At 40.2% G+C, this 115,343-nt stretch carries 89 protein-coding genes and 7 pseudogenes (2 of these 96 cut by a window edge); 49 read left to right on the top strand and 47 right to left on the bottom strand.

The annotated features are described in order from the left end of the window. A protein-coding gene (locus ACFN7Z_RS17870; protein ID WP_032055053.1) for a hypothetical protein crosses the window boundary here: on the top strand, positions 1-268 show its 3' portion. The gene continues 377 nt to the left of window position 1, outside the view; the window shows 268 of its 645 coding nt (coding positions 378-645); its start codon lies off the left edge, out of view; its stop codon occupies positions 266-268. A gap of 52 nt (positions 269-320) precedes the next feature. On the opposite strand, the gene ACFN7Z_RS17875 is transcribed toward ACFN7Z_RS17870, so the two are convergent. The 3 genes from ACFN7Z_RS17875 to ACFN7Z_RS17885 are packed head-to-tail and all read right to left on the bottom strand — an operon-like array spanning position 321 to position 3,206. Beyond that, on the bottom strand, positions 321-746 hold the full coding sequence (locus ACFN7Z_RS17875) for a hypothetical protein (RefSeq protein WP_005005821.1): 426 nt from the start codon (positions 744-746) through the stop codon (positions 321-323). A 14-nt stretch (positions 747-760) separates the two neighbouring features. Further along, positions 761-1,171, bottom strand: a complete 411-nt coding sequence (locus ACFN7Z_RS17880) for a hypothetical protein (RefSeq protein WP_005005820.1) — start codon at positions 1,169-1,171, stop codon at positions 761-763. A gap of 22 nt (positions 1,172-1,193) precedes the next feature. Further along, positions 1,194-3,206 (bottom strand): peptidoglycan DD-metalloendopeptidase family protein, encoded by a 2,013-nt coding sequence (locus ACFN7Z_RS17885; protein ID WP_395442703.1) that lies wholly within the window; start codon positions 3,204-3,206, stop codon positions 1,194-1,196. A gap of 243 nt (positions 3,207-3,449) precedes the next feature. Between ACFN7Z_RS17885 and ACFN7Z_RS17890 the strand changes: the two genes are divergently transcribed. Next, a complete protein-coding gene (locus ACFN7Z_RS17890; protein WP_032055055.1) occupies positions 3,450-3,944 on the top strand; it encodes a hypothetical protein in 495 nt (164 codons plus the stop codon). 61 nt (positions 3,945-4,005) lie between these two features. On the opposite strand, the gene ACFN7Z_RS17895 is transcribed toward ACFN7Z_RS17890, so the two are convergent. Further along, positions 4,006-7,014, bottom strand: coding sequence for a DotA/TraY family protein (locus ACFN7Z_RS17895; RefSeq protein WP_043041459.1), 3,009 nt, complete (start codon positions 7,012-7,014; stop codon positions 4,006-4,008). A 266-nt stretch (positions 7,015-7,280) separates the two neighbouring features. On the opposite strand from ACFN7Z_RS17895, the gene ACFN7Z_RS17900 reads away from it, so the two are divergent. Both ACFN7Z_RS17900 and ACFN7Z_RS17905 read left to right on the top strand, forming a co-directional pair. Beyond that, positions 7,281-7,694 carry a hypothetical protein gene (locus ACFN7Z_RS17900; protein ID WP_005028668.1) on the top strand — a complete coding sequence of 138 codons (414 nt, stop codon included), beginning with the start codon at positions 7,281-7,283 and terminating at the stop codon, positions 7,692-7,694. 49 nt (positions 7,695-7,743) lie between these two features. Beyond that, positions 7,744-8,145 carry a hypothetical protein gene (locus ACFN7Z_RS17905; RefSeq protein ID WP_005005811.1) on the top strand — a complete coding sequence of 134 codons (402 nt, stop codon included), beginning with the start codon at positions 7,744-7,746 and terminating at the stop codon, positions 8,143-8,145. A gap of 48 nt (positions 8,146-8,193) precedes the next feature. Here ACFN7Z_RS17905 and ACFN7Z_RS17910 read toward each other — a convergent pair whose 3' ends face one another. The 19 genes from ACFN7Z_RS17910 to ACFN7Z_RS18000 all read right to left on the bottom strand — a co-directional run bounded on the left by ACFN7Z_RS17910 (position 8,194) and on the right by ACFN7Z_RS18000 (position 47,903). Then, complete coding sequence (locus ACFN7Z_RS17910; protein WP_032055060.1) at positions 8,194-10,050, bottom strand: hypothetical protein; 1,857 nt, start codon at positions 10,048-10,050, stop codon at positions 8,194-8,196. Positions 10,051-10,147: 97 nt separating this feature from the next. Further along, positions 10,148-10,630: a hypothetical protein gene (locus ACFN7Z_RS17915; RefSeq protein WP_005005809.1), complete on the bottom strand. Its 483-nt coding sequence runs from the start codon at positions 10,628-10,630 to the stop codon at positions 10,148-10,150. Between the two features lie 8 nt (positions 10,631-10,638). Next, positions 10,639-11,427 (bottom strand): hypothetical protein, encoded by a 789-nt coding sequence (locus ACFN7Z_RS17920; protein ID WP_043041460.1) that lies wholly within the window; start codon positions 11,425-11,427, stop codon positions 10,639-10,641. After that, on the bottom strand, positions 11,381-11,953 hold the full coding sequence (locus tag ACFN7Z_RS17925; RefSeq protein ID WP_005005807.1) for a hypothetical protein: 573 nt from the start codon (positions 11,951-11,953) through the stop codon (positions 11,381-11,383). Before ACFN7Z_RS17925 ends, ACFN7Z_RS17920 begins: the two co-directional genes overlap by 47 nt. 272 nt (positions 11,954-12,225) lie before the next feature. Beyond that, a complete protein-coding gene (locus tag ACFN7Z_RS17930) occupies positions 12,226-12,657 on the bottom strand; it encodes a hypothetical protein (RefSeq protein WP_005005806.1) in 432 nt (143 codons plus the stop codon). A gap of 9 nt (positions 12,658-12,666) precedes the next feature. Next, positions 12,667-19,893 carry an LPD1 domain-containing protein gene (locus ACFN7Z_RS17935; RefSeq protein ID WP_395442704.1) on the bottom strand — a complete coding sequence of 2,409 codons (7,227 nt, stop codon included), beginning with the start codon at positions 19,891-19,893 and terminating at the stop codon, positions 12,667-12,669. Positions 19,894-20,158: 265 nt separating this feature from the next. Beyond that, complete coding sequence (locus ACFN7Z_RS17940; protein WP_005028677.1) at positions 20,159-20,818, bottom strand: hypothetical protein; 660 nt, start codon at positions 20,816-20,818, stop codon at positions 20,159-20,161. A gap of 83 nt (positions 20,819-20,901) precedes the next feature. Then, the gene (locus ACFN7Z_RS17945) at positions 20,902-28,188 is read right to left on the bottom strand and encodes an LPD1 domain-containing protein (RefSeq protein WP_395442705.1); all 7,287 of its coding nucleotides are present in this window, start codon (positions 28,186-28,188) and stop codon (positions 20,902-20,904) included. A 208-nt stretch (positions 28,189-28,396) separates the two neighbouring features. Next, on the bottom strand, positions 28,397-29,638 hold the full coding sequence (locus tag ACFN7Z_RS17950; protein WP_005005799.1) for a hypothetical protein: 1,242 nt from the start codon (positions 29,636-29,638) through the stop codon (positions 28,397-28,399). Between the two features lie 12 nt (positions 29,639-29,650). Then, positions 29,651-30,841: a hypothetical protein gene (locus ACFN7Z_RS17955; RefSeq protein ID WP_005005798.1), complete on the bottom strand. Its 1,191-nt coding sequence runs from the start codon at positions 30,839-30,841 to the stop codon at positions 29,651-29,653. Between the two features lie 5 nt (positions 30,842-30,846). Next, positions 30,847-31,683 (bottom strand): hypothetical protein, encoded by an 837-nt coding sequence (locus ACFN7Z_RS17960; RefSeq protein WP_005005796.1) that lies wholly within the window; start codon positions 31,681-31,683, stop codon positions 30,847-30,849. 12 nt (positions 31,684-31,695) lie between these two features. Next, positions 31,696-32,658, bottom strand: a complete 963-nt coding sequence (locus ACFN7Z_RS17965) for a hypothetical protein (RefSeq protein WP_044431651.1) — start codon at positions 32,656-32,658, stop codon at positions 31,696-31,698. 25 nt (positions 32,659-32,683) lie between these two features. Beyond that, entirely contained in the window at positions 32,684-33,484 is an 801-nt protein-coding gene (locus tag ACFN7Z_RS17970; protein WP_223213875.1) for a hypothetical protein, read from the bottom strand. A gap of 9 nt (positions 33,485-33,493) precedes the next feature. Next, complete coding sequence (locus ACFN7Z_RS17975) at positions 33,494-33,922, bottom strand: hypothetical protein (protein WP_044431645.1); 429 nt, start codon at positions 33,920-33,922, stop codon at positions 33,494-33,496. Between the two features lie 68 nt (positions 33,923-33,990). Continuing rightward, positions 33,991-34,884, bottom strand: a complete 894-nt coding sequence (locus ACFN7Z_RS17980) for a hypothetical protein (RefSeq protein WP_096911066.1) — start codon at positions 34,882-34,884, stop codon at positions 33,991-33,993. A gap of 2 nt (positions 34,885-34,886) precedes the next feature. Further along, a complete protein-coding gene (locus ACFN7Z_RS17985; protein ID WP_058952559.1) occupies positions 34,887-39,293 on the bottom strand; it encodes a hypothetical protein in 4,407 nt (1,468 codons plus the stop codon). A gap of 312 nt (positions 39,294-39,605) precedes the next feature. Then, a complete protein-coding gene (locus tag ACFN7Z_RS17990; RefSeq protein ID WP_395442706.1) occupies positions 39,606-42,554 on the bottom strand; it encodes a helicase C-terminal domain-containing protein in 2,949 nt (982 codons plus the stop codon). Between the two features lie 11 nt (positions 42,555-42,565). After that, the gene (locus ACFN7Z_RS17995) at positions 42,566-46,237 is read right to left on the bottom strand and encodes a DEAD/DEAH box helicase family protein (protein WP_395442707.1); all 3,672 of its coding nucleotides are present in this window, start codon (positions 46,235-46,237) and stop codon (positions 42,566-42,568) included. A gap of 31 nt (positions 46,238-46,268) precedes the next feature. Continuing rightward, a complete protein-coding gene (locus tag ACFN7Z_RS18000; protein WP_044431636.1) occupies positions 46,269-47,903 on the bottom strand; it encodes a hypothetical protein in 1,635 nt (544 codons plus the stop codon). Between the two features lie 1,582 nt (positions 47,904-49,485). Between ACFN7Z_RS18000 and ACFN7Z_RS18005 the strand changes: the two genes are divergently transcribed. From ACFN7Z_RS18005 to ACFN7Z_RS18030, 6 genes are all read left to right on the top strand, one after another. Beyond that, complete coding sequence (locus ACFN7Z_RS18005) at positions 49,486-49,962, top strand: hypothetical protein (protein WP_044432065.1); 477 nt, start codon at positions 49,486-49,488, stop codon at positions 49,960-49,962. A 167-nt stretch (positions 49,963-50,129) separates the two neighbouring features. Then, a complete protein-coding gene (locus ACFN7Z_RS18010) occupies positions 50,130-51,920 on the top strand; it encodes a hypothetical protein (RefSeq protein WP_044432059.1) in 1,791 nt (596 codons plus the stop codon). Next, a complete protein-coding gene (locus tag ACFN7Z_RS18015; RefSeq protein ID WP_046127688.1) occupies positions 51,913-52,515 on the top strand; it encodes a hypothetical protein in 603 nt (200 codons plus the stop codon). The genes ACFN7Z_RS18010 and ACFN7Z_RS18015 overlap by 8 nt, the downstream gene beginning before the upstream one ends. A gap of 125 nt (positions 52,516-52,640) precedes the next feature. Beyond that, complete coding sequence (locus tag ACFN7Z_RS18020) at positions 52,641-53,486, top strand: hypothetical protein (RefSeq protein WP_228199070.1); 846 nt, start codon at positions 52,641-52,643, stop codon at positions 53,484-53,486. A 679-nt stretch (positions 53,487-54,165) separates the two neighbouring features. Beyond that, positions 54,166-55,296: a hypothetical protein gene (locus ACFN7Z_RS18025; protein WP_044432052.1), complete on the top strand. Its 1,131-nt coding sequence runs from the start codon at positions 54,166-54,168 to the stop codon at positions 55,294-55,296. A gap of 7 nt (positions 55,297-55,303) precedes the next feature. Then, entirely contained in the window at positions 55,304-55,816 is a 513-nt protein-coding gene (locus ACFN7Z_RS18030) for a hypothetical protein (RefSeq protein ID WP_046127689.1), read from the top strand. Positions 55,817-55,880: 64 nt separating this feature from the next. Here the strand turns inward: ACFN7Z_RS18030 and ACFN7Z_RS18035 are convergent, their stop codons facing one another. Next, complete coding sequence (locus ACFN7Z_RS18035; protein ID WP_096911489.1) at positions 55,881-56,534, bottom strand: hypothetical protein; 654 nt, start codon at positions 56,532-56,534, stop codon at positions 55,881-55,883. Positions 56,535-56,698: 164 nt separating this feature from the next. Between ACFN7Z_RS18035 and ACFN7Z_RS18040 the strand changes: the two genes are divergently transcribed. From ACFN7Z_RS18040 to ACFN7Z_RS18060, 5 genes are read left to right on the top strand one after another with little or no spacing between them, the layout of a single operon-like run. Next, positions 56,699-57,121: a hypothetical protein gene (locus tag ACFN7Z_RS18040; protein ID WP_046127685.1), complete on the top strand. Its 423-nt coding sequence runs from the start codon at positions 56,699-56,701 to the stop codon at positions 57,119-57,121. A 5-nt stretch (positions 57,122-57,126) separates the two neighbouring features. Beyond that, complete coding sequence (locus ACFN7Z_RS18045; RefSeq protein ID WP_046127684.1) at positions 57,127-57,636, top strand: hypothetical protein; 510 nt, start codon at positions 57,127-57,129, stop codon at positions 57,634-57,636. 9 nt (positions 57,637-57,645) lie between these two features. Further along, positions 57,646-58,134, top strand: coding sequence for a hypothetical protein (locus ACFN7Z_RS18050; RefSeq protein ID WP_044432045.1), 489 nt, complete (start codon positions 57,646-57,648; stop codon positions 58,132-58,134). Further along, positions 58,127-58,906, top strand: a complete 780-nt coding sequence (locus ACFN7Z_RS18055) for a M48 family metallopeptidase (RefSeq protein ID WP_044432043.1) — start codon at positions 58,127-58,129, stop codon at positions 58,904-58,906. Before ACFN7Z_RS18050 ends, ACFN7Z_RS18055 begins: the two co-directional genes overlap by 8 nt. A 15-nt stretch (positions 58,907-58,921) precedes the next feature. Next, positions 58,922-59,815 (top strand): hypothetical protein, encoded by an 894-nt coding sequence (locus tag ACFN7Z_RS18060; protein WP_044432041.1) that lies wholly within the window; start codon positions 58,922-58,924, stop codon positions 59,813-59,815. Positions 59,816-59,964: 149 nt separating this feature from the next. Here the strand turns inward: ACFN7Z_RS18060 and ACFN7Z_RS18065 are convergent, their stop codons facing one another. Then, positions 59,965-60,327, bottom strand: coding sequence for a hypothetical protein (locus ACFN7Z_RS18065; protein WP_046127683.1), 363 nt, complete (start codon positions 60,325-60,327; stop codon positions 59,965-59,967). Positions 60,328-60,387: 60 nt separating this feature from the next. Between ACFN7Z_RS18065 and ACFN7Z_RS18070 the strand changes: the two genes are divergently transcribed. Beyond that, on the top strand, positions 60,388-61,134 hold the full coding sequence (locus tag ACFN7Z_RS18070) for a hypothetical protein (protein WP_044432037.1): 747 nt from the start codon (positions 60,388-60,390) through the stop codon (positions 61,132-61,134). A 99-nt stretch (positions 61,135-61,233) separates the two neighbouring features. Here the strand turns inward: ACFN7Z_RS18070 and ACFN7Z_RS18075 are convergent, their stop codons facing one another. After that, positions 61,234-61,587, bottom strand: coding sequence for a hypothetical protein (locus ACFN7Z_RS18075; RefSeq protein WP_044432035.1), 354 nt, complete (start codon positions 61,585-61,587; stop codon positions 61,234-61,236). 48 nt (positions 61,588-61,635) lie between these two features. Between ACFN7Z_RS18075 and ACFN7Z_RS18080 the strand changes: the two genes are divergently transcribed. The 8 genes from ACFN7Z_RS18080 (at position 61,636) to ACFN7Z_RS18115 (ending at position 74,947) form a co-directional block, all read left to right on the top strand. Further along, positions 61,636-62,181, top strand: a complete 546-nt coding sequence (locus ACFN7Z_RS18080; RefSeq protein ID WP_223213854.1) for a hypothetical protein — start codon at positions 61,636-61,638, stop codon at positions 62,179-62,181. A gap of 90 nt (positions 62,182-62,271) precedes the next feature. Then, complete coding sequence (locus tag ACFN7Z_RS18085) at positions 62,272-63,594, top strand: hypothetical protein (protein ID WP_043041615.1); 1,323 nt, start codon at positions 62,272-62,274, stop codon at positions 63,592-63,594. Between the two features lies 1 nt (position 63,595). Next, positions 63,596-64,363 carry a hypothetical protein gene (locus ACFN7Z_RS18090; RefSeq protein WP_043041614.1) on the top strand — a complete coding sequence of 256 codons (768 nt, stop codon included), beginning with the start codon at positions 63,596-63,598 and terminating at the stop codon, positions 64,361-64,363. 6 nt (positions 64,364-64,369) lie between these two features. Further along, a complete protein-coding gene (locus ACFN7Z_RS18095) occupies positions 64,370-64,753 on the top strand; it encodes a hypothetical protein (RefSeq protein WP_042892771.1) in 384 nt (127 codons plus the stop codon). An 18-nt stretch (positions 64,754-64,771) separates the two neighbouring features. Further along, entirely contained in the window at positions 64,772-66,412 is a 1,641-nt protein-coding gene (locus tag ACFN7Z_RS18100; protein WP_046127682.1) for an LPD1 domain-containing protein, read from the top strand. 228 nt (positions 66,413-66,640) lie between these two features. Further along, positions 66,641-67,447, top strand: coding sequence for a hypothetical protein (locus tag ACFN7Z_RS18105; RefSeq protein ID WP_010591556.1), 807 nt, complete (start codon positions 66,641-66,643; stop codon positions 67,445-67,447). Between the two features lie 894 nt (positions 67,448-68,341). Then, positions 68,342-73,567: an AAA domain-containing protein gene (locus ACFN7Z_RS18110; protein WP_005005740.1), complete on the top strand. Its 5,226-nt coding sequence runs from the start codon at positions 68,342-68,344 to the stop codon at positions 73,565-73,567. A 3-nt stretch (positions 73,568-73,570) separates the two neighbouring features. Next, entirely contained in the window at positions 73,571-74,947 is a 1,377-nt protein-coding gene (locus ACFN7Z_RS18115) for a hypothetical protein (protein ID WP_395442708.1), read from the top strand. A 145-nt stretch (positions 74,948-75,092) separates the two neighbouring features. Here the strand turns inward: ACFN7Z_RS18115 and ACFN7Z_RS18120 are convergent. Then, positions 75,093-76,015: pseudogene (locus tag ACFN7Z_RS18120) on the bottom strand (IS5 family transposase). Between the two features lie 145 nt (positions 76,016-76,160). Between ACFN7Z_RS18120 and ACFN7Z_RS18125 the strand changes: the two are divergent. Then, positions 76,161-76,487 (top strand): hypothetical protein, encoded by a 327-nt coding sequence (locus tag ACFN7Z_RS18125; RefSeq protein ID WP_005028412.1) that lies wholly within the window; start codon positions 76,161-76,163, stop codon positions 76,485-76,487. Positions 76,488-76,633: 146 nt separating this feature from the next. Here the strand turns inward: ACFN7Z_RS18125 and ACFN7Z_RS18130 are convergent, their stop codons facing one another. The 4 genes from ACFN7Z_RS18130 to ACFN7Z_RS18145 are packed head-to-tail and all read right to left on the bottom strand — an operon-like array spanning position 76,634 to position 81,428. Beyond that, the gene (locus ACFN7Z_RS18130; RefSeq protein WP_005006366.1) at positions 76,634-78,259 is read right to left on the bottom strand and encodes an SAVED domain-containing protein; all 1,626 of its coding nucleotides are present in this window, start codon (positions 78,257-78,259) and stop codon (positions 76,634-76,636) included. 2 nt (positions 78,260-78,261) lie between these two features. Then, the gene (locus tag ACFN7Z_RS18135; protein WP_005006362.1) at positions 78,262-78,762 is read right to left on the bottom strand and encodes a Mov34/MPN/PAD-1 family protein; all 501 of its coding nucleotides are present in this window, start codon (positions 78,760-78,762) and stop codon (positions 78,262-78,264) included. Next, the gene (locus ACFN7Z_RS18140; RefSeq protein WP_005006360.1) at positions 78,747-80,405 is read right to left on the bottom strand and encodes a ThiF family adenylyltransferase; all 1,659 of its coding nucleotides are present in this window, start codon (positions 80,403-80,405) and stop codon (positions 78,747-78,749) included. The genes ACFN7Z_RS18135 and ACFN7Z_RS18140 overlap by 16 nt, the downstream gene beginning before the upstream one ends. A gap of 9 nt (positions 80,406-80,414) precedes the next feature. Continuing rightward, complete coding sequence (locus tag ACFN7Z_RS18145) at positions 80,415-81,428, bottom strand: nucleotidyltransferase (protein WP_005006358.1); 1,014 nt, start codon at positions 81,426-81,428, stop codon at positions 80,415-80,417. Positions 81,429-81,495: 67 nt separating this feature from the next. Here ACFN7Z_RS18145 and ACFN7Z_RS18150 point away from each other — a divergent pair, with 67 nt between their 5' ends. Both ACFN7Z_RS18150 and ACFN7Z_RS18155 read left to right on the top strand, forming a co-directional pair. Continuing rightward, complete coding sequence (locus tag ACFN7Z_RS18150) at positions 81,496-82,200, top strand: IS6-like element IS1008 family transposase (RefSeq protein WP_001067783.1); 705 nt, start codon at positions 81,496-81,498, stop codon at positions 82,198-82,200. Between the two features lie 54 nt (positions 82,201-82,254). Beyond that, positions 82,255-82,413 (top strand): annotated as a pseudogene (locus tag ACFN7Z_RS18155) (JAB domain-containing protein); the annotation flags it as partial. Positions 82,414-82,437: 24 nt separating this feature from the next. Here the strand turns inward: ACFN7Z_RS18155 and ACFN7Z_RS18160 are convergent. Further along, positions 82,438-83,610, bottom strand: coding sequence for an MFS transporter (locus tag ACFN7Z_RS18160; protein WP_119690709.1), 1,173 nt, complete (start codon positions 83,608-83,610; stop codon positions 82,438-82,440). 76 nt (positions 83,611-83,686) lie between these two features. On the opposite strand from ACFN7Z_RS18160, the gene ACFN7Z_RS18165 reads away from it, so the two are divergent. Continuing rightward, the gene (locus ACFN7Z_RS18165; protein WP_119690708.1) at positions 83,687-84,220 is read left to right on the top strand and encodes an Lrp/AsnC family transcriptional regulator; all 534 of its coding nucleotides are present in this window, start codon (positions 83,687-83,689) and stop codon (positions 84,218-84,220) included. 16 nt (positions 84,221-84,236) lie between these two features. Here the strand turns inward: ACFN7Z_RS18165 and ACFN7Z_RS18170 are convergent, their stop codons facing one another. The 5 genes from ACFN7Z_RS18170 to ACFN7Z_RS18190 all read right to left on the bottom strand — a co-directional run bounded on the left by ACFN7Z_RS18170 (position 84,237) and on the right by ACFN7Z_RS18190 (position 89,089). Continuing rightward, complete coding sequence (locus ACFN7Z_RS18170) at positions 84,237-85,148, bottom strand: cation diffusion facilitator family transporter (protein ID WP_171265531.1); 912 nt, start codon at positions 85,146-85,148, stop codon at positions 84,237-84,239. Between the two features lie 45 nt (positions 85,149-85,193). Further along, entirely contained in the window at positions 85,194-85,715 is a 522-nt protein-coding gene (locus ACFN7Z_RS18175) for a TetR/AcrR family transcriptional regulator (RefSeq protein WP_171265530.1), read from the bottom strand. A 14-nt stretch (positions 85,716-85,729) separates the two neighbouring features. Next, complete coding sequence (locus tag ACFN7Z_RS18180) at positions 85,730-87,229, bottom strand: MFS transporter (protein ID WP_171265529.1); 1,500 nt, start codon at positions 87,227-87,229, stop codon at positions 85,730-85,732. Beyond that, positions 87,226-88,251, bottom strand: a complete 1,026-nt coding sequence (locus ACFN7Z_RS18185; protein ID WP_171265528.1) for a hypothetical protein — start codon at positions 88,249-88,251, stop codon at positions 87,226-87,228. Before ACFN7Z_RS18185 ends, ACFN7Z_RS18180 begins: the two co-directional genes overlap by 4 nt. 133 nt (positions 88,252-88,384) lie before the next feature. Continuing rightward, positions 88,385-89,089: an IS6-like element IS1006 family transposase gene (locus ACFN7Z_RS18190; RefSeq protein WP_001067784.1), complete on the bottom strand. Its 705-nt coding sequence runs from the start codon at positions 89,087-89,089 to the stop codon at positions 88,385-88,387. 72 nt (positions 89,090-89,161) lie between these two features. Between ACFN7Z_RS18190 and ACFN7Z_RS18195 the strand changes: the two genes are divergently transcribed. The 6 genes from ACFN7Z_RS18195 to ACFN7Z_RS18220 all read left to right on the top strand — a co-directional run bounded on the left by ACFN7Z_RS18195 (position 89,162) and on the right by ACFN7Z_RS18220 (position 97,033). Next, entirely contained in the window at positions 89,162-90,082 is a 921-nt protein-coding gene (locus ACFN7Z_RS18195) for a copper resistance protein B (protein ID WP_130114471.1), read from the top strand. A 112-nt stretch (positions 90,083-90,194) separates the two neighbouring features. Beyond that, positions 90,195-90,590: a hypothetical protein gene (locus ACFN7Z_RS18200; RefSeq protein WP_002071399.1), complete on the top strand. Its 396-nt coding sequence runs from the start codon at positions 90,195-90,197 to the stop codon at positions 90,588-90,590. An 80-nt stretch (positions 90,591-90,670) separates the two neighbouring features. Beyond that, positions 90,671-91,975 (top strand): TolC family protein, encoded by a 1,305-nt coding sequence (locus ACFN7Z_RS18205; RefSeq protein ID WP_130114470.1) that lies wholly within the window; start codon positions 90,671-90,673, stop codon positions 91,973-91,975. After that, complete coding sequence (locus ACFN7Z_RS18210; protein ID WP_270429573.1) at positions 91,975-93,474, top strand: efflux RND transporter periplasmic adaptor subunit; 1,500 nt, start codon at positions 91,975-91,977, stop codon at positions 93,472-93,474. The genes ACFN7Z_RS18205 and ACFN7Z_RS18210 overlap by 1 nt, the downstream gene beginning before the upstream one ends. Before the next feature lie 13 nt (positions 93,475-93,487). Continuing rightward, on the top strand, positions 93,488-96,634 hold the full coding sequence (locus tag ACFN7Z_RS18215; protein WP_130114468.1) for an efflux RND transporter permease subunit: 3,147 nt from the start codon (positions 93,488-93,490) through the stop codon (positions 96,632-96,634). Positions 96,635-96,667: 33 nt separating this feature from the next. Next, a complete protein-coding gene (locus tag ACFN7Z_RS18220) occupies positions 96,668-97,033 on the top strand; it encodes a copper-binding protein (protein ID WP_130114467.1) in 366 nt (121 codons plus the stop codon). A 191-nt stretch (positions 97,034-97,224) separates the two neighbouring features. Here ACFN7Z_RS18220 and ACFN7Z_RS18225 read toward each other — a convergent pair. Next, a pseudogene (locus tag ACFN7Z_RS18225) lies at positions 97,225-97,935 on the bottom strand (IS3 family transposase); the annotation flags it as partial. A gap of 60 nt (positions 97,936-97,995) precedes the next feature. Between ACFN7Z_RS18225 and ACFN7Z_RS18230 the strand changes: the two are divergent. Then, positions 97,996-98,700, top strand: a complete 705-nt coding sequence (locus ACFN7Z_RS18230; protein WP_001067784.1) for an IS6-like element IS1006 family transposase — start codon at positions 97,996-97,998, stop codon at positions 98,698-98,700. 51 nt (positions 98,701-98,751) lie between these two features. Then, positions 98,752-98,979: pseudogene (locus ACFN7Z_RS18235) on the top strand (ISNCY family transposase); the annotation flags it as partial. Positions 98,980-99,055: 76 nt separating this feature from the next. On the opposite strand, the gene ACFN7Z_RS18240 reads toward ACFN7Z_RS18235, so the two are convergent. Both ACFN7Z_RS18240 and ACFN7Z_RS18245 read right to left on the bottom strand, forming a co-directional pair. Further along, the gene (locus ACFN7Z_RS18240) at positions 99,056-99,370 is read right to left on the bottom strand and encodes a BrnA antitoxin family protein (protein ID WP_130114513.1); all 315 of its coding nucleotides are present in this window, start codon (positions 99,368-99,370) and stop codon (positions 99,056-99,058) included. Next, positions 99,357-99,644, bottom strand: coding sequence for a BrnT family toxin (locus ACFN7Z_RS18245; protein WP_130114512.1), 288 nt, complete (start codon positions 99,642-99,644; stop codon positions 99,357-99,359). The genes ACFN7Z_RS18240 and ACFN7Z_RS18245 overlap by 14 nt, the downstream gene beginning before the upstream one ends. 725 nt (positions 99,645-100,369) lie before the next feature. On the opposite strand from ACFN7Z_RS18245, the gene ACFN7Z_RS18250 reads away from it, so the two are divergent. The 6 genes and pseudogenes from ACFN7Z_RS18250 to ACFN7Z_RS18275 all read left to right on the top strand — a co-directional run. Then, on the top strand, positions 100,370-101,494 hold the full coding sequence (locus tag ACFN7Z_RS18250) for an ABC transporter ATP-binding protein (protein ID WP_126034948.1): 1,125 nt from the start codon (positions 100,370-100,372) through the stop codon (positions 101,492-101,494). Between the two features lie 21 nt (positions 101,495-101,515). Beyond that, positions 101,516-102,532, top strand: a complete 1,017-nt coding sequence (locus tag ACFN7Z_RS18255) for an extracellular solute-binding protein (RefSeq protein WP_130114511.1) — start codon at positions 101,516-101,518, stop codon at positions 102,530-102,532. 81 nt (positions 102,533-102,613) lie between these two features. Beyond that, a complete protein-coding gene (locus ACFN7Z_RS18260; RefSeq protein ID WP_039890603.1) occupies positions 102,614-104,242 on the top strand; it encodes an iron ABC transporter permease in 1,629 nt (542 codons plus the stop codon). A gap of 205 nt (positions 104,243-104,447) precedes the next feature. Continuing rightward, positions 104,448-105,152 carry an IS6-like element IS1006 family transposase gene (locus tag ACFN7Z_RS18265; RefSeq protein ID WP_001067784.1) on the top strand — a complete coding sequence of 235 codons (705 nt, stop codon included), beginning with the start codon at positions 104,448-104,450 and terminating at the stop codon, positions 105,150-105,152. A gap of 49 nt (positions 105,153-105,201) precedes the next feature. Beyond that, positions 105,202-105,618 (top strand): annotated as a pseudogene (locus ACFN7Z_RS18270) (recombinase family protein); the annotation flags it as partial. Between the two features lie 45 nt (positions 105,619-105,663). Continuing rightward, positions 105,664-106,287: pseudogene (locus ACFN7Z_RS18275) on the top strand (IS5 family transposase); the annotation flags it as partial. A gap of 79 nt (positions 106,288-106,366) precedes the next feature. On the opposite strand, the gene ACFN7Z_RS18280 reads toward ACFN7Z_RS18275, so the two are convergent. The 6 genes from ACFN7Z_RS18280 to merT (ACFN7Z_RS18305) all read right to left on the bottom strand — a co-directional run bounded on the left by ACFN7Z_RS18280 (position 106,367) and on the right by merT (ACFN7Z_RS18305) (position 109,799). After that, the gene (locus ACFN7Z_RS18280; protein ID WP_000993245.1) at positions 106,367-106,579 is read right to left on the bottom strand and encodes a DUF3330 domain-containing protein; all 213 of its coding nucleotides are present in this window, start codon (positions 106,577-106,579) and stop codon (positions 106,367-106,369) included. A 65-nt stretch (positions 106,580-106,644) separates the two neighbouring features. Beyond that, the gene (gene merE, locus ACFN7Z_RS18285) at positions 106,645-106,881 is read right to left on the bottom strand and encodes a broad-spectrum mercury transporter MerE (protein ID WP_001087807.1); all 237 of its coding nucleotides are present in this window, start codon (positions 106,879-106,881) and stop codon (positions 106,645-106,647) included. Then, the gene (merD, locus tag ACFN7Z_RS18290; RefSeq protein ID WP_001277463.1) at positions 106,878-107,243 is read right to left on the bottom strand and encodes a mercury resistance co-regulator MerD; all 366 of its coding nucleotides are present in this window, start codon (positions 107,241-107,243) and stop codon (positions 106,878-106,880) included. Before merD (ACFN7Z_RS18290) ends, merE (ACFN7Z_RS18285) begins: the two co-directional genes overlap by 4 nt. Positions 107,244-107,260: 17 nt before the next feature. Then, the gene (gene merA / locus ACFN7Z_RS18295) at positions 107,261-108,970 is read right to left on the bottom strand and encodes a mercury(II) reductase (RefSeq protein WP_395442682.1); all 1,710 of its coding nucleotides are present in this window, start codon (positions 108,968-108,970) and stop codon (positions 107,261-107,263) included. 186 nt (positions 108,971-109,156) lie between these two features. Then, positions 109,157-109,435, bottom strand: a complete 279-nt coding sequence (gene merP, locus ACFN7Z_RS18300) for a mercury resistance system periplasmic binding protein MerP (protein ID WP_005028432.1) — start codon at positions 109,433-109,435, stop codon at positions 109,157-109,159. Positions 109,436-109,448: 13 nt separating this feature from the next. After that, a complete protein-coding gene (gene merT, locus ACFN7Z_RS18305) occupies positions 109,449-109,799 on the bottom strand; it encodes a mercuric ion transporter MerT (RefSeq protein WP_395442683.1) in 351 nt (116 codons plus the stop codon). A gap of 98 nt (positions 109,800-109,897) precedes the next feature. Here merT (ACFN7Z_RS18305) and merD (ACFN7Z_RS18310) point away from each other — a divergent pair. From merD (ACFN7Z_RS18310) to ACFN7Z_RS18330, 5 genes and pseudogenes are all read left to right on the top strand, one after another. Then, positions 109,898-110,164: pseudogene (merD, locus tag ACFN7Z_RS18310) on the top strand (mercuric resistance transcriptional repressor MerD); the annotation flags it as partial. Then, positions 110,161-110,397 carry a broad-spectrum mercury transporter MerE gene (merE, locus tag ACFN7Z_RS18315; RefSeq protein WP_010591735.1) on the top strand — a complete coding sequence of 79 codons (237 nt, stop codon included), beginning with the start codon at positions 110,161-110,163 and terminating at the stop codon, positions 110,395-110,397. The pseudogene merD (ACFN7Z_RS18310) and the gene merE (ACFN7Z_RS18315), both read left to right, overlap by 4 nt. Before the next feature lie 205 nt (positions 110,398-110,602). Then, entirely contained in the window at positions 110,603-111,949 is a 1,347-nt protein-coding gene (locus ACFN7Z_RS18320; RefSeq protein WP_033917452.1) for an NAD(P)/FAD-dependent oxidoreductase, read from the top strand. Positions 111,950-112,146: 197 nt separating this feature from the next. Further along, positions 112,147-112,713 (top strand): recombinase family protein, encoded by a 567-nt coding sequence (locus ACFN7Z_RS18325; RefSeq protein ID WP_033917453.1) that lies wholly within the window; start codon positions 112,147-112,149, stop codon positions 112,711-112,713. Positions 112,714-112,963: 250 nt separating this feature from the next. Beyond that, positions 112,964-114,031, top strand: coding sequence for a hypothetical protein (locus tag ACFN7Z_RS18330; protein ID WP_227504998.1), 1,068 nt, complete (start codon positions 112,964-112,966; stop codon positions 114,029-114,031). A 208-nt stretch (positions 114,032-114,239) separates the two neighbouring features. Here ACFN7Z_RS18330 and merR read toward each other — a convergent pair whose 3' ends face one another. Beyond that, on the bottom strand, positions 114,240-114,695 hold the full coding sequence (merR, locus tag ACFN7Z_RS18335; RefSeq protein WP_001166626.1) for an Hg(II)-responsive transcriptional regulator: 456 nt from the start codon (positions 114,693-114,695) through the stop codon (positions 114,240-114,242). Between the two features lie 71 nt (positions 114,696-114,766). Here merR and merT (ACFN7Z_RS18340) point away from each other — a divergent pair, with 71 nt between their 5' ends. After that, positions 114,767-115,117, top strand: coding sequence for a mercuric ion transporter MerT (merT, locus tag ACFN7Z_RS18340; RefSeq protein ID WP_338841412.1), 351 nt, complete (start codon positions 114,767-114,769; stop codon positions 115,115-115,117). A gap of 13 nt (positions 115,118-115,130) precedes the next feature. Continuing rightward, positions 115,131-115,343, top strand: the 5' portion of a protein-coding gene (gene merP / locus ACFN7Z_RS18345; protein ID WP_005028432.1) for a mercury resistance system periplasmic binding protein MerP. It continues 66 nt past the right edge of the window; the window shows 213 of its 279 coding nt (coding positions 1-213); the start codon lies at positions 115,131-115,133; its stop codon lies beyond the right edge, outside the window.

Raw genomic sequence — 115,343 nt, forward strand, 5'->3', positions numbered from 1 at the left:
AATTGAGCAGTTTAAGGAATTAAAGGGGAGATATTTAATTCCATTTTATTTTGATGGAATCTACGTGCACCCTCACTGTTATACATATTTTTTCATCGAAAATGATATTAAGAGGGTGATGCCCCTTGAGGCTTATGATTCAAGCAAAGTAGGAAATGAGCAAAACATGGGCTTGCATTGGGTAGAAGAAGCAATTGAATACGGTAATCTTCACTTTGGGTTTGAAGTTGAAACACCAGATACCGAAACAATTATAGAAAAAGTCTAAAACCAAACGACAAAAAAGGGCATCTTATAGATGCCCTTTTTATGTTTTGAAATTAATAAGAAAGGTCGATTGCCACTTGTGCTAAAGATGTAAAAGCAGAGGATTCACACATATAAGATTGACGAATAAAAAACGATGGATTGTATGAACTCACCATAGTTTGACTATCACAGTTTTGGCTAAATTTAATATGTTGTATATTGATTGCTTGCCAAGCTGCAGCATTCTTTTGACTTTCCGCACGAACGTCTTTGATGAAACGTGTTAATGATTGGTTGTACGGTGTATTGCACTTAAGTTCTGGTGAACCGTACTCAGAATCACGCGCTTCATTATAATTAAATACGCATTTTTGATACTCGGCTTGTACCTTGTTATAAGCTTGAATAGCTTCAGCTTTGGTCTTATAACCAGCGTTGGCAGATGACGTAATAATGGTAGCAGCACATATCAAAGCTAAACTTAAAAACTTTTTCATAATCTGATCCTTTATTACTTCATTAATGCCGGAATAAACATTGCCCAACCTAATTTGTTGGTCGCTTTACATTGCATGCTTAGTGTTTTGTACTTTGCAGTCTGGCCAGCGTATAACTGATCGCAGTTAGCAAGTAACTGAGTAAAGTTTCGATTGTGATCAGCTAGAACACGCGGAGCTTCTTCATTATTAATATATTTAGAAGCAAGGCTACCAAGCTGACTTGCGCGGTTATAAACATTTGTATAGCAATTTAGGTGTTTTGCATCAAATGGATCGTTAGAAACCGCAGCACATTTAACGTTTACTAAGCGCAGTTTTTCAAGTTCAGCACGAATAGAGTCTGAGCTAGTATTAGCACTAGCATTAAAAGATGCACATGCTAAAAGGCTAAAACCCAATAAAGACAAAAATCTGTTTTTCATAATATTTCCTTTAATTGCTCTATTAAGGGTATTCAGAATAGTAAGGGCATAAACGCATAACAATACCTTCAAATGTAACGGCTTCACCTAAAGTCACAACACCATCACGAGGGTTTCTATCAAGGTTTCTGTTCGCATTATATTCACGACTAGGACTTTTATATGGTCCACCTAAAACTAGAGCATAAAACCCAGCTATTGTTTTATTATTATAGTCGCTTTTACGTTGTCGTGCTTTTACTGCAAGGTATAAATCTAATAATTCGACTTGTTGTTGAGCACTCAGGGTAGTGATTTGCTTAGGGTTTGATTTAATTGAAGCTGGTATTCCTCTCGCTGTTAAATCTGAAGCATTAATATCTGTTATACCAATTTTAGTCCATTGACTTAAACCATATGCACCAGCGTTGTTGTCAATTTTAAGATTAAAACCGCCAGATTCAAAACCAAGAATAGCTGCAACGTCATTAGGGTTATAACCATGTTTTAAAGCAACACGCTTAATACCATCTTTAACCGCACCAAAAGCACCTGGTATACCCCAACCACATTTACGATCTGGAGTACCTTGTCCACCTTTTAAGATTTGTGCATCTGAATAAACTTGCCCGTTTCCACCTTCATCAAAAAGCTGTTGCATTTCAACTACTGCTACTTCAGGAATAACAGTTGGTTGTTCAGCTTTCGTATAAAGTTCATCTACACGGCCAGAATAGCGTTGAGTTTCTGACGCTGTATAAGCTGCCAAAAGAGCCTCTAAGCGTTCATTTTGTTTATGGATCTCTTTAGTCAAATAGTTTTGTGCATTGATAATGTTTAGCTTTTCAATCAAAAGCCCCATCATCGACATGGTTGCTAATTCATTAAACCATTTAGAGTTGCCATAACGTCCAGTACCAATGTTTTCAATTAATTCTGCTGGCGTAGAATTAAGTGCACCAATATCAAAACCCACATCATCAGCCGTACCACCAAATATAGTTCTAGGCGGTGCATATTGAGCAACATCATTTGCATAAATGGTACCGCTTGCAGCTGCTTCAGGTGAGATAGTACCGTCAGCAATCATTTGAGCGACTTGCACTTGTGCAGATCCATAAGCATCCATCGAAACATCGCCACTAAATGCAAGTGCTGGAAGCTTTTTGCCTTGTTTTACTGCAATGCCATCTACCGATGAAGAAACGGGGAGGGTGATTCCTGTTGATGATGAATATAAGGCATTCCATTGAGTCCTAATGGTGTTACCCAAGTACGGTGTGTATTTGTTTTCTAATGCTTGTCCTTGTGGCGAGACACTAATCACAACGTCCTGAGGTAAATATGGCGTAGGATCTGTTAACTTATATTCAGAACTACCCACATATGGCGCAGATCCTTTAACGCGTTGCTGAAGTGCAATGGATGGATTTTTAAAAACTTGATCTAAGTTTTTATTCAGCCAAACATCTAGCCCACGTTTTGCCTTTACACCATATTCAATGTGCAAATGCACGGCACATGAACCACAGCCTTTATTTGACATGTGTGCGATGTTTTGACCAGCTTGAATACGTTGACCAGGGTAAGCGTTAAATTTTTTTTGATACGATGGATCAGTATGGCGATACATGATTCGATCGCCAGTATCCATCTGCATAATTAGTGGGTTAGTGGTTGATTGGTTGCTTGAACCAGATGAACGTGTGTCATAAGAGACAATAGAACCTGAACCAATTGCTTTAAGTGTAAGGTCATTAGGATTCGCACGACTAATATCAATACCGTTATGACTACCAGCAGCGCCCCCTCGCAAACGAAATTCACCAAAACGACCAGCACTACGGCGCCCATCATTCGGCATGATCGAATATTTATGGAAAAGCATTTTTTGAGCGTTGTTAGGAACTTTTGCCGTATTAGCGTTTGTAGCGGTTACGTTTTCAGAAATAGGATCGGCGTTAGCGGTATAAATAAAAGCCGAGCAAGTCACTAAAATTGCGACTTTAATGCCACAGCTCAAGGGCTTTAATTGAAATGAGGGTCTAAATTTCATAAGTGAATCGCCAGGCTTAAAGGAAGTTCTTAAAATAAATTAACTTCTTATTAAATGTCCCTAATATCTAAGTGGACGGATTAAGTATATACGATTAAATACTTATTTTATACTTTAAAAAAAGTTTTTAGGTTTTGTTTTAAGATAGTATATACATATAGCGTTAATCTTATTGATAGGTTTAAGAATAAGGTTACATGGTTTTAATATTTTAATTTAATAAAAGTAGTGAGGTATCTAAATATGTTAAATCACGCACACGTTTTAAGCGCTACTTTCGACCAAGCGATTGACCGCGCTTCAATGGGATTAGACTTTTTAATCCAAAACAAAGTACACCTGAAGAATGAAAATGCCTTGTTAGCTCACATTGAAATGCTAGAAAACAAAATCAAAGGTATTACAAATCAGTATAACGAATTGGTTGCTGAAGCGAACGCACACATTGATGACGTTACAAGCAAGCACAATGAGCTGGCGAACAAGTACAACAATGTTTGCGCCCAAATGAAAGCAAAAGACATCGAGCTTAATAACAAGCAAATTGAGTTAGAAAAAGAGCGTATCAACAACTTTGACTTACTTGTGCAAAACCGTTCATATAACAATTTGAACCGTGCTTACAGTCATGCAGTTGGTCAGCTAGAGAAAGATCAACAGCAACTTGTTAATATCGGCGTTCGTAGATTTATTTTTAACTCTACAAGCAAAAACAACATTCAGAAAATTAACTTTTAATTATGAATATTTTGATAAAAAAAATGGTGCTTTTTGAGCACCATTTTTTATTGTCTAGATTTTAAGGTTTACCTTTAAACTTAGACAGAGTTGAGCTTAAACCTGAACGCACACGATTAGTCATAGAGCTACGGCCAGAAATATTAGATTTCTTGGTTGCACTAGAACTAGCACCAAAACGTGCATTAGGAGTCGAACCAGTACCATACGTATACCCAGTACTACTTGCAACATTCACACTACCGAAAGTAGAACCAGTCTTAGATGCTGATGCTTTAGCTACACCACGATTAAACGTAGAAGCTGTTTTTCCGTAAGCATTTGCACCATATAGACCACCACCAGTAGTAGGCGTATTATTTGTACCACTTACACTTGTAGCACCCATACCGAATGTAGATTGACCTTGGCTTGGGCTAGGTGATGTTGGTTTAGCACCAAGACCAGTTGTACCACCCGTACCACCACTGACACCACTTGGAGTAATACCACCTGTACCACCAGTTGCAGCGCCAAAAGAAGCGGATCTAGCTGGCATATTTACAGGGCTATATGCAGTCGTACTACCAGTACCGCCTAATGTATTACCACCTGTACCACCATTGCCACCACCACCACCTCCTTTCGGATTGTTTGGACCACCCTTACCACCATCAGGACGTCTACCAGGCGGTAAAGGACGGCGAGATGCTGGAGATGGACCAGACAACGTACTTGCAGCGCCACCAAACTTTTGTATAGCTTCTTTTGAGTTTGTTTCACCCCACTGACCGCCATTCAATCCAGAACCAATCCATTGTTGTACTTGGTCAGCAACACTAAATACCAACCCGTAAATCAGGTAGATCGCTGAAGTCATCAAGAATAGATATAAGAAGAACTTCCAGATAAACGTAATCAGCTCAGTAAAGATAACTGTAAACGTATTAGATGAATAAGCGATGCTCATTGCACCTTGGTAGCTAAAGAACATATCAGTAAGCGTAACGAGAGCTGGCCCGATAATAATTTCAGCCATCCAGAAACCAACAATGATAAATATTGGTCGCATGAACAACGTTAATACCGTGACATAACCTTGTGTTTGGCTACCGACAAAAGTACGCTCAGGGATCATGTGCATTAGCGCCCATAAAGGCAAACCACACACAGCGTATAGGATATGGATGATCCAACCCACACAAGCTAGACCAAAGAAGATCATTGGCATATATGGAATAACAACCGCCATCCACACACCAAGAATCGTCAAATACGTTACTAGCTGACCAAGGATAGGAGCAAAGATATTTTCAACGGCATATTCTAAAGCGTTGGTGCCTTCTTCAGTTACGCCCTTAAGCCCTGGTACCCATTGAACAAGTGCAGAACCAGAACGAGCAGTAAGCACGACTAATTTCATGCCGACAACAGTACCTTGAGCCACAGCTTTATAGACTAAGATTGCTTCACCAGTATCTTGAATATTACGGATAACATTCGTATTGCGGTGCAATGTAGTAGGGCTGATATTTGAGCTAGACGAATTATTATTTAATAATTCCGCATCGCCTTTTTCACCGACCAATATACCCATTACCAATGATTTAGTAATGTTTGTTGCCCAAGCAGAACCATACGCCGAAAACTTTTGATCGATGTTGGATACTTTGTTTGAGTCACCACCATCGGTAGACATTGATATTAAGTTGGTAGAGTCGGCAATATCGCCGTTTGCCACCCAATTATTGTTGGATGTAAGGCTACCAACAGCATTATCCATTGCAACATAAACGGTGTTATAAATTGCTTCACCTTTTGAGTTGCTCATGATTGCTGAATTCAGTGTAGGAGGGGTGAACGTCCACAAAGGTTCAGTAATATACTTCTCAACAATAGCGCGATATTGACCTACTTTAATACGAGCTTCAGGCGTCATCATCCAACCGCGCTGATTTAGCGTATTAACAACAGTTTGAACCGCAGTATAGCCATTTTCAGAAGTCAGAACATTATTCGTTACGGTATGACTCTTATTCACATAATCATCAACTAGCGCATTAAAGGCATCCATTCCAGCTTTACTAATAGGGAATGTGCCTTCTTGCTCAGTAGCATTAGCATTTACTTGATACGCGATATACCACTTTTCTAAATCGATAAAGAATTGACGATATAGATTGTTCTTTTCTTGTTGTAACTTAGCTTGAACATTTGCCAAAGCAACGTTGATCTTGTTTTGATCTGATTGGCGAAGTTTATAAACAGGAATGTCCATTAATTCAGCATTAACCGCAGCTGGATTAACAACGTTCATTGAAGCACCGCCACAGATCGGCTCTTTTTTGCCCCCAACTTCTAAACGGCTGTCAGCGTAAGCGAAGTTATAAGTAACAGATGTCCAGTTACTTGCAGTTTTAGCGGTTTTATCAATGTAGTTTTGCTTTTTCTCTACTGCAGTCATGCTAACACCAGGATTAGCATTCCCCCCATAAGCACCATCACTAAAATAGCGCCCGAATGCTGGTGGTAGAGTATAAAACTCTTGGTTTAAAACGTTAATACAATGCAGCTGGCGAAGCATAACAGGCGCATTTTTCCTAAATCCAAAGATGTCACGCTGATGATCGTGCGTATCTGACAAACTAGCCGAAGCCATTAAGGATTCGCCTAACGTTCTATTATTAATTGTATTGGATACATTATTTGACCATAGCACCATACCTAGCACGACTACTTGAATGAAACAGTAGCCGGACGCCGTAGGTAAAAGTAAAATAATCGAATATAATATTCGGGAAAACATCGTAGTGACTTTTGAATCTTTCCCGAAAGCTTCACCGTCCTGGGCGCTTTTCAAAAGTGCTGTTAAACCAATACCGATCGCAAAAACCAAAACCAACGACATTGCCACACTAGCTACACCGCCTAATAATATATTAGTGAGTAAACCTGATGATGGTACTGTCGAAGCTGGTCCAGACGCATTGATAAACGCATTGATGAAGTCGTGTCCAAAGATAGATGAGAGAAGAGTAACGGCTTGGTCGCCATCACAATTCGGATTTGTCGATTGACAAAATAAACTCATAGCTAACTCACCGTTTTTCTTAATGCTTCTTATACATCGCTTACTTAAGACGACTAAAAGCAAAGTGTTATAAATTACAAGTTAGACGTTTAACTAAAAGGCTTAATACCTTTTAACCAAAGAATCATTAAAACCATTTTATTACAAATAACAATGGTTTTTAAATTAGCAATAATGTACCACAAAACTATTATTGGTATATACAGAAAGTTTAAACATGACTTGCTAATTGTTTTAATGATTTAGTTTAAATACAAGAGACTATTATGGATAAAGCAAAGTTTACATCTCACTTAATTTTACTGTCGGAAATTAAGAAATCTGTATCTAAAGATATGGGGAAAGATATAACTGTTTTAGAGTTATCCTACATACTCAACCAAAGCATAAACCCTTTAATGGCAATAACTTATAAAGAAAAACTAGATAAAATAAATACTTTTGAATTAGATCCTATTGAAGTTCTCAAAAAACGCAAGAACCTAAAAATATTAAAAGTATTAAACCTCATGCTTACGTTAAATCTAGACAAAACCATTAAAAAAGACGATATAGAAAGTTACAACGAGTATAAAGACAAGTTTTTAGAGAACATCGCAACAATAGGTTTAGACAGATTAGAGCAAGAAGCGTTAAAGGTACAAATTGAAAATTTATTGAAGTATAATTGGGTATCTTAATACATATCTTAATTTTAAGATTCTGACTTTAATAAAGGGTTTAAGCCAAATGGAAAACATTCAGAACGAAGAAGATATACTTCAAGACGCGACCAGAGCCGTTTTTAATTGTGGTGCTAGTTTTAGTGAAGCTAAAGTAGTTTCCCTTACTGACGAGTTTAACCCACAACCCACACTACAAACACAACGAACCAACCTAAAATATATCTACGACAATAAACTACCGAATGAAATTGGTCGTCAATTAGCGCAAGAACCAGAATACCAAGAAGAAACACGTTCATTACTTGTTGGCCACTTTAAAGAAATGGCTCTAGAAGATTTAATTGAGCAGCAAGATTACCAAAACCGCTACAAACAAACAGATCCAGAATTGGACCAAGACAATGAATCTGAAAACAATACGGATAACGAATACACATCACGCCCACCAGAGCCTAGACCTTGGTAAGCCTAACCATTAAAAAGAAAATGCCCGAATGATGGGCATTTTTTATATCTACGTAATATCTAGCTTCAAAAGTTCAGATGGATCTATGCGCTGACGGAATGAACATGCGAGTTCTTTTACAATTTGATTTTGATATTGTTTGCGGTCGAATGTATCAAAAGCTGAAACCTCAATTTCAGGATCAGTGATTGCATTTAGAAGATCCTTGGTTGCATTGAGTGATGCGGTAGGGCAAACATAGATAAGGTTAAGCACTGAAGTACGAAGCAAAATATCTAATAAGTGATATTTGGGCGGTTCCAGTTCCTTATCTACATTAGAAAAGTAGTTCACAAGATAAATGTCATTTGATAAATGCAGATTGATATTGTCAATGAGATCTTTGGTAACACCGTCAAGAATGCCATTCACCTTCAACAAAAGTTCAGTGTTTTCGATGTCTTTAATTTTTTGCGTATCGACACGTTCATTAAATAAGTTTTTTAGATTTCTCAAAAACTTTGGTTGTGGCGCTGTAGTTTCAAAATACATCTGATTTTTGATACGGTCCTTCATGTAAGTTTGGATCATCTTAGCTTCAGAAGAAAGAAACTCAATCTTAAACGTGTCGTATGACACTAGATCAATAAATACTTGCTGGCCAGCACCCGACTTAATATCAAACCAGTTCATAAAAATACTGGCTTTGAGTGATTTCAATTGTTTAAGAATAGCCGTCTTCTCAAAATCATTCATATTGAAGTAGCTACTTGAAAAAGTATCGAGATAAAACTTCCATTTATCTTGCACTATATTCCACGCTTGATTAATAGAAATGATTGGAGCATCTATAATTTCATCTTTGATGGATTTTGACAGCTCATACAATTCATTTAAACGTGCTTGATAGTTGAAGTCTTGAGTAATCACATTCTTTTCTGGTGTTGTGGACTCAGAATCCTCAAGATCCGCACCAACCAATAAATAAGCATCGGTTACTTTTGGTGTTTCCTTATTTGACGGTGCTGGTACTGGAGCACTAGAAAGTTCAGTGGAAAAAGTTTCATCATCTTCCGCTGGCGTATACGGCGGTGTAGTCTCTTCATTAGGAGAACGTGCGTCTGTACGTTCAGCAAAAAAGTAAAACAATTCTTCTTGCGGTGCAACTTTAAACGGCGTCACATTATTATTGATGATTGCTTTTACAACATGCTTTGCCAGTTTTAGCGTGTAGGATAGGGCATGTATATAAAGCTCTAATGTTGCAAAGTCACTGGTATCAACTTCATTAGCACCAAACCAAGATAGGTTACGCAGCTCAAGCCAGCTCGTGAAAGAATCGTGAGAGCTATTAAAACTTAGATCTATGGTCTTGGACAAATAGATAAAAACGCAATACAAAAACCTATTTTTGTACTCATACGTAAATACATCAGAATCGGTCCAGATCTTATTCTCAATGAGAGCAAGAATGTAATTTAAAAGCTCATGGTGTTTAATCGAATCGATTAAGTTGTCTGGGAATACTTTTAGTTGATTAAGGTGTGGTTTTACAGGTGCATCATTGGATGGTTTAAGGAAGTGGTAGAACAAGTTAAATGTTTGCGTATCATCTATATCAATTACAAGTTCATAATCATCTTCATCTACGTTATTTAGATCCTGTTGAATATCGACTATTTGCCCGGTGTGACCTTTTGAACGGTCAATCTCGCAGATACTAAAAAGAATAGGCAAAACCCCGACAATATTACGGTTGTCAATTGTTTGATAGTGGGTATCAAAAAATATCGTATCAGCTAAAAACGTACCTTTATGATAGTTGAGAAAGAAGAATAGTACGTTAATTAAAGAACGGTGATTTTCACCAGAAGAGGTGTTAGAAGTAGCGTTAAAGTCATCGAAAAAAACTAAATTTGTATCCATCTAAAAATACTTTAAACCACACCCTTAAACTATTACTAATAAGCATATAAGTTTTAAGAGAGGGTTTAAAGTTAATTTTAAATATATTTAATGGAGTTTAAGACATCGGGCTTTGTAAGCGCTCTACATTTGATGAAAGGTCAGAAACATCTTGCTCTAAAGTCATTGCCTGGTCTATCGCACGTTTCATTAAATATTCTTGATTAATTTCTTTAGGCTCTTTACGAGTAGCATTCTTTTGTTCTTCTTCTAATTTGAAACGTTCAAAAGCGAAAATAGAACGAATAATACATAAGCTATCTTCAAGTAGGTCTGAATGCACTTTAGGAAAAATTAGATCAGGATCTAAATCAGATGCGACTTGGTTAAACAGCATAAATTGATCGCGATGTTCGATAAGAAATTCATCATATGTACCGAACTCAGATTCGATCATATCTGGAATATTTGCGAGAGTAGAGACTTTCGTATCTTGTGATAACAGAATTGAATCACCTGATGGCGCAACTAAAGCATGAATAGGTTGTTCTGCAATAGGAGCCAACAACACTACAGTAAATGGGCGTGTTTGGTTTTTCATGGTTAGTCCTAATTAATATAAAAAAAGCTTTGGCCAAAAAGTCTATTTTGAAATTTTGGTAGGTTAATGGAATCGAATAGAAGGTCCGTTTCATTAGTACACTTCTGATTAATTAGATAAATGAGATTTTGAAGAAGTGCAATCAATTTAAATGGACTGTTGTATTCATTGAATATGGGTGCAGCAATGCAAAGAGTCTTTTTTCTATCGGTTGATAATGCCCATGGGTTCACCAGGTTAAAGCTCACCTTGGCATTATTATGTTCAATTGGTCGTGCATAAATATCAAGAACATCGGATAAAGTAGATACCTTTAATTCTTTTGAAATGTCAGTAAGAATCTCACTGACTTGAAGCGCTGTTTTATCATGAATATCGCTTATAGTGATGCAAACACCACTATTACTATTCATTAAATTTGCATAAAGAACTTCAATAACCATGGACTCGTCTTTGGATAAATCCTTTAAATTGGCATTGACTAAATCTATGATCCGATCTGATTTTTGTTCAAGTTTAATTTGAAGCAAAAGCGGTTCATTCTTTTTTGAAACAGGGAGTACTTTATAATCGTTAAGATTGTAATTTAACCGCTTCATTTCAGTAATCAGCGTTTCTTTGGCATTATCAAAAAGCTTCTGATCTCTCTTGGTTAAACCAATAACAAAATTTGTGGACATGAGTATATTCATGATCCACAAAGCAGTAGATAAGGATAAAACACTATCCTTAACAACTTCTGAATCTGAATCAGAAAACCCAGATATTTGCTTGATTTTGTCGGTTATCGAAATCATGTGAACCCTTGTTTAATTCGGCATTTTCATCTGAAACTTTGTCAAAAAGATTAGTTTGATTAAGTACGTCTTGGATATTTTTTTGTGGATCATCACTGAGTAAACAGTGGAATAGGGCGCTAATTAAAGTAGCAAGTGATGTGCCATAGTCATTGGTACACTTGATTAATTGGCCAGCATCTAAGCAAATTGGTGTTTCATCATCATAAAGCAAGTGTAATTCTGGTGATTCAGCATAAACCAACTTTACATGAGTATCCGTGATGATTAACTCAACTTCTAAGTACTCATTATTTTCAACAAAATATTTAAAGCGCAACAACAATGCATCATCGCCACGTTCTATATATACAATTTGTCGATCGGTGGTATTGGTATGGGTGACGAATCTATTCTCTTTTGTGATCTGATCAATGTAGTTCAAAAAGATGGTTTTGAGTGACGCACTTAAAATACCTTTGGCAGCGAGTTCACTTTTCAAGTAAGGCAGAAAGTTTTCAAGATTTTCATGCAATGGTTTTTGCATTCGATCATCTCCAATGGGATTAATAAAAGGGCATACACATCAAATGTACAGCGACTCAATTATGACTATTTCATTACAACAGCTACCTAAAAGACTGCAGACTGTTTGACTTATAAAACTGATACTTTCGCCACACTTTTAATTTAAAAATATCTAACTTGTTTCTAAATCAATATGGCTTTATTTGATTATAAAGCCACATTGAAAGTTTAAATATTTAAAAATTATTTTTAGTATATACCTAAATCTAAGATTTAAAATGGATCTACCTTTTAACTGGCAAACTTTGTTGCTTTGGTTAAAAGGGTTAAGTCTTCATGGAATTGATTTTTTAAAAACCCATAGTTAAAAACGTAACTAATAAAGGTGAAAAACTCTAATTGGTTCGGTATTTTGTCTTCAAGAATACTGACCTCTAATTGCAATGTTCCTGTTGCACGTTTCTTAGAATGAAACTTAAGACCATCAAATGTTTGACCGTAATAAGTAGATATTTCCAAGAAAACTAAACGGAAAAAATAAGGGAAGATTTGAGAAACAACACGCTCAGGATCATCAATTTGAGTTAAACGTCTACCGTTGTGATATTTAAACTTAATACCATCAGCCATACTTTTTTCTACCAACAGGCGAATATAGGCATGACTACGAGTAATCATGCTTTTAAGTGGCGTTTTTGCTTCATGAATATTTTCGTATTGCATTTAGTTATCTCACATCTCAAGTCTTAATTGGTCAGCTTCATTTTCTTTTTCAATCGAAACTTCAGCAATAATTTTTTGGGTATTTTCGTTTTGCAGATCTTGATCAAATATTTCATTCACACAAGTTTCGACTAATTGTTCAGTCAAGTTTCTGCAGATCTCAAACTCTAAACCTTTAGGTTGTACGGTAGGGTAGCCGTCAATTAAAAATGAGTTTTTCATTTCATTTTCATTTGAAACTTTAGAGTACAAATAAGTCTCAAAATAACGGGCAAACATTTCGGTACTGGTCGCGTAATACGGCGTTGCACGATTTTCAGCACTGTCGATATTTAAACAATCCTTTTTATAACGCGATAGATTGTCACTAAAACGAATATCACCTACGTTTATTTCAACGTCTTGTGACTTATCAAAGAAGTTTTGCATTTGAGTATGAGGATTTTTAACACCCTCAGGCATGTACTTCTCTACCAGGTTATAGAACTTGTATTTAGATGACTCTATCAAGTATTCAGATAGGTTTTGCGATAGTGTTTTTAAATCCACATTCGCTGCAGTCGCAACACCTGTAATTTTTTCTTCCAAACCGGTTGTAGGTAAATGATGTTCTGGCTGGCGCATATCATTAAGTTTTTGCTGATAGCGCTCAAACGACTTAAAGCTTATAGCATTAATGTCAGTGTTAATTTTAGAGACAATGACATCCACCTTGTCTTGAACCGTACTGAAGAAAGATAGGTTTGTATCAACTTTATATTCACGCTCATACTTCTTCAAGTACTCTTCAATTTTCTCAAACTGACGGCGAATGAGATCTTCATAGTGCTTTTGGTGCCAGTCAAAGAAGCTGTTTAAAGTTTTGCGCGTAGAATTAGGATAATTCTCTTTATTCTTAATAACTTCATCATGCATTGAATCAGCAACAGTGTGGTACGCCTTGATTGCAGTCTCAGCATTCTCATGAAGTACTTGACCGTAATTTTTCATTGCCTGAACTGGCTCATTCATCATCGCACGATGTAACTTTTCAAAAGCACGACCGGACTCAGTAACAGGGGAGTATCCAGCATCCAACATATTTGATAAGAAGTGTCGTGCACCTGGTATCTCAAAATTAGGAATGTCTTCATAATAGTCCTGAAGTACAGAACGATTCATTTGAGCGTGATTTTTATATACTTCCGCTTTTTCCAACATCCCTAAGTGTGCATCTAGCGCATGGCCATACTCATGAGCCAAACTTCCAGATCCGCTATCACGAGTTAAGTTAACCACGTTCTTAGACAGCTCAAAATGCGCTGCAGATCCTTTAATTCCGCGTGAAGCCAAAGCAACACCCAAGTTCAATAAACCATTGTTTGATTTAAAGCCCATGAGTTGTTTTAAGTCAGCCAATGAGTCATACACGGCATTAACCAACTGTTGAGCCACAGGACTAACTTTATTGCCTACTTCAACACCATGGATAGAAAAGTCATCTTTAAGCTTGAATGAATCCACATCGGCACCTTGGCGGTGATCAGGACCAGTACGAGAGTAATTTAACAATCCGTAAATGCTTGATTGGACTTTTTCAGTCACAAAACCATTTTTAAGTTTTTTCACTTCACTGGTAAATGACGGCAAACGTGGTGCTTTAGGTGTATTCACAGCTTCAGTCGTTGCTTCTATAACTGGTGCAACAGGATCTTTAACATAAATAGGTGCAGATTCAGCTTTAACTAAACCACTTTCAATCGCACTTTTCAGAACGTATGGTTCAAGCACAGTTGAATATAAGCCAGTACGTTGCATGTTGCTGATCGCATCGCTCACATCTTTAGTGACTTTCGACTTACCGTAAAAATCAAAGATCTTACCTGTTGATAGAATCTCACTGAGTTCTTTATCAATCGTTTTTTCGATGATTTTCTCAAGCTGAACACTGATACCGCCTGTATGTTCTGGCATAATGTAGTACTCATTCAAATTGCTAAGCAATTGGAAGTAGTTTTTGTAGTTGTTCTTGGTACCTTTACTATAAAGCCCGATATAGTCTTTACGTTGGCGATCAGTCATACCAAGACTTTCAGCAGATAAGCTTTTATTGTTTCTTACCGCATGAATCAACTCTTCTTGAGTATCTACCATCAAATTTCTGATGTTAGAAACAACAGCCACATACGCACGTAATTCTGTCGCACGTTGGCTATCAAGCATCAACGCATTTTTAGAGAATAACGGTTTAGTTGGGCAGTAGTCATACATTGCCTTTACGAATATTTTGTCATCAATACCGAGTGGCGTATTGGTGTACCAAGCTTGGAATTCTTTATTTGCAACGATTTTTGCTTTTCGATAGTCCGTAGCTGTTTGATCGGCTGATGTCGCTGAAATATATTCCAATGAAATATATTCACCGTAGCGATCTTTATGTGCACCGCCAAACTTGGCACCTACATCACCTAAGTACGTAGCCGGGGAGTCACTTGGCTCTACCTTTACATCAACAGGCACATATTTGTCTTTTGGTACCAATTGATCGATAAACGTGAAGTCAGTAAACACACGGTTTTGAAGTTGTAAGACATCTTCAACTGAGCGCATACTTTTAACAGGAAAAACGCACAGAGACTTGTAATCACCGTGAATATCGGCTTTATCACGAAAAAGTTTAACCGATGCATATTCATTGTCGGTCGATGGCTTGATGGCCAAAAACAATTTGTGATTTTCAGTTTTGATATACGGCTTTATGTGTGCGGTTTGATCGTATAGAGCACCAAGCGTATTCGTAATCAAAGTTTGGAAATGCAAACTTGCTAACCGCTTATTCTCAAAGTCAGTTTTGTGTTTAATCTGAATTTCAGGCAAGTCAGATAGTGCTAATTGCTCTAAAGTGGTACCGAAATTAACCTTAGATTCGATAGCATTTAAGATTTCGTGACTATACTGGTCTACATCATCAAAACCAGTAATCAATTGATACTGAAAGTCATGAGACGGTATACGAAGAAGCACGGCAGTCAATTGAGGCTCATAGTCCGTATCAACTATAAACAATTGCGGTGTTTCATCTTGTTGAGATGATTTGTTTAGCAACTTGTATTGGTGAACTTTAGGGTTGGAACCTACAAAATGCTCAGCATAAGCCTGTTTAACCGTATCTTGTAATGCTTTGACATGCTCAAGCATGACGGTATTGACTTCATTTAACGCGGTTAAGGATTTATATTTTTCTGCAAACGCCTCATTCACGGCGATCTGCTCTAACATAAATCTAGGCTGAATATCCTCAAGTTCTGGATTGCCTACACGCTTTAATACAACACTAAATTTAAGGTTATTAATGAATGGATCAGGTTCACCATTGATACCATTGCTAAAAAGTTCTTTAAGATCGCTTTTCTGCAGTTTAGAGCTCACCAAATCAAACGGATGAACTTCTTCAAATGCCTGAACATCAAAAACTTTGGTTAAGTTTTTAGGCATGATTGCTGTCTGGCCATCTACATGAGCGATAACATAGGTGTACGCTGGAGAGATGTTGCTCAGAAGCTCAGTGACTTCATTCGGTTTTTTCTCGTAGCTAAGATCCTCAAACTTTTCGTATGTTGCAGAATTAAGATTGCTGATGAAATCTAATTTAGAGTTGAAATTAGATGGATGATCAGAAATGTACTGGAATATCTTGTTTGGTAAAGACGTAAACACTTTATTGATTAAAGTTTGCTGACTGTCTTTAGCTTTGAAGAAGTTGAGATCTGACTCGTAATATTTTTCAAAAGTGAACTTAGCTGGAGGCATAAACGTCATGCTGTTGCGTGAAGTCGATAACTTAAACAAAGCATTCGCAGACGTTTTAACCGCATCTCTATCATTAAAGCCAGTAGCCTTATGCATATTGGCATCTAGGGAAACTGAATGCCCAATAAACGGCGCATTTTTGTCTTTATGATTGTAGAGGCGTATATACTGAAGATCATTCTTTTGAAACACGGTGATAAACAAATCATGATCAGGGATCTTGATTGCGCCGTGGTGATCTTCATAGTGCTTTACAGCATTTTCTAGCTGAGTGTTAAAGTATTCAGATTCACTATTGAACTGTACGTTCTCTTCTTCAGCTGATAGCGAAAAATATTTAACGTTATTCTGAAAAGCTACATTAGGTTTGAGAAGTTCCTTAATCACCTCAAATTCTTTTTGTACTTCAACATCAAATTTGCCAAAAACTGTACGCTGATTAATATCAATCAGGTTCAGATAGTTGAATAGCTGAATGTTGTTGTAGTTGTGGTTCGGTAGGGCAGTTTTGTTTAACTGGAGCTTACCATCTTCTAACTGCATGCTTTGGACTTGCTTCAAGTCATCTGCAGTCAGCTCTACACCAAAGACTTTCTTAGTTTCTTGTTTGAGCTCTTTATCTTCACCAGCAATCACTAAGGCAGCTATTTTTTTTGCCTTGTCATAATCGCCGTCTTCTAGATATAGGGTTTTCTCAACAAAATACTTGGCAATGTTCGCATACGCTTGATTTGTTGCTTTGTAGCCATCGGTAGACAATGAAAAATGTTTGTTTTCATCAAATTCATTTGATTTAACGGTTTTAACTTTTAAATCGTCAATGTCACCCGTTGGTTTAATCTGAACATAGATTTCATCTGCAGCGAGATCCATGTTCGAGACAAATAAGGTCGAATTTTTAGAATAAAACTGACGTTCGATACTCGACAACAGATCCTTTGCATCTTTGCGGTCTTCTTCCATGTCAGACTGCATATCTTCAGCAATCGACTTGATGTTTTCGCCACGGTCATCCTTTGTGATAAATGACCAGTCTTGTTGCGGATATTTGGCTGTTAATGCCTTTTGGAAGCTTTGAACCTCAACAAAGCGATTGAACTGACGGTCCAGACTAAACCCATCTGTATGTGATGAAGTTTTAGCAAAAATATCCTCAGGAACAGAATCAGATTTAGTCTTACGATTGAAGTTTTCACTTGCATTTGGCACCAATAAATTACGGAATAAAATCTCATTTACACCGTTCTTTAAGAATGACGCACTTTTAGTTTGTGATAGAGATTGTTTTAAAAATGCTTCATCAAAGTTTGATTCATCAAGAAGCCGAGTAAACTCTTCAAAATACGCTGAAGCTAATTTATCGTTATTAGCAAGATCAGCCGTGCACAGATCGCTTAACTCTAAACGCTGTGCATCTTGCTCTAGCTCTAACGGCGCAGAAAAATCACCAGCAACAAAATCATTGATATTTTGCTCAACATAATTGTTCGTGCGTGACATCAACATATCAACTGCAGTTTCATTATTCACAAATTCCTGAAGCTCAGGCGTTTTAATTGAAACCAATTGATTGTCGAATTGCTTAGACAGTAATTTGAACAGATCCGCTTTGTGTTGATTGCTTTCTACTTCAGATTCAAAACCTACAAATTTGCCGTTTTCATCTTTAGCGTAGTAGAAGCTGTTTTTATTAAACAAAAAGGTATTTGTTGCAGACGTAATGCCAGATACCAAAGTTTCACTTTGCCATAAGACTTTTTTAACTTCATTGTACTGTTTTGAGATCTCAACATTGTGTGTGTCGATTTCGTCAGAGATCGCTTGAATATCATCTACGCTAAAGCTTTTTGTTTGTGTAGCTGAGCGCACGACATCTTGAATTTCAGCATATTTCTGATTTAGATAATCACTATATTGCTTCTCAATTTGTTGAGCTTGTTCAGTAGCCTTAGGAATGACATAGACATCCAAGATCTGTCTAATTTCAAGCATAGACGGCGCGAAATCACGCACCTTGTCATTGCCTCTTGCATCCAATAATTCTTCAGGAAACTTTAAGAGCTCTTTAAGTACGGCAACATCATCAATTTCTGGAGTAGGGAGGTCATTTGCAATGTTGAGTAGATCAGACTCAGTAATAGATGCCTTCTCAGTTGCCTCAAAATTAACATCAAGATCATTCAAGATCTCGTTAACATTTGATTCATTGAGTTGTTCTTCTAGTTTACGCTGTTTGATTTCAGCAGATTGGTGATCATAGAGCGCATTAAACTTAGGAACGATGTTTACAGAGAATTCAGAGAACTCTTGGCTCAGATCGGCAAAGAAAACTTTACCTGTTGGCATCTGGCGTACCATTTGTTGTAAGACATCATGGCGAAGCATGGCAGCGTCATACACCATCTTATCTACAAGGCGTGTTTCAATACCTTGTTTAGACGCCATCCATGTGCCGTGTTCATCTTTATAAAAAGCTGGAATACCTTGTTTAGCTGATTCTAATAGCTTTGGATACGGCAATTGCTGTTGATTAAACACACGGTCTATCACAACAAGATCAGAAGCTAATTTTTGTACATAAGCATCAACATCTTTAAAGCTCATGTTAAACATTCTGTTGCCACGGCCATGCTCAATCAGCTGATTAAAAGTGGACTCGTATTCATGAGCAAAATGCACCAGGTTAATATTGTCATTTAACCCCAATGCTTCATACGGATCATGAGCAAAGATTTCAGGAATATGGCGCAAGTCATCAATAATCAGTAACGAACCATCTTTTTCGTAATTGACGGGTACTGCAAATGGAGACAACTTAATTTTGGCTAGATTATCTAGACTTTCGCCACTGGCCATCGCCGATTCTTCATCTAGATAGACTTTAGAGAAGATATTTTCATAGCCATAATCTTGAAGACGATTAAAAGGAATTTTTGAAGACTGAAATTGAGCCAAGTAGGATTTGTTCGATTCCTGAAGACTGGTTTTCAGCGTATCAAGGATATTAGATCCATTGTTTAGCTTACTGACATACACTTCAGGGAAAGCGGAAAGGCGTTCGGTCGCTGATGCGAAGTAACTTTTCCAGTTCGGAATGTTCTTCTTAAACGGTAGATTGGTGAGATAAATATCTTCTTGCTTAGTCGGTACTTTCATATCGTTGGTAAACGCTGGAAAGACCTTCTGAAGATCGTTTAGATCGATACCAGACTTTGCCGGGTTCTTATAGTAGTACGCATGAATACCATCATCATTTTGCACTTCATAAAAATGGGCATCCATTAACACTTGTTCAAATTGCTTAGAACTGTTTTGTTCAATAGATTTTTTGAATTGCTCAAATTCATTAACAACAAGCATCGCCGTTTTTGGGCGAAAATTGTTGGCTGGCGATACTACAAGACGCGCACCAAGACCAGTTAAATTAGGCCATTTAACTTCATTCACTTTATAGTCTCCTACTTGGTCACATAGCATGATCCAAGACTTTAAAACGACTCTTACGAGTACTTATATGTGCTTATATTAAACTAAAAAATTAACTTTGAGGGAGGGTTTAGGCGTTATTCTTTAAAATAGTATATACCGAGTAAATAGCACTGTTTAAATACCTATCATTTTTAATAAAACCATCTAAAACCGTGCACTATTCTTTCTTTTTTTATAAATAAAAATGCCACCGTATAGGTGACATCTTGCTTAAAGCTGATGGTTACATTTTAACAAATTCGTTTTTAGCGAGTTCGTCTGGTTGGGTGCCATCTTCTACACCTACAATAATTCCAGTACCACGAATAAAGTAGCCACTATTATTCGGATATTGGACCAAGGTAACATTATGCTCAAGGTTACTTTCTAAAAAGGTAGTGCCGTATCCCCAAAACTTATTTAAGCCTTGCCATGGAGCATCCTTAATATAATTGTTTTGGGCATATTGAATGGTGTATTGACCAATTGGAAGAGATATATTGACAGTTTGCTTTTTGGGTACCTGAACAACGGCTCGTAACCTTTTAGTGGCCTTATCTCGAATGATAAACACAGTATCAACATTTTGAGATTCCATTGAAACAGGACCAAAATGTTGTGTGTTTTCCATACTGGAAACATTAATCACTTCTTTTTTAAATGGCATGGCTGCACTATTGGCTACCATTTTTTGATGTTCAGCATAGTCTTTTGCCATTTGTAGACCGTTTTCAGGTTCATTCGGTTGGCCTGGATTGGCTGACTCTACTGATTGAGCTTGTTTCGATATTGCCCGTGTAGCACTTTGAGCAAAGAGATCGACCAATCCGAAATGATTAGCCACAGATATAATTGCAACTGCTAGACCAAAACCAGCAAATTGCTTTGGAATTGCTATTGCCATAGCGCCCCCTGATTCCATTTATAAGATTTAAATAAAAAAAAGATGCCACCCACAGGGGATAGCATCCAAGATCTCAAAATTGCTTATAGTGCCAATTCAGGATCGCTATTCTTTTGTTTGCTTAATTCTGGATCTGCTTGTACTTCAATGTTGGTCATGAGCTTAGTCCAATATTCATCGTATTCAGCTTGTGACATCTCATTAATGACTTCATTCCATTTAACTAGGTTCTCATGTTGATCTGTACCCGGTTGGATGAAGTGCATTGCATTTCTGACATACTGCTGATGATCAGCAAAACGCAGTTCAGCAATATTTTCCTGAATATAGTCCAGGCCTTTCACCGTAAATTCGCGAATCTCCTTCATGATTGCATCTTTTTCTATACCATGCGGTTGAGTTACAGAAGATGAACCACCTTCAGGACATGGGTAAACAAGCCAATCATTACGCAAGTTCATTTCTGCTAAGGTCACTTGTAAGTACTGCTCACCACTACGGGCAAACATTTCATGTGCGGTCGTCCAATACGGCTTCTTAGCACTTGTTAAGCCCTCTAATACCATCGCATTTTTGTAGAAATCAGTTTTTAGCTGAGATTGATTAGTTGATGTTAAGCGATCGTTCGTCTGTAAGCTTAAAGAAATTAACTTTAAGTGTTCATCTGACAATGGTTTAGGGCTGTTTTCTTTGATGAAGTCGAGTGCACATATCGCAAACTGACTACGCAACATTTGTCGATAATCACGGAATACAACTGATCTAAAGACTGTACTGTTCGCTGCACCAAGTACTTGCGCTGCAAAGACACGATCATGATCAATTTCAGAACGAGATTGCGAGATATATTTGTTGAGCTCAGTCCGTGGGATTGGATACTCATTTTCAGACAAGAACTTATGCAAGCCTTGGGCAACGTGCATATAACGTCTATGTTGTATGGCGTCCTTTTGGAAAAGTTCAGGATCTTCATGACGATTAGCGAAGTTAATCAATGAAGATAGTTCAGTATGCAACTTGCCACGTTCCGCAATAAACGTATTAATTTTCTCTTTTATGCTGTCTCTATCTGGCGTAAACAAATCAACAATGTCAGGTTGATCTACCAATGTTTTATCCAAAATCGTTTTGATGCTGGTTTCATAAAACTTGACTTGATTCTCAAGATTCGTGCGAAGTACTTCTATCGAGTCATCCTTTTTCATTGGCAAGTAATACATCGCTTGATTTACTTTGGCTGCAGCTTGCAACAAATCTTGGTTAATGTTGGCATACTTCTCAGACTTAATGTTATTCAATTCTGCAAAACGAGTTAGATAAGGCTGTACGTTTTCCATCATCATTTTTGGTTGATTGCGTGTCATCGCACTAAAAATGAGATGGTCATAGGCATGGAAAAATTCATGACCAAACGAGCCAAAACCTGAATTCTTGGTTAAGTTAATCACACGGTTAGATGGCTCATAATGTGCCATCGCAGCGGAACGTCCACGCGAACCAAAAGCAACACCCAACATACCGTTAAAGCCAACAAATTTCGGATCTATATCAAGTGCCTTAGCAAGAGCGAAACAACCGTCATATGCGTTATTTAACGCGATTTGACGATCGCTCTGGTTCAAGTACTCGCCAAACTCTACGGCTTTAAATCCAAAGGTCGCTTGCAAGGTATGTGCTGTAACATCTTGGCCATTACGTGAAGCAATGTTTTCCGTCACAACCACATCACTGAGCTTGAATGCCTTACGCATAGTACGAGGCTTAGCATACTCTTTGAATAGGGCATCTAAGGTACTCGCCGTGTCATCTACAATGTGCGATACATTCTTTTCAGATAACGAGACTTCTTGAGTATCATCATTCTCTGCAGTTGCGTCTTTGGTTTTTTTAGCAGTTAACAGATCCATGACCTGTTCAGATAGACCAGCATCAGATCTGCTAAATAGCGTACTCGAATCTATAATGTTGCCACTTCTAAAAGTAACAGTCGCTTTTACTTTGTCTTGGAACGGTTTGGCATCAATCGCACTACGTATTTTTTTATAGATAGAGTAGGTGCCTTTAACTGGCGGTAACTCTTTCCTTAAATGATGAAGTGCTTCAGTGAGCGTTTTACGTGCTTCACTACTATCGGTTTTCGCCAATTCAGAACTAATAATCATGTCAGTGGCAGCATATTCAGCATAGCTTTCTACCAATGAAAATAATGACCGATCTAATGATTTAAACGCCGTGAACAGATCTTTGTCTTCATTCAAACGAACGTATAAATCACATGCATTAGGAATAAATTCACGAACTGTTTTTGCTTCCATTAATGCATCACGCATACTTAAAACAGCGTCATAGTATCCAGCACCTACTTTTTTAAACTGTTCTTCAGTGGCATTTTCAAGCGGATAACGTGGCTGATCATTCGTCATCTTACGTACAGCGTCAGTCAGCAAGTGAATGTAAATATCTCGACCAGCTTCTTTTGCTTGTAAAACCGATTCCTTTTTCCAAATTTTGTCACGCGTAATTAGGTTTTTGACTTGCAAAAGCGACATATCTTGAATCTGACTGAGCGATAAACGTGGACCATACAGATCCTTTTTCGCACCAGGCATTTTCATACCCGTATCTTCAATAAGTCCAACTTCAGAACGTGGCTCAGTGGCTTTCGGTTTGGTTGTTTTTGGCTCTTTTGGTGCTTCAGCTTCAGGCTTACCCTCAGACTCAAACAGTGATGTTTGTTCTGGAGCAACTGGCTCAGTCGGCTCTACAACTTCTACCGTTGTTTCCTGTACTTCTGGTTCAGTAGGCTTTTGAACTTCAGGCTCAGTTACGGTCGGTTCTTCAACCAATGGTTCTTGGGCAACTTCTACAACAGGTGCGCTTTGAACCATATGTTCAGGTTTATATACTTGATCGCGAGACTTAAATAATTCTGCTTTTTTGAATGATTTTGCAAAATCAGTAATTAAGAAGTTCTTAGAGTTCGGGTGCTTTGGCGTAGGAAGAATTTTATAGCCTTGATCAACAAATTGCTGATGTTCGGCATTATTCACAATGGCCAGTTTTAACGGAGCTTGATCATCGGCAACTTTAATCGCGAGATCGAACCGGTCTTTAGATTCAAGTAGCTTTTCACCAAAGGCAAAATCAATTTTATTGACCAATGTTGAAATATTAACAGCCACAATCTCATTAAGGCCTTTAACATCAATATTTTCAAAACTTGGTGATAATGGCACCTTGATTGTCTGCAGTATGTTTTCACGTAACCCAAGATCATTTAATACTTGGTCCACAAGATGCGCTTTTATCCCGTTTAACTGGAAGTCTTTAAACAATCCACCACGCTCGTTGAATTTAGCAAACTGCTCAACATTATCAAAAACCCGTAATTGATCATGCTGTAAAACTGGTGTGTCTTTATCAATGACAGAAATCACTAAATCAGCACCGTCATTGGCCACAATAATTTTGGAGCCGTTTTCAAACGCTTGATCCATTTCTTTTTGATTGATGTAGTCGGTAAAGACGTTCATCAAATCAACATTGGTCATCACATCATTGCTTTTCACAAAATCGATTAGATCTTGTTTCGCCGTTGGATCGATGTATTGATTATCGGCATCACGTAAAGTTAATGCCTTGTAATCGTCCAACTCAGGGTTAAACAATACCTTTTCTTTAAGGTGTAGGTTTTCGATCGACTGGAAGATCTGATAGCGTTTTTCTAATGAGTCGATCAAGTACTGCATTTGCTCTTGCGTACTTAAAACTGAATCATTGCTAAGCGTCAAAGCTTTAAACAGCGCCTTATCGTCTGCAGCTAAGTCATTCAGACTTGATTTAACGATTAAGCGATCGGTAGACGGAATCTGTTCACCGCTGAAATATAAGTTAATCGCACCGTGCTTTTGTTCATCAGCTGGTGAAACCGTGAGATAAATATTTATCTCAGGAAACTCAAACTCTTTAATGCGTTCAGGATTGGTGATAATGCTTAAAAGAGATCCCGTTTTTGTCTCGAGGGATTTATTTTTTAGTGCCGTCCATTCTTCAATAGAACGATTTTCAAATGACTGCAGTAGGGCAGAATTGATTAAATCACGGTTGAGGTTAAATCCATTCTTGAGTGAGTCTGGAGTCGATTGTAATGCTTCAAGCACAAGCCCATGTTTAAAGAGATTGCCAAAGTCATTTTCACTGTTAACATCGGTCTTTTCAAGTGGCAAGAAACTTGATGCATGCTCATAGACATTCTTAACTTCAATATCAAGCTTTAAGCCTTTTTCATATTTCGGTACCGCTTCCTTGGTCAAAATACGATTAAGAATTACATTCTTAAGGTCATCATAGGTCAGCTTGTTTTCGCTGATCGGATTAGAGCTCAGGATATGTTCAAACGAAGAAGCACCATTAATCATAATGGTTTTTTGCTTTTGTAATGAACTAACCTTTTGACCTAGATCCATCGGTAGTAAGCGAATGAAGTTCTGATCAGATGCTATCGTACTGCTATACACCGCCAAAGAACGTGCGCTAACTTCAGGCTCAACCATCAAAGCGTTACCTTCAGCTAGGTAGGTTTTTACCGCTTCTTCAGTCAACGTGACGACATTTTCAATTTTCGAGTCTTTTGGTGCCGTGACTTCATTGTAGGTCGGTGTTAGATAACCTAGTGCCGTCAAAATATGCTTGTGCTCATTATTAATAATGGCAATAACCGCCTCAGATTTAGACTCTTCACCCACGGCATTTTGATAAAAGTCTTGTAGATAGCGCTTATACGCCATACTTACCGCGACCTTTTTATTTAAGGCAAAAAGCTGTTCTTGTGTATTTGAGTTGAAGTGGTCTTTATGTATCACCTTAGGCAGATAGTTTTGAAAGCTGTCTACCACATAGATTTCATCTTTTTCGAGTGTTTCTTTTAAAGACAAAACTTCATTGGTCGCAGCAAAAACAATCGCGTTGGCCAGTGCATTACCAGGATTCGTGCGTACACGTAATTCTTCATTTATCGCATGATTGAGTTGCGACCTAATATCAGGTAATCGGTTAAGGATAGGGGAGTCAGGATTGTTGCCAATATTGCTACTCAGCTCAGAAAGCACATGAGCCACATCGATGCGCTTATTAAAACCCTTGTAGTTACCGTCCTGTTCTAACAGGTTATAGAATCGCTCTAAGCTTTCATCTGATAAATATTGTGATGCAATGCTATGGGCATCACCATCACCAAGCGCCGTAAATTGGCTATTAATACTATGCAGTTGTTGAAGAATACGAGGCATTTGCTGATGAAATGAAAAGTAGTTTTTACCTACATTTTCAGCACTGGTCGCAATCATGTCCTCAATACTGTTATCCAGCACTGATACAGCATTCGAGAACACCATATCGTTAAAATCTGGCATTGCAGATTCTTGAGATGGTGAATATCCCAAAATAGAATATTCAAACTTTTCGACTGCAGATAACTCTTGATCTTGTTCATCATAATAATGAACCACATCAAACTGGTTAACAGCTTCATTCCAAAGCCCGTTCGGTTCTTCACCTAGATCAACGTTGAAATGATAAATGTCAATGTCATTTGAGGTGTGAGTAGCTTCAAACTCGTTCGCTTCATCCAATAGACGTTGCATTTCATCTTGCAATTCATCATCGGTGACAACGCTTTGTAGGAAGTTATCAAGATCCGTGCCGTATTCTTCACGGTCTATCACTGAATCAAAAAAACTATCATAAAGATTGTTCAGACGCGTAGAAGCAATGTTTAACTGACTTAATGCCAATTCCATTTCATAAGCTTGATCGTCATAGGCTTGCTGATCCAAAACATACGCATTTTCAGTAGCAACAGCGACTTGAATCGCAACCGCTTTTTCAATACGCTCACTGATGGTATGTGTTGCTTTCGCTTCAACAATGGCTTGACGTTCTTCTTTGAGCTTTGCAATTTTTTGTAGGTATTCTTGCTTAATTTTTCGCATTAAAGCGAGTTTAGTCAAAGAGTCCTTAATGACTGGTTCTGGAATGTTCGGCTTAAACTTGGTGTGTCTAAAAAAGTGATCAATTCGATTGAACAAACGTTTTACTGGAACCTTAGGTTCAGGCGGTATGGTTTGCTTAATTTGATTGAGATCCAAGCTTTCTAAACTTGTACCGATGTCATCCAAACTTTCAGAAATTAATTCACGATCAAAACTGCTATCACCAATAGAGTAGGGATCAAATGTTCTTAAATTATTAATATTATTTTGAACGCTTTGAATCAGGTCCTTAATCTTATCGGCAAGGTCGAATTCTTCTACATCTAAAGTTTGGTTGTTGTATTCCCAAACTTTCCAATCATTGTCCACCAGCTGTAACGCAGTTGTTTCTATACCAAATGGTGCCAATGCTGACGGAATGCTGTTTTCTTCGTATGAATACAAACAGTCATTGATTTTCGTGACTAAGGTTTGAAGCTTGATCAATCCTTGGTGATTAACGGCATGATCATCCGATCTGAGCGCATTCACAATTGGATCAATGCTCGTATTCAGCCCCTTATTCAGCTCTCGAATATCAATAAATTGCTTCGGTAAGCTGTTATACGCTGGCCATGCTGGATGTGAAGATATTTTATAATTGGTCAGCTCAGGGATTTGCGTAATATCTTTTAGGGCAAGTACTTCACCGCCTGAATTAACCGAAATCACTAGCTGTTTGCTTAGTTCAATAGGCTCTATCGTATCTTCTATGAGTCCAGCATTTAGCGCTGCTTCTTTATCAACATAATAACGAGTCAGTGTTTTATCTGCTTGGTACCCGTAATTGTCTAAATCAGCCAACGGCAATGGATCTACTGACTGCAGTAATGTCGGTAGCTTATTCCAGCCTAAATCTGCTTTATTGAATTGTTTAACCGCACCCATAATGGTTGTATTTGGGGCAAACGGTTTTTGCTGTTTTGCTTGGTAAAGCACAACGGACTTTTGATTATTGAGTTCAAATAGGGATTGCCACTGGTTTTTTTCAGCACTACTCATTGGGTTTTGCAGATATATATCTGACATATCCATTTCAATGAGGTCATTTTTAGAGTCGTAAGGAAAAACAGATTTTATGTCAGCAAGAGAGAGACTATCTTGCGAACTCTTATACATAAAACTAAGGTCGTTATTTTGCTCATTGGTGATATAAACAAACTTTCCAGTCTGTTTTAAACCTGTTAAGAAGCTGTTTAAGGATGTGTTCAACTTTTTCTCTAAAAGCTCAACATCTTTAATCTTAATAATGGCTGCTTGGTTTCTTAAATCAGTTTTAGGGGTTACTACAAGTTGAGCGCCAAAGCTACTCAGATCCAACCATTTCTTTTTAGTTGACATATAAACTCCATGGCAATATGTATAAGCATCTTTTAATTAAAATATCAAAGCACCATCGGTTACTTTTGAACGGTATATACTAAAGATTATAAGAGAATTTATATAAAGAAACTATCTAAAAGGGTTTTAAACAAAAAAAAGGGATGGCTTAAAACCATCCCTTTTTTTAAGTTTTTTTCATTATCAGTCTGATAATGAAAAAATCAGGCTATTTACTTGCCATTGCTTGTGAAAGTGCAATCCTACGAATGTTACCCGTAGACTTAGAACGATCTGTCACTTCAATTGAGCCGTCAGATAATTTGCTTTCAGCAGAAACTAGCGCAGCCAATACCGCTTCTTTACGTTCATTTGACTTGTATTGTTGATATTGCAAGTTCAAGCGTTCAGTACCTTGAATTAAACCATCGACCATCAAACCACGTTCATCTTTAATCGCTTGTGATTTAGCAAAGTCTTTGTAATCTTGCCCTGAACCTAAATAACGAGCGACACTTTTTTCCAAGTGTTGCATCGGTGCAAGTTTGGTACTTGAATCATGACTATTGGTACCACCACCAGCAACAGGGGAGTATTGCGCTTGAATTGCTTTCAAAGAGGTAATTGCTGGAGAAGTTAAAGCATCTTTCGCCAGTTTAGCCATCACATAATCTTGACCAGCAGATGTTTTCGCAATTTTTCCGTCAATTGGGGCATCAGGTAGACCAACCATGTTGTTGATCAATGCATTTTGAGCACGAGCCATCGCCGTGTCTGGCGCTGCAGTCGTGAATAAAGTTGAAGCTTGTAAACTTAGACTAGCATTTTCACCAGCAGCACCACATAGTCCAGACGCAGCCTGAGAAGTGGTACAAAACTCATTATGAGCTTGTAACATAGCTTCTTGTGCTTTGTGAGGGTTCATGTAGACACCAGGCGCAGCAATCACTTCAGAGCCAACTTTATTTAAAATTGAACTATCAGCAGATTTATTGTCTTGTTGAGCTTGTTCACGATCGCTTAAAACTTCACACGCTTTAAATGCTTGGCCATGTGCACCAAACTCAAATTGAGCTTTTTTCATTTGCTCACTTTGTTTAACAGCTTGGTACGCCGTTACAAGACTTTGTGCGTTTTTATGTGCGTTATCTGAAATACCTTGAGCAGATACAGCCTCTTGTTTCGTCAGGATCTTAATCGCTGTCGTCACATCATCTTGTTGCTTTTTAATGCCCAAAGATAAGTTTGAGTCCAACGCACGTAACGCAGCGCTTTCCACCGCATCAGCCTGTTGAAGAAGCATATTCAAGGTATTTACTGCCATTGGGTTGCCCACGGAAGCACAGTAATAAGCAGATGCAGAACCACTAATGAGGGCGAGGGTTAAACCGAGTGCACTAATTTTTGAACGAGAGCCGTGCGCTTGTGGCGCTTTCATAACTTTACGTGATGTTCTTTTCGGAGTACGCATTATTTAGTCTCCTTAAAATTGAGGCATAGTTTGTGAAAGCTTAACTTTCACTGACTGGCCGTATTTCGTTTTCACATCATCTTTTATCGGCTGAGATTTCGCTAAAAGTAATGCAGACAATAAACCTTCTTCACGCAAACTTTGCTTGTAAGTTTGAAGATCTAAATAAACAGAAACGCCGTTAATGATATTGGCTTCTTTAAGTAGACCGCGTGGATCTTGCATCGCCATCGCCATTTGCCATTTTTTAGCTTCAGGACCGCCGTAGTAACGTGCGATTGTTTGGTCGATCAAATCGTTGGCAGACACCATTTTGCCGTCAATATCTTTGAATGATTTTGTATTTTGCGCGTCAATAACCGCCAAGCTATACGCTGGCATAGCAAGTAAAGCTGTTTTTTGGTTGGTCGCTTGCAAATAATCTCGACCAGCTGGAGTACGTGCCGTTGCAGTAGACAATGATTTATCTGGTGTACCTAAAATGTTTTCACGCACGTAATGTCTTGCTAGAGCTTCTTTTGAGCCAGGTGCAACAGACTTAAACAGTAGGGAAGCATTGGTATCGCCACCCGGTAATTTAGACAACGTACATTGACCAGCTTGTGCTTCAGCAACCGTACAGAATTCAGCTTTATGCACGTTTAGGCGTTGATTAATCACTTCCTGTTGAGAGCCAACTAATTTACCGCCGACTTGAGAAGTTTGAGTCGCCATATCAGCTGCTTGATCAATCACTTGACCAGATGCACTCGACATATTTGTATTTTCAGCCAAAACCTCACAAGACTTAAAGCCTTGACCAGTATTGGCACCATAAGCAAATTGTGCTTTTTTCATGGTATCTGACTGTAAAAGCGCTTGAATACCAGAGGCAATAGTTTGGGTGTTTTTAGTTGTCGCATCGGTAATTTGGTTAGCAGCTTGCGCCTTTTGCTTCACCGCAACTTTAAGCGCTGCAACGATGTTTTCAGTCGAATCATCTAACTTTCTACGGGTACTTTGAGATACTTTTTGAATATCATTTGCTTGGTTGCTTGCATGCTTAGGAATCTGAGAAGACATTTCGCTCATAATCGTACCCAAACCAACCGTAGCCCATTCAGCAAAAACAGGACTACTAATCACCAAAGTTGCACCTAAAATGACAGGTACAAACTTTGATTTTCCTTTAGGCTGTCTTAAAGTATTTTTACGCTTTCTCATAGTCATTACTCAAAGAATTTGGCTGAAGCATTGGAGTTTGGTGTAGTGCGTTGCATCACATTATTAGCCACCGAATAGTTAGCCAGTGATGAAAGAGTACTTCCAGCCATGTATTTATTTTGAAAATCAACGCAAGTTGATGAAGAGCATTCCATCAATCCGACTGGAACAACGTTGTTAGATGCAATTGACGAGTAGTTCAATGCAACAGTCGCTTGCTGTTCAGAAAGTCGAGAACGAGAAAAAACAAAAGCAGTATCAATGTCGCCATACTGCAGACCATTTGGAATCAAATTACAGACACCCATTTTTGCTTCTTCTACGCCACACGAGGTCGCCAAGTGAAACGCATATGGTGAGGTTGCTTCATCTGTTGAATTTGAGAAAAGTTTCCCTGAAACGTCTTGCATGTATTTAAAAACGTTAAAGTCTTTTAAGTTTCTATTGAGATCGGTTTGTTCACGTTCTTCAAGAGCCGTACAAAAAGCTGAATCAGGGAGGGCAGCATTCGTACCAGAATTTAAAATCGCTTTTTTGATCTCAATATTTTTATCGACACTTTGAATACCAGCAACGATCATTTCTGAATCACGCGTTTGGTTATCAACAATTTGATTTGCACTGACCGCTGTTTGTTGAGTAGATACACGCACAGCAGAACGTACCATCAATTGCTGAGCTTGTATTGCAAGCTCAGAAAGGATAGTGCCAAGACTAAAAGCATTGGTAAAAAGTGGTACGGATAATAGACCAACCGTTAAAGTACCCACCGCAATTGCTTTAACAGGTGAAAACTGATTAACAGTAATTCTTCTTTTACGCAGATTATTTCTATTTTTCATACCACCCCCAACTTAAGAGAAAAAGTCTTTAATTGATTGGGTGACAGAAGTAGATTCTGAACTTGAAGTTTTTGCGTTAGACGGTGTGCTAGTACTGGCTTTTTGATCAGTTGAATAAGAAACTGTACCAGTCGAGCTACTACCATTGATTGTATAAGTATCTCCACCCTCAAAAGCACCGCTAGGCATAACTAGACCAGGATCAAGTTTACCAAGTTGACCATTCACAGCAGTACCAAGCGCACCCGATACATCAGTGTATTGACCCGCTTTGTTGATTTCACCTATAACATCATTCAATGGGCCAACAAGTTCAGTACTTGCAGTTTTCATTGCGTCACACGCTTTTTTAGTCGCGTAATCGACAACCATTTGTTGCGCTGCATTGATGATTGTATCAAGTGATGGAATAGTCACAGAAAGGTCAATGATTTTACCGATGTCAGCAAAACAGCCACCTTGACTAGCTGGACTGAACATTTTGTTAATATCGATTGGACGACCCCAAACCGTCATTTGTAGATCTAAGTTGTCTTTAACGACTTTACCGATCCCATCAGTTGCACATGATTCAATATTGGTTTGAATGTTTTGAGCAGCTGCTTGTTCACCTTTTTTAACCGCCATGAAGTTGTTTTCAGCAGCAGTAGAGTTGAATGACGAATTAGAACTGGTAGACGAATAATATCCGCTATTTGAATTCGACAAAGGCGTATCACCACCAGAGCTACTTGCAATGGTCGATGATGTTGCGATGTTTAAGTTACCCATGTTTTGAGTATTACTGGTAACAGAAGCAACGGAACTTTGTTGAACTGCAATAGCACTTGAACACCCAATAACGGTAGCAACAAAAATGCTTAAAGCACTTTTAGTTTTAAAAGCTGGCTTAACATTTTGTAGATTAGGGTTAGTCCTTAAAACATTGCCCCGAATTTGTTGTAGCCTTTTAGCTTTCTTGTGATTGTTACGCATATCTAGCCCTTTAAAAGAGTTATGATTAATGTTTTTTAGAAGCAAGTTCGCAAAGCACTACAACATCTTTTACTACAGCTTCACTACTTAAATATAAGGTAGCTATAAGGTGTTTTAACTCATATATCCTTTTAGCGAACTTATATATAGAATCATAATACCATTCTTCACCATATTGTAGTATATACTTCTCATTGGTTAAACATAGTTTTATGAATTCTTTTAAAATAGGACGCTTAAAAATAATAGCTGTCGTAATATATATAAACTGAGTACTAACCAAACACATTAAAGTATTAATTAGCTCTATTTCCTCTTTTAAGCATTCCTGTAAAACCAATGGCTTTAGGGTTTTAGAAAAACCTTCCTCAGTCACAATATCTTTTAAAAAACCTGAATCCGAGTACTTATTTTTCAGAAAATTACTTAATTCATGCACGTTCTTTAAGTAAATATTGATCTGATCTTTAGACGCAGTTTTGAAATGTTCCTCTACACGTTTTGGATCGTTTAACGTGATGTCGAGCATTTCAGATTCATTATTTTTTTGATTTAAAAGCACAAAAGCGGTGAAGCTGGTAACTTTGCGTGTTTCGCCAAGATAGCCACTACTGCAAGCATTCAAAAAAACAAGGCAATGCTGTTCAGTAAGATACAAGCCGTATTCTTTTGGTGTACCTGATTCAAAGAAATTGAGTGAACGCTTATCAAAATGAAAAGTGTTCTCTAAGGTCTGACAAAAGTAGTTAATAGAGTGTACAAAAGCTTCTGGTACAAAGGTTGTAGGCTCTTGAGACAATGCTATGTTTTGGCTTTCTATGCTCATTCCCACGATTTAGTCCTCTTTGAGAGGTAGGGCGTAATAGCCCATTTGACTTAAAACACGTAAAGGAATATCAAAGTTAAGACTTTGCGTTAGACCAGATTTAGGGTTAAAGGTTTTAGCTGAAGCTATAAACAAAGTTTGCTCATTAATAAACACTTGAATGCTATTCGTGACCTTTTGTTCATCAAGTATGACGCCACATACAATATCTAATTTCACATCAAACGTATAAGCATCCATTTGAACGTCTATTGATTCCCAATCGATCGTCATGAACAAATTTTGGTTTTCAAATTCCAAATTACCTTCTTCAAGAACTTTATTGATTAATCCCTTTTCTAATAATTCCAAGTAAAACGCATGTAAAGGCGTTGCATCTGCAAAACCATGAGGATTAAACGGCGTTCTTGTCGGTTCAGTGATTTTAGTTTGAATCATGTTTAACTCCATTAAAGGGTATTTAGATTCTATCTTAAAACACCCTAAATGTTTTTATTTAAAATTAATTAAAACCCATTGCTATAAGTTGAAGCGCTTTCTTTAGTTTTAACGTTTTCAAGATTGCTTTGCGTAATAGTATCTTTGTAATGCTGACTAAACGCATTTTTACCCGTTTCGTTTATGTTCTTAAGCTCATTTTTAATGACCTTAAGATAGTCTTGATATTTCGGTGACTGTTCTACATAAACTTCGGTCGCTGCAATTGAGAACATGTTCTTATCATTGGTTGCGATCGGAAATAGGGCAGTATAGGAAGCATCTTGCTTGAGCTGGTCCACAGTTGTTTGTTGCTCAATGATCTTCGCCTGATAGTCCAACAATGTTTTATTGATGTTTTCATGACTATGGATAACGAAATTCAACTGTCTGTCATTCGGACGTTCAAGGGTAAACGGCTGATCGATACCAGAAAGCTTATTACAGATCTCCATATTGTATCGGTAGGCTTCAAACGAGTCTGAAAAGTGATTAAAGTCTTTTCGGAGAGCATTATTGTTTTCTAAGTCTTGCTGAAAGTCTTGAAAGCATTGCAATACATATTCATCTTCATTTTTTTCAACGAATAATTGAGCGATGTTGGAGCACTGGTGCCGTTCGCAGAGATCCGCAAGCTTTTGAATGCTTTTAACCTCATTTTTCTTTTCTAAGATATTGCGTAAATGTAGCTGAGTTGCCCGATACTCTTGCATCAACATATTGTGATGCTCGACAAATAGCTCATAATCGCTTTTAAGGTACGGACTGGCACCTTCAATCTCACGCTCTACCTTTTCATGCTTAGAGTTGATTTGAACACGCTCACGCGTGGTATTCACTGTATTTTGACCAAAACCACCTAAGATTTTATCAAAAGTAATCATCGCATCGATGTCGCCAGATACGTTTTTATAGAGATCCATGATTAACGCCCCAATGTTTGATCATTGTCATGATCGTTTCTACGTGCGACTTCTAAATCTATATGCTTATCAAGGTCACTCAAAAATTGAGATGTCGTATTTTTCTCAAGCTTTACTTGGTCTAAGTAGTTTTTAGTATTGAGATTCAAACCATCTTGGAGCGCTTCTAAGCGTAGGCCAGTTTTATCAAAATCAGCCTCAAGGATCTGATTCACTTCTTTGATTTTGTCCATGTCTTGCTGTTCTAGACGGTGTAACTTCACATCTTCATGAATCGCAGCGATATAGTGATCGGTTAAGATCTCTTGCTTTAAGTGCTGAAGCGCAATTTCCACGTTTCCTGTTTCAGCAATCACGGCGTTGAAGCTGTCAAAGATTTGACCTGTTTCAGCCGAGTTTCTAAATTCAACAATACGAGGCTCAACACTATTAAGGTTTACAAACTTGGCATCACCATACGCAGTAGGTAGTACTAGATGATCATCCATACATTCAAAAAGTTGCTTATATTCAGCATTCATAAGATTTGATGCTGCTTGAAGCTTTAAATCTTGTTGTAACGTGTCTAGGCGTTGGTTGAGATGTAGAAAGCTTTGAACATACATCTCGTTTTGAGAGTTTTCAGGCGCAACAACGGTTGAGGCCATACCTTTAACAACATTTTTCAGTTGCGTATTTTGAATCTGATCAGCAATTTGATTAAGCGCGTTAATGTGATCGGCTTTCACAAGGTTATTGTTTTTCAGTTGTTCAATAAATTGATTTTGTTCAATCACTTTTTCACTTTCCTTTTCGCTGAATAACGAATCTTTAATTTGTTGTTTCACCTGGTCCAAGTTAGAGAAGAGGTGAAGTACTTCTTGTTCATTGCTGTTATTGACTGCATTTAGCAATGTAACAAACACATCATGGCTGATTAGTTGTTGCTGATTATTTTCCGCATTCTGAAATTCAGCAATTTGGCTACGGCTAATGACTTCAACACCAACATCATTGATATAGCTTGCACCAATCGGGGAGAGTTGATTATCTGGAGCTTTTACGGCGTAGTACTCGCCTGATTTGCCATCATCTTTGGCGCATAGACCAATATATGTATTGCCATCTTGCGTAATGATTTTTGAACCGATGCTATTGAGTGCTGCAGAGGGTTGTAACGTACTCAAGGTTTGAATCAATTCTTTTTCGCGATTTTGATGAATTGCATTACTTACTGCTTGGTAAACTTCAGGATCTAAATAAGTCACCTGATTGGCAGATTCTTCATTGAGCGCCGTGACAGTATTCCACTCTAAAATATCTTTACGCGGTATCGTTGTAATACCGGCATTAATAATATCTTCCGTGGTAATTTGACGATCAAGGTTGGTAATGGCCACGGCGTTGTATTCGGGTGCAATTGATTTATGACCTTCCGAATCTGAAGTCAGTACCACGAATTGACCGTAATCCGTTTTCACCATAGCACCTACAACACTGAGCTTGCCTTCCAAAATCATTTTTGAAAGTTCAAGTTCACGTTCGGCAGATCTGGCGTAAGTATTAGTCTGTTCTGCAGTATTGTTGATGGTATCGGCTTTGAGCTTGTCTAAGTATTCGCTTGAAAATTTACCAAGCGCATTTAACTCGTCTATCGGCTCGACAGACTCCAGCTCATACAGTGGAACGGTAGAGGATTCATTCACGATGTCTTTAAGATAAAGCACATCTTTTTCAGTGATATTTTCGAGATCTTCAATCACCGAAAGAGGCACAACGATCGCACGTTTATCCAGATTATCGGAAGCTATATCCAAAACAACCATATTGGTTTGGGTTGTTTCATCTTCATAAACCATACCGACAAACTGTTCAATTTCAGCATTAGAAACATTGTTGTGACGGTCTTTAAAGAATGCTTCTAAGTCAGAATCATGATCAACATAAATACTGTCATAAGGGTTCATTGGTTTACCGTCATTGTTTTGGTCTTGGCTTTGCGGTGCTGATTGAGTTGCCGACTGTTCTGCAGTATTGCCTTTAAACTTACCCAAAAGGTTTGAAAGTTTAGATTTGGCTTTCTTTACTTGATCCGAAATCATTTGACCTGATTGATAGGCACGTTGAATAAACTGATCTTTGTATGAAGCTTTGGCTTCTTCAGTCATTTGTTCTGGATCTTGCCCTAATGGATATTCGGCACCAAGGAACATACGTGCTTGTTCTAAATACTGAGAACAAATGGGTTCAAAAAAGCGACCTTCAAACTCATGGATCTTTTCAGACTTAATGCCTTCGTGCAGTTCTTCAATTGAGAGAAACGTTACTTTGTCTTCAATCGTTTCTAAATAGAACGGCGTAATCGGGGTAGGTGCATCGCTACCTTCCACTTGAGGCGGTAAATCTGCTTCTTTAACCAGTTTGATAAATGGGGTAGAGGATTCAACACCTTCGACAGAATTCTTACCGACTACATCAATCACGATGTATTGTTCACCGTCAATGGCATAGACTTTAGCGACATTTAGATCGAATTCTTCTAAGGTAACGCCGTCACGGTCTTTATTCAGTTGAGTGGTATATGGATCGTTTAAAAGAGGCAACATTTGCTCTTTTGAGATCGGTTTTAAAATATCGGCATTCTTACCAGGTTCAGTCAATTTTGATTTATCGGCTGTATTGGCAAGCTGTTCGGGTTGTTGTGCGTCTGGATGGTTACTTTTAACGGTAACATCAGGATTGATTGGTTTATCCCAAATATTTTTCAGGTTATCAAGGCTTTTGTTCTTGTTGAACATGGCCATAATCGCTGCAATGATCAACTTGATTGTTTTCTTAACCAGTTCAATCATGACTGCAATCATTTTTGCACTGAGCGCAGCGAGTTCATCAGCGACCGTGCGTGGATGGCCGTGGCTATTTTCACGCGCTAAAGGAGGACGTTCGTTACCTTCCTCATTTCGCATATCCTTAAAGCTTTTAGAGGCAACGCTACTTGCAGCCAAACTTGCTTTGTCTTGTGGACCACCAGCAATGTTTAATGTGCTCTTTGGTGTACCTTTTGGTGCATTCGGATCAGCTGATTCAACATCTTCCTTTACTGTCTCTTTAGTCTTCTGATTTTCTTTATGTTCTTTCAAAAGTAGAGCAGCTTGCAACTGGTCGCTATGTTCACGGGTTTCTAATAACTGAATTACTTCCTTGGTTAACGTGTCCGTATTGAATTCAAGATAGTGAATCTCAAGTTGTTCAAGTCGAGCAGCTGTATGGTCGCTATTCACACGCCATTGATCCATGACGATAGTTTTTGGCACTAAGCCAAGTTCTTCAGCTTCAATCCCACGAATTAAGCAAAAGTCACGCACTTGGCGCATCAATGCGTTAATTTGGTTTTTATCGGTTAATTCACCTGAAAAATAGGTATTCGGTGCACCCGTAACTTCGTTGTAGATCTGCTGCTTTGCTTCACGCACGACTTGGTTTTGGTTAATCAAGCCTTCAATCGCGAATTGACGATTACTCAGGAAGTTGAGGGCATTTTCTTTAGTTGCACCCTTCAGGCTTAAACCATAGTAGGGCTGAGTGACAAAAGATTTTGTCTCAAAGTTAAAGAGGGTTTTTTCAGCCACTTGAACGGCTTCAAATGGATTCTCTTCTTTGGAAAGGAGGAAATCAGGATCATTGTCTGATAGGAATAATTTAGAGTCTGCAGTTGTATATACACGGTCTTCAACTGGCAATGAACTGTTATTTTCAGCAATATTGCCTAATCCTTGGTCCAGTGCGTTTTTAGTCTGGATTTTATTCAGATCCGCAATAAACTTAAGATCATCATCATTCTGCAGATCAAGCCCGATGTCTGCAAAGAATTCTAATTGACTGGCTGGATCTCTTTGCTCAAGTGCATCAAATACTTTACCAATCAGAACAGGATCAAGTTCAGCTAAATCATTGACAGTGACAGCGGAAAGATCAAACGTGTTTTCAGGAATGATGGACTGTTCATTCTCGTAGATCGGGTAGCTACTACGCTCATAATCACCTTCGTCAAAAAACATCGGTTCATCATCGTTCAACCGAGTATCTTCAAGAGGGGGAGCGTAATCATAATCTGGGTGCCCAGGAGGTACAGAGTTACCGCCCATAGGCTGATCATATTGATACCCATCATCTTGCATGACTGGCGGTTCTTCCATTAATGGAGGTTCAGATAGGGGATCTTTGGGATGTGGTTCAGACTGGTATTGTTGCGATTGATCTTGTGCAACATTGTTTTGTTGTGGCGTAGGCTGGATGGATTGAAATTCCACGCCGTCCAAACTTAAATCATCCCACTGTTCCAGGCCCTCATTGAAAGTTAATGATTGGCCGTCTTGCAGTTGATCAAGTGTTTGCTCGTCAAAATTATCTTGTTTAGGGCTTTGGTCCATATTTGATCCTTATGACAGGTGGCCTTTCTGATTTTAAGAGTCCTTTTTAGAATCTGTATCAACATTCCAAATAAAGTCTTCTTTAAAGTCAGAATTAAAACCAGTTGTGATGTCTAATTCACTGTCAAAATCCACTAAATCTGAGTTATTAGAAGATTCCTCTAAGGGATTAGAGTTGCACATAAAATACCTGTATTTGTTTTTTAAAACGTCAATGTGATCGTCACAGATATGATACATGGTATATACGAACTAGACCACACGTAATTGTTATTCACGTATGGTCTGGTATATACCTTTTAAGGGAGGGTTTTAGAAAGATAATTGCTGGATTTCTTGATCGTTATCTAGGGTTTTACCCTCATGTAACTCAGCCTTATAAGCTGGCTCTTCTGGAGGATTAAGCATACGGTTAATTTCATTTAAAAAGTAACCATTACCATCAGGAAGTTTAGATTTTAAATCCAAAAAGGCAGCTTCAATTTTGGTTGTACTGTCCAGCTCGTCAACAAAGCGTTCAACATCCTTGAGATCAAGCGCAAATCTAAACTCATTACGGCCTGGCTCAGTAAAGTGGATGTTCAACGATTCATCTGTTTTACCGCCTTTAGGATCATGGAATACGTTGGTATTCGACATAAAACGATTGAACTGTTTTGCAACAGATTTCACCGTCACATTAAAGCAGTCTGAACCGTTGTAGTAGAACTCAATACTTGCTTTCTTGTACGGGAAATTAACCTTAGTACCCACATAGTTATTGCGGTTGAAATCAATGTTTACAGGCAATTGATTAAAGAAGTTCGCAATCTCTTTAACTTGCTTAAACGTCACTTGGTTTTCAAGAGAGCTTTCAAACAAGTCAGTTGGTGTATTTGATGGCAATAATAACGCACGGTTACGCATACCATCAGCATCGGTAAATATAACGGTTGAATGTCGTAGATCTAGTGAGCTGACAATCTTATGTGCCTTGAACATATTGCCCGTTAAGGTAATCGCTTGTCGTGTGACATCACCAGACGGCGCTTTCTCAAAATAGGTACGCGTATAACGGGAATAATTGTTTTGTTCAGTAAATAAGTTCACCAAGGGTTGACGATCCTCAACATGACGTCTATTCACATCAGCATAAGAATAAAATTCAGGATTGAAGCGTTTTAGGATAATACGTCCTTTTTCACTCACTGGAGCTACCCAATCCAAGTCTTGCTTGGCATTTTGCATGGTGTAATTGATCAGTGGAACTTTAAACGACTTCTTATCACCAGGGTAAACCAAATCAAGCTTAACCGCATTCGGTGTGATTGCACCTCCACGTAACGGCGGTAGGTCTAGACGTAGCAAAGCACCTGTTTTGTGATCTGGCGTCACTTCATCATCAAAAAGACTAGGTTTTGAGATAAGGAACAATAACCCATGCGCTGAATGACCTTCTTTTTCGTTCCTTTCCATAGAACGAGCCAAGAATTTTAGATCCTGAACAATTCGATACATGCGATCAAAGTTAGAGGTCAAAATAGGATCATTGGCTAGATAAACCGCTTCAGCTACTTTCTCAAAGGCATCTGCAGAGTGATCATCAGGTTTACGAAATTGAATATCATCAATGTGTTTTACATTGGCTTCAACAACACCGAAATGATCAAATACTTCGTGTCGATAATCACGAATTACTTCACCACGCATTTGCCCACTTTTGAAAAATAACTTTTGCTTAGCAAAGCCTTCATATTTTTGGTACATCAATGCCTCAAAGTTATAGGCATAGTGTAGTAGTCCGTGTACCGTTTCATTGATGTTTTCATTGATACGTTTAAATTGACGCACCAGATAATCATCACTTTCTTTGAACATGAGTTTTAGATTGTCAGCACGTAATGGCTCAACATGTTCAATGTATTGCAGACCTTCAAAACGCACAGGTAGATCAAAGGTATTGATCTTGGCTGCTTCTGTTTCTGAAGTCACGGTAAAGAAGTTGTCCTTCACTTCAAACTCACGGACTTTTTTAGCTTTCCAGTCTAAAAAGTTGGTCTTGAGTGGGTTACGACCCAACAAGTCTAATTCACGGATCTTATCGTTATAGTCAACAACCAAGTCTTGATAAACCTGTTCTTGCTGACTAATCGGCATCAAAATCAGTTTAGATAGCAACTGGTTCACATGATAGTTTTGCGCCGTGCGATACGATGGTCCTTTTTCATCATCCGAAATATCAATATCAAGTGTGTTCGCCAAGTTCACGTTATTTTTCAAATAGTCCAACGATACCCGGTTGCCAATGTAGTTGAGCATGTCAGGATAATCGTTTTCGTTAAACTTGGTTTCTGAGTTGGCAGAGACGTTCGCTGATAGGGTAGACAGTTTACGCATCATCATTAAGTGCATACGTGTTTCTGCTGGAATACCCGAATCTACTGTCGTCATAATCGGATGTGATTCTTCACCACGGCGACCCACACGACCGATCATCTGAATCGTATCGGTAGAGTTCTCAGGTTTTTGCAAGAAAAACAACTCACGTTGGCGCAAGTGATCCGATGGAATTGTAGGATCAGGGTTTTTGGCTGCATGTAGAGAAATACCCGTACAACCAGAGCGAGTCACAATAACAACATCGATTTCACCAGATTGGAATTTTGATTGAACCAAAATCTTACCTTGTGTCGTATTGTTCTCTTGTTTATTAACCTTCCATTTGCCGTCTCTTGTTTCCGTTAAGTGGATCTGACGGCCAGAGATTTCATCAATCTTGAAGCCAGCTTTTGTCACCTTGTTACGTAGTACGTCCAAAGGCATCAAAGGTAGATCAGGGAACTTTTGAATCTTTTCTTTGATACGATCCAAAATGATTTTATACGGACTTACCACTGGATCGCCGTTTTCATTAAATGTCACTTCCGTACTGAGCTTCTTAACGAACGAGTTACCGTAGTTATCTTCAGCTTTCACCACATCGATGCGATCTAACATCACTTCAAGCAAGTCACGGAATTGTGGGAGTTCATCTAAAACAGAAATTTGACTTTGCAGATAGCTACCGCGCTTATCTTCAAGCTTAGTCAATTCCTTTTGAATATTTTTCGCTGCTTTTTCATCGCCAGCGTCACGGTTTTCTTTGATCATGAGTTTTTGAAGCTCATTTTCAAGAAATTCAATTTCTGACGATACCGACTTGAAGTTATTAAACGCTTTTTCTTTTTCAGGCGAATCAGCGGTAACGTCTTGCGCCGTATCTGCTTTTAAAATCGCTTCCATGCGACTTTGCATCAAAATGTTGATAGACTCTCACCCGTATTTTCCAAACCAATCACGGGCTTTCTACCCTCATGTAATGCCTGAATCACAGCATCACTTGTAGAGTCAGTTTTCAATGCCAATAGGAATTGCTTTTGGATCTGGTACATTCGAGATCCAAAGTTCATCACACTCAAACTTAAACGGTTTTTCGGATCGTCTGAATCCTGATGAAAGTCTAAATTGGCAACAGCATCATCATCATTGGCAATGTTTTCTAGCGCATCGAGGCGAATATCTTTAGAAAATTTCACCATGTCCGTCAAGATGTCAGAAAGAACATCTGAGTAATTGTGAAATTTCTTAATTTCCTCTTCAGTTGGCACAAAGGTTTGAATGGTAATGTGCGAGAGATCTTGCTCTCTACGAATCATGGCAGAGCTGTCTACCAAACCTTCAGAAATAAACTCCAAAATTGGACCATCTGCATTTTCGATAACCTTTTGTAAGTCATTACGAGATACGGATCGAGGGAACAATTTATGGAAGAATTCAAGATTTTCAGGTTTCTTAATTGCCGATGCAGACTGGAAATTAATTAGATTGGTCTGATCAATAACATCTAAGAAAAATTGACTTGTAGCTGATTTCAAGGATGCTGCACGGTGCGTTTCATCCATCACCAAAACAGTGTCTTGATTAATAAAACGAGTCAATAACGCACGTTTCCGGTTTGGTCGGTTAAATTGGCTATACGTTGCCAATACCAAGTCATGTTGCGCTGGAATATCTTCAATTTCCTTAGGCAGATCTTGGCCAGTGAATAAAACCTCTTCAGTACCAAAGCGGTTAATCACAGCATCCGAGTTAAAGATAAACGGATCTTTAAAGAACTTGTCACTGTCTGTAGCAACAATATCACGCCAAATGTCGTTCAAGAGTTGCGTTGTATCTGTAAGGAAAACAGGGGGCTTTCCTCTTAACGCACTATATCGTAAACACGCAGCTGCAATACGACCTTTACCTAAACCCGTCTGGTCGCCAATAAGCACAGGTAAGTTTTGGTCAAAACGTAAAATGATATGGGCAACCGCATCGACCTGTTCACATGCAAAAGCGGACTTTAGTGCATCAAAATTGTCATATTGCAATTTCTTAGCGACATAGGCATCAACAAGAGTAGGGTAGTTACCATTATCGACTTCAGCTTGGAAATTGATACCCCCAAAACCTAATACATTTTGGATGTGTGTAGTCAATTGAGCATTTGCCTGATTAATCGCTTTAATCTGGTTTTTAGCCACTAAAGCAATTGGCTCAGATGCCATAGACATCGGTATATACTTAACTTGGTATATATTTTCCGGAGTTGGTTCTGTTGTGTTTTCAGCATTAGGAACAGGAACAATCGGCTGTAAATTTGATTGGTCAGATTCAACAGTCGGTTCTTCTTTTTGCTCAGTACCGATCGCTAATTCAGAATTTAACTTAGCAATCTCTTCAGCAGTTAAACCCGGTTCCTGTTTTACTTGCTCTACCGCTGGTTCTTCAGCTGGTGTTTGTTCAGGTGTTTCACCCTCATTGGTCGCCGTGGTATCACCTACTTGAAGATTAACGTCATCGTCAAGGTCTTCATCCTGATTTTGGTTCTCGTGCGGATTCTTTACCTCAGGCACGAAATCATTGTCATTTTCATTTTCAAACGTTGGTGTAGCTTCAGTTGGTGTAGGTACATCATCATCTGAACTGGTTGTTTGCGTACTAACTTCAACGGTTCCAAAGTCAAAAGAAACTTTATTCGGTTTTGATTTAGGTTTACGACCAAACATCGGTTTTGGTTTGACAGCTTCCTCTTGCTTAATCTCTTCTTCTTTAGCGACCACGACTTCATCAAACATAGTGACTGCAGACGTAGGCGTTACACTTGATGCAATATCTTCAAGTGGCGAAACAGGCTGTTCATCACCTAGACTGGCAAACAAATCGTCATTTTCTTTTTCAACAGGCTTAATCTCAACAACAGGTTCAACCACTGGTGCTTGTTGTGCTTGTTGCTCAACTGGAGTCGGAGTAGTTGGCTTGAAGTATAGATCCTTATTCGGATTCAAACGATTATAGATTACGTTATTAGCCCATCCCCAAAGTTCGTCATAGTCCGTAATGACTTTCAACTTATCTGGTACCACAGAAGATTGGTAAGTTTGTAGTAACGCTTGTTCGTTTTTACGATTGCCTACCACTAACATACGAACATTTTGATTAGCGCCGTTTCGTGCATATGCATTGCCGTGGATTTCTACAACCGCCTCAACTTCATAATGCTTATAGAGATAATTAAGTAAATTCTTTGATTTACGCTCAACCGTACCATCTGAAATCTGTTTATCTGAGCCAATAATGAAAACTGAACGCCCTTGATCGTTTCGTGCGTTTAGTGATTTAACCAGAATGGCATGGTCCAATTTATCCGTACTGAACCAGACGTTTTCTGATGGATCTACCAATAATGGGTTTGGATCTACGCCGTTACGCTGTTGAACCAAAATTGGTGCAACACGTTCTAGTTTATCCATAGCACCAAAAGGAGGGTTGGCAATCACATAGTCAACTTTTTGCTTAAACGTTTGCTCAAAATCAATTTGTGTAGCATCTGCAGTAACAACCGTGCATTCATAATTTTGAGTCAGTGCTTTTGTACGTTCAGCACGTTTGGGATCTAACTCAACCGCATAGACAGAAGCATTACGCTCTTGGGTTAATAAACCGATTAAAGATCCATTACCCACAGTTGGCTCGAGCACGGAAAAGTTTTGTTTTGTTCGGTTATCACCCTCAATCAATAAGCGCTGAGCCACAAGTGACATCGGGATTGGAGTCGAATATTGCTGTAACATACGAATCGTATTGTTTCGCATGGTCTTAGTCGGCATGCGATTGTATAACGCTAAACTCGTTTTAAATGAGCTCTCAGTAAAATCAAGCTCACCTAACTTTTCGACCATCACTGTTTCAAGCGCTTCTTCTGCAGTATGGATCTGTTTATCTGTTACCTTGGATACATCAACGTCAGCATTTTTGGCTTGCGTGATTAGAGCTAAAAACTTTAAAAAGTCCTGGTGATTATGGCTCTTTGTTTCATGTTCTAATTGATAGATATAGCCTCTTAAGCATTCTTTTAAATCTTTTTGCTTGGTCGCACGTAAGTACAGACTAGACGGCTGATCATTAGGACCTTCAGGTATTTGCGTACCTTGGGCATTCACGTAAAAACGGTTATGAGCTGAAGCATAGATTTTGTTGCCATCAGAGTTATAACCGAGTGGAGTTGCACTATTCAACGCAACGTTCAATCGTTGTGGCACCAATGTTTTTGCTTGGGCATTGAATAAATCATGCAATTCTTGGCGAGTCGCAAGCACACTACGGATAAATTCTTTTGGAATACCCAAAACTTCATGAAACAGTCTTGGTTTGATCGTTTCATTCAAATTGTATTGATACAAGTGACCGTCAAAGTGAGGATAAGCCTCAAACTTCATCGGTGTAAAACCAATGTTATTCAAATTTTCTTTAGATAGTTTTTTTTGAACGTCCAATAAAAGTAATTGGCTATCCGTCTGGCCAACACGCCGTACATCGAGATATACACCAGCTTGTGATAAGTCGATCCATTTAATTTTTTCGTTTAAATCATGAGTAGTCATAGCGAACCTGAAGAAGAATTATTTTATTTGATTAAAAAGTCATGTCGTTATAGACATCAGAAGTCGCAGCCTTTTCTTGGCTTTTCTTAACATCCATTTCTGGCTGTCTGACTTTCATCATTAACTCTTGCGGATCAGGTAAAAGATCGTGGTTGAAGTTCTTAGATAACGGACTATCGATTGAAGCTTTATGTTGCTGTACATGCTCTACCGTAATTTCTGAAAAGTTCAACGCATTCATACGGGTTTGAGTAAGTTCAACAGGCTCGATAAACGAGACAAAACAATTATTCGAGTTCCGTTGGTGTGGTTGAATAACAATAAACGCTTCAGCAAATTGCTGTTTTGCATGCGTCAATTTATTCATGGTCTGACGATCAACTTGACTTAAAAATTGAGGATTTAAGTCGTGCGGTTTTGGATTGCCGTAGTCATCGGTAAATTGATTCACTAGGGGAGGTGCACCAACACCACGAACACCCTCACCAGTACGTAAATCTATTTCTGGATCTACCTTGCGAAAACCAGCGTGAGGCGTTTTATTGTTGAAAAATTTCTTTAAGAACGTGTCTTTGTAAAGCGCACCTAGTTGTAGTTGTTGGCCATGATAAACCTCAGGCAGTAATTTTTGACTCACCAAGCCAGCGTAAAGACGTTTTAAATTTTGATTTTTTTCTTTGTCTACATCTTCATTGTAGAACACTTTAATTTGTCGATCGCCAAGTAATGCAAACAGGGCAATACGGGCCTGGTCCATAACATAAACGTTCTGAGCCTGTTTATCGAACTGGTCTTTTTCATACTGGTTGGATGGTACAAAATTTGGATCAAATGTTGCGGTGTGAAAGTCATTGCCGTTCAAAATATCTTTGATACTTTCAATCGGATCTTTAGCAACCCGATAAGACTTTTTAGTTTTATCAATACCGCCACGTTCCATCAACGGATCTGGCTTAGCGAATTGCTTAACACTTTCACGATCAGCACTGTCATAGGTTGGAATCAATGGGATTGTAGTTAATACAGAACCAGACTCATAGCGCACAACAATTTTTGAAAATGGAATGCGCTCAGGTTGGTTGTCAGTACTATTCGATAAAGATTTAACAAGAAGCTGTAAATTATTTTTAATAATAGCGTTATGAAGTGCTGGAGAATTAATTTTTACATTGGGCACTTGCATATGTGCTGCATCTTCAATGATTTGAGCTTTAACAAAGAAATCGCCGTTTTTTTGTTGATGCACATTGATAGAAGTGACTGCTTTAATTAATTGCGAATTCGGGTTGTTACTCATTACGTTGCACCACTGAGCAACATAAGTTTTATAACCGTCAAGAGATTCGTTGGGTGAGTCAACACATTTGTCAAAACAGATAATTCGACCACGGTTAGCACCGCGATTATGTGTGTCTAATGAAGTACGTTGGTTACGTCCAGAATCAAATTTTGCGTGGACTTCATCTACTGAAACATTCTCAGTATGATGCTTGTTGAGTTTATTAATGATCTTCGTGAATTCTTCAGATGAACTCATTCGTATGCGAACTGGTTCATTGGTAGACATATCAAAGCCGTATGCATACTGCTCGTCTTGTTCATCATGTTTGTAAAATTGATCTACAGTCATGACGATACGTTTAATCGTATTATCACTTTTACTCATTTCTTAAATTCCACGCTTTATATTTTTGATTGCTGGTCATTGACTCAAGCTATTTATAAAATACTACAAAACCTCATTGGTATATACTAAGGAGGCAAATAAAAAATTAAAAAATATATTAAAAAGTTTAAGAGTAAATTTTTAAAAAGAAATTTATGTTTATTATCTTTCTAATTAAGGGAAGTTAATTAGGGGCTTTTTTTATGCTTATTTTTCATGACATTACAGGATTAGGACGGAAAAACACAAATGGTACGAGCGAAAATCAAATTCATTTGAGCGCAAATTGAATTTGATTTTTTAGAAAAAAAGGCGTTTTTAGCTGATTTTTGACGTTTTTATCCACTTTGCAGTTAAATTCTATCCACAAATTAAGTTCTTGTATATTAAAATGTATTTAAAAATATGAGTAAAATATTGTTCATTTTTTAGCTTTTTGCAATATTGGAAATTTGCAAACTAGCAAGTATTGTAAGTCACTGTTTATAATAAAATTAAATAGAATAAAAAAATACTTCCAGCGCAAATTAAATTCATTTGAGCGCAAATTAAATTCAAAATCCTGCGGATAACTTTTCCAATTTCATGAGAGCCTTGATAATAAAGACTTTCAGATTTTATGAGGAATAGCCCTTATATACGACCCAACGATCGCTATTTAGCTCGTTTTACGACAAATCAATAACTTACGCCATTAGGACGGAAGAAAGTTTACAACTGGATGTAACAAAGTTTCGCTGAGTTCTTACTATAACAGAAAATCAATGAGTTACGCCATTAGGACGGAAGAAAGTTTACAACCCATTTATAAAAAACTTTCGCTCATATTTTGGCACCAATATAAATCAATAACTTACATCATTAGGACGGAAGAAAGTTTACATCCACTTATAAAAAATTTTCGCTCGAAATTTGCCAGCACTATAAATCAATAACTTACATCATTAGGACGGAAGAAAGTTTACACCCCATTTATAAAAAACTTTCGCTCGTATTTTGGCACCACTATAAATCAATAACTTACGTCATTAGGACGGAAGAAAGTTTACATCCAGTTGTAAAAAACTTTCGCTTGTATTTTGGCACCACTATAAATCAATAACTTACGTCATTAGGACGGAAGAAAGTTTACATCCAGTTGTAAAAAACTTTTGCTCGTATTTTGGCACCACTATAAATCAATAACTTACGTCATTAGGACGGAAGAAAGTTTACATCCAGTTATAAAAAACTTTCGCTCGTATTTTGGCACCACTATAAATCAATAACTTACGTCATTAGGGCGGAAGAAAGTTTACATCCAGTTGTAAAAAACTTTCGCTCGTATTTTGGCACCACTATAAATCAATAACTTACGTCATTAGGACGGAAGAAAGTTTACATCCACATATAAAAAAGTTTCGCTGGGTGCCTATATTACATTGGTTAACTTACATTGTAATTGTGAATATTTCTCATATAAGGCACTGTTTTTCATAGTCTTATTTATTAAGAAATTACTGTTAAAAATGCATTTAATCGTAGTCTAATTAACGAATTGATGCTATAATGTCTACTCAGAATGCCTATGGGAATTCGAGATATGCAATTTCAATCATTTAGTCTTAGACATCAAAAAATACTCATTAACTTCAATGTGTTTAGCTCTGGCTCGTCTGATATTTTGCTAAAAGGTGTTTTATCTGCCGAATTGCTTATTCTAGTTGATAATTTAAATGCATTTTATTCTGCAGAAGACGGTAGATACGTTGTATCAGCTGAAAAAGTTAACCACGTTACAGGTCTAGATTTTAATAAGAAAACTATCAACCAGATCATGCGAGAAGCTTGTGATTTATCATTTATGATTGATACAGATGTGAAGCAAGCTGCAGCACCTATGATTGACGAAATTCAAATCTTATCAAGTGGCGATATTACTTTTAAACTCACTAAAAGTTTTGATTTTTTTAGAAATTCTCTTAGTTTTAAAAGCATATATGAGAAGCTACCATACAGGTTCACTACTTCTAAACTAGAGTTACCGCAGATCGGTCAACAAATAATGTTAATTGCGTAATTAGGCCTCTGACGAGGCTTTTTTATTGTCTAAAATTTAGTTAGTATATACACAGCTTTAAAGCGAAAAGACTACAACGTTAGTTGGGTTGCAAATATATTTTTAGTTTTATTTTTTAATTCAATCTCAGGCAATGTACGTTGTACGTTGTTTAAAGTGGAGCAGTTATGCAAGATTCTTCACAAGTCTGCATAAGTAAAGGAATTTCAGAAGATGAAATTTTTGGATTATCGCAGTCAATCAAAGACTCAATTATTAATGCCGAAACAAAAACCATGGATCTCTTGGGTTACGGCAACAAAATCAGTAATTTCATAGTCGAATGTTATCTAGATATTCCAGTTGTTGATCAATTCGTTTTTTACTTAATGCTGGTGAATGCCAAAAATAAGTATGCACATCAGCTGCAGCGCGTTATCGCTGAAAAACCTGAATTATCCCAAATTGAAGCATTACAACTAGCGAACAACTTTGTTCTGAATTTTGAATACATCCGTCAAATTCTTTTATTCAAAAATAAAGCTAATTACCTCAGCAATGGCCGTATCAAATCTTTGGCATGGAATACGCTAAATAGTGTTGGTAAAGTGATGCTACCAATGAGCTCTTTACGCCAAATGGACAGCGAACCATTTTCAAGAAATGACGTAGACAGCGTAACTCATAAAAGAATGTTTGCCAGTACGGGCTATTTTGAATTAGATAACAATGCGTTTATTTGCTATCAGCTTGAAGAAACGTTGATTGCCAATCTGTCTGAATTAGATTTTGATAAAAAAGGGCGCTACACAGTTCTCGACACTTTAACGGTTCTTGGATTTAAGGACCGTTTTGATCTTTATATGTATAACTTGATGAAGATCAATGAGTTTCGTGGCGAAGTGGTTATTCCTTACATTGACTTCAAAGCATTAACCGAATTTTCAGTAGAATTTAAATACAAAGCAAGTGATTTTTACCGTAAACGACTTCTTGTTTCATTAGAAAGACTGAATAGCAATCCATCTATTGAATTATTTATTTCTGTTAAGTATGAACCATGCAATAAGCGTACACCAGATCGTGACGATTTTTGCAATTATCGTTTTCAGATTCAGTTGAAGTCCAACTATCGTAAAGCGCTTAATACATTAAATGAAATGTGTGCAAAGGTTCAGGATGAACAGGGCAATGAGCTTAAAATCAGTAATGCGCTCTTCACTTCAGCAATTCGATTAAATAATGGTGAACCTGAAAAAGTAATAGAACTTGTTAAGGATCGTTTAGCTGCTTATACAACTAAGAATGGACCATCATATTTAGCTAAAAATCTTAATTTGGTTGCGTCTTATGTTACGCGAGCTCTAGAAGATCTATATAAAAGTAATCACTTCTTTGAAAGATTCCTAAACGATATGAAGCAAGCAGATAATTTACTTTATCTGAGAAATCGTGATAAGAAAGTTGAGATCGAAAACAAAAGTGCATCTACTTTCTCAAGCGAATTCATTAATATTCGCGACAAAGTTGATGTTACCACTTGTGAAATTCTTACAAACGCTGAGTACATTTCAAAGAAAACGGAAGCTACTGTAATTATTGATTATGCTTTCATACGTAATTCTATTTTTATTACACATCCTCATTTGCGCCACCAGCGAAATGCAGACGAGAAAAAATACATAGATCTCGTGTGTGAAAGCACAAAGCTTTGCCAAATATTCTTTGGTACGGGTAATGAAAATAAAAAAACGTTAACTCAAAACTATTTAACAGAACTCCTGTTTGAACATTTTTTTGATGATAATTTCCACTTGAACTCAGATGTATTGAAGAATCTTCTAAAAAAAGATAAGGACTATTGGGTACAAGAAAAGCAAAAGACATTTATGCGGTTGTGGAAACTTGCAAATGAGTTCAGTTTAAAAGCTATTAGTCCAGCGAACTACAACGGTAAAGAGAGTTCAGACAATGAATAATAAACTTTATTTATGTGCAATTTTTACGGCTACTATATTGAGTAGTAGTGCAAATGCCGATTTTAGTGATTGGTATAAAAAAGCAACTTCAAATGAAGAATCAACTCAGCAAGTGCCAGCTCAACAACAGCAAGCACCTGGTCAAGTTCAACAGCAAGCACCAGTTCAGGTTCAGCAACAGCCGATACAGCAAAGACAATATAATTCTAATCGGAACACCACAGCTACGCGTTACCAAAACAATAATGCAAATATCACTGGTGATTCTGGCCTTGAAGCACGAATGAATAACTTGAATTCGACCATTGAGAATCTAAACAAGTCATCAAAAAGTGGTGACAACCTCACGAATAACTATCTAAATATTGTTCAATTCATAGTGATAAACGAAGAAACACGTAAATTGGATGGTAAAGACAATACATCACTGATCAATAACATGTTGGCTGGTATTGTGAGTTGTCAGAATAAATACAAAGTCGATGTTATACAAAAAGTGAATAATCAACTCCCAAGAGATGTTGCTAACACCGTACAACGGTATTTAAGCCAGAATGGACGCTCTATTGGTGCAAACGGCAACTGTTTATACTAATTAAACCCCCCTTTTAAACCGTCCTTAAAAGGCGGTTTTTTTTATTCTTAAAACATACCTATTTATTTTAAAACCACATTCTATATACTACTAACAGTTTAATGCATATTAATGTGGGTTTTATCATGATCAGTTCTAAAACAATATATGAACTATATCAATTGCTCAATCAATCCGAAGTACAAGAATTAAAATCATCTATAACTGAGACTTTTGGTGCAGATGTGGAAAGTGAAGTTGATAAAAGCCCGGTCTTACAGCAAAAGATCAATTATTTTATTTATCAATATATACATCTCAAGCATCCAGAAAGAACAGACAAGATCTTGTTCGATGCAAATGAGTCAGCTCACGAGGATGTAAAAACAGAACACCTTAAAAGTGAGCCAGTACCCTTATTAAAAGATTTTGTATCAAACAGCAGCAATAAAAGTTTAGCACCTGAAGAACAAAAAGATGTAGTTGCAGTCACTTTACCAGCCGAATTGTCTGACATTCCTGTTGAACCAACAAATCAAAACAATACAGGAAATAATGAAGTAAAACATGACTATAACATTATCCTTGATGGTCGAACTAAGCTAAATATATTGCTCGAAAGATATTTAAGTGGTGTTGATGATGTGGCTCGTGAAATCATTGTGAAGTGCTTTCTTGTTATCTCTGTATTTGTAGCACTGATCTCTCTTGCTATGGTTTTTCTGAATACGACCAATATTAACCAGATCCAAGAAATGTATGACATTGGCCATAAAACATTCCTATTCCAATATGCTGAAGTCTGCAATGTAAATGTTGAAGTTGCAAAAGCGAATCCATGTGTTATCTCAGAAATCAATAAACGTATTTCTGAACTATCAAATAGCAGATTTTGGAACACGTTCGGGTTGGTGCTTTTCTCACTTTTATCGTGCTTTTTCTTCTACCATATCTCTACTTACCGTGATTCTAAAGATAAGCACAACGGCTAGTCTTAAAAGGGGGTAGGGTGTTTTAAAATGGTCTTAAATGGCCATTTTTTTATTTTAATAACAAAGTTTTATAGTTGATAAAAGGTATTCTAAAAGTATAATAGATACACTCTTAAAACTGGAATGCATTGTGCTTTTTAAAATTCCAAAAACGGGTGAGATTGATTCAAGTGAACAATCGATGACAGGCCTGGTACTCAAATCGGCATACAACTTAGTTGCCATTTTCAATATTTGCTACATCTTTGTAGTTGTATTCTTTGTGTTTGAAATGTTTTTAAATACAACGATATACAAGATTAAATATCTACCAGAAACCCTCAATACTCCATCATATATATTGCAAATCATCATATTCATTTTATGTTTTTCTTCAGTTCTGTATGCGATAAACAAAATGTTTGATGAAAAGTACATCCCTACACGCAAAGAAATCTATCTATTCCTTATCTCTTTTACTATCAATAGTTTATTAATATTTTTTTTAGCTACCAAATAACACTGTAATACCAAGTTCCCACCGTAGCCTAAGCAAAAGTTACCTATTTTATTTGGTTTTAAAAGCAGTCTCAAGGGCAGAATTAAAACACAAAAAATAAAATTAATAGTTTTAAAAAATATTTTTTAAAACTAAATCAGTGATAATATGTAACCAATGTTAAGTTTAAGAAAGTATATTATGTCTGATATTCGCAGCATCTATTTTTACGGTAATAATAAAAGTATCAAATTGGGTAAAAACCCAATCTTAAATACTGTCTTTGAAATTTTTCCAGCCACTAAAACCCCTTTAAAGCGGATTCTTAATCATAAACACCAGTGGGTTAGTAATTGCGCTTTTTACGTGCCTAACGATGTGAAAAGTGAATGGGTTAAAACGGTAACACTTTCAATTTTGACAATCTCAATTATGGCTTCCTTCCGTAATGCAATTGCACAGCAAAAAGGGTTGTCACCAAACGATGAAGCGCTTGATGAAGAGGTAGAGAACCTTGTGCCAGATTCGTTATTCAATTCTGCTATTGAATTATCGGATCTTAAAAAAAGTTTATTAGAAGTTTTGCCAAATTTAATGAGCGAATACCTTGCACAAAACTTTGGTGAATACGAAAGCATTATTACAAACGGTGTAGCTAAGCTTTTTATTGATAACCATGAATTTTTGGATAAGCAACTTGATTCTGATGCTGGAACAGATAATCAGATTTCAATGTTGAATTTTACTGACAATGCAGATGAATTATTTCACACAACAAACTATATTTTAGTCCGTATTGCTGATTCAAATGAAAACTTGAAAATCAACTTTACTAACAGCAAACCACATGCAGAACACTTAGGCCGAATTCTGCATACATTGTTGGGGGATGAAAGTTTTGAGATCTCAAAAGGTTCAATTGAGATACCTAATGACGAAGATGGCCAAGAAATTTTCATCTTTGAAAAAGAAACGAACTTTATTGATTTTTACAATTCATTATTGCTGGAAGTTAGTTTTTTTCTAGATCATGCAACAGTCTTAGAGCATATAGAAAAGTATGCACCAATTAACCAAACACTAAGCAGTTTGAGTGAGAATTTAGAAAAGAATATTAACTTTGTCATTTCTTCATTCAAAGAAACTCGCGATCTATCTGCATATTTAGAAAGCCGTGCTCAAATCATAGGGTTGATTCATGAAGCTGCACAAATCGCCAGCATTGAAATACAGCCAGTTGCTCAGGCTAAGGACCTTAAATCGTTAATTGAATCGCATCACCTGGTTACTTTTAATGATAAAGACACCTTTAAACAATTTAATTTATTTTGAGGTGAATATGAAATTTGTTATTAAAAATGGCATTGGTACACGTAAAGTCGAAGTGGATCTCGCATTAGATATACCATTGGTGCTACAAAAATCCATTTCTGTAATTGAGTATGAAGATTTCTTTAAATATTTTAGTGAGCAACATTTTCACATTTGCAAATTTAGAACGTTGAACTTTAAAGGTAATAGAGTAGAGGGAAGTAGTAAGGAATTAAATCGCTTTATCTGGCTTGCTATGGCACATCAAGCTTATATGGAGCGTAAAGCTTTACTACCAAGTAAATATATTGCGGATCTAGAAGCTTCAATTTCAAGCATGTTTAATTTAGAGAGCGAATCGCGAGAATGGTACCGAGCTATTCACAAAGCCATAGATGCTTACCTTAAATCACAATTTCCTGAAGCAATAGAGTTTTTACCTTCCAATATTGCACCACTGGATGAAGTGACTAAAATTCTTATGCAAGAAGTACAGCCAGTGATACCAGTTGCAGACGAGCCAGCGAAGCTTTATAGCTGATTCTAGAAATAATTAAGACATAAAAAAACCATCTAAAAATCAGATGGTTTTTTTGTTTGTGTTTTTATAATTTTGCGAATACTTCAGGATTGTCATTCATAAACTGTTCAATGAAATCATTGTCTAATTCGACATGTTTTGGAAGCTTCTCATGTTCACGAACAATGGATTTTATAGATTCAATATTTTGCTGATTGAAAACAGGTGTTGTACGGCTCTTATAGCCAGTATCAGCCATCGCATAGCGATCATCAAACATACCTGAAGAAGTATTAGAATCGACTTCTGAGTCGCTTATAGATAGTGTTAAGTTGCGGTCTTCAGCTAACTTTAAAATGAATTCGTCAGAGATAAAGTTACGTAGCTCATGCAGCATAGATTCAACTTTATTGTGTTTAAAAAGCACCTTTGCAATTGAACGACAAGATAAGAAACCTTTTGTGATGTTTAGATCTAGTAATTTTTGAGGAATGATTGGATCGCTTTTCTTGTTGCTATTCGCGATCTGTTCAACTTCTTCATCAGTCATAGAAGCAATAATGTTTTTAAAGAAATTGCCATATTGAAACTTTTCAATTTTCTCCAGCATTGTCACTTGTTCTGTATCTAATAAGCAAAAAGAAATAGGTTTAAGCTTGCGTTGGTCCGTTTTGCTTAAACTGCCATTTTTGTTTAAGCGGTTCTCTTTGGTTTTAGCGATAGTTTTAGAGTTAGTCATTTTAAACACCTTTCAATATGTTTTAAACTTTGGTTAATACCAATAATCATATTATAAGCGGTTTTAGCTAAAATACAAAAAATGAACATTTTGTTTTTTTAAAAAAATCTTTTAAATGTTTTTCGTATATACTATAAGAATATCTATCTTAAAAGGTATAACGCGTGATTAAAACTGATACAGGCGATACGATTGGAGAGGGTTTAACGAATCCTCAGGATGAAGTTCTAGCATTGTTAGAAGAATGCTTAAACTCTGAACAATATACAGCTCGTATTACTTATATATGTGAAGATGGCGGTCAATTAGTAGGTAAAAAGGCAGCTTTAAAGATTTTAAAGGAACAAGAGGACAATGGTTTAATGCTGGTGCCAATACCAGTCTTAGGAAAACAACTAAGAGTCTGGAGTGGTTTAAGTAAAACCAAAATGTCTAGTCACATAGGCTTGTACAACAATATACAGTGGTCAAAGTTTGAAAGTGGCGAAAAGTTAATAACAAAGCAAGCGTGGACATTACTTCAACTTAGACTTGGGGTTCATCCAAAATACAAATTGGTTTTAAAAAATGAATTAGATGTCGAGTGAATTATATGTTAGTGAAATTAGCCCTTAGTGGTCATGCTTCTCCAGAAGCTTTAAGTAAATTTGAACGTATCAAAGCGTATGTGCCAGATAGCGCACCTGTTTTGGTCACATACTTTAATAAACAAGTTTTATTAAGTGATCTACTGGTTAATTTTTCTAATTTTTTACCATCGCTCGAAATCACAAAAGATAAAGACATGCTGGTTACGATTAGAGGAAATGAAACACCTTTAGTCGAATTTATTGTCAATTTAAAACTATACAGCATGAAATTAGGCAAACTTTTCTTTGAATTTGAGAATCAATTTAAAGAAAAAGAGCAAGACTTTAAGGACTTTATTAAACGTCACAAACTTAAAGGTTTTGATCATGCCAATTTTGTTAATTACGTGAAACTAGGTGCATATGATAGTGCTTTAGACATTATCAAACACCAGTACGAAAGCGTTAAAAAAACATTCTTTGTACTGTTTAAAGATCGTTTCACCCTATTAGAAAGCAAGGGTTTTATTTAAGGATATTCTATGGAAATGTTAGATCCATCAAACACAAACCCTGGACTCTTTTTAGTCATAATGGCTACGGCAATTGGTACCATACTTTTTGGTTTTTTAATGGTCGCTTTAATTGCACGATATAAGTTCAAGATTAAAGTTACGGTATCTAGTTTTATAGCTGCAGTTACTTTATCTGTATTTAGCTTTATATGCTTTGGTTCACTTGGTCCGATGGAACCTAAATACAGTACTTCAGTTGTTCAGCTTTATGCGTTGGGCTTACTGGCTGGTACTTTAATATTAAATATAGTTCTTCTGAAATTATTCAGCCCTAAAACTATTGAACAGTTAGCTTTGAAAGGTTTTAATAAGTCAGAAAATGAACAAAAAGAGCATTACAAAAACATCTTAAAAGAGTTTAAATGCATTACTGATTTGGAAGATAAAAACAAGCTTAATAAGCGCAGTTTTAACTTGTTAAATGTTTTTAAAAATAAAGGAAAACAAAATGTTTGATTTTAAGATGAAATCTTTGTGTGTTTTGGCTGTTGCCGGATCTCTTTTAACTGGTTGCGTATCTAGTACTATTGATGGAATGGGTTCTAAACGCAAACAAATCATGTTGTATTCTGAAAAAGAATATCTTCAGCAAAGTACTCAGTCTTACAACAACATCATCACGACTGCTAAACAGCGTGGATTGATTGTGAATAACGCTCAAGTAAATAGAGTAGCAAAACGTCTTATCGCACAAGTTCCACATTATCGAGCTGACGCAGCAAATTGGAATTGGGAAGTTAATACAATCCGAGATAATGAAATCAACGCGTTTTGTCTATCTGGAGGCAAGATCGGTGTGTTGACTGGTTCTATCACAAAAATTAATGCAACTGATGATGAATTGGCTGCACTGATCGGCCACGAAATTGCACATGCTTTACGTGATCATGGGCGTGAAAAGGTAAGTAAAAAGCTTTTAACTGGTTTAGGTGTGCTTGCAGCTAGTTCGGCTGGTCTAGGTGACATGGTTGTATCTGGCACAAGCTTACTAGGCGATTATGGGGTTAACTTACCTGGTTCGCGCAAACTTGAAAGTGAAGCGGATCTTCTAGGTGTTGATATTATGGTTCGTGCTGGTTACAACCCACAGGGCGCAATCAGCTTTTGGAATAAAGTAGTAGCCCAAGAAAAACAGGGCACTAAAATTGATTTCTTATCAACGCATCCTACTTCAGAAAAACGAATTGTAGAGATCCAAGACTACATCAACCAAAATTACAGGAAATAATAAAAGGAGCTGGTTATGGATATTTACACAGTTATCCGAGTGAGCAAAAAGTTGTTTGACCACGGTTATGTTGTAATACCAGAACACAAAGTAGATTTTAAATCGGCTTTACTGCTCTTAAATGAACAAACCGTTGATGATCGATTTCTAATATCTAAAGATATAGTAGGTGCTGAAATCAGAGGGAATTTTGCCTTAATTGAAAAGGAGGGGAAGTTTCAATTGTTCACCAAAGGAATAGATTACTTTTGTTTGAATGTTGAGCCTGAAAAATCCAGTACTGATCCTAAACCTGAAAAAGAGGTAAAAAAGAGTAATGTTGTTCTCAAAAACCGTTATTTATATAAAAGTGGCGTGAAGCAGATCGGGGAGCTGGACACGTACAAGAAAAGAAGCGTCAAGATTACGAATGTAGGAAAACCATTTGTACTAAAACAAAAATTGCATGACGTTCCAGATTGGCTTTTTGAAAAGCTAAAAGACCAAGAGGTATGTTGGATCTATTTTGAATATGCTGAAGAACAATTATCAGAAGCACCAATAGAAACTGCACCAATCAATTTAAAAAGTGACATTGAAAGTTGTGTTAAATACTTTAAGTTACATGGTGAAAAAACAAGAAAAAAACCAATTATCAATGCTGAAGCACCAGGTAACGTAAACCTATTCAGATATTGTGATTTACGGCGCATTGATCAGGAATTAAAAGTCTTATTTGTTTGTAGTGAAAACTATCTTTGGTTACTGGAACAAAATAGACAAGATCCACTACCTAACATCAAATTAAACAATATTAGTTTTGGCGGTTGGATCATTCCCAAGACGACAAACCAAGATATGTTAAATAAGCTAATAATGTTAGATAAAGAATTGAAAACGAATCCAGGTGCTTATCATCTAAGGGATTAAGAAAGGTTTCGGCAAGAAACGCCCCTCAACAAAAGTTCTGTTTCTTGCCTACACCTTAGAGGTCAATAATGAAAACAAAAAGCCATTCCCTTACGAAAGTTCATGACCTTAAATTATCAATAGTTTAATACACCTACAATAAAAAAGTTTTAGTGATCGTGGTGATCTGTTTCAATTACGTCATTATTGTTTGCATTAAACTTAGCTTGCTCTTTATAAAAATTATAGTCGGCATTGTCGTATACAAGCTCTTTTGGGTAAGGGATACCAATTTCATCAAGCTTTAAAGCGTAATAATGCGGTATTGGCTTGGTTGGATTGAAGTATGGTTCAGGGTAGTACTGAGTAACGACTTTAGCGGAGTAGGAGTTAACGAGTTGATCTACATCGCTTTCTATTGTTTTTTGTTGGTCATTGTAATAAGAGTCAACAAGCTCTTTGTCTGAGTGGCTTGCTGCACAACCTGAAAATATTAAAGGTATTAAAATAGCGATAATTCTATAATGTTTCATTTTAAATAGGCTCAGGTGTAGTGTATATTTAATGGAACGTTAAAATACTTTAGATTATACATGACTTTTAAAGATGCTGTAACACCACCTTTTAGCAGAGGAAAAAGAGAACATAAGTTCTTGGCTAAAATGTTAAAATCTGAAAAAGATAAGATTAAGCTTTATACCAAAAGCTTAAGAAAAATTACTTTTAATGAGCTTTTAATTAGAGCAACTTTAATCTTAGTTGTGGTTTTTGCGTTAAGTTTTTGTATCTTTGGCGTATACCTATCTTTGAACGGTTTATTTTCAAAAGATGTGCATTTAGGAATTATTGGCATTATAGGTGATAGTAGTAGAATAATATTATGTACCATCTCAGCTATATTGTGTGCGGTTACAGCCTTCAAATTGTTTAAGAAAGCAAAAATTGACTGGAAAGAACATCAGTCATCAAAACGATATGCCAAAGCAATAACGAAAGAGTACCAGTCATTAAATAATTTGATTTTGGAACAGATTAAACAAGATAAAACAGGCAGTTATTGGCTGAACAGCAAAGAGATCCTGAGCATAACAGAGCAATACGAAGATAACATAAATGAAAACACAAAAGATTATCTGGTAAGTTTTACGCAAGATACGACTAAAAAGTATGTTAGGTTTTACATATATAATAATTCGCATATCTCTAATGGGTATACCAATGTTTTACATATACACTCGACTACTTTAACAATTTATTCACATTGTCTAAGTTATTCGGATTCGTTAAGTGTTAAAGACCTTTTAGCTATTTCTGTTAAAAGTATTTGCATAAATTATTAGTTTTACTATAATACTTTTAAGAACAAAATTTAAATGTTTCTTACGACATTAAAAGAATGGGAGGCTTATAGCTTCCCATTTTTCTTTTTAAAATAACTATTATTTTTCTAAAACATCATTTGCCTTTTTCTCAAAACCCTTAACTTCTGCTAAAAGTTCTTTATTTTGGGCCATTGTGTCAGTAAAGGTCTGTTTCGAGAATTTAATGAATTCCAATGCATCATTGATTGATTGTTCTTTGCTGGGCTTCACGTACTTAGGCAGCTTATTGAATTCAGTATCCACATTTCTATTGATCGCAGAAAAGTCTTTATCAAGCGACTCGAATGCTGCACTGGTTGACTCAAGCTGTATACGTTCAGAAACTCTATGGTCGATGTTTTGGAACACCAGGAACACACATACAAAAACTAAACTAGCAATTAAACTATTTTTTAGAACAACTGTATCCATTTTTAAACCCTTTAACATTTCTTTGATATATTTAGTATAATCACTTCAATGTCTTTAAAACTTTTTTTAAAAAATATGTCTAAAGCCTCTAACGTTGAGCTATTAAACTTTTATAGTCTTGTGGAAGTACCTTTTAAATATGCTCACAAAGAGGTGTTGTTCTCCATTTCTATTTTATATTTTAACGGTAAAACTAAATCATACGTTCATTATCACAAATTTGAAGATGAAGAATTGCAGACTGTTCTAGGGTATGTGGTTTCGGAGAGTCTGGCGTGGACCTTTGGATCTTTGAAAACTGATAAATTCACTGTTAATCAGAATTTTATTTTCAATACAGTGCAAGAAGTTGAAAAATGCCTTAAAGAACAAATAAATGCTGTATATAAAAGCACGGGTATAAATGCTAAGTTTTCCATGCAATATGCCTTAAAGGATAAGCCATCTGCAGAAAACAACGACTTATTAGAGAAGATATTTGCGATTGATAAAATGCTACCATTTGCTTTTACATTTAATATTAACGGCGGTTATGAAGTTGCATTAAAAGAATGTTCGTTAAAACTAATTAATGATATTGGGTTTTTCGCTTAAAAGTCCTTAAACTATTAAATACCACTTCATTAATACTTATTTTTAATTATAATGTGGGGTATTAGTAGTTTTAAGTTAGGTCATTAAGTAGTGAATAAGAAAACCCTTACCATAGCGATATTGTCAGTTTTACTATTTGGTTGTGATAAGTTAGAGCCTTCAAATACTGATACTGCATCTCAAGAAGAACAAATAGATCCCATTGAAAAGAAAGTTGAGGAACAAGTTCGCAAATATGATGAACGTGTTACCACTTACAATCCATCTAACTACAAATTACCTCAATCAAGCCTTTCTACCACCAACCACAAAGTAGCGTGTAATTTTGGTGTAGGGGGAGATCTACCAGCTTTGGCATCAAATGGCATGTTCTCACAGCCGTTATATCGTATTGAAGCTGAGCAGATCATGGATAAAGTTCAGGGCGATGTGATGTATGCCCCTTATTCAATCGCAACATCTGTTGAGGGTGATGTTTTATATGAATCTGAAATTGATAGCTTTGATCGACAGCTAAATACATTACGAAGTTATCAAATTAAATCATCTGAACAAAATATCATTTCGTCATCTGGCTTTTACACCAATTCAAACAAAGCTGTTCGTATGGCACCTATCCGCAGTTACCCGGTTGCTTATGTGAAGCGCTTGGACGGCGATATTGTTTCTACATCTATGTTTAATGATGCATGCGACAAAGAAGTAGGTGTACGTAACTACAAATGGCGCGAAATTGATGTGTCGGGCAAACCATATGCAAGTTTGGCATCCACTGTATCTGAGCAGATTGTTCGGGTGAATCAGTTTGGCATGTTCACCAGTGCATCAAATTTTTACAGCTACTTCAGTAGTGAGTTTGGCAACTTCTTGGCTGCAAATAACAAGTTTAGATCCGCATTGGAGAAATCAGGACGTTTCCCTAAAGGTTCAAAAATCTACGTTCCATCTGAGATTAAAACGTCTGATGAAACACTGGTGATTACGAAGAACCCTGAGCTTGAAATTACAGACTTCCAAAAAGACAAGGTTTTAGAGGCATACAACAAAGAGGCCAAAATGCGGAATCTTGGCCAGATCGTATTCAAGGTCTACAACCTCAAAAACAATACTGTTTTCTATACACCATGGAATGAAACCAAGCACCGTGAAGCGGTCGAGTTTGAACCTATTGTTGTTATCGATGGCAAGGCTTATTCAGCAGTTTGGCATGTTCCTAATACTTTGACATTCAATGATTCGACCAGTGCTGGAAACTTAACGTATTACAACGCTACGGCGCATAACGCATTCGTCAATGCTGTTAAAGGTATATACCAAGGTCAGCAAAGCATGGTTGGTACAGAGCACGAAGATGATACCGAATATTCAATGAAGACTGCAGTTGAATACCAGAAAGCTCAGGCAGAGAAATAATATGGAATTAAGCACTATTGAAAAGAATACCGAAGCTCAAGACATTCAATCTGATGCGTATGACCAGCGTGTACATTCAGTATTGATAGTACCTGAACATGCCCTAAAAAAAATTGAGTCGATGATTTTGGCTACTGGTCATGTACAAAGTGACAGTACCAATCTTTTAGAAGTTTTAAGGCCAATGCCTGAAGAATTCAGAAAAGACGTTGATAACACCGAATTTACAGAAAAAGAAAACGGCGACATCGGTGATGCAGCCGTGGTCATTGTTGATGGTTTGATTCACGACACAAAACGCGGTGTTTGGATCTCTCAAAATTGGGGTTGTGGTAGTCCTAAATTCACCAAGCTTATTCAGGCTGGAGCTGAGCCACCAATTGAACTGATTGGCAAAAATAAGGGGGATAAGTTTAGTGCGACTTTAACGCACGAATTTCAAAAAGCGTATGAGCGAATGGGTTATACCCAAAAACAGGTCGGTTTTATACACATCCTATCAAATGGTGCACCAACGACTTTCTTTAACTACCTGAGTGACGAATTGCTGTGCAAACTGGAATTCATATCAGTAGACAACAACCGTTTAAACGCCTCACAAACTAACTTTTACAGTGCCGTAGAGCGAGGATCTGTTTCAGATTGGGGAGTGAGCTATCACAGAAAACCTTTTAACTTAGAAAATTACCCGATCAATTCTCTATTGGTGTCGGGATTAACAATAACTTTTATTTTGTACCTGATTTACAGCTATCTTTTTGGAGCTTAATAACAAATGAAATATTTAAACAGACCATCTCAAAACCGCGAAAACCATCATTACTTTAATCAACAACAGGGCGACAATAGAAAACAGCACAATCCGAACCATCATCACCACTCTATTAGCTTAAATGATGTATTTCGGTCGTTATTAGCCCTTACTCAACTAGACAAAGACATCCCGACATTGATCAAGCTTTTTGAAGAACAAGGGCTTGAAATATGCGAAACGCGTGTACGCACTTGGTCAACACCCGTGCATATCAACAATAGACCAATACCACACATTATTTTTGTTGGCTTTATGAAATTACTTGAGCGCATCAATGCTGAAGCGAAACTCAAAGATATTAATCTGTTTGATCTGTCAGAGATCTTGGACGATATACGCAACTAACAATTAAGTGGTTTAGCTATGACTGAAGAAATAAATAGTAATGAAAAAAAAGATGGTCCTATTACGGATGTAGGTAAAAAGTTTGCTGGTGCACGTAAAGACAACCCATCACCAGACTTTTCAGGCAACATGAATGGAATTAAGTCTGACAGCCTAGTGACTAAAAAGGAATATTGGCAAAAGCCTGATTTTAGAGCTGATGCCCAATCTGGCCACAAACCTGTAAAACATGCACTATTATTTTCTTTGGTCTATGCAAACTTAACCAACAAGCCTTTAGGGGGTGGTTGGTTTAGCATAGGTCAAAAGCAATGGGATGATGCCTACATTGCTACACTACACTTCTTAAAAAACAAATATGAAAGCTCACACTACGAACTTTTAGAACAACTGACAGACGACTTTAATGCGTACATGACCGTTAAGTTTGGTGCTGGACGAAGTGAAAAAGATATTTTAGAACGCTACTCAGCTGGACGACATACCAATCGCAGAGTTAAACACCCACTATCATTTAGTTCAGACACACAGTTACGCTTAAATAATCTAATCCCTTTAGGATGGCCAGACGATCGTGTACTTGATGCAGATAATTATGGTGCCAAAAAGTTATTAAACACTGAGACTGGTCAATATAAGTGGTATGCCGTTAAATCCATTTCAGCAAAGCGCTTTCAAACACTAGATAATTGGACAGAATACGACACATTCAATGCAGCACTAGAAAAAGTAAAAACATTTTTTCAGCCAATTTTAGATGAACGAGTCATAGAACCCAAAAAAGGACGCGCAAAACCCCCAAAAAGACCGCGCTACGACAGAGTTGAAGTACGCGAGGGTAAGGACCATCGAAAGGGTGAAAACATCGATAGCCAGTTGCTTATGGACTATTTCAAATTTTCTGGAGTCGAGTTCGGTAATTGGGTAAATCAAAAGGAACGTGCATGGTTTCTGAATTGCACGTATGACTCACTAATGGATCTTGTCGAACTTCTAGGTCTACCCGTTACGTTCGCATCTTTAGGCGGTAAGCTAGGAATAGCATTCGGTTCGCGTGGCACAGGCGTTGATAGCGCAGCAGCTCACTTTGAACCAGGTAATATGCTTATTCATTTGACCAAGACGCAAGGTGTTGGAGCACTAGCCCATGAGTTCGCGCACGGATTTGATTGTGTTTTGGCAAAACGAAACGGACTCAATAATAACTTTTTTAGCGAATACTTTCTTTACACCAGTAAAGGGCGTTACTCAGTACAGAATCATCAAGAGTCAGCATACAAACATCTTAAAGATGGCCAGACTGCAGATAAGTTTATCAAGCTGGTTAATTATCTTACTTTTAAGTCAACCAAATACCTTGATTACGAAGAAAGACAAGGCGGTACGGGCTTTATGAATAACGCCATGCACCTAGATCAATCACGGTCAATGTATTGGTCACAGCCAACAGAAATCTTTGCCAGACTGTTTGAATGTTGGGTGACGGATAAGCTGGCTGAAAATGATCAACAAAATGGGTTTTTGGTGCACGGCACAGAAGAGTCGGCAAATAGTTGGAATATGAAGTTAAGCGCATATCCAACAGGCAGAGAACGGGCAATTTTAGTTGATTTGATGGATGATTGGCTAAAAGCATTAGTGAGGTCGTGGACGAAATGAATGCAATCACTAAGACCTCAAAAAAAGAACGGATCTTATTCAATAATCCCAAAGCAACACGACTTTACAGGGAAGCAATAACAGAGCTTATTGCGTTTAAACCTTGGGAAGTTAACGCCACTGAGAATATGCTTACGATCTGCAACACCTACCGCTATGTCGTGAATAAACGTTGTTGTTTAGGGTACGAGTTTTGGTGTTACGACCGAAGCGAAAAAGAATGGGTACGTGTTAAGCCCTCAAGCGGTCGCCACAACTATGGGAAAAACTGGTGCAAAACAAATGACAAAAACAATGGTCTACAAGGCAGTAAAACGAGCAGATTTTGAGTATTCAAACGCAGCGCGTGGATACGTGTATCGGGGAGAGAAAATATCTGATGCTGAAGCGGAAAAACTAAAGCATAAATGGGCTAAAAAAGACCTGATGGACAATGCAAAAAAAGATGGATCGTTCACACCAGAATCATTAGAAATGTTCAAAACCTTGGTGAATCATGTATCACCACGGGAGTTGACCGCCAAACAGCAAGCTTTGACATACCATAGCCTTAAACGCTACACAGATTGCGTATTTAACCTTTATGAAGTCACCGCTAAACAAACACCTCCAGCAAAACTAAAACGACCGTACAGCATGCCTAGACTGGATGGTACGGATAACCCTTGGAACCAAGGCAAACGAGAAAACGATGTCTATATATACAAGGGGATTGAGTACAAAGGCATTGAAGCGGAAACAGCAATGCATAAAGTGGTGATTGCATCAGAATTAACGGCAATTGCCGGATTGGATAATCAGTTAGCGAATCTGGCCAACGAAACAGGTGTAGCGTTGTTTTCAGAATTTATTGAAGTTGCACACCAGAACAATGATTTAAAGGATTTAACATATGTAGTTTTTGATTATGTAAAACATCTAATTGTGACGATTGATCGCTATTTTGATTTAAAACTGAAATCTAACGTGTCGGTCAGTATTTCAGTGAACCGAGTAGCTGGCTATTCAAGGTATAGCATAGTTCAACGGAAATAGACGCACGAACGCAACCAGTGACATTACATGTGTCGTCAATGACAGCTTATGTGTCTCGAACGTGCACGTAATTTTGGATTGATTGGTTTGAATGCAGAAAATGTAAATTATGCAAAGTAACACCATGAATATAGCTGATGATTGTACGGTAGTACGTAGACCGTATCAAAGAATGACGACAGCTAACATGCTTAAGATTTGTTATAATAAACAAATTGTTAGTATCTAAACGACACATGAGCTGTCATTTTTTGGAAATTGCGACTACCCTATTCATTTTAATTCGAACTTTAACTTATGTTCACCTGAAGTCTAGTTAATAAAACTTTTAATAATTTTATTTATTATTTTCAATAACTTATATAAATAAAAAAATAATTATAAATTTTTGGTTCATGAACCTAATGAATTTATTGATACTTTTATAAAATAGAGTTAATTTGTCCGAGAGATATGGGTAGATATCTATTTTTGGTCTTTTTAGTGATTAGAGATATGACCATTGTCATCAAATTTTAAGGAATTCCTTAAGTTTTTTTCTTATAATTCAATAAAATAATTTTGAATACTCAAAAATTAAATGTAATATAAGTCACATTATGAACCGTTAAGTGAAATACGTTTTGCTTAAACGAATGATTGAGTTAGATCATCTAAATGATGATCGTGCTAGAAGACTCAGGTTTTACACCAAAATATTTGGCAGACTTTATTTTAAATACAATCCTAAACTGAATATAAAAAACCTTCGGAGGGCTTATTTGGCCAAACTAACCATCAACCTGAAAAAACTAAATTCTTACGCTAAGTATTTTTTCTAAAAGACACCGTACATATAGCATTACTTTATGTTAATAAAAATTTAGCATCATTTTTGACGCTTATTTGTTGTATGTGCAAAAGCAAGACATTTTAAATAAAGAATCTTTTAATATGAAAGTTACATATCCAGAGACAGGTATATACGAGCACGAACTCAAAGCAATTGATAAGATTAAAAAGGTCTTTGATCGTGGCGAAAAAACTAAAAACTGGCGAGCATATGCTGGTTTTGAATTTATGCATAAAAATGGAAAAAAAGCAGTAGCGAAAGGTAGTTCTGAGAAATTTGAATATGATCTCCTAATTATTACTCATGCAAACATTTTGGTCATTGAATTCAAGGACTGGAACGGTAAGGAAATTACAAAAGTTGCAGGAAAATGGTACGTAGGTAATAAAGAGCAAGATTCATGCCCTGTAGCTAAAAATGTAAAAAAAATGCAAATTATAGTTAATAAACTAAAGGATAAAGTTTCAGAAAAGAAAGCTAAGGGCATTACATTTCATTACCAAAGTGTTTCTCACTTTGTTGTCATGTGTGGTAAAGCAGATTATTCGCGCCTGCCTCCAGAAGATTTAGAGCACATTCTTTCGATAGATGAGTTTATACAATTAGCTCAACAGAAGAATTTTAATAATATGTTCCGCAAGCATCTGGAACGTGATGGTCGCATATATGATATTAAAAAAGAATATCACGCCATTATTGATGAAATTTTTGCGCCTGACCAAATTCAACCACGCTCTTTGATTATTAATAATCATGAACGAGGTGACTTGATCTTACCGCATCCTAAAAAGATTTATAGCGAGTATAAAGCGCATTCATTGACCATCGTTGGTGAAAAATCTTTAATGCGTTGTTGGGATTTTAATGAATTCAAGTTGAGTAACTCAAGAATGAGTCAGCCTCAACATCGATTCAACTTGATCTGCAATGAGCGCCGGGTTTTCCAAAAAATTAAAACAGAAAAGCCTGATCTTTATCAAAGTTGTTTGCACCCGATTACAAACCCAAGTCTTGATGACATGACATCAAAATATAATGAGTTGTATGAGTTGCCTGAGAACAGCTATCGAGTCAACGAATTCATCGGCGCTTATGCTGAGAAAATGTCTGAATCTGAGAAATTGGATTTATTCCAGATTTTGCTTGGTAAATTTAATCACCTACATCAAATGGGAATTACTCATGGTGATGTGGGTGATCATAGTGTGTGGATCTCTTATAAAAAGGAGATATTGCTATCCAATTTTTCGGCAGCAAATGATCAAACACAGCCCTCGAAAATTGACCCTGAACTGGCTAACGAACTCCCATTTTTGAATACAACAGCTCATCTTCCGAATCTTGCGCTGACAGCTGCACAAAAGGATGTGTATTGGTTAGGGCAGTTAATCCTTCATATTTGGAAGAATGCTCGACTGAGCCCACGTTCATTGAAAAAATTTAGTCTTGAGGAGCGAGATCAGAACCACTGGTTAGAGCGTATTTTAACACGAGCTTTGACAGGGAAATATGATAATGCATGTGCAGTATTCCAAGATTTCTTAGCTCAAAAACCTGCTGAACAAGTTAGTTATGAACTTGATGCAGATGTACTGAATCCATATTTAAATCAGACAAATACCTATATCAGTTACCCGATATTTGGCGCGCCTATTGATGCTAACCAAAATTTTACACTCTATGCATCAGGCAACATGTTAGTCAAAACATGGATGGGTAAAGTTGCATCTGCAATGACAACTTATCAAAAGAGTTGTTTTAAGCGATTCTTTGAAGAACTTAAAATGACGCAGGCTCTCAATTTGCCATACCTTCCTAAGATTATTGATTTTGGTTTATCAACTAGCACAGCATGTGTGTATCTAGTAACTGAAATGGTAAAGGGTGAAGCTTGGTCAACGGTTATTGAGGGCTTAACTGAGGATGAAAAAAATGAACTTTCACTTCAGTTATTGCATTCTCTGAAAAAATTTCATGAGCATGGCTTTCAACATGGAAACTTGGATGATGAAAAGATTCTAGTAGATAAAACAAACTTGAAAGTTAGTTTTAATGATTGCTTCCATCCTGAAGTACCACAACCTGATTCTTCTAATGCTTATTTCCCATCTGATATTGAAGATCCAACAGTCATTCAGTGTGACAACTTTACTGCATTGAAATTAATCGCAGATCTATACGATATAGACTTGGCTGTGGATGATGTGGCTTCAATGGATCCTACTTTATCCTGGCTAAATACAGCCTTGAGCATAGAAGGAATGGAAGATCCAAGTGTACGCTATATTGATAATTCTCGCTTTATAGAGGCATTTGAATGTAAGGGTGCTATTGTAAAAGAAGCTCCTCAGATTAGTATTTATACAAGTAAGGTTGAGACGCCCTTTACGATTTATCCCGAAAACGGCAAAGTTTATATCCAACTTGAGGCAGCAAGTGAGGGGGATTTTCGATTTACACTTAGCGGAATCAATGGCATGTTAAAAGGGTTTTATAAGCCCCATGAAAATCAATTAAGTTTCCTTGATTTTGTCAAAAAACAAGACCTGTGGTGGAAGGCTAGTAGGGATGCAGATCTGACTATTGATGTTAGCATTGAAGTCCACCCGATATCTGGGATGAGTAAGCGTGACAACATTGTAGAGTTAAATGACTTCTTAGCAAAAGATCAAAACTTTAAGGATGCTATTGAACAGTTTAAGCAAGCACAGCTCAAAAGGACTCAAGAGAAAGAGGAAACATTACGGGCTCTGCGTGAACAAAAAGCATTACAAGAAGAGATAGGCGATGTTATAGCTACTGATGAGCTTATGGCACAGCCAATGAGTCATCTGCCTACACATAGCCACTTAATTGATATTGAAACGAAAGAGTTGTGGAAAAAAGTCATGGCGACTGAGCGTCATGCACATCCTACAATCACTCTGTCTGAGCCGTTAAAGATAGTTTCGAGCAAACATTTTAAAGATTCAAAGAGTGCTATTGCATACTATGACTCTGCAGAAGATGTTTCAGCTAAATTTTCAAAGACCGATAAAGTCGATGTAATGTGCACTAAAGAAACTGGGGCGGGAGGTGATTACACTTTCTGCATAGGTACGGTGAATATTGCGCAATCAAAAGTCGGAGAATTGTGGATCGATTTTTGTAAAAAAACAAATGAAGTTCCTGAAGAAGCAACACTGTTTCTACAAAGCAAGGCAGATAAGTCATCTAATCGGAAACGTGCAGATGCTCTGACAAATATTCTGAGTAATAAGGCTGTCATTGAAAATCTCGTAGATTACTTTGAACCATCATTAGTGATTGAAGCAAAAGATTATGAGATTGAAGTGCCTGATGAAGATCTAGATCACTATAACAAATACAAAAATGGGGAATTGGTTAAAGCCCTCAATCCATTACAACGTAAAGCGTTCCGTAATGTGCTTAAGTATGGACCTGTATCACTATTAAAGGGACCACCAGGAACCGGCAAAACTGAATTTATCTCTATACTGGCTCACTATCTCTATGATAAACAAAATGTATCTAACATCTTAATTGTTAGTCAGTCGCACGAAGCTGTAAATACAAGTGTTGAGCGTATACGTCAGCTATGCACAGAGTATGACACACCATTAAGTATTGCTCGAATAAGCAATAAAGAGAGTGCTGTGTCTCCTGAATTAAAAGATGTCTATACAGGCTCAATTATTACGAGCCAGATAGAGCTGTTTAAGTCTAATATTAAAGAAAGAGTGCTTGAGCTTGCAAAAGATTTATCACTTGAAGCTGAATACTTGAGCGATCTTTATGAAATCAGAGTCACTATTTTAAATAGTCTTAAATCTGCGTATCAGTCAATCGACCAAGATGATCTTGATCAAAAGTTTAGTTTCTCATTAGAAGAGTATACCCAGGCTTTCAAATCAGCAATGCATAAGCTGAAGAGCATGTTTGACGGAAATCAAGACTTTTGGGATCAACTGGAAGACTGTATCAATGATAAAGAGATAACAGTATTAAACCAGTTAAATAAGATCGACATGATTACGTTCGCAGCACTTAATCAATACTACGGGGTATCTAATGAGGAAGGACTTAAAGCGAAAGCCTTGATCAATATTGCCCTAGATTATGAACCATTAATTGAAAGCCAAAATGCTAATTATGAAAGTTTTCTGGTCAAAACAAGGCAATTAGTCTGTGGCACATGCGTTGGTGTTGGCCAACAAAGTATTGGAATCGCCAATCACGTATTTGATTGGGTGATTATTGATGAAGCAGCACGTTCAATCGCTTCAGAATTGGCAATTGCAATGCAGTCAGGTGCACGTATTTTATTAGTTGGGGATCAAGACCAACTTCCTCCACTATATTCGAGCGATCATATAAAGGCTTTAGCTAAGCAACTTAAGATATCAGATGATGATTTGGAAGATAAATTACAAAGCGACTTTGGCCGTATCTTTAATTCACATTATGGACTAAAGGCTAGTTCAGAACTCTTGTCACAGTACCGAATGAGTCCGAGCATCGGCGAATTAGTTTCAGACTGTTTTTATGAAGGAAAACTTGAAACTGAAGTTGTCGATTCTCGTGGTTTAAGTGATGAAGAGCTGAAAGAAATTAAGTTAAAGCGGATTGTGCCTGATAACTATGCATCCGACATCGTAATAGAATTGAATTCAACAGTTACTTGGGTGGATACTGGGAATGCTGAGCATTTCAAAATGGAGAAAGGTAGTAGTATTTATAACCCACATGAAATTAATGAAATTATCGATTTTCTTCAGCGGATTGACCAAGACAAACTCTTGTTAAATAAATTAGTGCCAGAGCCTGATTCCCTTAAAGAGCCTGCTATTGGTGTAATTTGTACCTATGCTGAGCAAAAAAACCGGTTAAGAAAAGCCTTCTCTTTGTGTGAAGTGTCAGATGCATTGAGATCAATTGTGCGTATTGATACGGTGGATAGTTATCAAGGTAAACAGAATAAGATCATCATTCTCTCAGTTACGCGAAATGATCCAACTAAGTTTCCTGCATTTTTGAAGTCACCAAATCGTGTGAACGTGGCTTTATCTCGCGCAATGGATCGTCTTGTAATCTTTGGTGCGTCAGAAATGTGGCAAGGAGTCAACAGTAACTTACCTTTAGGACGCGTATTAAATTACATCAAGTGCCGTGAAAATCAGACTTTAGAATATCGATATATTTCAAAACGCGCCATTGTCAAAATAGTACAAAACAATCCGCACATTAATAAAAATAGATCAAAAAAATATAGAAAGGCAGGGGTATAACTCATGGAAAATTCACTAAGAAGCTATCATGACGTAGATGTTACATTGCCATCACAACTATTCAATGTGGCATTTAGCTATACCACAACAGATACCTTAGATTTTATTGATTCTATGGTATTGCGCCTATTGGTAATTGCACCACTTTCTGCTGAAAAAATAGCGCGGTTCTTAGGGTTATCTAATCATGAAACAGATGTGCTATTAACTAAATTATTAAAACAAATGCAGATAAAACATCTTGAAGATGATCGATTTGCTCTGACTCAGCGACTTGAGAAAGCATTCTCGGATGTTTGTGCAATTCCTTATGTAAATAAGATTGAGGACAATATTCAAAAGATGAGTTTTGAGATGATTGGCTTGAATCCTGAGCCAGTTAATCCCAACGCATCTGACAATGGGGCAAATTCAATTAAATTAGATGCTTCTAACCAATACCTTTCAAATGGTGAGTCTTTGGTTAGTAAGGAGTTTCAGAAAAATTTTCGATTTTATTTCAGCCAAGGATTAGTTAAGTTGAATCCATCAGTGGATGAAAAGAAGCTGCAACTGTATAAAATGAGCCAAGTGGAAAAATTGCGAGACCATTCTCGTCGTTTTACATTACCATTGACGCTTGATGAGAATTATACACCTACAGAGATTAGTGATTTTAATCACATGGAAAATCTTAACAAAATCGAAGATTCTCTTTACGCTGCTCTTAGATCAGCTAAGAAGCCACAAAATATTGAGGATATTCTAAAGGTACTCCATGAATTAGATATGGAGGATACTTTTTCAGTTGAATCTATTTTTAGCGAGAATAAGCTTAATTTAGATCGCTTATTTAAGCTAGAACACAAATCCAATGAATACTTTATCGGGCCAATATATTCTAAGGAAAATTCAGACCTGTTTTTCAAAACAATCAAACAATATCAAGACCAGAATAATGATGATAAACAGCTGTATTGGTTAGCTCCATCAGATGAATTTTGGGGTAAGTCAGATAGATTTAGTGATTTTATTGATCGTTTATCGACAACCACAATTACCAAAAACTTTAAATGCTTCTTACCAGTGGCATACAGAAATGATAAACAATCAATCGCAAGTTATAAAAAACTAATCACAGCTGAGGCAGGAGCCAAGCACTTTCTAACGTTTAAGGAAAGTAGTGTAGTTTTTGACGGTAATTTTGAGCTTTTGGTTATGAAAGACTCTTTTTGTGTTTTGATTATTCACGTTAGTGATTCATCCACAAATATTTTAACAACAGTGCCTGTGGGTATTATTGTCAAAAATAAGGCTATTGCCCAATCGTTTTATAAGTATTTTGAAGACTTAGAGAACGATGGAGAGAACTTCTTTGGTTTATTAAATTCTAAAAAATAGAATAATCATCTTAAAAAGCTAGCAGATTTGCTAGCTTTTTTAAACTCAAATTAGAGTGGCAACAATCCAGACCAGACATTTCTACTTTGAAGTGGCTTTGTTGCACAAAGATTTGAAATGCAAAGCGCCCCTAATTGAGCCAAATTTAAGGCGTAACTTGGGTAAGTGGTCGACCTAATTCCGTAAATCTGTTAAGGACTGCTACACGTGCATGGATCTCATTCACTTGGCTATCAAAACTCCTTGCACTGAGTTTATCTCCTAATAATTTGATGCAATGCATCTTAGTTTCAACCAAACTTCGCCGATGATAGCCTGACCATTTTTTCCATAGTGTCCTGCCTAAACGTTTAATTGTTCGAAGTAATTCATTTCGCTCTAGCGAGCTACTCTTTGTATCTTTCCATTTTTTCTAGGTGGAATCACCGCATGCGCTTGCCGATCTGCAATGACCTGACGGCATTGCTTGGTGTCATAAGCCCCATCGGTATAAACAGAGTCAATCCGCTCATCTTGTGGAATCTGATTAAGTAAATCACCAAGCACCTGTGAATCACTGACATTATTGGTTGTAAGCTGAACTGCTCGTATTTGTAGGGTTTTAGCATCTATACCAATATGAAGTTTACGCCATTGGCGACGATATTCAGGTCCATGTTTCTTGCGTTTCCATTCGCCCTCACCTAGAAACTTCATGCCTGTAGAGTCCATGAGTAGATGCAGCCCATCGCTACTTTTTTGGTAACTGATTACAATATCAATATGCTTTTGTCTTCTACAAAGCGTGGTGTAATCTGGAGCTATCCAATTTAATCCGCAAAGTTTAATCAGACTTTGCACAAAGCCAGTGACCATACGTAAAGACAGACGGAATAAGGATTTAATCATTAAGCAGCATTGGATGGCTGCGTCGGAGTAGATTTGATTTCGCCCTTGTTTGCCTTTTGATGGAGCATATCATTGCGTAGCAGGATCAAACCAAATGGCAATATTTCCTCGACTCATGAGTGCTCGGTTATATGCGGGCCAATTGGTTGTGCGGTAGATTTTGTGTGTAGGCTTCTTCATTTGAAAATTATATCGCTGAAAAACCCTTTACAGATAGGTTTGTGCAACAAAGCCATTCAGAATTGAAATAGAAAAATTTAAAAATAAATAACTTGGAAATAGATTTTATGATAAAATTCAATCAGCTATATTAATTTCTACACTTATGTCTGCACTACAAAAAATTAATGAAGATATGATAGTGAATCTTCCTAAGGGTGATTTACACGTTCATTTAAATGGAGCTATTCCAACAAATTTAGTTAAGGAATTATTAGCAAAAAATACAAATGGAATTCCCTCAAATTTTGATATTAATAAAGATTTAAATATTCTCGAACCACAAAAAAATCTGCAAGATTATTTAAAACCATGGAAAGTCTTAAATTTAATACCTAGATCGCAGAGTGATTTAAATAAAATAGTATTACAAACATTTTTTAGTTTAAAACGGCTTTGTTGTATAAACATTCTTCAAGATACTGATTTTTAAGGATTTGTTTAAATTTTAATCCAAAAATAAATTAAACAAAATCATAGTCTTAGATATTTATGCAACAAAGCCCCATTAGAGCTAAACTCCATTTACTAATGTCATATTTAAATCTAATGGTATGAAAGTACTATCAAATATACTGTTTAAATTACAGCGATTTCATTCTTGCTTCCATTATTTCGAATTTGAAGTCTTGGAACCATTGAATTATTTAAGTAATCATAAATAACCATTTCAGGATGATGCAGATCAAATGCTTGTCCAAACCATATACAAGCAGCATTGGATGCACATGGTAAGACATGAATTTTGGTAATTCCTTTATCTGTTAGACTATGAAATAACGCATGAATATCTTGCATGAAACTTAGTCCTCGTTCAGGATTTCTTATTGCTCCATTCCCCATATATTCTGGTTTAGCAGTAATATTAATTACCGGATGTCCTAATTCAACAGCCTTATTTTTAGAGGTTTCTGGATCAGCAGTGAGATTCAATCTAATAGTAATTTCAGTACAATCTTCTATTTCACTGAAATTATTAATTTCATACGCTTTGGTTGTACATATAAGATCAGGCCACATCCAACAACTTCCATCCCTATACATAAGCATAGGTATAAATTTCCCTTTATTTCCTAATTTACTTCCTAATGCTATTAGGCATGGCATAGGGCCGAAGCCAAAAATAGCTACTCTCTTATCATCAAATTTAGTTTCCCTAAGTAATTGTTCTGTTTGAACTTCAAATTCTTCTAAAAAATACTTTTTATAGAACTCATCAGCTGAAGCTCTTAAATGAGCTGGTAATGGTTCATGAATTAGTGTCTTATCTTTATGCAAAATAGATTTTAATGGGAGAAGGCAGCTTGCAATATCACGTCGTGAAGGAGACTGAGGAATATTGCGATTCACGGGCCAGAAAAATAAATACACTGGCATAGGAGTAAAGCTTAAAGAATCTAATAAATCTTCGCATTGTGCTGTGAAATTACTTCTCATTTGCGAGAGTCTTGAAGCTGTATATTCTGCGCCAGCAACTTTATCAATTAACCTATGATGTTTTTCACATAATAATAAAATATTCGTTGGATCATCTGATAGTTGATATGAGAAGAAGGGGATACCGCGAGTAGAATTTTCTGATGCTGCAACATTATGAGCTAAAACGCCATATGTACCTTCAAATCCAGTTATTTCATCTATGTTTAATTTTGCACCACATCCTTTAAACATACATCGGCCATGACTTGAGAGATAAATCTGGTTTTTATCTTTTTCAGATAAATCGTTACCCCTACCTGTAAGATGCTCAAAATCAAAAATTCTTTTTATGAAATATTCTAATTGGTTTACAGGGTTTGGTTTTTGTTTAGGAATCTTTCTAGGAACAAAATCTACATCTTTAACTTCGCTCTCTTGAGAGGAGGTTAAATTCCATGTTTCTTTTAACTTTTCAAAATCATGTAGAGTGTGGGCATCAATTATGTGACCTTGAAGAAAGCGTGCATAAATGGAAATTTTTTTGGCAAGCAATCTTCGGACAAAAGTTAAAGTATCATCATAATTGAGAATTATACGGAAAAAACTTTCAGGGCTTTTATTTTTCAATAAGACAAAAATTATATTTTTACGTTCTTCATCAACTAATACACCTAATGAATCTATACAAATATGCTTTAAAATTTCTTCTATATATTTATTTGCATTTGATAAATCATCTATTGCTGATAAAGAAGTCTGTAAACTTAGGGATGGGTCTAGTTGCATTTTCAATTTAACTCAATATAACCTAACAGTTTGATTTTAAAATTTTTTCTACCAATCCAGATTCCAGTTTTTACTCTTCCGATTATTAAATATAAAACTGGGTCATTAAGATTGGTAATGCCATTTAGAACAGTATCTATATCCCTTAAATCGGTTGGAGAGGGTGTTGGTACATCTTCAGGATGTGTATGCCATAGGCCTTGAAAATTATAGAATTTTTTAGATTCGTTCCAAGCTTGTATTAAAGCATATTGGTGGGACTTTGACCTAAAGAAAGACATACGTGTTTGACAGTCTCCTTCCATAGGAGAGGTAAAGCTTTCAATGATTTTAGCTTTAGTTTCTATGTCTGTTCTTCCAATTAGAATGCCACCCGATTCTGGAGAATCTGATTCTAATTGTATAAATTGCTTTAAACTCTTTAAAACATTTGCTTGAATAATAAAGACTTGGCCTGTAGGTGTGTCACATTTAATCCTCCCTTGAGTTATGTATTGCAACATGGGCATACTTCTTTATAAATTTCTTTTAAATTCAATATATTAATTCCATTTGAATTATTTACTGAATTATAAAAAGGGGTAGTAATTATTCCATTTTTATTTGCATTCTGATTGTCGCCAGAAATAGAAACAAATCCTAATTGTTGATTCAGGACATATTCAGAAATATAGCTTGCTAGCTTCATGCAATTTAAAGAAGAGAAGGGGGTAAATGCACCAGCACACCCTGTAATATTTTTAGCAATTAGCTGTCCAGATTGTACATATTTATACATAGGGGTAAGACTTTTATTTGATTTTTCATCAAAATATAAGCAGTTTAAACATCCTACATGTTTATTATTGAAAGAAATAAAATGTCCACCTAAATCATAAGGTTCTAACCAGCCTATTATTACTTGAATGTTTGCACTTATTTCATAAATAGTTTTTACGAGAGAAATCTCAGTAGGAGTATGGCCAATTGCTATGATGATAGTATCAATATCTTCAGTAATTTTTGATTTTATCCAGCTTTCACCATGGCTTACGAATGGAAAAATAGTTAATCCGGGCCTTTCTATTAAAAACTTATTAGCTAAAGAAGTAGATTTATAGGTATTAACATACTGCAAACCTAAAGAATGACGATAAATATTATCTGTTTTTAAAAGCTCTGGATCTATGAAAGAAAATTTATTTACGCCTGTTTGAGCTAATATCTCTGCAATCTTTGAGCCTAAAGCCCCACATCCGATAATCGCTATATGTCTTGTTTTTTTCTCTTGCCCCGTTCTATTTAATAAATAATCTATCCACGCTCTTTGTGTTAAAGAGACTTTAAAGCCTTTGAAGGATACTTTTTCTTTGAAAGAATACCAAATGGCATAATAAAAAATCACATAAGCAAATCCATGTTCATTTGGAATTCCCACTAGGGCATAATGATTGCCTTGTTTTAACAAAGATCGTTTGTTCTCATTAGAGAGGGTATTAACAATTTTTAGAAAATAGTCCTCATTAAAATAATCTCCTATATCTGGTATGGGGAAAACAGAAGCATCTTCTAATAATATCTTATGAATTTTTACTTTTGTGAGCTGGTTGTGGTTTATGTAAGAACTATCGCCATCATCAATATGCTCTAATATTTGATGATTCCCTTTTGATGATTTTCTTAACCAACCATATAAATTAAATGTAGAAGTAGGGTCGCAATGTAATATTACATCCTCATTTATATTTTGAGTGCTGCCTAAATATCCTTCTAGTTCGTTATACAAGCTTACTCGGTTGTTTAATTGAAAATTAATAAAAGATTGCTTGAGTATATCTATAGCCCTTTCAAAGAATTCAGTAATAAGTTCTTTATGTCTATAGCCTTCAAAGTTTTCACCTTGATGATCCGTAGTACAAATTTCCCCACTTTGACTCACATGATCTAAGGCAGACATTGGTCGTGTCAATATTCTAAAAATGGGAGGTATCGTCCAATTAGCTCTATTTTGAAAAATTAGACCAAGGCAAACCTGTTGTGTATTAATGAGAAAATCAAATTTTAGATTAACCCAATCCTTAGTAATAGAAGTGACATGGATATTTTGAGCTCCATGTTCACTTAATAGCTTTTCAATATTGTCTAACTTTGGGTTATCAAAAAACATTGAGTTTTCCTAAGCAGATTTTCCTTCTTGAGTGTAATAAGTTTGTACTACTGGTTCGGACACTTCTTGTATTTCAGGGATAGGGAATTGTCTTCCAAAAGTTTTATTTAAAATTTTGCAAGCTTCTACTGTATCAGTTTCCTCATTTACAGCTTCTAAAGATGATTTTAAATCTTCAAGTTTTGATTTTAAGTGCTCCATTTGTTTTCGGGTCAATTTTTCGAGTAAGTCTACACCTTGATGTGCAGGTAAATTAATTACGAGTCTGAAGTAATACTCGTTATTTTCTGGATCAATGCTAAAGGTAGTGAATTGATCTAATACATTATTTACTATAGAAAGTAATACCTTATTATCATTCTCATAATCTTCAGCTGTTATATGCTCATATACAGCTGTAGTGATAGCAATACTCTTAAAAAAATCTAGACCTTTCTCATTTCGCCATTGTTTCAAGTAGCGAGTACATCGTCTAAACTGATGACGTAAATCTGAATCATCTTCAAATTTTCCCAAAATTGTATCGGTAAGTTCAGTAGGATTTGAAATATCCCAAGTCTTAAGGTCTTCAGAGGAGAATTCCTTACCTCGAGCTAGATACATATTGCCTTTGTCGTCTTCAGCGTAGATGGGCAGATCTACATGATAATCGGGACTACCATTTTTGAGATAAGTGACAGTTACGCAAGGTCGTTTGATCGTTACAGTTCTATTTGAATGAGTTAAAGCATCTCTAACAATTTTTTTAATTTCTACTGAGCCATATTCCTCTTTGTCACAATCTAATAAAACTCCTACATCAATATCATAATCTCCATTCTTAGGCTTAATCCCTGTGCCCAAGGCATAACTACCTTGATTAAAGTATTCAACAAATTGAGGACCATTTGGATCCTTTTTGAGTTCATCTTTTAAGGTGCTAATCAAAAGGTCACGTTTTTCACGTAATGTACTTTCTTCGTCATAACGACCTAATCGAATATTTGTGTGGAACTTAGCATAGTGTTTTTGTGGATTCGCCATATTGGGCACTGTTGCAAATAGGCTGACATGATAAGCTAAATATCTTATTTATTTCGAGATACAGCAGATGAATCCCTTCCACGGTCGGCACTTTCAAGGTGAAATCATTCTTTGGGCTGTTCGTTGGTATTGTAAATATGGCATCAGCTATCGTGAACTTCAAGAAATGCTCGCTGAACGAGGCATAAATGTGGATCACAGTACAATTTATCGTTGGGTTCAGCGTTATGCTCCAGAAATGGAAAAACGGTTACGCTGGTATTGGCGTAATCCTACAGATTTACATTCATGGCATATGGATGAGACTTATATCAAAGTGAAGGGGCGATGGACTTACCTGTATCGTGCAGTTGATCAACGGGGTCATACGATTGACTTTTACCTTTCCGCTAGACGGAACAGTAAATCAGCCTATAGTTTTCTAGGAAAGATCTTCAATACGGTGAAAAAATGGCAAATTCCACGGGTCATCAATACAGATAAAGCAGCGACCTATGGCCATGCTTTATCACGATTAAAGCGAGAAGGAAAATGTCCAGTAGATATTGAGCACAGGCAGATTAAGTATAAAAATAATGTCATTGAATGTGATCATGGTAAGTTAAAGCGAATCATCAGGGCCACATTAGGATTCAAATCTATGAAGACTGCTTATGCCACAATTAAAGGTATTGAAGTCATGCGTGCACTACGTAAAGGACAAGCATCGTCATTTTATTATGGTCAGCCTCAGGGTGAAGTGTGTCTAATCAACAGGGTTTTCGGTCTCTAAGCACTTTTTAAAGGGAACATCATCGACTCAGATCCCTATTTGCAACAGTGCCCTCATAACCACCCGAGCGGAAATCCCGAGCCAAGCGCAGCCGATAAGTCGCTGACGAAGCGACTTCGGGAGGCGCTGGCAATGGTGGATGTCCGCGTGCTGGATCACATCATCGTCGGCGGTACAGAAACGACATCATTTGCCGAACAAGGTCTATTGTGAGTGTTGGGGCTTCGGCCCCTTTGCTCACGACGATGTCATTTTTGGAGATGATGTATGTTCGCGTCGCTGCCTAGTGCTGGCAAGAGCGGCTGCCAGTGTCAGTGCCGTGGCAGCATAGGCTGTAACAGCAAAACCATGCGTGGCATAGAGAGGCCCGAAACCGGCAGTACCTGCGAACACGGCCAAGTTCGTAACTGCGCTGTGCAACCCCATAATCGTTCCACGCCTGGCTGAGTCGATTGCCGTCAGGCGCACGATTAACAGGTTGATGCCAAAGTGGTTGGTTAATCCCAGCAATCCGAGCAGCATCAAGATAGCCACGAGGCTATGCCCGAGCCAGGCCAGCATCAGATAAGTGGAGGCCACGCAAAGCAGTGCGATGGTCAACTGCCTCGCGAGCGTTATGCGTCTGGCGAGGCCATCGAATAGCGCTGCACCGCCAAAGCCAAGCCCGTAGACGAGCGCAACCAGTCCATTGACGCTGATCGGCTGATTCAGTCCGTGTCGCAGATGATCCCCGAGATAGCCATAGACACCATAGAACGCCATCATGGAGCCGGCACAGGCAAGCAGCAGAGGCTTGATGCCCACCAGGCCAAGCGCAGCCAGCGGCAGCGGTGCTGAGGCGGCTGATGGCTTACTGCGTGAAGGGATGGTGCGCAGTGCAACCCACGCAAGCCCAGCCATCACTGCGATTGTTCCATACACGGCGCGCCAGTGAATGGCATCGGCCACGATGGCCGCTAGTGAGACTCCGGCCACCATGCTCAAAGTCCAGCCAGTCAGGACAATACCGATGGTCTTGCTCTCCCGTCCGGGTGGCGCGGTCGCGGCAGCGCTGGCGTAAATGGCGGGGACTGCCACGCCCGTTGCCATACCGGCCAGGAACTGAGCAGCAACCAGAATGGCGACAAAGGGTGCCAAGGCGCTGCCCATCAATGCCAGCGGCAACAGGGCCATCGTCAGTTTAAGTACCCGATGCGCACCAAATCGGTCAATGTGACGCGCGAGCAACAAGGCGCTGATGGCTGCGCCCAATCCGAATGCTGCTGTAGCAAGCATGACCGTCGGCACGCTAGTGCCAAGCGATAACGCTACTTCCGGTGCGATCGGCCCCAGCACAAGCGAATTCGAGCCGATCACTCCGATGCACCCTGTCAGTACATAGATGGAGCGCGGAAGGTGTGTGTCGTGCATTTCAATACCAATGAATAATATTCTGTATTGATTTATATTATTCGCATTAAAATCGAATGAAACGAGATAAATAAGAATGGCGTCAAATAAAGATGAGATTCTGCGGAATGGTGTTCCGAAGCCATATGTGGACGCGATTGACCGAAGACTATTAGGCGTGTTGGTGGAAGACGCCACGGTCAGCTATGCCGAACTGGGCCAGCGCGCCGCGTTGTCTGCGCCAGCCGCGCACGAACGTGTCAAGCGATTGCGCCGAACGGGTGTAATTCGGCGTACGGCAGCTTTACTGGAACCCAAGGAAGTGGGCAAGGCGCTGCTGGCCTTTGTCCACGTCGATACTCACGGCTGGGGAAAAACGCCGGAACTGCTGGCGATGTCCGCACATCCCGAGGTCGAAGAGATCCACTCCGTGGCCGGTGACACGGCCATGCTGTTGAAGGTTCGTACCGCAGATGCGCAGGGGTTGGAGGCCTTGCTGTCACATCTCTACAGCATCAAGGGCGTGGTGGGCACACGCGCCTATATCGTGCTCTCTACCTATCTGGAACGCCCCGTGCAGCCGGACTTGACTCGTGAATGGCCGCAACAGGATGACGGGCAAAGCACGTAAAGTGATCCAAACAAGATCAGTGCAACGGTTCCGGTGCGTCGTACGAGAACACCAGTACCGGCCGAAGCTGACTGTGCTGGCTCAACAATTCAGCTTCCAGGCACTTGCGGCAAGTGTCGGCCGCATGCGTATCCATGTGAGCATCGGATTGCAGTTGTGCGTGAATCATGACCTCCCAGGAACGTCCGATGCGCACGGTGCGAATGTCCAGCGCGGCGAGTGGCAACGCCTGCAAGGCTTGTCGGACTTTGCTCTCGATCGGATCGGTTTCGCTGGGCGGTGGTGCCATGTACAGCAGTTCGGCCAGTGCCCCTTTTCCTAGCGACCAGGGAATGCCGACTGTCATGGCAACCAGTGCCAGCGTCAGGATCGGGTCAACGTAACGCGCCGCTTGCGTATGGCCGTACGCTTGCAGCAGATAGGCGATCACGAAGGCCAATAAGGCGCCGAAGGCGGTCAATGCGTCGATGGCTCGCGCGGCCAGATCGCCTTGCACCAACGGGCTTTTCATATGCCGATAGCGCAGCCAGACATAGGCAGCCATGCCGATGGTGATGGCGGCCGACACGAAGGCATACAGTAGTGCGCCGCCGAATTTGATGTCGGTGCCTCCCTCAAACAGGCTGGATGTGGCGTACCAGACCGATAGCATTGAGACGCCCGCGATCAGCAGGCTCTTGATGAGATTGACCAGGGGCTCCAGCGGTGCGTAGCCGAACGGAAAGCGCCGGCTCGCCCCACGCCGCAACAGCGTACCGACACGGTAGGTGAAGATGCCTGTAATGAGATACACGAGGTTGAAGAAACCGTCCAGCAAAATGGCCTGCGAGCCAGTCAGCGGTGCGGCAATCAGGGCGAGCAAGGACACCACTACGCCTGTATAGATAGGCAAGCGGAGCACCTTCAGTTCAACATCTCCTTGCGTCATCGTTGCCCTCCTTTTCCGACTGGCCCGATGTGGTTTCTTTTGGGATCATGTCCAGCAGCATGCGACCGATGCGTCGGCGCATACGGGTTGCCATTGGCGTGCTGGCAAGGGTTCGTGTACCCATAGCCCGTCGGCTGCAAGCCGTACCACCCACATGGCTGCCAAGTTGGCATCGTCATCCTCTGTCACGGGAATCCAGCGTGACAGCACGCCGGCCCAGGGAGCCGCCAGTTCGGGCTGAGTCGCGCCTTCGAGCATTAGTTGCAGCTCGACGCGAGTGGAACGACCGTCAGTGCAGGCCTGCACATAGGCAGCGATCCGCTCTTGCGCGCTGGCTTCGTGCGCCGGTTTGCCGGCTACTTTTTCAAGCAAAGTCTCCCACTGGCAGGCCAGATGCTCATGGATGCCCAATAGCAAGGCATCGCGGGACGGAAAATGATAGAGCATTCCGCCACGTGTCAGTCCAGCCTCAAGTGCGACTGACTCGAAAGTGATTCCGGTCACACCCTCACGGTGGACGACGCGGATGGCGGCATCGAGAATTTTGTTGCGGTTGCTGGGTCGCATGCGGCTTACCTCGCTCAATGGGTTGCAGTAGCAGTGCCTGGGCCGTGATGGCGCAGCAGCCAGGCAGTTAGCAGCGCACCGATGGCCTGAACGCCAGCAATCACCCACAGCACGATTAGATAGCTGCGATCAAAGGCAGATGATGCTGCATCCACCAGTGCGGTATTCACCGGCTCACTCGCGCGTGCAATCTCCAGCGCCTGGGTAATGCCATCTCGCGCAGCGTCGTGTGTGCCGGGGGGCAGGCTGATTCCCATTGAATAGAGCGCCCCCAACAGACTGCCCAGCAGTGCAACTGCGATCAGGCTGCCGAACTCGTAGGACACTTCTTCTACCGATGAGGCCATGCCGGCCCTGGCGGGCGGCACATTGCCAATGATGGCGCTGGAGGCGACGGCCATCACGGCTCCAAGTCCCGCGCCATTGAGCACCATGCCGGCCAGCAGCCAGCCCAGGCCCAGGTGCAGGCCGGCGGTGGTAGCCAGTGCGCCAGTCGCGCCCGCAGCCAGCCCGCCCGCAATCAATACACGCAGGCCCAGCCTATGCAGGAAGGCACCACCCAGCAACGCGGTGGGCAAAGAGCCTAGCGCGACGGCAGATACCAGTAGACCCGCCTGCAGCGGGGTGAAACCTGCCACAAGTTGGAAGCGCTGGGTTGTGACCAGTTGCATGCCGCCGATGGCAAACATGGCGAAGGCTGCTGCCAGCACACCAGCCGTAAAGGCTGGGTTGCGGAAGATCGCGAAGTCCAGCAGGGGATACGGCAGGCGGGCCTGGCGCCGCGCGAACAACCAGCCACCGACGACGGCGACAGCCAGCGCCGCGAATGCCAGAGGCCAAGACGGCGCGGCATGCGCGACTTCCTTTATGGCCACGATGAGTCCAGACAGCGTGACCAGCGCAAGCACCGACGACAGCAGATCCCAGGGCTTGCCCTGTTCGACGGCACCTTTTGGCGCGAAGACCAACGTGCCAATAAAGGCCAGGACGACCACTGGCACATTGATGAGAAACACCGAGCCCCACCAGAAGTGCGACAGCAAAAGACCGCCAACGATAGGGCCAAGCGCGGCACCGACAACCGACAAGCTGCCCCAGACCGCAATGGCTAGATTCCGCTCACGCTCGTCGTCGAAGGTGACGCGAATTAGCGCCAGTGTGGCCGGCATCATGGCGGCCGCACCCACTGCAAGAAATGCGCGGGCGACGATCAGTGCCGACGCCGTGGGGGAAAAAGCAGCGGCCAGCGACGCCACGCCAAAGATCACCAGCCCGAACAAGAACATGCGCCGGTGGCCGATGCGATCACCTAGCGTGCCGGTACCCAACAGAAGGCCAGCCATCACCAGCGGATAGGCATTGATGATCCACAGCCCCTGAGTGGCCGTTGCGTGCAGTTCGTGGGTGAGCGTGGGCAGCGCGGTGTAGAGCACCGAATTGTCCAGCGTGACCAGCAGAAGACCGGCTGCCACCGTCACCAGCAGCAGCCAGCGATGTGGATGGGGCGTGCTCATGTGCGGTTCTCCGTGATGGCTGATGTGTGGGGCGAGAACCTGGACGGTGCCAGGTCGGAGACTGTGAGGAAACCGGGCGGCGCCTGAATGACGTCAGCGATACGGTTTACTACTGTGGCGCTGGTGGTGTCGATGTCATGCCGATCTTCGACACGTACATGCAGGTTGGGCGTACCCTCGATGCGCCATTCAACGAAATCGCTGTCACCCACTTCACGCAACTTGCTGATGAATCCTGCAGACAGCGTAACGCCCTGGGTGGTTATCAGCCGGGTGATGGCATTGAGTCCGACGACTTGGCCTGCATGTATCGTCCGTCCAGCCAATACAGGCTCGAAGTCCTGTCTCGCCACGACAGGCTCTACCGTTTGATGGATGTCTGTCACGGATAGGCCGAGTTGGCGGGCGATGTTGTGCAGCGGGCCAATCAGCGCGCTGGAAAAAGGATGTAGTGCACTCTTGGCGACAGCCGCCGGCGATGCCCCAATTTGCAAGGCTTTCAGCACCCAGTCCCCGTACTCGTCGGCCAGCGCGCAGGTACTGCCATGAATGCCGGTGATGGTTTGGGCAGCGCCTGACAGCAACACCGGCAAGTTGTCCCAAAAGACATCCTGGACGCCAGTTCCGAGGATTGTTTTTCCGCGAGCAAGCGCCAGCGCATGCAATTCCTGCACGGCTGCTTGATGACTGTCGATCGAAGGGAAATAAGCGTCGCCAGCGATGGTGATAACGTCTGCACCGTGCTCCAGACAACGCTTGACGATAGGAAGAATTTCCTCAATACCGTTTTGGGTGGCCACAATCGCGATGTCTGGACGTGTTTGCGACAGGGCAGCCTCGGCATCGGATGTCACCACGACCCCAATGGGAGATCGGCCGAGAGCGATCCCAACATCTTGTCCCAGGAAGTTGGTTGCGTTGACGGCAGCGACGATGCGAATGCCTCGATCTAGCAGGAAGGCTGCTGTCTTGCTTCCGGTTATGCCGAGGCCGAAGATAGCGGCCTGAATGGGTTGTTGCATGGCGGCCTCCTTGATTAGCTCATAACTGTACAGTCTGTATTGTATGGTATCTATGAGGAAACCAGTATAGTCAAAATACTTGGCACTGTTGCAAATAGAGATTTGAGTCGATGATGTTCCCTTTAAAAAGTACTTAGAGACCGAAAACCCTGTTGATTAGACACACTTCACCCTGAGGCTGACCATAATAAAATGACGATGCTTGTCCTTTACGTAGTGCACGCATGACTTCAATACCTTTAATTGTGGCATAAGCCGTCTTCATAGATTTGAATCCTAATGTGGCCCTGATGATCCGCTTTAGCTTGCCATGATCACATTCAATCACGTTATTTTTATACTTAATCTGCCTGTGCTCAAGGTCTGGTGGACATTTACCTTCCCGTTTTAACCGTGATAAAGCACGTCCATATGTGGGTGCTTTATCCGTGTTGATCACTTGTGGAATTTGCCACTTCTTCACATTATTTAAAATTTTTCCAAGAAAACAATATGCTGATTTGGTATTACGTCTAGAAGAAAGATAAAAATCAATGGTATCGCCACGTTGATCGACTGCACGATACAGATAAGACCATCGTCCATTCACTTTTACATAGGTTTCATCAATATGCCACGAGCTCAGATCTGTAGGATTACGCCAATACCAGCGTAAACGTTTTTCTATTTCAGGAGCATAACGTTGAACCCAACGGTAAATAGTCGTGTGATCAACATTCACACCCCGTTCGGCCAGCATTTCCTGCAGTTCACGATAGCTAATGCCATATTTACAATACCAGCGCACAGCCCAAAGAATGATTTCGCCCTGAAAATGCCGACCATGGAAAGGATTCATATGCTGCACCTTTAGCTAAAACAGTCTTCAGCTTACCATTCGTGGTTATTTGCAACAGTGCCGTAAATCCACATGCAAATCACTAAGAATTTCTTCTCAAAAACAGTCTTATCAATTGCATTAATAAGTATATCAAACTTAACTTTTGCTAATAGCAGCACTTCGGAACAAGACAGTAATATTACAAATGGTATGAGAGTCTTATTACAGGAGTCTGGTGGCTTAAGATATAGCCCCCAAGAATTGTATCCAGAATATTATTCAATGGAAAATGCAAATGGGGGAGATAATATTATTTTGACTGCAAGAAAGAGATCAGACGGATCTCACGATGATCATCTTAAAGAACATGGCGGACAAATTTATCAAGTAACAAGACTTGAAAATGCATGGATGGTTGATGAAGACGGTAAGGGCAACCTAGGAACAAAGCTTGAAACTTTGATTGGAACAGATGAAAATCGTCTATTTATTGAAGCCAATTCGGAAAAGTCAGAAAGTAATGATCCAAAATATGCTGTATCAGCACTTTATAGCCGTAACGTAGCCCCATTTTGGGATATACAAGCTGGTGTAAGATATAGCGAAGATAAAAATAGCAGCAACAGTGATCGAGTTGATGGTGTTATTGGTGTATTAGGATTAGCTCCTTATTTCTTTGAAACACAAGCTTATTTATACGGTGGCGAGAATAACTTTTGGGGAGCAAGTTTTGAAATCGAACGTGATTTCTTGTTAACCCAGAAATTGATTACTCAACCTTATCTAGAAATGGATGCTATATTCAACGATGACTCTGATTATGCTGCAAAATCAGGTTTATCAGAACTTAAAACTGGTATCAAAACCCGATATGAGATTACTAAGCGAATTAAACCTTTCATTGATGTTGCTTACCAATATGAAAAAGGACAGAAAGCCACTTCTATGCAAGAGGCAACAGAGTCTGAAAAGGGATGGAAATATGGTGCAGGTATCGAATTAGTTTTTTAAGGTGATATGACTTAGTATCATGAATGATAGCTTTGGCTATCATTCATAAAATTATTGCTATTTAATTTCGAATCTGTAAAACTAAAAAAGCTTAAATTTTGGTCTTATCTCTATGCAGTGGTTAAAAACATGCCTATCGCTGTTTTTATCGTTTGCTATCCTTTTAGTAGGATCGGCTGCTGCTGCTTCGTCTGTACATAAGCGGTGTTTAATGCCATCTGAACAGATGAAATCCATGCAAATGGAAGCATCTCAAAACCAGGATATGATGCATACCGACTGTATGAAAGTTGAAGCAAAGGTCAAAAAAACGCTACATGATCCTTCCTGTATGTCTGAGCAAGATTGCATTATGTCTTTTGCCAAAATTGCGTACGCCAGTGATCCTCAAAGCATTTTGCACTCAACGGTATTCTCACCCGTAGAGCGATCAGTCTTTTATTTTCCAGATCAAAATCTTCCTGCTCCATACCCTTCAGGTTTATGGAAGCCCCCACGCTCTAACTAATTTGATAATTCTTCGTCATTCATAGAGTTTTCTATGGATGTTCTACACGTGCGCGTGTATATCATTTTAGAGCTAAAAATATGAACTTTTATAAAGAAAAGCTATCCCCGGGGGGGAGATGGCAGATAGCTACGATCTGTTTCTCTTTGATCTATGGTCAAGCTTATGCCGAGCCACTGACATTGGATACAGCTTTGAAGCTTGCTGAGCAATATGCACCTACCCTAAGAGCAAATAGTGCTCAGATTGAGGGAGCTGAGAATATGGTTTCAGCTTCAGGTATTTTACCCAACCCTAAACTATTTGTGGGCTTAGATAATTACCCTATATCTGGTGATGCTGCATGGTCAATCACACAGGAAGGTATGACTATGCAGAAAATTGGTGTTATGCAAGATTTTCCAAACCGCGCCAAAAGACAAGCCGAGGTCGAGTTAGCAAAAGCTGAATTGGGTTCAGTCACTGCTCAAACTGAGATTCTACGTATTGAGTTACGTCAAAAAGTTGCATCTGCTTGGTTTAAACGTTTTTATCTTGAGCGTAAATTGGCGCTATACGATGAACTGTTTTCAGAGAATCGATTACTTTCTCAGATGACCCAAACACAGGTCACCTCTGGTCGAACTATGGTTGCTGATGCACTTGATCCAAGACTTGAAAGTAATGTTCTACTCGATCAAAAAGATGATTTACTTCGAGATTTAAAAAAGGCCAAGTTAGAACTACATCGACTGGTAAGTGCAGAACCAACTGAAAACATCTCTCAAATTGAAACCTTATCTACCCAAGCACCAATAATCTCTCTTGATACATCAAAGTTGTATCATCACTTGCACCAACATCCTGAGTTAAAAGCTTATCAGGCTGAAAAGAAAACGGCTGAAGCAAAACTTAGGCAAGCTCAAGCTTTGCAAAAACCAGATTGGGGCATTGAGTTTGCTTATCAGCATCGAGCACCTGAGTTTGGCGATATGATCGGTGTGCAACTGACAACTGAACTCCCTGTTTTTTCAAAAAAACGGAGTGGTCCACTCATTCAAGCAGCTTTAGCTGAACAAAACCGGATTACTGCCGATCAAGAGGTTAAGTATCGTGAATATCTCACCTTGTTAGATGAAGGGTTATCTGATCTTGACGCTCTTGACCAACAAATTAATCGCACGATGCAAAAGAGTATTCCTCTTGCCAAACAAAAAGTGAATTTACAGTTAGCAACTTATCAAGCGGGGAAAACTAATTTGACCAATATCATTGCTGCCCGACAAGCTCTTCTAGAACAACGATTGCGTCTCATTGATCTTCAACAACAACAGGCTGTGACTAAAGCCCAACTTTATTTTGCCTTTGAAGAACCAACCTTAAACTATGTTGAGGAGCAGCCATAATGTTAAAAAATAAATTGGCAGTGACTGTCATAGGAGTTGCCACAATTAGTTTGGTTGCAGGTGGTGGTGCTGGATATTGGATAGCACATCAGAAAGACAATCCTCAATCGACATCGGCAAGTCAACAACAGGATGCCAAAGTGTTGTATTGGTACGACCCAATGAAGCCTGAACAGCATTTTGATAAGCCAGGTAAGTCTCCATTTATGGACATGCAACTGGTACCTAAATATGCAGATGAAAATGCAGCGATGACCGATGAAAGTCGTCCTACAGTCAAAATAGATCCATCTATTCAACAAAATTTAGCCATCCGTTACGGCACTGTTGAACAGGCTGTAATTGGAAATGCCATGTTTACTAATGGCATATTACAAGCAAATGAACGGCAAACAGCTATTTTACAAACTAGAGCAAGTGGCTTTGTTCAGCGAGTGTATGGGCATGCTGTAGGAGATATGGTAAGGCAAGGGAGTCCTATTGCTGATATTTCAATACCCGAATGGACTGGAGAGCAAACTGAATTTTTAGCTGTGCTCCGTACTGGAGATCGTTCCCTTATTCAAGCAAGCCGTCAACGTTTGCAGCTTTTAGGAATACCACAAAATGTGATTCATCAAGTTGAGCGAACTCGTCGAGTGCAATCTAATATAACTTTGCAAGCTCCCATTAGTGGATTTATTGATTCACTAGAAGTCCGCAATGGAATGGCTTTAGCTATGGGGCAAACGCTGGCCATCATTAAAGGGATTAACCCAATCTGGTTAGAAGCAGCAATACCTGAAACACAAATTGCTGGAATCAAACGAGGAAGTAAAGTCGAAGTTACTTTTACAGCATACCCTCAAATAGTCTCGGGTAAAGTAATTGATATCTTACCTACCTTAGATACTACTAGCAGAACCATAAAAGTTCGTATTGAATTACCTAATAAAGAGGCACAGCTCAAACCGGGGATGTTTGCCTCTGTCAAACTATCTAGCAATCCTCAAAGCAGTTTAATAGTTCCAGAGCAGGCTGTTATCCGTACAGGCACCCGTAATATTGTCATTGTGGCTCATGAGCAAGGACGTTTTGAACCTGTTGTTGTTCAGTTAGGGCAAAGTGATGGAAATAAGATTGCAATTTTAGAAGGTTTGAAAGTAGGTCAAAAAGTTGTAATTTCAGGACAATTCTTGATTGACTCTGAAGCAAATTTACAGGGCGTACTTGATAAGCTGAATACTGGAAAATCTATTACCCCCTCTCAAGCAGTTAAGACATCAAAATATCAAGGCATTGGAAAAGTTGAAAAAGTCACAGCTCAGGAAGTTACTATTTCACATCAGGCTATTCCTGAGTTGGGTTGGGGTGCTATGACCATGAGCTTTAAACAGCCAGTACAGCCATTTACTCAGATTCAGCAAGGTGACCAGGTCAACTTTAGTTTTACAAAAGTTGGAGATGCTTATGTCATTTCTGACATTTCAAAGATGTCTATGACATCTATAAAGAACTAACGGGAGAACTATTATGATCGCCCGTATTATTCGTTTTTCAATTTTGAATCGAGTATTTGTATTACTAGCTGCTTTAGTTCTGGCTATCTGGGGGACTTGGGCTGTTAAAAATACTCCTGTTGATGCTTTACCAGATTTATCTGACGTACAAGTCATTGTACGAACTAATTTTCCCGGTCAGGCACCACAGATTGTTGAAAATCAGGTGACTTATCCTTTAACAACCACCATGTTATCAGTGCCTGGAGTTAAAGATGTTCGGGGGTATTCTTTTTTTGGTGATTCGTTTGTCTATGTCATTTTTGACGAACATACAGACCTCTACTGGGCACGGTCACGTGTTTTGGAATACTTGAATCAGATACAAGGAAATATGCCTGCGGATGCGAAATCATCATTAGGGCCAGATGCTACAGGGGTTGGCTGGATTTATGAATATGCATTAGTTGATCCAACAGGACAGCATGATCTTTCTCAGTTGAGAAGCGTACAAGACTGGTTTTTAAAGTATGAGTTGAAGACATTACCCAATGTGGCTGAAGTTGCCACGATTGGGGGAATGGTGAAGCAATATCAGGTTGTTTTAAACCCAAGCAAAATGGCGTCATTAGGTATTACTCAAGATAATGTCATTGAAGCGATTCAAAAAGCTAATCAAGAAACGGGTGGTTCAGTCTTGGAAATGGCTGAAACCGAATATATGGTACGAGCCACTGGTTATTTAAAAACATTAGATGATTTTCGCCAGATCCCACTACGGACAAATCGTTTTGGTGTTCCAGTTACTTTGGGTGATATTGCAACGATACAGCTTGGACCAGAAATGCGTCGTGGTATCAGTGAACTGAATGGACAAGGTGAAACTGTTGGTGGCGTTGTGATTTTACGAGCAGGTAAAAATGCACGTGAAACTATTGCTGCTGTTAAAGTAAAGCTCGCGGAATTACAACAGAGCCTACCAAAAGGTGTGCAGGTGGTTCCCGTATATGATCGTAGTCAATTGATCGATCGGGCTATAGAGAATCTCAGCCATAAATTGATTGAAGAGTTCATTGTCGTGGCATTAGTCTGTGGACTTTTCCTCTGGCATTTACGTTCAGCAATGGTGGCTATTGTTTCTCTACCACTTGGGATTTTATCGGCTTTCCTGGTCATGTATTATCAGGGGTTAAATGCCAATATTATGTCTCTGGGTGGTATTGCCATTGCGATTGGGGCCATGGTCGATGCTGCGGTGGTAATGGTAGAAAATGCACACAAACATATAGAAGCTTGGCAGCATGAGCATCCTGATCAAATCTTAGCACCACAAGAACGTTGGGATATTATTGCTCGGTCAGCCAGTGAGGTTGGTCCAGCTTTATTTTTCTGTCTACTCATCATTACCTTATCCTTCATTCCTATTTTCACCTTGCAGGCACAAGAGGGACGCTTGTTCTCACCATTGGCATTTACCAAAACTTATGCCATGGCAGCGGCAGCTGGTTTATCCATTACGTTAATTCCAGTATTGATGGGGTATTGGATCCGCGGGAAATTACCGTCTGAACAACGTAATCCACTAAATCGTTTTCTCATCAAAATATACGGTCCTATGTTGGATAAAGTTTTAGCTTATCCAAAGACGACATTACTGGTTGCATTGCTTATTTTTCTAGTGAGCCTTTACCCTCTGACCCGTTTAGGTGGAGAATTTTTACCTAAAATGGATGAAGGCGATTTACTATATATGCCGTCGGCTTTACCGGGATTGTCCGCAGCCAAAGCTTCTGAACTGCTACAGCAAACAGATAGGATGATTAAAACCATTCCGGAAGTTGCAACGGTATTTGGTAAGGCTGGACGAGCTGAGTCAGCTACAGACCCAGCGCCTTTGGAGATGTTTGAAACAACAATTCAATTTAAGCCTCGATCTGAGTGGCGTGCTGGGATGACACCTGAAAAATTGGTGAAAGAACTTGATAAGGCAGTTCAGGTGCCGGGTTTAACGAATATTTGGGTACCGCCTATTCGTAACAGGATTGATATGTTGGCGACTGGGGTTAAAAGTCCCATCGGAATTAAAATTTCAGCAAACAATTTACAAGATATTGATCGGGTCGCACAACAAGTTGAACAAGCAGCTAAAACGGTATCTGGTGTTAGCTCAGCTTTAGCTGAACGGCTCACGGGTGGCAGGTATATTGATGTTGATATCAATCGTATGCAAGCTGCACGATATGGTCTTAATATTGATGATGTACAGCAAATTGTGTCATCAGCGATAGGTGGAAAAAATATTGGTGAAACTGTTGAGGGATTAGCAAGATATCCTATTAATGTACGTTATCCACGAGAGATTCGAGACTCACTGGAAGCTTTGAGAAATTTACCTGTTGTTACCGAGTCAGGTCAGCAAATTATCTTAAGTAGCGTTGCCAATATCCAGATTACAGATGGCCCTCCAATGCTGAAGAGCGAAAATTCCCGCCCTAGTGGTTGGGTCTATATTGATGTGCAAGGACGTGACTTAGCTTCAGTTGTACAAGATTTGAAACAAACCATTGATTCGCAAGTCAAACTTTCTCCTGCTATGAGCATCAGCTATTCAGGCCAGTTTGAGTTTATGGAACGTGCAAATGCTCGACTAAAAGTAATAATTCCAATTACTTTGATGATCATTTTTCTATTGCTCTACCTGATCTTTAGACAAGTACAAGATGCTGCTCTGATTATGTTGACTCTACCTTTTGCCTTAATTGGTGGTATTTGGGCCATATACTTGAGTGGCTATAACTTTTCAGTGGCAATTGCTGTTGGTTTTATTGCACTTGCCGGTGTTGCCACAGAGTTTGGAGTGGTCATGCTATTTTATTTAAAACAAGCGATAGATCATACCCAACAACATTTACCTTCTTCAGCAGCGTCTTTAACGGTGCAACAACTCAATGATGCAATCCGAACAGGAGCTGTACTACGCGTTCGTCCTAAAGCCATGACGGTTGCCGTCATTTTGGCAGGCTTAATTCCTATACTTTTAGGGACTGGGACAGGTTCCGAATTGATGAGCCGTATTGCTTTACCTATGGTTGGGGGCATGATTTCAGCTCCTCTACTGTCAATGTTTGTTATCCCAGCTGCATATCAGCTTTTAATCAAAAGAAAACTATCAACACATTGATCGTTTTATTATTTCGTCTAAAGAGGTTTTATTATGTTGAAATTTATGAAAATTATTGCTCTTGTTACCACCATTGCTGCATTAAGCGCATGTAGTAAAAATGAAGCATCAGAGCAGAAGAAAGCAGACGCACCTATGGAGCAGATGAATAAGGAGTCTTCTACCGCTACAACGGCTCAAGCCGTTGGCGTGATTACTGCTATTGATACGAAAGAAAATATTTTAACACTCGACCATGAAGCAATTCCTGCACTTAAATGGCCTGCAATGATGATGGGCTTAAAAGTTGCTGACCCATCCTTATTAAATGGTTTAACTGTAGGGGATAAAGTTGAATTTGAATTAAAAGCAGAAGGAGAAAATTATATAATCATCGCTGTAAAGCCTAATAATTCATAATGTACTAGTATATGGTGCCAATAGTGTTATATCCTTTAGACGCTATTGGCATTTTTATAGAAGTTAAATAAGATCGCTTTAAAAATTCCAGTTTATATAGTTCAATTCTTGAATTTTATTTTATCAATTCCACTGTAAGGCAAGAAAGCATTTGAACCGTACCGGGTTTGTCGGAGACTTTTTTATTTAAGTTAGGCCACCTGACCTAACGGGTTAATCTTATCATAGTACATTGCTTCAAACTCAAAAGGCGATACATAACCCAGTGCACTGTGTACACGCTTTTTATTGAACCAATCTACCCAGTTTAGTGTCGCAAGTTGTACATCTGCTAAACCTTGCCAATCTGCTTTTAAATATTCAATCACCTCTGTTTTGTATAAGCCATTCACCGTTTCAGCCAGAGCATTATCGTATGAATCACCAGTTGTACCGACTGATGCTCGTAAATTTGCTGCTTCTAAACGATTGGTATAGCGAATAGAAAGATATTGAACACCTCTATCGGAATGATGAATCACATTCTTTGGCATGCCTCGATCGTGCAAGGCTTGCTCTAATGCATCGAGCACCATATCTGTATTCATCCGTGTCGATACTTTCCATCCAACAATTGCTCGTGAGAACACATCAATAATAAAGGCGGTATAGACCCAGCCTGAATGAGTTTGAATATACGTAAAGTCACTGACCCACAGTTGGTCAGGATGATCAGCAGTAAAATTACGTTTCACTAAATCATCTGCTCGTTTTTGGTCATCTCGGCTACGGGTGGTTTGTTTGTTCTTACCTCGCCAAACACCTTGTATACCTAGCTTTTTCATTAATCGAGCAACAGTACAGCGTGCAATAATATAGCCTTCACGTTTCAGTTTTTGCCAGACTTTACGTACACCATACGGCACTGTTGCAAATAACCACGAATGGTAAGCTGAAGACTGTTTTAGCTAAAGGTGCAGCATATGAATCCTTTCCATGGTCGGCATTTTCAGGGCGAAATCATTCTTTGGGCTGTGCGCTGGTATTGTAAATATGGCATTAGCTATCGTGAACTGCAGGAAATGCTGGCCGAACGGGGTGTGAATGTTGATCACACGACTATTTACCGTTGGGTTCAACGTTATGCTCCTGAAATAGAAAAACGTTTACGCTGGTATTGGCGTAATCCTACAGATCTGAGCTCGTGGCATATTGATGAAACCTATGTAAAAGTGAATGGACGATGGTCTTATCTGTATCGTGCAGTCGATCAACGTGGCGATACCATTGATTTTTATCTTTCTTCTAGACGTAATACCAAATCAGCATATTGTTTTCTTGGAAAAATTTTAAATAATGTGAAGAAGTGGCAAATTCCACAAGTGATCAACACGGATAAAGCACCCACATATGGACGTGCTTTATCACGGTTAAAACGGGAAGGTAAATGTCCACCAGACCTTGAGCACAGGCAGATTAAGTATAAAAATAACGTGATTGAATGTGATCATGGCAAGCTAAAGCGGATCATCAGGGCCACATTAGGATTCAAATCTATGAAGACGGCTTATGCCACAATTAAAGGTATTGAAGTCATGCGTGCACTACGTAAAGGACAAGCATCGTCATTTTATTATGGTCAGCCTCAGGGTGAAGTGTGTCTAATCAACAGGGTTTTCGGTCTCTAAGTACTTTTTAAAGGAAACATCATCGACTCAAATCTCTATTTGCAACAGTGCCAGATCAACTATAGTGTCTTCAATAAACTGGCTGGACTACAGCAGAATCAAGTGGTTGAGAATAAAAGATTAGGCTCGGTTCTGGCGCATATCCAACAACAGCATGAAGAACTGGAACAGCAAAACAAACGTAATCGTTCTCAAAAGATGCCAAGCAGACGTGCACAGAAAACAGCAATTCAAGAACGAAATCTAAATCCTGTGCTTGACTTGGAAATGTCCATATAGGACATTTCTATTTGGTTATTAGGTAGGACATTTCTACTTAGGAATAACACAAAAATGGGAGCTTAAGCTCCCATTTTTACTGATGATTTTTTAATTCTTTTAGCATGGCATCTCGTAAGATTTCATTCATGCGTGTCTGATAACCTTTACCTTGTGCTTTGAACCATGCAAGTACGTCAGCATCTAAACGAATAGATGTTTGTTGCTTCACTGGACGATAGAATTGATTGTGGCGTACAGCATTACTCCAGTCGGTAATTTCAGGCATATCTGATAGATCTAGATGATCGTCAGGAACCGTGCCTTTAGCAAGCAAGCGTTCAATTTCAGCATCTTGCTTGTCGCTGAATTTTTCATTCAGTTCTTTGCGTGAGTGTCTAACCATGCTCATATTTATCTCGCTCTGCTTTAGTTACCTGTCTTGCACTAATAATTCTTATGATTTCACAGTCATCTTCATCAAAGATGGTATGAGCTACTAAGAGCATTAGTACGCCTTTCACTTTTCCAATGGTCTGCCAACGTTCTTCACCATCGGTATGTCTGTCCTGAATTGAGATCCTCAGTGGATCTTCAAAAACAAGGCTTGCAGTTTCGAAAGAGACATCGTGCTTTTTCTGATTCTTTCGATTCTTTGCCTCATCCCATTCGAAATACTGTTTCATAAAAAACATTCAAATTTGTATATACAATACTGTATCACAAAATTGTATCACTCAAGTTGAGAAGCGTAATTTTTAGTCGAAATTATTGGCAAGAACTATTAAAACCGCTCATAAAAAAGCCGACTTGTTTCAAAATCGGCTTTTTGGGCATTTTTGGCTTTTTAAGGTTTTATTAAGTGTCTGATATTTATATTAATATACAAGTGTATTGCGTATAACCACCATTATGTTAAATTGATGATAATGTGTTCAATTAGGAGAGCTTTTTCAGATTTTCTACCTATAGTCGACTTAGACATTACCCATCCACGAATCATTCCAGCAACAATACAAATTGCTAAAAATAAAGGGAATGAGCCAAAACCTTGAGGTTTATGTTGAAGGAATCTAATGATATGAAAATAAGAGCAAAACTACTTCCCTATCCAAGACCACCATAGAAGAAGATCCATTTAAATTTTTTGTTTAACACTGATTCATGTGTCATTTTTGGATTTTCTTTTGATATAAAAATAAACACCTAGTTCTAAAAATATAAAATAGGAAAAGTTTCGTAAGAGAGTTGTTAGAAAGCTAGACTCTCCAAAAATAATATCTCACTTCTTTCGTTTATATACCCATACTCAATTTTAATATTTTATGTTGTATCAAACTGATAAAAATTCTCTACATGAGAAAGATTATTAGTTATTATTTAGTGAAGAAAATAGCACTGCGAGTTGAACATGAATGTCTATGCAGAACATTCAAACAATGTATTAACTATTAATAAATTAAGCAAAAAATTCGGCTCACATTTTGCTGTTAATCAAGCCACATGGTCTGCAACGAGTGGGCAAATCATTTGCTTACTCGGACATTCAGGTTGTGGTAAAACCACCATGCTACGTTTGATTGCAGGTTTAGAAGAACCGAGTAGTGGCTCAATTCAGCTTGAACAAAACATTCTTTGGAATGAAGAACAGCACATCCCTGCAGAAGCACGGAATATTGGTCTGGTTTTTCAAGACTATGCGTTGTTTCCGCACCTGAATGTGCTGGAAAATGTGATGTTTGGGTTAAAAAAGTTCTCAAAACAGCAGCGACAAGAAATTGCAGAACAAGCCTTAAAACATGTTTCCATGCATCATCACATGCATAGTTATCCATACACCTTATCGGGTGGAGAACAACAGCGCGTTGCTCTGGCGCGTGCTTTGGCTCCTAAACCCCATGTGTTACTCATGGATGAACCTTTTTCTAATCTGGACCATCGGCTACGTGATCAAATCCGCCAAAGTACGATTGACCTTTTAAAAAAGACAGCAACCACTACTGTTATCGTAACGCATGATCCGGAAGAGGCTTTGCAAATTTCTGATCAAATTATATTGATGCATCAAGGGAAAATTATTCAGATCGGCACACCTAAGCAACTTTATTTGCAGCCCTCAACCCTGTTCGCGGCACGCTATTTTTCTGCTTTGAATGAAATACCGGCCAAGCGGTTAGATCATCAAATCAAAACAATTTTTGGTCACATCGCACTACCTGAAAACTTAGCATATGCTGAAAAATCGATTTCCTGTTGTTTCCGTCCGCATCAGGTACAGGTTTGTAGAGAACCAGTCGAAGGCGCTGCCGCAGCAAAAGTCATTTCATCCAGTTTTATGGGTCACGCTTACCAGTTACATCTGCAACTTGCTGCTGAGTCGACCATTTTATTGGCTCAAGTTGACCATCTCCAGCATTTTTTTGAAACTGAACAAGTCTATGTATCCGTAGACTTAACAGCATGTTTCTTCTTTGCATCCGATGACGACTCTAACATAGCCATCACATCTCAGCTTGAACAAGCAGTTCAGGTTTAAACTCTGTTAAGGAAATAAGAAATGAAATCACTATCGAAAGTTCACCTTCTTTTAACTGGTCTAGTTGCCTTTAGCTGTAACTGGGTAAATGCAGCTGAAGTCAACCTTTATACCACACGAGAACCAGTTCTAATTCAACCTCTTTTAAAAGAGTTCAGCCAAAAAACTGGGGTGAAAGTCAATACTGTTTTTATTAAAGATGGGTTGCTTGAACGCGTTAAAGCTGAAGGCCGACGTTCGCCTGCAGATGTGATGCTCACTGTCGACTTTGGGAATTTGGTGGATTTAGTCGAAAGTGGTTTGACGCAACGTGTAGACTCAAAAGTATTGAACAGCTCAATTCCGGGTAATTTACGTGCTGCAAATGGGCACTGGTATGCATTGTCAATGCGTGCACGTGCAGTTTATGTTTCTAAAGAGCGCACTCCCATCACTGCTATTTCTTATGAAGATTTGGCTAGTCCAAAATGGAAAGATAAGATCTGTATCCGTTCCGGCAGCCATCCTTATAACACAGGTTTAATCGCAGCCTATATTGCCCATCATGGTGAGAAAGAAGCTGAAAAATGGTTACGTGGTGTAAAAGCGAATTTAGCACGTCCTGCGAGTGGTGGTGATCGTGATGTAGCACGGGATATTCTCGGCAAGATTTGCGACATTGGGGTAGCAAATACCTATTATGTTGGCACCATGCGCACAGGTGATGCAGAGCAACGACGTTGGGGCAATTCCATTAATGTGGTTTTACCGCGATTTGAAAATGGTGGTACACACGTCAATGTTTCAGGTGCCGTCGTATCTAAATATGCGCCCAATCGTAAAGAAGCAGTACAATTGCTCGAGTTTTTAGTCTCTGACCATGCTCAGGCGATCTATGCGAAAAGCGATTTTGAATATCCAGTGAAACCTGGGGTTAAAATTGACCCGATTATTGCAAGCTTTGGCAAACTCAAGGTGGATTCAATTCGCTTAAGTGAAATTGCCCGATACCGCAAAACAGCCAATCTTTTGGTTGATAAGGTACAGTTTAATCACTAAATCTCGCTCGACTTACAGGGAGGATTTACTCTCTCTGTAAGATCAGGTTTGTTTCCACCTCTCATCATACCTAGATCTTCAATGCCAAAAAAGAAATTTGAATTTAGTTCGTTATTTTCGCTAAGTGGACTATTGACGCTTCTCGCCTGTTTACCCGTCCTTGCTTTAGTTTGGACAGCACTGCAAGGCAATAGTGATATTTGGGAACATCTGATTCGCTATGTTATCCCACCTACATTGGTAGAAACATCTTTACTTCTACTTGGTGTTGGTCTACTGACCATTCTTATTGGCACAGGAAGTGCCTGGATCGTCACGGCTTATCAATTTCATGGTCGAGCTTTTCTCGACTGGGCACTACTGTTACCTCTTGCAGTACCCACCTATATCATTGCCTATAGCTATATCGATATTCTGCATCCCATTGGTCCCGCCCAAAGCCTGCTGCGAGACGGGTTGGGGTTAGACATGCAACAGCTATGGTTCCCTAATATCCGCTCGGTGTGGGGAGGAATCTTTTTATTAAGTTTCGTCCTTTATCCCTATGTCTATTTAAGCACCCGCGCAATGTTTTTAATGCAGTCAGCAAGTCTGATTGAAGTCGCACGCAGCTTGGGACTGAAACCCGATCAGGTCTTTTTGAGAGTCGCGATGCCACTCGCTCGACCGGCAATTGCAGTGGGCACCAGTCTGGTTTTAATGGAAACCATTAATGACATCGGTGCAACAGAGTTTCTTGGCATTAAAACACTAACGTTATCCATTTATTCAACATGGATCAACCAGTCTGATCTGGCAAGTGCCGCACAGATTGCCATTTTTATGCTCATGATCATTACCTTTTTAGTGATCATAGAAAGGTTGGGACGACACAAACAGCGTTACATGAACTCGGCTCAACGCAGCCGGCTGATGTCTCCTCAACCCATTAAAGGAACCAGAGCGCTAATATTATTCGGGCTTGGACTTATCCCTGTTTGTATTGGGTTCCTCATCCCGTTCAGCCATTTATTGGTGGAGTCTTATAAACGTATTCAATACGCTGGTTTTTCTGAATATTTATTACAAGCTTCGATGAATACCCTTACCTTAGCCAGTATCGCCACATTCATTACCATCCTTATAGGTTTCTTGATTGTCAGCGCTGCACGATTTAGCCGAAATACCTGGTTTAGTCGTATTGCAAGTTTAGGCTATGCCATTCCGGGTACTGTGCTCGCAATCGGCCTTATGCTGTCGTTGGGTGCTCTCGATCATGCGGTGGCAGATTTTCTTGAATTCAAGCTCGGCATTTCTACAGGGTTACTATTTTTGGGTACTAGTTTCACTTTGATCTATGCCTATGCTGTTCGTTTTCTGGCCATTTCGATTGGTGGAATAGAGTCTGGATATAACCGGATCCATGGGGTTATTGATGATGCTGCACGCAATTTAGGACAGAACAGACGGGGTATTTTATGGCGAGTTCATTTCCCACTTTTACGCCCTGCGATCATCTCGGCTGCATTATTGATCTTCGTAGACTGCATGAAAGAATTGCCTGCCACTCTGTTACTAAGACCACTAAATATGGAAACGCTTGCTACACAGCTATATGCGGAAGCCTCAAGAGGCACCTATGAAGATGGTGCAATAGCAGCTTTACTCATTGTATTGGTTGGCTTAATCCCAGTTATTTTACTTGCTCGAATGGGTAAAACTGGCCGATAAAATAGCTGTTATAGCGAAAGAAATACACAAAGCAATGTAAAAAAGCTGATTAAACAGCTATTTTTCATATGTCATAAATATATTCCATCGCTTATCCTTTTGACGGTTATTGAGAAGATATATTTTTTAAGGGGAGTTTAACGGGCACTGTTGCAAATAACCACGAATGGTAAGCTGAAGACTGTTTTAGCTAAAGGTGCAGCATATGAATCCTTTCCATGGTCGGCATTTTCAGGGCGAAATCATTCTTTGGGCTGTGCGCTGGTATTGTAAATATGGCATTAGCTATCGTGAACTGCAGGAAATGCTGGCCGAACGGGGTGTGAATGTTGATCACACGACTATTTACCGTTGGGTTCAACGTTATGCTCCTGAAATAGAAAAACGTTTACGCTGGTATTGGCGTAATCCTACAGATCTGAGCTCGTGGCATATTGATGAAACCTATGTAAAAGTGAATGGACGATGGTCTTATCTGTATCGTGCAGTCGATCAACGTGGCGATACCATTGATTTTTATCTTTCTTCTAGACGTAATACCAAATCAGCATATTGTTTTCTTGGAAAAATTTTAAATAATGTGAAGAAGTGGCAAATTCCACAAGTGATCAACACGGATAAAGCACCCACATATGGACGTGCTTTATCACGGTTAAAACGGGAAGGTAAATGTCCACCAGACCTTGAGCACAGGCAGATTAAGTATAAAAATAACGTGATTGAATGTGATCATGGCAAGCTAAAGCGGATCATCAGGGCCACATTAGGATTCAAATCTATGAAGACGGCTTATGCCACAATTAAAGGTATTGAAGTCATGCGTGCACTACGTAAAGGACAAGCATCGTCATTTTATTATGGTCAGCCTCAGGGTGAAGTGTGTCTAATCAACAGGGTTTTTGGTCTCTAAGTACTTTTTAAAGGGAACATCATCGACTCAAATCTCTATTTGCAACAGTGCCGTCCGGGAAGGGGATAGGGTGATTGTACATTCCATGGATCGTTTTGCACGAAGTCTAAAAGATTTGGTCACTGAAGTAGATAAACTGGTCAAAAGAGGGATCGCCATCCAGTTTGTAAAAGAGAATATTACTTTTACTGCCCAATCCACGCCGATGGATAATTTGATGCTGCAACTGATGGGTGCTTTTGCTCAATTCGAGCGGGAAATTATCTTAGAACGTCAGAAAGAAGGGATTAAGATCGCAGCAGCTCAGGGCAAATATAAAGGTCGTGTCCATAAATTGAATCCAGATCAAGCTAAAGCATTACTGCAAGCCTGGAAAGAAGGGAAGTATTCATCAAAAGTTGATCTGGCAAAAGCGTTTGGTATCAGTAGACAGGCTGTCTATCGGTATTTAAAACAAATTAATTAGTCACTAGATGGACTGAAAGGTGCCTACAAAATCAGTGGCTATTCAGATATTACAATTAGCTACCAAAAAAGTAGAGATGGTCTGCATCTACTCGTGGACTCTACTGGCTTGAAGTTTCTAGGTGAAGGTGAATGGAAATGCAAGAAACATGGATCTGAATATCGTCGCCAATGGCGTAAGCTCCATATTGCTATAGAAGCTGAAACCCTTCAAATACGTGCAGTACAACTCACGACAAATAATGTCAGCGATTCACAAGTGCTCGAAGATTTACTTTCTCAAGTTCCCTTGGATGAACGAATTGATTCAGTCTATACAGATGGTGCTTATGACACAAAGCACTGCCGACAAGTCATTTTAAATCGTGATGCACATGCGGTCATTCCACCCAGGAAGAATGCAAAGCCTTGGAAAGATCAGCAAGTCAGGTCTATAGAACGAAATGAGTTATTGAAAACAGTCAAACTGCTAGGAAGGTCACTTTGGAAAAAGTGGTCTGGTTATCATCGTCGAAGTTTGGTGGAAACCAAGATGCATTGCATCAAATTATTAGGCGATAAATTAACAGCAAGGAGTTTTCCTAGTCAGGTGAATGAGATTCATGCACGCGTAGCCGTCTTGAACAAATTCACAGAATTGGGGCGCCCTCACACCCAAGTTGTCACTTGAATTTGGCTCAATTAGGATCGCTCTATCTTTCAAACCTTTATGCAACAAAGCCAGTCCCTATGTTAATTTGAAGAATGCTTCAATCTGACGGCTGCGAACCGCCAGGGACAGGCGCAATGTCAGATTCTGTCGCGGCCTTGGCGCGTGCCTGGAAGCGTTCATAGCAATCCAGCCCGCAGAAATGTTCGACGTATTCCGCGCCTTCCGGGGTGAAGGCGGCATCGAGCGGAATTTCTTTGCAGCATACGCAGCAGGTGGTGCAACTGGCAGTGTTCGGGGCGTTTGCGTTCATGGTGGTACTCCTCCAGATTGGTAGCGAAGCTCAAAGCTGCCCACTCTCGGCTGGCTGGGAAGCGGTCATGATCTTCCCTTGAAGGCCCGCAGCAGCCGCGTCACAGACAGGACAAACAAGCCGGTCAGCGTGAGGGCTGCAATACCCCAGTGCTCCCCGATGAACGCGCCGGCCGTCGTGCCGGCTAGCACAATGGCGAGAATCGGCAAATGGCAGGGACAGGTGAGCACGGCCAGCGCGCCCCACAAGTAGCCGGTGATCGGTTTGTGCGTCTCAGACGGCAAGTGCTCTGGGCTGTTCATGGCAGACTCTCCGCGTGCTGTGCCGGTTCGGTTGGCATGGCGGCCAGTTGCATTTCGAGGCTGGCCAGGGCCTCGCGCCGACGCTCGACGAGTTGCCGCAACACGGCAAGCTGCGCAGACGCACCGTCACCGTCCGCAGCATCCAGCGCCCGGCACAGCCGCGCCAGTGCGTCCAGGCCGATACCCGCTTCGAAGGCAGCCCGTACAAAGCGCAGCCGTTGCAACGCGGTGTCATCGAACAAGCCGTAGCCGCCCGTGGTGCACGCGACCGGCCGTAGCAATCCGCGCAGCAGGTAGTCGCGCACGATATGCACGCTCACCCCGGCATCAAGGGCCAGCCGGGACACTGTGTAGGCGCTCATTGAACACCTCCTTTTCCTCATCCGGCGCAGCACGAAAGCTGCTTCACGTCCTTGCTGAAGGTCTGCGCCGCGAGCTTCAGCCCTTCGACCATGGTCAGGTAGGGGAACAATTGGTCGGCCAGTTCCTGCACGGTCATACGGTTGCGAATGGCGAGCACCGCCGTCTGGATCAGTTCACCCGCTTCCGGGGCCACCGCTTGCACGCCGATGAGCCGTCCGCTACCTTCCTCGATGACCAGCTTGATGAAGCCGCGTGTGTCGAAGTTGGCAAGCGCACGCGGCACGTTGTCCAAGGTCAAGGTGCGACTGTCGGTCTCGATCCCGTCGTGATGTGCTTCCGCCTCGCTGTAGCCCACGGTGGCGACCTGCGGGTCGGTGAACACCACGGCCGGCATTGCGGTCAGGTCCAGGGCCGCATCGCCGCCAGTCATGTTGATCGCAGCACGGGTGCCGGCCGCTGCCGCCACATAGACGAACTGAGGCTGGTCGGTGCAGTCGCCAGCCGCATAAATGTGTGGCGTACTGGTGCGCATGCCCTTGTCGATGACGATGGCCCCCTGCGCATTGACGGCTACCCCCGCCGCTTCCAATGCCAGGCTGCGCGTGTTCGGTGTCCGGCCGGTGGCGACCAGCAGCTTGTCGGCGCGCACTTCGCCCTGTCCAGTGGTCAGCACGAATTCGCCGTCCACATGGGCGACTTGGCTGGCTTGCGTATGTTCCAGTACCTTGATTCCTTCGGCACGGAAGGCGGCTGTGACGGCCTCGCCAATGGCAGGGTCCTCGCTCGCAAACAACGTGCGCCGCGCCAGGATCGTGACTTCGCTGCCCAGCCGTGCAAACGCCTGCGCCAGTTCCAGCGCTACTACTGAGGCACCGATTACTGCGAGCCGTTTCGGAATGGTCTCGCTAACCAGCGCTTCGGTGGAAGTCCAATAGGGGGTTTCTGCAAGACCAGGCAACGGCGGAATGGCTGCGCTCGCGCCGGTAGCAATGAGACAGCGGTCAAACGCCACTTCGTGCCAGTCCCCTTCTGCAGCTTCCACGATAAGCGTGTGGCCATCCTTGAAACGGGCGCTGCCTCGTACCAGATTGATTGACGGATTGCTTTCGAGGATGCTTTCATATTTGGCAATTCGCAGCTCGTCCACGCGCGCCTGTTGCTGGACAAGCAAACGGTCACGCGAGACAACAGGCGGCGTCGCAGTGAGCCCCACGTCAAAAGGACTTTCCCGGCGCAGATGAGCGATATGGGCTGCCCGAATCATGATCTTGGAGGGAACGCAACCCACGTTGACGCAGGTGCCGCCGATAGTCCCGCGCTCGATCAGCGTGACCCGGGCACCGTTTTCCGCCGCTTTGAGCGCAGCCGCCACAGCGGCTCCGCCGCTACCGATAACCGCCACATGTAACTGACCGGCCAGCTCCTCCACCGCGCGGTCACCGCTCAGCCACTGGGCGGCTCTGCCAAGAAGTCCTGGCCGTTCAGCACTGCGCCTTTTGCTTTCCACTTCGTCTGCAGGCTTAGCACGATAACCAAGTGCCCCCACTGCCGTCACGAGTGCCGATACGTCAAGCCTATTGCCCGTGACCTGCGCCCTGTTCGCCGGATAATCGACAGACGCTCGTATCACGCCGGGAACCGCCAGCAGCGCGTCCTCAACGTGCTTTGTGCAACTTGGGCAAGTCATGCCCGCCACGCTCAGACCAACTTCGTTTAATTCTTGCATTTTGCTCTCTCTTTCATCCGTTATGCCCAAGCCGAGTCGTACAACGCCTCGGTAACTGGATCAGTTTTTCGCATCAGCGAACAGGCTCCGTACGTCATTTACAGGTTGTGCACGGAATGACTGACAGTAGAATCGCCAGAACAACATCTCTATCTGGCTCTGGCGACGCCGCCGTCATTTGATGCCTTATTTCTTCAGTTCAGAAGGGTAGCCCACGTCCGTCGTCGCCTTGTTCAATGCCTGGACGCTGGTTTTCGCATCGTCGAACGTCACAACAGCCAGCTTGGTTGCGTAGTCGACCTCGATCTTGCTAACGCCCTCTACCTTGCTCAGCGCCTTCTTCACGGTGATAGGGCAAGTCGCGCAGGACATTCCGGGAACGGACAACGTGACCGTCTGCGTGGCGGCCCAGGCAGGGACAGCGAAGGTAGCGGCAAGGGCAAGAGCGGTAAGCAGTTTTTTCATGATTTTTCCTCAATTAGTAGAACAGGGGCATTACATACGGGAACGTTAGTGCAACGACAACTAGCGCAGCCACAATCCAAAAGATGACTTTGTACGACGTCTTGGCTTGTGGGGCAGCGCATACATCGCCAGGCTCGCATGCTTGCGTAGTCCGGAAGATGCGGCGGTAGGCAAAGAACATTGCTATCAATGCCGCACCGAGAAAGATGGGGCGGTAAGGATCCAATGCCGCCAAGTTACTCATCCAAGCGCCGCTGAATCCCAACATGACCAACACCAACGGCCCCAGGCAGCAGGCCGACGCAAGAATGGCGGCCAGCCCACCAGCAAACAGGGCGCCGAGGCCTTTTTGCGGCTCAGACATAAATTCTCCTTTGCAAGATCCATCGAAAACATGATCGTACGTCCGGAGCTAAGTACGGAGTCAAGGACTTTGGAAAAACAGCGGCGGGTTCCGCCTGGCCCGTGGCGTGCACCCCTGGCGGCTACGGCCTGTTCGACGATGCTGCCTTGCAACGGCTGTGCTTCGTACGGGCGGCCTTCGAGGCGGGTATCGGCCTGGATGCGTTGGCGCAGCTGTGCCGGGCGCTGGATGCTGCGGACTCCGAGGAAGCGGCCGCGCAGCTTGCCGTGCTGCGCCAGCTCGTCGAGCGCCGCCGCCAAGCGCTGGCGAACCTGGAAGCCCAGTTGACTGAATTGGCGCATGGCGCGTCGGCGCTTCCTGTATGAATAGTCAGGAGCGCATTCCCCCCGACACACCCAAGCCGCTCAGCGGCTACCTTTGGGGCGCGCTTGCGGTGCTCACATGTCCCTGCCACCTGCCGGTGCTCGCCGTTGTACTCCCCGGCACAGGGGGCAGCTGGCTCCTCGGAAAGCATCGGGTCATCGCGGCAGTCGCCCTGACGGGGCTGTTCATCCTGTCCTTGGCACGAGGGATCCGCGCTTTCAGGCGAAGTGCCTGATCATCGCCGGGCAGGACCGAAGTGACTGCCTTGCAACGGTTACAGAGCCAGGTTGAGCGCTCCAAGCCAGGTATTGCAGCAGTGCTGCCTTCGATGGACCAGTCGGTGGCGGCAACTTTGCACGCTTTAGAAAGTCCGAGTGGTCGTGTGCTTCGCATCCTGGCGTTCCGCGGAACACACCTATTTTATCGAATTAGGAGAGTGAATGATGAAACGATACAACCTTGTGATTATTGGCACCGGGACGGCAGCGATGGTCGCCGCGATGCGTGTGCGGGCTGCCGGATGGAGTGTTGCGGTGATTGATTTCCGCCCCTTTGGTGGCACGTGCGCACTGCGCGGGTGCGATCCCAAAAAAATGCTCGTAGGCGGCGCCACCGCGGCGGACCACGCCCGTCGCATGCATGGCAAAGGCATTGCCGGCGAGACCCGTATCGACTGGCCGGCCCTGATCGCCTTCAAGCGGACTTTTACCGATCCCATTCCAGAAAAGCACCGGCAGCGTTACGCCGACAAGGATATAGATACCTATCATGGGCTTGCCCGCTTCACCGGCCGCCAAACGCTTGATGTCGAAGGCGAGCCGCTGGAGGCCGAGTACATCCTGATCGCCTCGGGAGCGGAGCCGATGAAGCTCGGCATCGCGGGCGAGGAGCACCTGATCACCCACGAGGAATTTCTTGAATTGGAGACCCTGCCGCGCCGGATCATTCTCGTCGGCGGTGGCTTTATCGCCTTCGAGTTTGCGCATACCGCACGGCGCGCAGGCGCCGAAGTCACCGTACTCGAGCAGGCTTCGCGCGTGCTCGGGCCATTTGACCCAGACCTTGTCGGGTGGCTGGTGGAGAAGTCTCGCGATCTCGGCATTGACGTGCGCACCGGGACCGCCGTCGAGACCATAGACCGGGACGGTGGCAGCTTCACCGTCCGTGCCGCTGCACATGGGAACTTGGAGACGTTCCAGGCAGACCTCGTTGTGCATGGCGCCGGCCGCGTGCCCGCGCTCGACGCGCTCGACCTGGACGCCGCCGGGGTGGCGCACGAGCGGGGCCGGATCAAGCTCAACGAGTTCCTGCAGAGTGTCTCTAATCCGGCGGTGTATGCGGCCGGCGACGCCGCGCAAGTGGGCCCACCCCTGACGCCGGTGTCGAGCCACGATGGCAAGGTGGTTGCGTCGAATCTGCTGAACGGGAACCACCAAGAGCCGAACTACACCGGGGTGCCGAGCGTGGTCTTCACGATCCCGCCCCTTGCCGCCGTGGGACTAGGCGAAGCTGAGGCGCGCCGGCAAGGCTACAAGTTCCGCATGCAGAGCGAAAAGGCATCCGACTGGTTCACGGCGCGTCAGGCCGCAGAGCCTGCTTATGGATTCAAGGTGCTCATCGACGAGGAAACTGACCGGGTGCTCGGCGCACATCTACTGGGCCCGCATGTGGATGAGGTGATCAACATCTTTGCTCTCGCAATACGCCATGGCCTCACGGCGGAACAGCTCAAGACGACGATGTTCGCCTATCCCACCGGTGCGTCGGACATTGGATATATGTTGTAGTCCGGCCGTAAATCCGACACGGGCCAGGAGCGGCCGTGATATATCGGCCGATAGGCGTCAGATTGAGGCATACCCTAACCTGATGTCAGGATGCCCCGAATTGATCAGTCAGGATAGAGTCCGTTTCGTGATTTCTTGAAAGATGCCGCGAAGGGTCATAGAGTTTCCCTGACACTTTCGCCTCTTGGAGACTCATCTTGCACGGTCAACGCATGGGCTATATCAGGGTCAGCAGTTTCGACCAGAACCCAGAACGCCAACTCGACAACGTCCAGGTGGATAAGCAGTTCATCTACAAGGCTTCGGGGAAGGACACCCTGCGGCCGCAGCTCGATGCCATGCTGTCATTCGCGCGCGAGGGTGACACTGTGGTGGTGCACAGCATGGATCGCCTTGCCCGCAACCTAGACGACCTGCGCCGCCTGGTGCAGCAGCTCACCAAGCGCGGCATCCGCATTGAGTTCGTCAAGGAGTGCCTCAGCTTCACTGGCGAGGATTCGCCGATGGCGAACTTACTGCTGTCGGTAATGGGAGCGTTCGCTGAATTCGAGCGGGCGCTGATCCGCGAGCGGCAGAGAGAGGGGATCGCGCTGGCCAAGCAGCGCGGCACTTACCGTGGCCGTAAGATGGCGCTTGTGGACGACCAGGTTGTCGAGCTGCGCCGCCGCGCCGGTGCCGGCGAGCAGAAAGCCACGCTTGCGCGCGAGTTCGGCATCAGTCGCGAGACGCTGTATCAATACCTGAAAGTGGCGCCAACGGCTTAACCCGGTTTTCCGTTCCACTGCACCTCAGACCCCAGGAAGACCGCGCGGCCTTCATCGCCGCGGTGGACAAGGCAAGCCACCATGTCGAACGTCAACCGACTAAAAGCGCTTCACCCTCAAACCAATCTCCTTGATTCAAACCCGACCGCCTTGGACACTTTTACTTCACGACTGCAAGCTCTGGACACTTTTGCTTCTTTAAATCGGACACTTTCACTTCAACGAACGAAAATGGCCGGAATCCCGGCCGATGATCGTTCTGCTTAGCGTACGTTTTTTTCCGAATTCTGCGACGCCCCCTTATACAAGAAATTTAACGGATAAAGAGCAAAATAATATTCAGGCAGGGATTCAGTATAAAACCATTCATTTAACCGATGAATACTTTTCCCCGTTAATTATCCGCAAGGCATTAATGTCAGCAGAAAACAATTTCTTTCGATTTAATCATCTGAAAAATCACATTGTTGGGATAAAAAGTATTGATGAATTGATCGAAAAGTATCTACCTTTATATGAAATTAAATATTCGTATTCAGAAGGTAAGGACATTAACCAACTTGAAGCGCATGAAAAACTGCAATTATTGGTCGGTGTGATTTTACCCGAAGTGCGTAAAGCCATAGATCGGCACATGCCACAGATTACAGGAAGTCATATTTTTAGACCTAAATCACTATCCTCTATCTTTCAGCAAGAAAAGAACATCTACTTGGTTTCGTTCCCTATCCAAGATTCAGATGGTGAAACGAGTGATCATGCACCTGATGAACGTGCAAAACCACAGTCAAGCCATGACAACCCCGATCTACAGTTTGATGTTGAAACTGCCGATTGGTACGCCTACAGTGAAAACTATGGCACAAGTGAAGAAAAACGCTTTGTTAAGTTTGTTGCAACTCAAATTGACGAGCTTAAATCACGCTACAAGGGTGCAGAGATTTACCTGATACGGAATGAACTCGATTATTGGTTGTTTAGCCCTAAAGATGGTCGTAGATTCAGCCCTGACTACATGCTGATCATTAATGATGCTGAAAATAGTGAAATGTACTATCAATGCTTAATTGAGCCTAAAGGTGGTCATTTGCTTGAAAAGGATACTTGGAAAGAGGAAGTATTGATTAGTTTGGATGATGAAAGCCAAATTGTTTTTGATGCAGATCAAGATGATTCACAAAACTATGTTGAGTTCTTAAATGAAGTTAAAGAGCATGGTTATAAGGAAGTTAAATGTTTAGGCTTCAAATTCTACAATACCGAACCACGATCTGAATCAGATTTTGCTATTGATTTTCACAATAGGATGCCGAGTTAATCTAGGTTTCTCACTGTAACCTGCTGATTATTATCTTTTTGTGAAGTTGCTACATAATATTGTTTTTAAGATCATTGAATAAAAAAGCCAGCTCTATACTGGCTTTTTTATTGCTTAAAATTATATTCCGATGCTTGGTCAAAACTGCAAGTATGCAGTCTTGACCAGGCATCTAGGGGTCGTCTCAGAATTCGGAAAATAAAGCACGCTAAGGCGTAGTCACCCCGTGACTCCCCCGCGCCGATGCAGCGAGCTTCGTTCCGTCTTGCAGTGACGCAATCAGCGGGCAGGAAACGTTCCCTTTCCGCGCATGGCAGGCGCACATCAGTTCAGACAGCACGGCCTCCATGCGTGCCAAGTCGGCCATCTTCTCGCGCACATCCTTGAGCTTGTGCTCGGCCAGGCCGCTGGCTTCCTCGCAATGGGTGCCATCCTCCAGCCGCAGTAGCTCGGCGATTTCGTCCAGGCTAAAGCCCAGCCGCTGGGCCGATTTCACGAACCGCACTCGTGTTACATCCGCCTCGCCATAGCGGCGAATGCTGCCATAGGGCTTGTCTGGCTCCGGCAGCAGGCCCTTGCGCTGGTAGAACCGGATGGTCTCCACATTGACCCCGGCCGCCTTGGCAAAAACGCCAATGGTCAGATTCTCAAAATTAATTTGCATATCGCTTGACTCCGTACATAACTACGGAAGTAAGCTTAAGCTATCCAAACCAAATTTGAAAGGACAAGCGTATGTCTGAACCACAAAACGGGCGCGGCGCGCTCTTCGCCGGTGGGCTGGCCGCCATTCTTGCGTCGGCCTGCTGCCTGGGGCCGTTGGTGTTGGTCATGTTGGGATTCAGCGGCGCTTGGATGAGTAACTTGGCGGCATTGGATCCTTACCGCCCCATCTTTCTCGGTGCGGCATTGATAGCAATGTTCTTTGCCTACCGCCGCATCTTCCGGACTACGCAAGCATGCGAGCCTGGCGATGTATGCGCTGCCCCACAAGCCAAGACGTCGTACAAAGTCATCTTTTGGATTGTGGCTGCGCTAGTTGTCGTTGCACTAACGTTCCCGTATGTAATGCCCCTGTTCTACTAATTGAGGAAAAATCATGAAAAAACTGCTTACCGCTCTTGCCCTTGCCGCTACCTTCGCTGTCCCTGCCTGGGCCGCCACGCAGACGGTCACGTTGTCCGTTCCCGGAATGTCCTGCGCGACTTGCCCTATCACCGTGAAGAAGGCGCTGAGCAAGGTAGAGGGCGTTAGCAAGATCGAGGTCGACTACGCAACCAAGCTGGCTGTTGTGACGTTCGACGATGCGAAA

Source organism: Acinetobacter sp. P1332 (assembly GCF_044057475.1).
Classification (GTDB): domain Bacteria; phylum Pseudomonadota; class Gammaproteobacteria; order Pseudomonadales; family Moraxellaceae; genus Acinetobacter; species Acinetobacter johnsonii.

Coding starts and splice junctions, on each gene's coding strand:
- ACFN7Z_RS18150 (WP_001067783.1), top strand. CDS start 81,496: ATGAATCCCTTCCACGGTCGGCACTTTCAAGGTGAAATCATTCTTTGG.
- ACFN7Z_RS18240 (WP_130114513.1), bottom strand. CDS start 99,370: ATGAGCATGGTTAGACACTCACGCAAAGAACTGAATGAAAAATTCAGC.
- ACFN7Z_RS17875 (WP_005005821.1), bottom strand. CDS start 746: ATGAAAAAGTTTTTAAGTTTAGCTTTGATATGTGCTGCTACCATTATT.
- ACFN7Z_RS17905 (WP_005005811.1), top strand. CDS start 7,744: ATGGAAAACATTCAGAACGAAGAAGATATACTTCAAGACGCGACCAGA.
- ACFN7Z_RS18055 (WP_044432043.1), top strand. CDS start 58,127: ATGTTTGATTTTAAGATGAAATCTTTGTGTGTTTTGGCTGTTGCCGGA.
- ACFN7Z_RS17910 (WP_032055060.1), bottom strand. CDS start 10,050: ATGGATACAAATTTAGTTTTTTTCGATGACTTTAACGCTACTTCTAAC.
- ACFN7Z_RS17900 (WP_005028668.1), top strand. CDS start 7,281: ATGGATAAAGCAAAGTTTACATCTCACTTAATTTTACTGTCGGAAATT.
- ACFN7Z_RS18000 (WP_044431636.1), bottom strand. CDS start 47,903: ATGAGTAAAAGTGATAATACGATTAAACGTATCGTCATGACTGTAGAT.
- ACFN7Z_RS17925 (WP_005005807.1), bottom strand. CDS start 11,953: ATGCAAAAACCATTGCATGAAAATCTTGAAAACTTTCTGCCTTACTTG.
- ACFN7Z_RS17965 (WP_044431651.1), bottom strand. CDS start 32,658: ATGCGTAACAATCACAAGAAAGCTAAAAGGCTACAACAAATTCGGGGC.
- ACFN7Z_RS18005 (WP_044432065.1), top strand. CDS start 49,486: ATGCAATTTCAATCATTTAGTCTTAGACATCAAAAAATACTCATTAAC.
- ACFN7Z_RS17975 (WP_044431645.1), bottom strand. CDS start 33,922: ATGATTCAAACTAAAATCACTGAACCGACAAGAACGCCGTTTAATCCT.
- ACFN7Z_RS17960 (WP_005005796.1), bottom strand. CDS start 31,683: ATGAAAAATAGAAATAATCTGCGTAAAAGAAGAATTACTGTTAATCAG.
- ACFN7Z_RS17930 (WP_005005806.1), bottom strand. CDS start 12,657: ATGCAATACGAAAATATTCATGAAGCAAAAACGCCACTTAAAAGCATG.
- ACFN7Z_RS17915 (WP_005005809.1), bottom strand. CDS start 10,630: ATGAAAAACCAAACACGCCCATTTACTGTAGTGTTGTTGGCTCCTATT.
- ACFN7Z_RS18080 (WP_223213854.1), top strand. CDS start 61,636: ATGTCTTTAAAACTTTTTTTAAAAAATATGTCTAAAGCCTCTAACGTT.
- ACFN7Z_RS18195 (WP_130114471.1), top strand. CDS start 89,162: ATGCAAATCACTAAGAATTTCTTCTCAAAAACAGTCTTATCAATTGCA.
- ACFN7Z_RS17945 (WP_395442705.1), bottom strand. CDS start 28,188: ATGTCAACTAAAAAGAAATGGTTGGATCTGAGTAGCTTTGGCGCTCAA.
- ACFN7Z_RS18205 (WP_130114470.1), top strand. CDS start 90,671: ATGAACTTTTATAAAGAAAAGCTATCCCCGGGGGGGAGATGGCAGATA.
- ACFN7Z_RS18145 (WP_005006358.1), bottom strand. CDS start 81,428: ATGGCGAATCCACAAAAACACTATGCTAAGTTCCACACAAATATTCGA.
- ACFN7Z_RS18010 (WP_044432059.1), top strand. CDS start 50,130: ATGCAAGATTCTTCACAAGTCTGCATAAGTAAAGGAATTTCAGAAGAT.
- ACFN7Z_RS18190 (WP_001067784.1), bottom strand. CDS start 89,089: ATGAATCCTTTCCATGGTCGGCATTTTCAGGGCGAAATCATTCTTTGG.
- ACFN7Z_RS18210 (WP_270429573.1), top strand. CDS start 91,975: ATGTTAAAAAATAAATTGGCAGTGACTGTCATAGGAGTTGCCACAATT.
- merE (WP_010591735.1), top strand. CDS start 110,161: ATGAATAGTCAGGAGCGCATTCCCCCCGACACACCCAAGCCGCTCAGC.
- ACFN7Z_RS18280 (WP_000993245.1), bottom strand. CDS start 106,579: ATGAACGCAAACGCCCCGAACACTGCCAGTTGCACCACCTGCTGCGTA.
- ACFN7Z_RS18125 (WP_005028412.1), top strand. CDS start 76,161: ATGTCTGCACTACAAAAAATTAATGAAGATATGATAGTGAATCTTCCT.
- ACFN7Z_RS18100 (WP_046127682.1), top strand. CDS start 64,772: ATGACTGAAGAAATAAATAGTAATGAAAAAAAAGATGGTCCTATTACG.
- ACFN7Z_RS17895 (WP_043041459.1), bottom strand. CDS start 7,014: ATGAGTTTATTTTGTCAATCGACAAATCCGAATTGTGATGGCGACCAA.
- ACFN7Z_RS18320 (WP_033917452.1), top strand. CDS start 110,603: ATGATGAAACGATACAACCTTGTGATTATTGGCACCGGGACGGCAGCG.
- ACFN7Z_RS18115 (WP_395442708.1), top strand. CDS start 73,571: ATGGAAAATTCACTAAGAAGCTATCATGACGTAGATGTTACATTGCCA.
- ACFN7Z_RS18200 (WP_002071399.1), top strand. CDS start 90,195: ATGCAGTGGTTAAAAACATGCCTATCGCTGTTTTTATCGTTTGCTATC.
- ACFN7Z_RS18250 (WP_126034948.1), top strand. CDS start 100,370: ATGAATGTCTATGCAGAACATTCAAACAATGTATTAACTATTAATAAA.
- ACFN7Z_RS18220 (WP_130114467.1), top strand. CDS start 96,668: ATGTTGAAATTTATGAAAATTATTGCTCTTGTTACCACCATTGCTGCA.
- ACFN7Z_RS17970 (WP_223213875.1), bottom strand. CDS start 33,484: ATGAGCATAGAAAGCCAAAACATAGCATTGTCTCAAGAGCCTACAACC.
- ACFN7Z_RS17880 (WP_005005820.1), bottom strand. CDS start 1,171: ATGAAAAACAGATTTTTGTCTTTATTGGGTTTTAGCCTTTTAGCATGT.
- ACFN7Z_RS18175 (WP_171265530.1), bottom strand. CDS start 85,715: ATGCGACCCAGCAACCGCAACAAAATTCTCGATGCCGCCATCCGCGTC.
- merD (WP_001277463.1), bottom strand. CDS start 107,243: ATGAGCGCCTACACAGTGTCCCGGCTGGCCCTTGATGCCGGGGTGAGC.
- ACFN7Z_RS17995 (WP_395442707.1), bottom strand. CDS start 46,237: ATGACTACTCATGATTTAAACGAAAAAATTAAATGGATCGACTTATCA.
- ACFN7Z_RS17885 (WP_395442703.1), bottom strand. CDS start 3,206: ATGAAATTTAGACCCTCATTTCAATTAAAGCCCTTGAGCTGTGGCATT.
- ACFN7Z_RS18050 (WP_044432045.1), top strand. CDS start 57,646: ATGGAAATGTTAGATCCATCAAACACAAACCCTGGACTCTTTTTAGTC.
- ACFN7Z_RS18060 (WP_044432041.1), top strand. CDS start 58,922: ATGGATATTTACACAGTTATCCGAGTGAGCAAAAAGTTGTTTGACCAC.
- ACFN7Z_RS18095 (WP_042892771.1), top strand. CDS start 64,370: ATGAAATATTTAAACAGACCATCTCAAAACCGCGAAAACCATCATTAC.
- ACFN7Z_RS18020 (WP_228199070.1), top strand. CDS start 52,641: ATGATCAGTTCTAAAACAATATATGAACTATATCAATTGCTCAATCAA.
- ACFN7Z_RS17990 (WP_395442706.1), bottom strand. CDS start 42,554: ATGGAAGCGATTTTAAAAGCAGATACGGCGCAAGACGTTACCGCTGAT.
- ACFN7Z_RS18070 (WP_044432037.1), top strand. CDS start 60,388: ATGACTTTTAAAGATGCTGTAACACCACCTTTTAGCAGAGGAAAAAGA.
- ACFN7Z_RS18035 (WP_096911489.1), bottom strand. CDS start 56,534: ATGACTAACTCTAAAACTATCGCTAAAACCAAAGAGAACCGCTTAAAC.
- merT (WP_338841412.1), top strand. CDS start 114,767: ATGTCTGAACCACAAAACGGGCGCGGCGCGCTCTTCGCCGGTGGGCTG.
- ACFN7Z_RS18215 (WP_130114468.1), top strand. CDS start 93,488: ATGATCGCCCGTATTATTCGTTTTTCAATTTTGAATCGAGTATTTGTA.
- ACFN7Z_RS18045 (WP_046127684.1), top strand. CDS start 57,127: ATGTTAGTGAAATTAGCCCTTAGTGGTCATGCTTCTCCAGAAGCTTTA.
- ACFN7Z_RS18130 (WP_005006366.1), bottom strand. CDS start 78,259: ATGCAACTAGACCCATCCCTAAGTTTACAGACTTCTTTATCAGCAATA.
- ACFN7Z_RS18185 (WP_171265528.1), bottom strand. CDS start 88,251: ATGCAACAACCCATTCAGGCCGCTATCTTCGGCCTCGGCATAACCGGA.
- ACFN7Z_RS17940 (WP_005028677.1), bottom strand. CDS start 20,818: ATGGCAATAGCAATTCCAAAGCAATTTGCTGGTTTTGGTCTAGCAGTT.
- ACFN7Z_RS18065 (WP_046127683.1), bottom strand. CDS start 60,327: ATGAAACATTATAGAATTATCGCTATTTTAATACCTTTAATATTTTCA.
- ACFN7Z_RS18075 (WP_044432035.1), bottom strand. CDS start 61,587: ATGGATACAGTTGTTCTAAAAAATAGTTTAATTGCTAGTTTAGTTTTT.
- ACFN7Z_RS18135 (WP_005006362.1), bottom strand. CDS start 78,762: ATGTTGCAATACATAACTCAAGGGAGGATTAAATGTGACACACCTACA.
- ACFN7Z_RS18260 (WP_039890603.1), top strand. CDS start 102,614: ATGCCAAAAAAGAAATTTGAATTTAGTTCGTTATTTTCGCTAAGTGGA.
- ACFN7Z_RS18255 (WP_130114511.1), top strand. CDS start 101,516: ATGAAATCACTATCGAAAGTTCACCTTCTTTTAACTGGTCTAGTTGCC.
- ACFN7Z_RS18165 (WP_119690708.1), top strand. CDS start 83,687: ATGGCGTCAAATAAAGATGAGATTCTGCGGAATGGTGTTCCGAAGCCA.
- merA (WP_395442682.1), bottom strand. CDS start 108,970: ATGCAAGAATTAAACGAAGTTGGTCTGAGCGTGGCGGGCATGACTTGC.
- ACFN7Z_RS17980 (WP_096911066.1), bottom strand. CDS start 34,884: ATGGATCTCTATAAAAACGTATCTGGCGACATCGATGCGATGATTACT.
- ACFN7Z_RS18015 (WP_046127688.1), top strand. CDS start 51,913: ATGAATAATAAACTTTATTTATGTGCAATTTTTACGGCTACTATATTG.
- ACFN7Z_RS18230 (WP_001067784.1), top strand. CDS start 97,996: ATGAATCCTTTCCATGGTCGGCATTTTCAGGGCGAAATCATTCTTTGG.
- ACFN7Z_RS18245 (WP_130114512.1), bottom strand. CDS start 99,644: ATGAAACAGTATTTCGAATGGGATGAGGCAAAGAATCGAAAGAATCAG.
- ACFN7Z_RS18330 (WP_227504998.1), top strand. CDS start 112,964: ATGATCGTTCTGCTTAGCGTACGTTTTTTTCCGAATTCTGCGACGCCC.
- ACFN7Z_RS18170 (WP_171265531.1), bottom strand. CDS start 85,148: ATGACGCAAGGAGATGTTGAACTGAAGGTGCTCCGCTTGCCTATCTAT.
- ACFN7Z_RS18180 (WP_171265529.1), bottom strand. CDS start 87,229: ATGAGCACGCCCCATCCACATCGCTGGCTGCTGCTGGTGACGGTGGCA.
- ACFN7Z_RS17985 (WP_058952559.1), bottom strand. CDS start 39,293: ATGGACCAAAGCCCTAAACAAGATAATTTTGACGAGCAAACACTTGAT.
- ACFN7Z_RS18090 (WP_043041614.1), top strand. CDS start 63,596: ATGGAATTAAGCACTATTGAAAAGAATACCGAAGCTCAAGACATTCAA.
- ACFN7Z_RS18160 (WP_119690709.1), bottom strand. CDS start 83,610: ATGCACGACACACACCTTCCGCGCTCCATCTATGTACTGACAGGGTGC.
- merP (WP_005028432.1), bottom strand. CDS start 109,435: ATGAAAAAACTGCTTACCGCTCTTGCCCTTGCCGCTACCTTCGCTGTC.
- ACFN7Z_RS17950 (WP_005005799.1), bottom strand. CDS start 29,638: ATGCGTACTCCGAAAAGAACATCACGTAAAGTTATGAAAGCGCCACAA.
- merR (WP_001166626.1), bottom strand. CDS start 114,695: ATGCAAATTAATTTTGAGAATCTGACCATTGGCGTTTTTGCCAAGGCG.
- merE (WP_001087807.1), bottom strand. CDS start 106,881: ATGAACAGCCCAGAGCACTTGCCGTCTGAGACGCACAAACCGATCACC.
- ACFN7Z_RS18030 (WP_046127689.1), top strand. CDS start 55,304: ATGAAATTTGTTATTAAAAATGGCATTGGTACACGTAAAGTCGAAGTG.
- ACFN7Z_RS17920 (WP_043041460.1), bottom strand. CDS start 11,427: ATGATTTCGATAACCGACAAAATCAAGCAAATATCTGGGTTTTCTGAT.
- ACFN7Z_RS18025 (WP_044432052.1), top strand. CDS start 54,166: ATGTCTGATATTCGCAGCATCTATTTTTACGGTAATAATAAAAGTATC.
- ACFN7Z_RS17890 (WP_032055055.1), top strand. CDS start 3,450: ATGTTAAATCACGCACACGTTTTAAGCGCTACTTTCGACCAAGCGATT.
- merT (WP_395442683.1), bottom strand. CDS start 109,799: ATGTCTGAGCCGCAAAAAGGCCTCGGCGCCCTGTTTGCTGGTGGGCTG.
- ACFN7Z_RS18265 (WP_001067784.1), top strand. CDS start 104,448: ATGAATCCTTTCCATGGTCGGCATTTTCAGGGCGAAATCATTCTTTGG.
- ACFN7Z_RS17955 (WP_005005798.1), bottom strand. CDS start 30,841: ATGAGAAAGCGTAAAAATACTTTAAGACAGCCTAAAGGAAAATCAAAG.
- ACFN7Z_RS18140 (WP_005006360.1), bottom strand. CDS start 80,405: ATGTTTTTTGATAACCCAAAGTTAGACAATATTGAAAAGCTATTAAGT.